This window comes from Blastococcus deserti (assembly GCF_042682525.1).
Classification (GTDB): Bacteria; Actinomycetota; Actinomycetes; order Mycobacteriales; family Geodermatophilaceae; genus Blastococcus_B; species Blastococcus_B deserti.
In genome coordinates this window covers 103,602-215,471 of record NZ_JBHUHP010000009.1, presented here as the reverse complement: position 1 = coordinate 215,471, position 111,870 = coordinate 103,602, and the positions used below count along the sequence as shown (strand labels likewise).

General features: G+C 74.6%; 112 protein-coding genes, 2 tRNA genes and 1 pseudogene (1 of these 115 cut by a window edge). 43 read left to right on the top strand and 72 right to left on the bottom strand.

Features of this window, described 5'->3' with window-relative positions; all coding sequences use genetic code 11:
- Positions 1-481: the 3' portion of an alpha/beta fold hydrolase gene (locus ACFSHS_RS09035; protein ID WP_376874266.1), read on the top strand. It extends 338 nt beyond the left edge of the window; 481 of the gene's 819 nt are visible here — the last part of the coding sequence; its start codon lies beyond the left edge, outside the window; its stop codon occupies positions 479-481.
- Between the two features lie 66 nt (positions 482-547).
- Here the strand turns inward: ACFSHS_RS09035 and ACFSHS_RS09030 are convergent, their stop codons facing one another.
- Complete coding sequence (locus tag ACFSHS_RS09030) at positions 548-1,276, bottom strand: hypothetical protein (RefSeq protein WP_376874264.1); 729 nt, start codon at positions 1,274-1,276, stop codon at positions 548-550.
- Between the two features lie 162 nt (positions 1,277-1,438).
- On the opposite strand from ACFSHS_RS09030, the gene ACFSHS_RS09025 reads away from it, so the two are divergent.
- The 3 genes from ACFSHS_RS09025 to ACFSHS_RS09015 all read left to right on the top strand — a co-directional run bounded on the left by ACFSHS_RS09025 (position 1,439) and on the right by ACFSHS_RS09015 (position 5,243).
- Positions 1,439-2,347 carry a universal stress protein gene (locus ACFSHS_RS09025; RefSeq protein WP_376874262.1) on the top strand — a complete coding sequence of 303 codons (909 nt, stop codon included), beginning with the start codon at positions 1,439-1,441 and terminating at the stop codon, positions 2,345-2,347.
- 194 nt (positions 2,348-2,541) lie between these two features.
- The gene (locus ACFSHS_RS09020) at positions 2,542-3,882 is read left to right on the top strand and encodes a S1C family serine protease (RefSeq protein ID WP_376874260.1); all 1,341 of its coding nucleotides are present in this window, start codon (positions 2,542-2,544) and stop codon (positions 3,880-3,882) included.
- Between the two features lie 83 nt (positions 3,883-3,965).
- On the top strand, positions 3,966-5,243 hold the full coding sequence (locus tag ACFSHS_RS09015) for a DUF445 domain-containing protein (protein WP_376874258.1): 1,278 nt from the start codon (positions 3,966-3,968) through the stop codon (positions 5,241-5,243).
- Positions 5,244-5,255: 12 nt separating this feature from the next.
- Here ACFSHS_RS09015 and ACFSHS_RS09010 read toward each other — a convergent pair whose 3' ends face one another.
- The 7 genes from ACFSHS_RS09010 to ACFSHS_RS08980 form a co-directional block, all read right to left on the bottom strand.
- On the bottom strand, positions 5,256-5,615 hold the full coding sequence (locus ACFSHS_RS09010) for a hypothetical protein (protein ID WP_376874256.1): 360 nt from the start codon (positions 5,613-5,615) through the stop codon (positions 5,256-5,258).
- Positions 5,616-5,689: 74 nt separating this feature from the next.
- Positions 5,690-6,673 (bottom strand): 23S rRNA (guanosine(2251)-2'-O)-methyltransferase RlmB, encoded by a 984-nt coding sequence (rlmB, locus tag ACFSHS_RS09005; RefSeq protein WP_458199604.1) that lies wholly within the window; start codon positions 6,671-6,673, stop codon positions 5,690-5,692.
- Positions 6,655-8,058 (bottom strand): cysteine--tRNA ligase, encoded by a 1,404-nt coding sequence (cysS, locus tag ACFSHS_RS09000; RefSeq protein WP_376874254.1) that lies wholly within the window; start codon positions 8,056-8,058, stop codon positions 6,655-6,657. The genes rlmB and cysS overlap by 19 nt, the downstream gene beginning before the upstream one ends.
- Before the next feature lie 110 nt (positions 8,059-8,168).
- Positions 8,169-9,449, bottom strand: a complete 1,281-nt coding sequence (locus tag ACFSHS_RS08995; protein WP_376874252.1) for a S8 family serine peptidase — start codon at positions 9,447-9,449, stop codon at positions 8,169-8,171.
- Positions 9,450-9,583: 134 nt separating this feature from the next.
- A complete protein-coding gene (gene ispF, locus ACFSHS_RS08990; protein WP_376874250.1) occupies positions 9,584-10,063 on the bottom strand; it encodes a 2-C-methyl-D-erythritol 2,4-cyclodiphosphate synthase in 480 nt (159 codons plus the stop codon).
- On the bottom strand, positions 10,060-10,719 hold the full coding sequence (gene ispD / locus ACFSHS_RS08985; RefSeq protein WP_376874248.1) for a 2-C-methyl-D-erythritol 4-phosphate cytidylyltransferase: 660 nt from the start codon (positions 10,717-10,719) through the stop codon (positions 10,060-10,062). Before ispD ends, ispF begins: the two co-directional genes overlap by 4 nt.
- 50 nt (positions 10,720-10,769) lie before the next feature.
- Complete coding sequence (locus tag ACFSHS_RS08980; RefSeq protein WP_135098842.1) at positions 10,770-11,252, bottom strand: CarD family transcriptional regulator; 483 nt, start codon at positions 11,250-11,252, stop codon at positions 10,770-10,772.
- 121 nt (positions 11,253-11,373) lie between these two features.
- Here ACFSHS_RS08980 and ACFSHS_RS08975 point away from each other — a divergent pair, with 121 nt between their 5' ends.
- Positions 11,374-12,231 (top strand): UbiA family prenyltransferase, encoded by an 858-nt coding sequence (locus ACFSHS_RS08975; RefSeq protein ID WP_376874246.1) that lies wholly within the window; start codon positions 11,374-11,376, stop codon positions 12,229-12,231.
- A gap of 36 nt (positions 12,232-12,267) precedes the next feature.
- On the opposite strand, the gene ACFSHS_RS08970 is transcribed toward ACFSHS_RS08975, so the two are convergent.
- Both ACFSHS_RS08970 and ACFSHS_RS08965 read right to left on the bottom strand, forming a co-directional pair.
- Positions 12,268-13,260, bottom strand: a complete 993-nt coding sequence (locus ACFSHS_RS08970; RefSeq protein WP_376874244.1) for a hypothetical protein — start codon at positions 13,258-13,260, stop codon at positions 12,268-12,270.
- Between the two features lie 10 nt (positions 13,261-13,270).
- Positions 13,271-13,861, bottom strand: a complete 591-nt coding sequence (locus ACFSHS_RS08965; RefSeq protein ID WP_376874242.1) for an RNA polymerase sigma factor — start codon at positions 13,859-13,861, stop codon at positions 13,271-13,273.
- Positions 13,862-14,062: 201 nt separating this feature from the next.
- Between ACFSHS_RS08965 and ACFSHS_RS08960 the strand changes: the two genes are divergently transcribed.
- The 3 genes from ACFSHS_RS08960 to disA all read left to right on the top strand — a co-directional run bounded on the left by ACFSHS_RS08960 (position 14,063) and on the right by disA (position 17,426).
- On the top strand, positions 14,063-14,797 hold the full coding sequence (locus ACFSHS_RS08960; protein ID WP_376874240.1) for a copper chaperone PCu(A)C: 735 nt from the start codon (positions 14,063-14,065) through the stop codon (positions 14,795-14,797).
- Positions 14,798-14,869: 72 nt separating this feature from the next.
- A complete protein-coding gene (radA, locus tag ACFSHS_RS08955) occupies positions 14,870-16,222 on the top strand; it encodes a DNA repair protein RadA (protein ID WP_376874238.1) in 1,353 nt (450 codons plus the stop codon).
- Positions 16,223-16,340: 118 nt separating this feature from the next.
- Positions 16,341-17,426 (top strand): DNA integrity scanning diadenylate cyclase DisA, encoded by a 1,086-nt coding sequence (gene disA, locus ACFSHS_RS08950; RefSeq protein WP_089335779.1) that lies wholly within the window; start codon positions 16,341-16,343, stop codon positions 17,424-17,426.
- A 117-nt stretch (positions 17,427-17,543) separates the two neighbouring features.
- Here the strand turns inward: disA and ACFSHS_RS08945 are convergent, their stop codons facing one another.
- Entirely contained in the window at positions 17,544-18,227 is a 684-nt protein-coding gene (locus ACFSHS_RS08945) for a MucR family transcriptional regulator (protein ID WP_376874235.1), read from the bottom strand.
- Between the two features lie 77 nt (positions 18,228-18,304).
- On the opposite strand from ACFSHS_RS08945, the gene ACFSHS_RS08940 reads away from it, so the two are divergent.
- The gene (locus ACFSHS_RS08940; protein ID WP_376874233.1) at positions 18,305-19,192 is read left to right on the top strand and encodes an HhH-GPD family protein; all 888 of its coding nucleotides are present in this window, start codon (positions 18,305-18,307) and stop codon (positions 19,190-19,192) included.
- 164 nt (positions 19,193-19,356) lie between these two features.
- On the opposite strand, the gene ACFSHS_RS08935 is transcribed toward ACFSHS_RS08940, so the two are convergent.
- The 7 genes from ACFSHS_RS08935 to ACFSHS_RS08905 all read right to left on the bottom strand — a co-directional run bounded on the left by ACFSHS_RS08935 (position 19,357) and on the right by ACFSHS_RS08905 (position 27,503).
- Complete coding sequence (locus ACFSHS_RS08935) at positions 19,357-21,885, bottom strand: ATP-dependent Clp protease ATP-binding subunit (protein ID WP_376874231.1); 2,529 nt, start codon at positions 21,883-21,885, stop codon at positions 19,357-19,359.
- A gap of 426 nt (positions 21,886-22,311) precedes the next feature.
- On the bottom strand, positions 22,312-22,659 hold the full coding sequence (locus tag ACFSHS_RS08930; protein ID WP_376874229.1) for a histone-like nucleoid-structuring protein Lsr2: 348 nt from the start codon (positions 22,657-22,659) through the stop codon (positions 22,312-22,314).
- Positions 22,660-22,818: 159 nt separating this feature from the next.
- Positions 22,819-24,357 (bottom strand): lysine--tRNA ligase, encoded by a 1,539-nt coding sequence (lysS, locus tag ACFSHS_RS08925; protein ID WP_458199602.1) that lies wholly within the window; start codon positions 24,355-24,357, stop codon positions 22,819-22,821.
- 46 nt (positions 24,358-24,403) lie between these two features.
- Positions 24,404-25,189, bottom strand: coding sequence for a type III pantothenate kinase (locus ACFSHS_RS08920; protein WP_376874227.1), 786 nt, complete (start codon positions 25,187-25,189; stop codon positions 24,404-24,406).
- Positions 25,190-25,249: 60 nt separating this feature from the next.
- Positions 25,250-25,669: an aspartate 1-decarboxylase gene (panD, locus tag ACFSHS_RS08915; protein WP_376874225.1), complete on the bottom strand. Its 420-nt coding sequence runs from the start codon at positions 25,667-25,669 to the stop codon at positions 25,250-25,252.
- Positions 25,666-26,556 carry a pantoate--beta-alanine ligase gene (gene panC / locus ACFSHS_RS08910; protein WP_376874223.1) on the bottom strand — a complete coding sequence of 297 codons (891 nt, stop codon included), beginning with the start codon at positions 26,554-26,556 and terminating at the stop codon, positions 25,666-25,668. The genes panD and panC overlap by 4 nt, the downstream gene beginning before the upstream one ends.
- Before the next feature lie 2 nt (positions 26,557-26,558).
- Positions 26,559-27,503, bottom strand: coding sequence for a Rossmann-like and DUF2520 domain-containing protein (locus tag ACFSHS_RS08905; RefSeq protein ID WP_376874221.1), 945 nt, complete (start codon positions 27,501-27,503; stop codon positions 26,559-26,561).
- A 341-nt stretch (positions 27,504-27,844) separates the two neighbouring features.
- Between ACFSHS_RS08905 and ACFSHS_RS08900 the strand changes: the two genes are divergently transcribed.
- Positions 27,845-28,585: an SDR family oxidoreductase gene (locus ACFSHS_RS08900; RefSeq protein WP_376874219.1), complete on the top strand. Its 741-nt coding sequence runs from the start codon at positions 27,845-27,847 to the stop codon at positions 28,583-28,585.
- On the opposite strand, the gene ACFSHS_RS08895 is transcribed toward ACFSHS_RS08900, so the two are convergent.
- Positions 28,540-30,285, bottom strand: coding sequence for a DUF6779 domain-containing protein (locus ACFSHS_RS08895; RefSeq protein ID WP_376874217.1), 1,746 nt, complete (start codon positions 30,283-30,285; stop codon positions 28,540-28,542). The genes ACFSHS_RS08900 and ACFSHS_RS08895 overlap by 46 nt on opposite strands.
- 91 nt (positions 30,286-30,376) lie before the next feature.
- Here ACFSHS_RS08895 and ACFSHS_RS08890 point away from each other — a divergent pair, with 91 nt between their 5' ends.
- Positions 30,377-30,982: a DUF1684 domain-containing protein gene (locus ACFSHS_RS08890; RefSeq protein WP_376874215.1), complete on the top strand. Its 606-nt coding sequence runs from the start codon at positions 30,377-30,379 to the stop codon at positions 30,980-30,982.
- A gap of 182 nt (positions 30,983-31,164) precedes the next feature.
- Here ACFSHS_RS08890 and ACFSHS_RS08885 read toward each other — a convergent pair whose 3' ends face one another.
- From ACFSHS_RS08885 to ACFSHS_RS08875, 3 genes are all read right to left on the bottom strand, one after another.
- On the bottom strand, positions 31,165-32,157 hold the full coding sequence (locus ACFSHS_RS08885; protein ID WP_376874213.1) for a glycine betaine ABC transporter substrate-binding protein: 993 nt from the start codon (positions 32,155-32,157) through the stop codon (positions 31,165-31,167).
- Positions 32,158-32,307: 150 nt separating this feature from the next.
- Entirely contained in the window at positions 32,308-33,039 is a 732-nt protein-coding gene (locus ACFSHS_RS08880) for an ABC transporter permease (protein WP_376874211.1), read from the bottom strand.
- Complete coding sequence (locus ACFSHS_RS08875; RefSeq protein WP_376874209.1) at positions 33,036-33,734, bottom strand: ABC transporter permease; 699 nt, start codon at positions 33,732-33,734, stop codon at positions 33,036-33,038. Before ACFSHS_RS08875 ends, ACFSHS_RS08880 begins: the two co-directional genes overlap by 4 nt.
- 95 nt (positions 33,735-33,829) lie before the next feature.
- Here ACFSHS_RS08875 and ACFSHS_RS08870 point away from each other — a divergent pair, with 95 nt between their 5' ends.
- Complete coding sequence (locus ACFSHS_RS08870; RefSeq protein WP_376874207.1) at positions 33,830-34,942, top strand: ABC transporter ATP-binding protein; 1,113 nt, start codon at positions 33,830-33,832, stop codon at positions 34,940-34,942.
- Between the two features lie 86 nt (positions 34,943-35,028).
- Here the strand turns inward: ACFSHS_RS08870 and ACFSHS_RS08865 are convergent, their stop codons facing one another.
- From ACFSHS_RS08865 to dacB, 10 genes are all read right to left on the bottom strand, one after another.
- Positions 35,029-35,514, bottom strand: coding sequence for a DUF3180 domain-containing protein (locus ACFSHS_RS08865; protein WP_376874205.1), 486 nt, complete (start codon positions 35,512-35,514; stop codon positions 35,029-35,031).
- A 26-nt stretch (positions 35,515-35,540) separates the two neighbouring features.
- Positions 35,541-36,044 (bottom strand): 2-amino-4-hydroxy-6-hydroxymethyldihydropteridine diphosphokinase, encoded by a 504-nt coding sequence (folK, locus tag ACFSHS_RS08860; RefSeq protein WP_376874203.1) that lies wholly within the window; start codon positions 36,042-36,044, stop codon positions 35,541-35,543.
- Positions 36,041-36,415, bottom strand: coding sequence for a dihydroneopterin aldolase (gene folB / locus ACFSHS_RS08855; RefSeq protein ID WP_376874201.1), 375 nt, complete (start codon positions 36,413-36,415; stop codon positions 36,041-36,043). The genes folK and folB overlap by 4 nt, the downstream gene beginning before the upstream one ends.
- On the bottom strand, positions 36,408-37,268 hold the full coding sequence (gene folP / locus ACFSHS_RS08850; RefSeq protein ID WP_376874199.1) for a dihydropteroate synthase: 861 nt from the start codon (positions 37,266-37,268) through the stop codon (positions 36,408-36,410). The genes folB and folP overlap by 8 nt, the downstream gene beginning before the upstream one ends.
- Complete coding sequence (folE, locus tag ACFSHS_RS08845) at positions 37,265-37,897, bottom strand: GTP cyclohydrolase I FolE (RefSeq protein ID WP_376874197.1); 633 nt, start codon at positions 37,895-37,897, stop codon at positions 37,265-37,267. The genes folP and folE overlap by 4 nt, the downstream gene beginning before the upstream one ends.
- Complete coding sequence (gene ftsH, locus ACFSHS_RS08840; RefSeq protein WP_376874195.1) at positions 37,894-39,882, bottom strand: ATP-dependent zinc metalloprotease FtsH; 1,989 nt, start codon at positions 39,880-39,882, stop codon at positions 37,894-37,896. The genes folE and ftsH overlap by 4 nt, the downstream gene beginning before the upstream one ends.
- Positions 39,883-40,234: 352 nt before the next feature.
- Complete coding sequence (gene hpt, locus ACFSHS_RS08835; RefSeq protein WP_376874193.1) at positions 40,235-40,819, bottom strand: hypoxanthine phosphoribosyltransferase; 585 nt, start codon at positions 40,817-40,819, stop codon at positions 40,235-40,237.
- Positions 40,816-41,841 carry a tRNA lysidine(34) synthetase TilS gene (tilS, locus tag ACFSHS_RS08830; protein WP_376874191.1) on the bottom strand — a complete coding sequence of 342 codons (1,026 nt, stop codon included), beginning with the start codon at positions 41,839-41,841 and terminating at the stop codon, positions 40,816-40,818. Before tilS ends, hpt begins: the two co-directional genes overlap by 4 nt.
- Before the next feature lie 23 nt (positions 41,842-41,864).
- Positions 41,865-42,947: a zinc-dependent metalloprotease gene (locus tag ACFSHS_RS08825; protein ID WP_376874189.1), complete on the bottom strand. Its 1,083-nt coding sequence runs from the start codon at positions 42,945-42,947 to the stop codon at positions 41,865-41,867.
- Between the two features lie 163 nt (positions 42,948-43,110).
- The gene (dacB, locus tag ACFSHS_RS08820; RefSeq protein WP_376874187.1) at positions 43,111-44,529 is read right to left on the bottom strand and encodes a D-alanyl-D-alanine carboxypeptidase/D-alanyl-D-alanine endopeptidase; all 1,419 of its coding nucleotides are present in this window, start codon (positions 44,527-44,529) and stop codon (positions 43,111-43,113) included.
- A gap of 57 nt (positions 44,530-44,586) precedes the next feature.
- On the opposite strand from dacB, the gene ACFSHS_RS08815 reads away from it, so the two are divergent.
- Complete coding sequence (locus ACFSHS_RS08815; RefSeq protein ID WP_376874185.1) at positions 44,587-45,081, top strand: inorganic diphosphatase; 495 nt, start codon at positions 44,587-44,589, stop codon at positions 45,079-45,081.
- An 83-nt stretch (positions 45,082-45,164) separates the two neighbouring features.
- On the opposite strand, the gene ACFSHS_RS08810 is transcribed toward ACFSHS_RS08815, so the two are convergent.
- The 5 genes from ACFSHS_RS08810 to tmk form a co-directional block, all read right to left on the bottom strand.
- Positions 45,165-45,929, bottom strand: coding sequence for an SAM-dependent methyltransferase (locus tag ACFSHS_RS08810; RefSeq protein ID WP_376874183.1), 765 nt, complete (start codon positions 45,927-45,929; stop codon positions 45,165-45,167).
- 63 nt (positions 45,930-45,992) lie between these two features.
- Positions 45,993-46,643, bottom strand: a complete 651-nt coding sequence (locus ACFSHS_RS08805; protein WP_376874181.1) for a class I SAM-dependent methyltransferase — start codon at positions 46,641-46,643, stop codon at positions 45,993-45,995.
- Positions 46,644-46,782: 139 nt separating this feature from the next.
- A tRNA-Thr gene (locus ACFSHS_RS08800) sits at positions 46,783-46,855 on the bottom strand.
- 57 nt (positions 46,856-46,912) lie between these two features.
- Positions 46,913-48,082, bottom strand: a complete 1,170-nt coding sequence (locus ACFSHS_RS08795) for a DNA polymerase III subunit delta' (protein WP_376874179.1) — start codon at positions 48,080-48,082, stop codon at positions 46,913-46,915.
- Positions 48,079-50,292, bottom strand: coding sequence for a dTMP kinase (tmk, locus tag ACFSHS_RS08790; RefSeq protein ID WP_376874177.1), 2,214 nt, complete (start codon positions 50,290-50,292; stop codon positions 48,079-48,081). The genes ACFSHS_RS08795 and tmk overlap by 4 nt, the downstream gene beginning before the upstream one ends.
- Positions 50,293-50,585: 293 nt before the next feature.
- On the opposite strand from tmk, the gene ACFSHS_RS08785 reads away from it, so the two are divergent.
- A complete protein-coding gene (locus ACFSHS_RS08785) occupies positions 50,586-51,455 on the top strand; it encodes a trans-aconitate 2-methyltransferase (RefSeq protein WP_376874175.1) in 870 nt (289 codons plus the stop codon).
- 91 nt (positions 51,456-51,546) lie between these two features.
- Here ACFSHS_RS08785 and topA read toward each other — a convergent pair whose 3' ends face one another.
- From topA to ACFSHS_RS08765, 4 genes are all read right to left on the bottom strand, one after another.
- Positions 51,547-54,399 (bottom strand): type I DNA topoisomerase, encoded by a 2,853-nt coding sequence (topA, locus tag ACFSHS_RS08780; RefSeq protein ID WP_376874173.1) that lies wholly within the window; start codon positions 54,397-54,399, stop codon positions 51,547-51,549.
- A 265-nt stretch (positions 54,400-54,664) separates the two neighbouring features.
- Positions 54,665-56,203, bottom strand: coding sequence for an alpha/beta hydrolase (locus tag ACFSHS_RS08775; protein ID WP_376874171.1), 1,539 nt, complete (start codon positions 56,201-56,203; stop codon positions 54,665-54,667).
- Complete coding sequence (locus tag ACFSHS_RS08770; RefSeq protein WP_376874169.1) at positions 56,200-56,559, bottom strand: hypothetical protein; 360 nt, start codon at positions 56,557-56,559, stop codon at positions 56,200-56,202. Before ACFSHS_RS08770 ends, ACFSHS_RS08775 begins: the two co-directional genes overlap by 4 nt.
- 207 nt (positions 56,560-56,766) lie before the next feature.
- Positions 56,767-59,031: a sodium-translocating pyrophosphatase gene (locus ACFSHS_RS08765; protein ID WP_376874167.1), complete on the bottom strand. Its 2,265-nt coding sequence runs from the start codon at positions 59,029-59,031 to the stop codon at positions 56,767-56,769.
- A 215-nt stretch (positions 59,032-59,246) separates the two neighbouring features.
- Here ACFSHS_RS08765 and ACFSHS_RS08760 point away from each other — a divergent pair, with 215 nt between their 5' ends.
- Positions 59,247-61,667, top strand: coding sequence for a DEAD/DEAH box helicase (locus ACFSHS_RS08760; RefSeq protein ID WP_376874165.1), 2,421 nt, complete (start codon positions 59,247-59,249; stop codon positions 61,665-61,667).
- A gap of 21 nt (positions 61,668-61,688) precedes the next feature.
- On the opposite strand, the pseudogene ACFSHS_RS08755 reads toward ACFSHS_RS08760, so the two are convergent.
- The 7 genes and pseudogenes from ACFSHS_RS08755 to ssd form a co-directional block, all read right to left on the bottom strand.
- Positions 61,689-62,027: pseudogene (locus ACFSHS_RS08755) on the bottom strand (Rv3654c family TadE-like protein); the annotation flags it as partial.
- Positions 62,024-62,359, bottom strand: a complete 336-nt coding sequence (locus ACFSHS_RS08750) for a TadE family type IV pilus minor pilin (protein ID WP_376874163.1) — start codon at positions 62,357-62,359, stop codon at positions 62,024-62,026. The gene ACFSHS_RS08750 and the pseudogene ACFSHS_RS08755, both read right to left, overlap by 4 nt.
- Positions 62,360-62,428: 69 nt before the next feature.
- The gene (locus tag ACFSHS_RS08745; RefSeq protein WP_376874161.1) at positions 62,429-62,692 is read right to left on the bottom strand and encodes a DUF4244 domain-containing protein; all 264 of its coding nucleotides are present in this window, start codon (positions 62,690-62,692) and stop codon (positions 62,429-62,431) included.
- Between the two features lie 116 nt (positions 62,693-62,808).
- Entirely contained in the window at positions 62,809-63,540 is a 732-nt protein-coding gene (locus ACFSHS_RS08740; RefSeq protein WP_376874159.1) for a type II secretion system F family protein, read from the bottom strand.
- Positions 63,537-64,331 carry a type II secretion system F family protein gene (locus tag ACFSHS_RS08735; RefSeq protein WP_376874157.1) on the bottom strand — a complete coding sequence of 265 codons (795 nt, stop codon included), beginning with the start codon at positions 64,329-64,331 and terminating at the stop codon, positions 63,537-63,539. The genes ACFSHS_RS08740 and ACFSHS_RS08735 overlap by 4 nt, the downstream gene beginning before the upstream one ends.
- On the bottom strand, positions 64,328-65,470 hold the full coding sequence (locus ACFSHS_RS08730) for a TadA family conjugal transfer-associated ATPase (RefSeq protein WP_376874155.1): 1,143 nt from the start codon (positions 65,468-65,470) through the stop codon (positions 64,328-64,330). Before ACFSHS_RS08730 ends, ACFSHS_RS08735 begins: the two co-directional genes overlap by 4 nt.
- A complete protein-coding gene (gene ssd, locus ACFSHS_RS08725; RefSeq protein WP_376874153.1) occupies positions 65,467-66,534 on the bottom strand; it encodes a septum site-determining protein Ssd in 1,068 nt (355 codons plus the stop codon). The genes ACFSHS_RS08730 and ssd overlap by 4 nt, the downstream gene beginning before the upstream one ends.
- 126 nt (positions 66,535-66,660) lie before the next feature.
- Here ssd and ACFSHS_RS08720 point away from each other — a divergent pair, with 126 nt between their 5' ends.
- Complete coding sequence (locus tag ACFSHS_RS08720) at positions 66,661-67,509, top strand: HAD family hydrolase (protein ID WP_376874151.1); 849 nt, start codon at positions 66,661-66,663, stop codon at positions 67,507-67,509.
- Positions 67,510-67,561: 52 nt separating this feature from the next.
- The gene (locus ACFSHS_RS08715; protein ID WP_376874149.1) at positions 67,562-67,834 is read left to right on the top strand and encodes a hypothetical protein; all 273 of its coding nucleotides are present in this window, start codon (positions 67,562-67,564) and stop codon (positions 67,832-67,834) included.
- A gap of 48 nt (positions 67,835-67,882) precedes the next feature.
- On the opposite strand, the gene ACFSHS_RS08710 is transcribed toward ACFSHS_RS08715, so the two are convergent.
- Complete coding sequence (locus ACFSHS_RS08710) at positions 67,883-68,671, bottom strand: oxidoreductase (protein WP_376874147.1); 789 nt, start codon at positions 68,669-68,671, stop codon at positions 67,883-67,885.
- A gap of 140 nt (positions 68,672-68,811) precedes the next feature.
- Between ACFSHS_RS08710 and ACFSHS_RS08705 the strand changes: the two genes are divergently transcribed.
- Positions 68,812-69,363 carry a histidine phosphatase family protein gene (locus tag ACFSHS_RS08705; RefSeq protein ID WP_376874145.1) on the top strand — a complete coding sequence of 184 codons (552 nt, stop codon included), beginning with the start codon at positions 68,812-68,814 and terminating at the stop codon, positions 69,361-69,363.
- Positions 69,364-69,394: 31 nt separating this feature from the next.
- Positions 69,395-70,147: an adenosylcobinamide-GDP ribazoletransferase gene (locus ACFSHS_RS08700; RefSeq protein WP_376874143.1), complete on the top strand. Its 753-nt coding sequence runs from the start codon at positions 69,395-69,397 to the stop codon at positions 70,145-70,147.
- Positions 70,148-70,162: 15 nt separating this feature from the next.
- Here the strand turns inward: ACFSHS_RS08700 and ACFSHS_RS08695 are convergent, their stop codons facing one another.
- Positions 70,163-70,432: a hypothetical protein gene (locus ACFSHS_RS08695; protein WP_376874141.1), complete on the bottom strand. Its 270-nt coding sequence runs from the start codon at positions 70,430-70,432 to the stop codon at positions 70,163-70,165.
- A 142-nt stretch (positions 70,433-70,574) separates the two neighbouring features.
- Complete coding sequence (locus ACFSHS_RS08690; protein ID WP_376874139.1) at positions 70,575-70,904, bottom strand: tetratricopeptide repeat protein; 330 nt, start codon at positions 70,902-70,904, stop codon at positions 70,575-70,577.
- Between the two features lie 132 nt (positions 70,905-71,036).
- Between ACFSHS_RS08690 and ACFSHS_RS08685 the strand changes: the two genes are divergently transcribed.
- Positions 71,037-71,756, top strand: coding sequence for a DUF4383 domain-containing protein (locus ACFSHS_RS08685; RefSeq protein WP_376874137.1), 720 nt, complete (start codon positions 71,037-71,039; stop codon positions 71,754-71,756).
- A gap of 13 nt (positions 71,757-71,769) precedes the next feature.
- Here the strand turns inward: ACFSHS_RS08685 and ACFSHS_RS08680 are convergent, their stop codons facing one another.
- The gene (locus ACFSHS_RS08680) at positions 71,770-72,948 is read right to left on the bottom strand and encodes a glucose-1-phosphate adenylyltransferase family protein (protein ID WP_376874135.1); all 1,179 of its coding nucleotides are present in this window, start codon (positions 72,946-72,948) and stop codon (positions 71,770-71,772) included.
- An 87-nt stretch (positions 72,949-73,035) separates the two neighbouring features.
- Here ACFSHS_RS08680 and ACFSHS_RS08675 point away from each other — a divergent pair, with 87 nt between their 5' ends.
- Positions 73,036-74,277 (top strand): MFS transporter, encoded by a 1,242-nt coding sequence (locus ACFSHS_RS08675; protein ID WP_376874133.1) that lies wholly within the window; start codon positions 73,036-73,038, stop codon positions 74,275-74,277.
- A 76-nt stretch (positions 74,278-74,353) separates the two neighbouring features.
- Here the strand turns inward: ACFSHS_RS08675 and ACFSHS_RS08670 are convergent, their stop codons facing one another.
- Positions 74,354-74,854, bottom strand: a complete 501-nt coding sequence (locus ACFSHS_RS08670) for an FBP domain-containing protein (protein ID WP_376874131.1) — start codon at positions 74,852-74,854, stop codon at positions 74,354-74,356.
- 81 nt (positions 74,855-74,935) lie between these two features.
- The gene (gene def, locus ACFSHS_RS08665) at positions 74,936-75,493 is read right to left on the bottom strand and encodes a peptide deformylase (RefSeq protein ID WP_376874129.1); all 558 of its coding nucleotides are present in this window, start codon (positions 75,491-75,493) and stop codon (positions 74,936-74,938) included.
- A 53-nt stretch (positions 75,494-75,546) separates the two neighbouring features.
- Between def and ACFSHS_RS08660 the strand changes: the two genes are divergently transcribed.
- The 3 genes from ACFSHS_RS08660 (at position 75,547) to ACFSHS_RS08650 (ending at position 78,543) form a co-directional block, all read left to right on the top strand.
- On the top strand, positions 75,547-76,488 hold the full coding sequence (locus ACFSHS_RS08660) for a cobalamin biosynthesis protein (RefSeq protein ID WP_376874127.1): 942 nt from the start codon (positions 75,547-75,549) through the stop codon (positions 76,486-76,488).
- 682 nt (positions 76,489-77,170) lie between these two features.
- Positions 77,171-77,791: a PAS and ANTAR domain-containing protein gene (locus ACFSHS_RS08655; protein ID WP_376874125.1), complete on the top strand. Its 621-nt coding sequence runs from the start codon at positions 77,171-77,173 to the stop codon at positions 77,789-77,791.
- Positions 77,792-77,898: 107 nt separating this feature from the next.
- On the top strand, positions 77,899-78,543 hold the full coding sequence (locus ACFSHS_RS08650) for a lysophospholipid acyltransferase family protein (protein WP_376874123.1): 645 nt from the start codon (positions 77,899-77,901) through the stop codon (positions 78,541-78,543).
- Between the two features lie 27 nt (positions 78,544-78,570).
- Here ACFSHS_RS08650 and ACFSHS_RS08645 read toward each other — a convergent pair whose 3' ends face one another.
- A complete protein-coding gene (locus ACFSHS_RS08645; protein ID WP_376874121.1) occupies positions 78,571-78,960 on the bottom strand; it encodes an acyl-CoA thioesterase in 390 nt (129 codons plus the stop codon).
- A 35-nt stretch (positions 78,961-78,995) separates the two neighbouring features.
- Here ACFSHS_RS08645 and ACFSHS_RS08640 point away from each other — a divergent pair, with 35 nt between their 5' ends.
- Positions 78,996-79,655 carry an MSMEG_1061 family FMN-dependent PPOX-type flavoprotein gene (locus ACFSHS_RS08640; protein ID WP_376874119.1) on the top strand — a complete coding sequence of 220 codons (660 nt, stop codon included), beginning with the start codon at positions 78,996-78,998 and terminating at the stop codon, positions 79,653-79,655.
- Positions 79,656-79,745: 90 nt separating this feature from the next.
- Entirely contained in the window at positions 79,746-80,171 is a 426-nt protein-coding gene (locus tag ACFSHS_RS08635; protein WP_376874117.1) for a VOC family protein, read from the top strand.
- Between the two features lie 55 nt (positions 80,172-80,226).
- Here ACFSHS_RS08635 and ACFSHS_RS08630 read toward each other — a convergent pair whose 3' ends face one another.
- Entirely contained in the window at positions 80,227-80,424 is a 198-nt protein-coding gene (locus ACFSHS_RS08630; RefSeq protein WP_376874115.1) for a hypothetical protein, read from the bottom strand.
- 310 nt (positions 80,425-80,734) lie between these two features.
- On the opposite strand from ACFSHS_RS08630, the gene ACFSHS_RS08625 reads away from it, so the two are divergent.
- Positions 80,735-81,127 carry a type II toxin-antitoxin system PemK/MazF family toxin gene (locus ACFSHS_RS08625; RefSeq protein WP_376874113.1) on the top strand — a complete coding sequence of 131 codons (393 nt, stop codon included), beginning with the start codon at positions 80,735-80,737 and terminating at the stop codon, positions 81,125-81,127.
- Positions 81,128-81,139: 12 nt separating this feature from the next.
- Here the strand turns inward: ACFSHS_RS08625 and ACFSHS_RS08620 are convergent, their stop codons facing one another.
- The 3 genes from ACFSHS_RS08620 to ACFSHS_RS08610 form a co-directional block, all read right to left on the bottom strand.
- Positions 81,140-81,574: a hypothetical protein gene (locus ACFSHS_RS08620; protein WP_376874111.1), complete on the bottom strand. Its 435-nt coding sequence runs from the start codon at positions 81,572-81,574 to the stop codon at positions 81,140-81,142.
- The gene (locus ACFSHS_RS08615) at positions 81,567-82,163 is read right to left on the bottom strand and encodes a TetR/AcrR family transcriptional regulator (protein WP_376874109.1); all 597 of its coding nucleotides are present in this window, start codon (positions 82,161-82,163) and stop codon (positions 81,567-81,569) included. Before ACFSHS_RS08615 ends, ACFSHS_RS08620 begins: the two co-directional genes overlap by 8 nt.
- Positions 82,164-82,433: 270 nt before the next feature.
- A complete protein-coding gene (locus ACFSHS_RS08610) occupies positions 82,434-82,718 on the bottom strand; it encodes a hypothetical protein (protein WP_376874107.1) in 285 nt (94 codons plus the stop codon).
- A 209-nt stretch (positions 82,719-82,927) separates the two neighbouring features.
- Here ACFSHS_RS08610 and cobC point away from each other — a divergent pair, with 209 nt between their 5' ends.
- Genes cobC through cobA form a run of 3 tightly spaced genes read left to right on the top strand, consistent with a single transcriptional unit; the run spans position 82,928 to position 86,387 of the window.
- Positions 82,928-84,019, top strand: a complete 1,092-nt coding sequence (gene cobC / locus ACFSHS_RS08605; RefSeq protein WP_376874105.1) for an Rv2231c family pyridoxal phosphate-dependent protein CobC — start codon at positions 82,928-82,930, stop codon at positions 84,017-84,019.
- A complete protein-coding gene (cobT, locus tag ACFSHS_RS08600) occupies positions 84,016-85,107 on the top strand; it encodes a nicotinate-nucleotide--dimethylbenzimidazole phosphoribosyltransferase (RefSeq protein WP_376875163.1) in 1,092 nt (363 codons plus the stop codon). Before cobC ends, cobT begins: the two co-directional genes overlap by 4 nt.
- The gene (gene cobA, locus ACFSHS_RS08595) at positions 85,107-86,387 is read left to right on the top strand and encodes a uroporphyrinogen-III C-methyltransferase (protein WP_376874103.1); all 1,281 of its coding nucleotides are present in this window, start codon (positions 85,107-85,109) and stop codon (positions 86,385-86,387) included. Before cobT ends, cobA begins: the two co-directional genes overlap by 1 nt.
- A 154-nt stretch (positions 86,388-86,541) precedes the next feature.
- Here cobA and ygiD read toward each other — a convergent pair whose 3' ends face one another.
- Positions 86,542-87,384 carry a 4,5-DOPA-extradiol-dioxygenase gene (gene ygiD / locus ACFSHS_RS08590; protein WP_376874101.1) on the bottom strand — a complete coding sequence of 281 codons (843 nt, stop codon included), beginning with the start codon at positions 87,382-87,384 and terminating at the stop codon, positions 86,542-86,544.
- A gap of 102 nt (positions 87,385-87,486) precedes the next feature.
- Entirely contained in the window at positions 87,487-88,197 is a 711-nt protein-coding gene (locus ACFSHS_RS08585; RefSeq protein WP_376874099.1) for an iron reductase, read from the bottom strand.
- 158 nt (positions 88,198-88,355) lie between these two features.
- Between ACFSHS_RS08585 and acs the strand changes: the two genes are divergently transcribed.
- The 3 genes from acs (at position 88,356) to ACFSHS_RS08570 (ending at position 92,104) form a co-directional block, all read left to right on the top strand.
- Positions 88,356-90,326: an acetate--CoA ligase gene (gene acs / locus ACFSHS_RS08580; RefSeq protein ID WP_376874097.1), complete on the top strand. Its 1,971-nt coding sequence runs from the start codon at positions 88,356-88,358 to the stop codon at positions 90,324-90,326.
- 294 nt (positions 90,327-90,620) lie between these two features.
- The gene (locus ACFSHS_RS08575) at positions 90,621-91,121 is read left to right on the top strand and encodes a phage holin family protein (protein ID WP_376874095.1); all 501 of its coding nucleotides are present in this window, start codon (positions 90,621-90,623) and stop codon (positions 91,119-91,121) included.
- A gap of 50 nt (positions 91,122-91,171) precedes the next feature.
- Entirely contained in the window at positions 91,172-92,104 is a 933-nt protein-coding gene (locus ACFSHS_RS08570; RefSeq protein WP_376874093.1) for an alpha/beta fold hydrolase, read from the top strand.
- An 89-nt stretch (positions 92,105-92,193) separates the two neighbouring features.
- On the opposite strand, the gene ACFSHS_RS08565 is transcribed toward ACFSHS_RS08570, so the two are convergent.
- From ACFSHS_RS08565 to nth, 5 genes are all read right to left on the bottom strand, one after another.
- Positions 92,194-93,375: a MarP family serine protease gene (locus ACFSHS_RS08565; protein ID WP_376874091.1), complete on the bottom strand. Its 1,182-nt coding sequence runs from the start codon at positions 93,373-93,375 to the stop codon at positions 92,194-92,196.
- Between the two features lie 4 nt (positions 93,376-93,379).
- On the bottom strand, positions 93,380-93,784 hold the full coding sequence (locus ACFSHS_RS08560; RefSeq protein ID WP_376874089.1) for a plastocyanin/azurin family copper-binding protein: 405 nt from the start codon (positions 93,782-93,784) through the stop codon (positions 93,380-93,382).
- Positions 93,785-93,867: 83 nt separating this feature from the next.
- Positions 93,868-94,656, bottom strand: a complete 789-nt coding sequence (locus ACFSHS_RS08555; protein WP_376874087.1) for an NUDIX hydrolase — start codon at positions 94,654-94,656, stop codon at positions 93,868-93,870.
- Positions 94,653-95,216 carry a TlpA family protein disulfide reductase gene (locus ACFSHS_RS08550; protein ID WP_376874085.1) on the bottom strand — a complete coding sequence of 188 codons (564 nt, stop codon included), beginning with the start codon at positions 95,214-95,216 and terminating at the stop codon, positions 94,653-94,655. Before ACFSHS_RS08550 ends, ACFSHS_RS08555 begins: the two co-directional genes overlap by 4 nt.
- Positions 95,216-96,010: an endonuclease III gene (nth, locus tag ACFSHS_RS08545; RefSeq protein ID WP_376875160.1), complete on the bottom strand. Its 795-nt coding sequence runs from the start codon at positions 96,008-96,010 to the stop codon at positions 95,216-95,218. Before nth ends, ACFSHS_RS08550 begins: the two co-directional genes overlap by 1 nt.
- Before the next feature lie 111 nt (positions 96,011-96,121).
- On the opposite strand from nth, the gene ACFSHS_RS08540 reads away from it, so the two are divergent.
- Together ACFSHS_RS08540 and ACFSHS_RS08535 are read left to right on the top strand one after the other, a co-directional pair.
- Positions 96,122-96,361, top strand: a complete 240-nt coding sequence (locus ACFSHS_RS08540) for a hypothetical protein (RefSeq protein ID WP_376874083.1) — start codon at positions 96,122-96,124, stop codon at positions 96,359-96,361.
- A gap of 194 nt (positions 96,362-96,555) precedes the next feature.
- Positions 96,556-97,230 carry a Crp/Fnr family transcriptional regulator gene (locus ACFSHS_RS08535; protein ID WP_376874081.1) on the top strand — a complete coding sequence of 225 codons (675 nt, stop codon included), beginning with the start codon at positions 96,556-96,558 and terminating at the stop codon, positions 97,228-97,230.
- Positions 97,231-97,440: 210 nt separating this feature from the next.
- Here the strand turns inward: ACFSHS_RS08535 and ACFSHS_RS08530 are convergent, their stop codons facing one another.
- Genes ACFSHS_RS08530 through ACFSHS_RS08520 form a run of 3 tightly spaced genes read right to left on the bottom strand, consistent with a single transcriptional unit; the run spans position 97,441 to position 98,893 of the window.
- The gene (locus ACFSHS_RS08530; protein WP_376874079.1) at positions 97,441-98,250 is read right to left on the bottom strand and encodes an NUDIX hydrolase; all 810 of its coding nucleotides are present in this window, start codon (positions 98,248-98,250) and stop codon (positions 97,441-97,443) included.
- Positions 98,247-98,726 (bottom strand): RidA family protein, encoded by a 480-nt coding sequence (locus ACFSHS_RS08525; RefSeq protein ID WP_376874077.1) that lies wholly within the window; start codon positions 98,724-98,726, stop codon positions 98,247-98,249. Before ACFSHS_RS08525 ends, ACFSHS_RS08530 begins: the two co-directional genes overlap by 4 nt.
- Entirely contained in the window at positions 98,723-98,893 is a 171-nt protein-coding gene (locus ACFSHS_RS08520) for a DUF4177 domain-containing protein (protein ID WP_376874075.1), read from the bottom strand. The genes ACFSHS_RS08525 and ACFSHS_RS08520 overlap by 4 nt, the downstream gene beginning before the upstream one ends.
- A gap of 112 nt (positions 98,894-99,005) precedes the next feature.
- Here ACFSHS_RS08520 and bagA point away from each other — a divergent pair, with 112 nt between their 5' ends.
- The 3 genes from bagA to ACFSHS_RS08505 all read left to right on the top strand — a co-directional run bounded on the left by bagA (position 99,006) and on the right by ACFSHS_RS08505 (position 103,538).
- Positions 99,006-100,010, top strand: a complete 1,005-nt coding sequence (bagA, locus tag ACFSHS_RS08515) for an ATPase BagA (RefSeq protein ID WP_376874073.1) — start codon at positions 99,006-99,008, stop codon at positions 100,008-100,010.
- Between the two features lie 61 nt (positions 100,011-100,071).
- A complete protein-coding gene (gene bagB / locus ACFSHS_RS08510) occupies positions 100,072-101,316 on the top strand; it encodes an ATPase BagB (protein WP_376874071.1) in 1,245 nt (414 codons plus the stop codon).
- Positions 101,317-101,357: 41 nt separating this feature from the next.
- Positions 101,358-103,538, top strand: a complete 2,181-nt coding sequence (locus ACFSHS_RS08505) for a transglycosylase domain-containing protein (RefSeq protein WP_376874069.1) — start codon at positions 101,358-101,360, stop codon at positions 103,536-103,538.
- 62 nt (positions 103,539-103,600) lie between these two features.
- Here the strand turns inward: ACFSHS_RS08505 and ACFSHS_RS08500 are convergent, their stop codons facing one another.
- Positions 103,601-104,053: a GatB/YqeY domain-containing protein gene (locus ACFSHS_RS08500; RefSeq protein WP_376874067.1), complete on the bottom strand. Its 453-nt coding sequence runs from the start codon at positions 104,051-104,053 to the stop codon at positions 103,601-103,603.
- Between the two features lie 53 nt (positions 104,054-104,106).
- On the opposite strand from ACFSHS_RS08500, the gene ACFSHS_RS08495 reads away from it, so the two are divergent.
- The 3 genes from ACFSHS_RS08495 to ACFSHS_RS08485 all read left to right on the top strand — a co-directional run bounded on the left by ACFSHS_RS08495 (position 104,107) and on the right by ACFSHS_RS08485 (position 107,165).
- A complete protein-coding gene (locus ACFSHS_RS08495; protein WP_376874065.1) occupies positions 104,107-105,018 on the top strand; it encodes a metallophosphoesterase in 912 nt (303 codons plus the stop codon).
- Between the two features lie 106 nt (positions 105,019-105,124).
- A tRNA-Pro gene (locus ACFSHS_RS08490) sits at positions 105,125-105,201 on the top strand.
- A gap of 155 nt (positions 105,202-105,356) precedes the next feature.
- Entirely contained in the window at positions 105,357-107,165 is a 1,809-nt protein-coding gene (locus ACFSHS_RS08485) for a S9 family peptidase (RefSeq protein ID WP_376874063.1), read from the top strand.
- Between the two features lie 53 nt (positions 107,166-107,218).
- Here ACFSHS_RS08485 and ACFSHS_RS08480 read toward each other — a convergent pair whose 3' ends face one another.
- Together ACFSHS_RS08480 and ACFSHS_RS08475 are read right to left on the bottom strand one after the other, a co-directional pair.
- On the bottom strand, positions 107,219-108,274 hold the full coding sequence (locus tag ACFSHS_RS08480; RefSeq protein ID WP_376874061.1) for an aspartate-semialdehyde dehydrogenase: 1,056 nt from the start codon (positions 108,272-108,274) through the stop codon (positions 107,219-107,221).
- The gene (locus ACFSHS_RS08475) at positions 108,271-109,539 is read right to left on the bottom strand and encodes an aspartate kinase (RefSeq protein ID WP_376874059.1); all 1,269 of its coding nucleotides are present in this window, start codon (positions 109,537-109,539) and stop codon (positions 108,271-108,273) included. The genes ACFSHS_RS08480 and ACFSHS_RS08475 overlap by 4 nt, the downstream gene beginning before the upstream one ends.
- Before the next feature lie 74 nt (positions 109,540-109,613).
- On the opposite strand from ACFSHS_RS08475, the gene ACFSHS_RS08470 reads away from it, so the two are divergent.
- A complete protein-coding gene (locus ACFSHS_RS08470) occupies positions 109,614-111,206 on the top strand; it encodes a phospholipase D family protein (RefSeq protein WP_376874057.1) in 1,593 nt (530 codons plus the stop codon).
- 420 nt (positions 111,207-111,626) lie between these two features.
- On the top strand, positions 111,627-111,870 hold a 244-nt coding region (locus ACFSHS_RS08465), incomplete at its 3' end, for a helix-turn-helix domain-containing protein (protein ID WP_376874055.1).

The following is a 111,870-nucleotide window of genomic DNA, read 5'->3' as shown; positions in this document are numbered from 1 at the left end:
GCCTCCGGACGTCCCGTGGCCCTGGCCCCCGGTGCCGTCGGGGATCCGCTCGCTCGTGCTGCGCCCCGGCCGGGTGTCCACCGCCGTGTCGCTGCCGCTCCTGGGGCCCGCCGCGCTGCACCCGCCGCTGTTCTCCACCTACCTGCGACTGCGCCTGGGGCCGCCGGACCGGGAGCTGCTCGACCGGCCCGAGGTGCGCAGCACGCTGGACGAGACGTTCTCCGAGGGGCTCCGCCAGGGATGGCAGGCCGGGGCCTACGACCGGGCGCTGCTGCGGCGGCCGTGGGGCTTTCCCGTCTCGCGTGTGCCGCGGCCCGTCCTGCTGTGGCACGGGCGCGCCGACTGGCAGGCCCCCTTGCCCGGGGCCCGGCTGCTGGCCGCCGCGATCCCCACGGCCCGACTCTCCGTGGTGCCGGGGGCAGGGCACTTCCTCGGGTTCACCCACGGCCGCGAGATCCTCGGCGAGCTCACCGCCGGGTGACCGCCGGACCGCCGAGCCCGCCCCGGTGCCTCAGGCGGCGTCGGTGCCTCAGGCGGCGTCGGTGCCTCAGGCGGCGTCGGTGCCGGCGGCGGGGTCGCCCTGGACGGGTCGACCGCGGACGTAGGCCGCCGGGTCGCTGCCCGGTGCCGGCCCGTCGGCGAGCCAGCGCGCGAAGCCCGCCGGATCCCGGCGTTCCAGCTCGTCCAGGGTCTCCTCCCGGCGCCTGACCAGCGCCTGGCGTTCCGCCGGTGACAACCGCCTGCCCAGGGCCACCGTCGTGCGCATCCACTCCCGCCCGAGGGCCGGCGTGGTCAGGACCGAGACGGACGAGGACGCGGCGTCCCCGACCCGCGGCCGGGCCTCCTCCTCCACCGGCACGGGGAGGACCAGCACCTCGACGCCCGTGGGCCAGGACGGCGCCGCCGGCGCGGGAGACGAGCGGCCGGTCGGCCGTCCCGACCACGGGATGCGGGTGAGCAGCCAGGCGATCGCCGCCCCCGCTCCCACCAGGACCGCGACCAGGCCGCCGGCCACCGCCGCCACCCCGGCCAGGGTCAGCAGGATGCCCGCCGTCCAGGCCGCCGCCTGCACGGCGGACTCGAGCACCGCTCGCCGGTCGTGGCCGGGATCGTCACGGGTGATGCCCGCGGCGGTGCCGGCGGCCAGGAGCGCGGCCACACCGACGGCGACCAGGCCCGGGCCGCGCAACCCGAGTCCGCCCACCAGGGCCAGGACGCCCGCACCGAGCACACCGCTCCACCGGAGCAGTCGGACGAACGGTCCGCGGACGGGCACGTCGGCCTCCTGGGTATCGCCGAACGGAGCCACTCCCCTACCCGGGTCACGCGCGGCATGCACACGCTGCCGGAGGGTCTTCCCTCGGGACGCCCGGGCGAGGAGGCTCCCAGGCGGGACGGAACGACAGCTCCTGAACGACGCGGCTCCCGGAGGTGCACGATGACGACCTCGACCCCCACCGCTCCGCTCGGCAACCCGGGCGCGGCACCGGCGGAGGACCGGCCCGCGCGCGAGGTGGTGGTCGGCGTGGACGGCTCGGAGGTCGGGCTCGGCGCCGTCCGCTGGGCGGCCCGGGAGGCGGTCCGCCGCAACGCCTCGCTGCGGATCGTCCACGCCGCCCCCTACCTGAGTCGAGGCTCCGGGGGCGCACCGCCCCCCGAGCTCTCCCGGGCGCGGCGCATCACCGCGCAGGCCTACACCGTCGCCCGGCACACCGATCACGACGTCCAGGCGGCGACCGAGGTCGTGCCCGACGACCCGACCACCGTCCTGCTCCGGGCGGCGGCCGCCAGCCAGCTGCTCGTCCTGGGCAGCTCCACGACCGGCGCGGCCGACGAGCTCGTGCTCGCGTCCGTCGCCGTCCACGTGGGGGCCCGCTCCCCGCAGCCGGTGGTGGTCGTCCCCCGGCAGCGCCCGGGGGGCGCCGAGGAGCGTCCGGTCGTCGCGGTGCTGGGCGTGGGAGACCGTGACGACGACGACGCCGTGGCGACGTTCGCCGCGGCGGCGGCCGAACGCTCCGGCGTGGGCCTGACCGTGCTGCAGACCCGCCCGCCCCGGCACAGCGCCGGCCCCAGCTGGGTCGACGACCTCGACGAGTGGCACCGGCGGTACCCGGGCCTGTCGGTCTCCCACTCGGACCTGCCGGCGCCGCGCGCGGACCAGATCCTGCGCGCCACCTGCCCGGCGCCACTGCTGGCGATCAGCGCCGGCACCGGCGGCCTGCTGCACCGCGACCTCGACGGCCCGCACCGCTGGCTGCTCCGGCACTGCACCTCCCCCATGGCACTGATCCCGCCGGTGCACCGGCCGGAGGAGGAACCCCGCGAGGAGATCATCGCCCTGGGCTGACCCCGCTCCCCTTCCTTCCCACCCGGGCCTCCGCCTGCCGAGACAGGCAGTGCCCGGGCCGCTCCCGTGCGCCTTGGGACGATCGGCTGACGCCGTCCAGGAATCTCACAGGGCGTCCACAGCGCTGCACCAGAGCGCGCCCGGACAGTGGAGGCATCCGCGGCCGCCCGGCTGCGCGCAGGGAGGACACCGAAGTGACTGACCACGGACGCCCGACCGTTCCAGGCCCCGGCGTCGGGCAGGGCCCCGACCCGCGCGGGACCGGCACCACGACACCCGGTGCGGGACAATCGCCCTCCTACGGGTTCGGCCCCACCGGCCCCGCTCCGTGGGCTCCGCCGCAGGAGCAGACCACGACTCCCCAGCCGCCGTCCTACCTGGGCTACGGCGGCTACCCGCCGGCCGCCCCGGAATCGCCGGCCCCGTCGCCGAGCGCCCGTCGGGCGGGCCGTCTGCGGATCGGGCTGGCCGGGCTCGTGGCGGGCGCGCTGATCGGTGGCGGCGCGGGGGCGGGGGTGGCCGCGCTCGTCGACGACCCGGCGGTCGCGTCGGGCACGGGCGCCGCGGCCCAGAACGTCGTCATCAAGGATCCGGAGACGGCGACGACGGCCACCGCGGCCGCCGCCAAGGCGGCTCCCAGCGTGGTGACGGTCTACGTGACGACCGCCTCCGGCTCCGGCAGCGGGTCCGGCGTCGTGCTGACCGAGGACGGCTACGTGGTCACCAACAACCACGTCGTCGCCGAGGGCGGCACCGCCGACTCGGTGCAGGTCCGGACCTCCGACGGCACCCTCTACGACGCCACCATCGTGGGGACCGACCCCGCGTCGGACCTCGCGGTCCTCCGACTGGACGGCGCCGAGGGACTCACCCCGGCCACGTTCGCCGACTCCGACGACGTCCAGGTCGGTGACGTGGCGGTGGCCATCGGCGCTCCGCTGGGCCTGTCCAACACCGTCACCGACGGCATCATCAGCGCTACGGACCGCGCAGTTCAGACCGGGTCGACGCGGGACGACGCCACCGTGCTCGACGCCCTGCAGACCGACGCAGCGATCAACCCCGGCAACTCCGGCGGGGCGCTGGTGAACGGCGCCGGCGAGGTGATCGGCATCAACACCGCCATCGCCACCGTCGCCTCGGGGCTGCCGGGTTCGCAGTCGCAGAGCGGGAACATCGGAGTCGGCTTCGCCATCCCCAGCAACACCGCCCAGCGCATCGCCAGGGAGATCATCGAGACGGGCTCGGCGACCCGGGCCTACCTTGGCGTGAGCGCGCGCAACGCCACCGACGACCAGAACCCCGAGGTCGGCACCGGGGCGGAGATCGTCTCGGTCGAGCCGGGCAGCGCCGCGGCCGAGGCCGGCCTCCAGGTGGGCGACGTCGTGACCGCCGTCGGTGACCGGCCGGTGACCAGCTCAGCCGAGCTGACCGCCGGCGTGCGCAGCCATGCGCCGGGCGACACGGTCGAGCTGACCGTCCGGCGAGGCGATCAGACCCGCACGGCGGAGGTCACCCTCGGCACCACCCGGTGAGCCCCACGGGCCCCCGTGCAGGGTCCCGCCGCGAACCTGCGGGTGGCGGGGGGCATGGGGGCCCTTTCTCTAGGCTCGTACGGGTGCCGGCTCCCCCGATCGCCCCCCTCGCCAGCTCGCTGGACGACCCCGAACGGGCCCGCGACCTGGCCCGGATGAAGCGGCTGGCGACCGGGCTCTTCCTGGCCGCCGCCGTCGTCTTCCTGGGCTGCGTGCTGCTCGGCCCCGAGGCCGGCGGCTGGGTGGGCTACGTCCGCGCCACCGCCGAGGCCTCGATGGTCGGCGCCCTCGCGGACTGGTTCGCGGTCACCGCGCTCTTCCGGCACCCGCTGCGGCTGCCTATCCCGCACACCGCGATCATCCCGCGCAAGAAGGACCAGATCGGGGCGAGCCTCGGCACCTTCGTCCAGGAGAACTTCCTGACCCGGGCGGTGGTCGAGGACAAGCTGACCACCATCGACGTGCCGGGCCGGCTGGGCGGCTTCCTCAGCGCTCCGGGCCGGGCCGAGCGGCTCGCCGGTGACGCGTCGGCCGTGGTGACCGCGCTCGCCGGCCTGCTGCGCGACGAGGAGCTCGAGCCCGCCGTCGCGGCGCTCGTCGACCGGAAGCTGCACGACACCCCGGCCGCGCCGGTCCTGGCCCGTGTCCTCGAGCTCGTCGTCGAGGGTGACCGGCACCAGGAGGTGCTGTCGGCCGCGCTGCGGCTGATGGCCCGCTTCCTCGACGAGAACCGCGTGGTCTTCCGCGCCCAGCTCGGTGACGCCTCCCCGGCATGGGTGCCCGACTGGGTCGACGACCGGGTCTTCGACCGGATGTTCGCCGGCGTGCAGGCGTTCCTCCACGAGGTCGGCGACGATCCGAGGCACGAGCTGCGCCGCTCCTACGACGCCCGGCTGCGGGCCTACGTGCACGCGCTGCGGACCGATCCGGGCACCGCCGCCCGCATCGAGGACCTGAAGAAGGAGCTGCTGGAGCACCCGGCCGTGCGCACCTGGTCGGGGTCGTTGTGGACCAGCGCGAAGGACGCCGTCCTGGCCGCCGCGGCCGACCCCGACTCCGAGCTCCGCTCGCGGATCGCCGGGATGATCACCCACCTCGCGGAACTGCTGCGCTCCGATCCGACCGTCCGCGAGCTGGTCCAGCGGCACGCGCACGGCATCGGGGGCTACCTCGTCGAGCGGTTCTCCGGCGACCTCGCCGACCTGGTCAGCAGCACCGTGGCGCGGTGGGACACGGAGGAGACCAGCCGGCGCATCGAGCTGCAGGTCGGCCGCGACCTGCAGTGGATCCGGGTCAACGGCACGGTGGTCGGCGGGCTGGCCGGCCTGGTGATCTACACGGTGGCGCAGCTGCTGGGCTGACCGTCGCGGAGCTCAGCGGCCGGCGCGCTCGTCCGCCAGGAGCGCAGCCAGGGAGAGCGCCCCCCAGGCCGACGCGAAGCCGACGACCCTCCCGGCCGCGCCGCGACCGGCCAGCGCCGGGGGGAGCGTGGCGACGTCGGTCCAGTCGCTGAGCACCCGTGCCGCCGTCGCGAGGCGGCGCGCCCGGCCGGACGGCGCGGCCATCATGGCCAGGCCGATGCCGGTGTCCCGGGCGCCCATCGCGCGCACCAGCGCGCGGGTGTCGGCGGTGTCGGCGAGCCGGGCGGGTCCGAGGAAGATCCGGGGCGCCACCACCAGCGCCGCCGAGCCCGCCGCCGTGGCGGCTCCGACGAGGGAGGTCAGGGAGGGCACGTCCCCTAACCAACCAGCCGGGTCACGGGGCCGCCAGTGGGCCACCCGTGACGGCGGCGGCCGCCGCGATGCGGTCAGGGGGACCGGCGGGTCAGCGCGGCGGCGTAGAGGGCGATGCCGGCGGCGACGCTGACGTTGAGCGACTCGGTGTCGCGCGAGATGGGGATGCGGACGACGACGTCGCACCTCTCCCGCACCAGCCGGGACAGCCCCGCCCCCTCCGCACCCACGACCAGGGCGACGGGATCGGTGAAGCCGTCGTACTCGTCGAGGTCGACGTCCCCGTCGCCGGCCAGCCCCACGGTCTGCAGCCCGGCGTCCTGGTACGCGCCCAGCGCTCGCGGCAGGTTGACCGCGCGGGCCACCGGGATCCGCGCCGCGGCGCCGGCACTGGTGCGCCAGGCCGACGCGGTCATCCCGACGGCGCGCCGCTGCGGCACCACGACCCCGTGCGCGTCGAACGCGGCGGCGGACCGGACGACGGCGCCGAGGTTGCGCGGGTCGGTCACCCCGTCCAGGGCCACGACCAGCGGCGGCCGGCCGGAGTCGCGGGCCATGTCGAGGAGGTCGTCGGGATGGGCGTACTCGTAGGGTGGGACCTGCAGCCCGATGCCCTGGTGCAGGGCGCCGCCGGACATCCGGTCGAACTCCGCCTTGCCCACCTCCAGCAGCGGCAGCCCGCGGTCGGCCGCGAGGGCCAGCGCCTCGGTGATCCGCTCGTCCGTGGTGCGCTGCGCGTCCCCGGTGACGACGTAGAGCGCGGTCGCCGGGATCTGCGCCCGTAGCGCCTCCACGACCGGGTTGCGGCCGAGCAGGAGCTCCGGGGCCTCCTCGGCCCGCTGGCGGGCGCGGGCCCGGTCGGCGCGCTGCCGCGCCTCCGCGGCGGCGCGCCGCTGGGCGGGGTGGCCCGGCCGCATCTCCGCGGGCGGAGTGGCTCCGCGACCGGCGAGAGCCCGACGGCCCTTGCCTCCCGTACCGGCGGTCGCGGTCTTCTTGCCGGCACCGGTCGTGCGGCCTCGGCGCTGGCTGTTGCCGGCCATCAGCGGGTCAGCTCCCATCGGGGTCCTTGCGGGGTGTCCTCGACGGAGACGCCGAGGGCGGTGAGCTGGTCGCGGATCGCGTCGGCCGCGGCGAAGTCCCTGCGGGCCCGGGCGGCCTGCCGCTGCTCCAGTGCCAGGGCGACGAGTCCGTCGGTCACCTGGCCGAGCCGCTCGTCGCTGCCGCCGCCGGCCCAACGGGCATCGAGCGGGTCGAGCCCGAGCACCCCGAGCATGGCGCGGACCGAGCGGAGGGTGCCGGCGACCGCCCCGTCGTCCCCCTGCGCCAGCGCGGTGTTTCCCTCGCGGACCATGTCGTGGATGGCCGCGACCGCTGCCGGCGTCCCCAGGTCGTCGTCGAGGGCGTTGCTGAAGTCGGCGCAGAGCATGCCACCGCCGCCGTCCGGGCCCACCCGCTCGGCCGCCCGCCGGACGAACGACTCGATCCGCCGGTAGGCCACCCCGGCCTCGGCCAGCGCCTCGTCGGTGAACTCGATCGTCGACCGGTAGTGCGGCGCGACCAGGTAGTACCGGAGTTCGACCGGCCGCACCCGCTTGACGACCTCGTCGACCAGCGCCGTGTTACCCAGCGACTTGCTCATCTTCTCGCCGCCGAGGGTCACCCAGCCGTTGTGCAGCCAGTACTGCGCGAACCCGTCACCGGCCGCCCGTGACTGCGCCTGCTCGTTCTCGTGGTGCGGAAAGCGCAGGTCCAGGCCCCCGCCGTGGATGTCGAACTCGGGCCCGAGATAGCGCTCGGCCATCGCCGAGCACTCGAGGTGCCACCCCGGCCGGCCGCGACCCCAGGGAGTGGCCCAGGAGGCGGTCGACGGCTCGCCCTCCTTGGCCGCCTTCCACAGGGCGAAGTCGCGGGGGTCCCGCTTGCGCTCGTCGCTGTCGGTGTCGGCGGCGGGCTGGAGGTCGTCCAGCTTCTGCCCCGACAGCGCCCCGTACTCCGGGAACGACCGGACGTCGAAGTAGACGTCACCGCCGGCGGCGTAGGCGTGCCCGCGCTCGACCAGGCGCTGCATCAGCTCGATCATCTCGGGGACGTGGCCGGTCGCCCGCGGCTCGTACGTGGGCGGCAGGATGCCGAGGACGTCGTACGCGTGGCTGGTGGCCCGCTCGTTGGCGTACGCCCACGCCCACCACGGCACGCCCCGCTCCGCGGACTTCGCGAGGATCTTGTCGTCGATGTCGGTCACGTTCCGGACGAAGGTGACCCGGAGACCGCGGGCGGTGAGCCAGCGGCGGAGCACGTCGAACGACACCTGAGCCCGGATGTGCCCCACGTGCGGTGGCCCCTGGACGGTGAGCCCGCAGACGTAGACCGACGCCTGACCGGCACGCAGGGGCGTGAAGTCGCGGACGGCGCGGGCGGCCGTGTCGTAGAGGCGGAGGCTCACTGCGCGAAGTCTACGGAGCCCGGTCCGCGGCCGTGCCCGCCGGAAGCGGTCGGACGCCGGCACGGCACCGGCCGGGCCGCGGTGCACGACCCGGCCGGTGGTCGGCTCGATCAGTACGCGTCGACGTCCAGCAGCGTCTCCTTGACCGGGTCACGGTCGTCGCCGTTGGTCCAGTCGAGGTTACCCGCCCCCTCGAGGGCCGCCTTGACCGCGGCCGGAGCGGCCGCCGGGTCGGCCGCCTTGACCAGGGCCGCCGCGCCGGCGACGTGCGGCGAGGCCATCGACGTGCCGCTGATCGTGCTGTAGCCACCGCCCATCCAGGTGGAGGTGATGCAGACGCCGGGGGCGATCAGGTCGACGTCGGCCCCGTGGTTGGAGAAGTCGGCGAACGTGTCGTCCACGTCGGCGCGGCAGGTGGCGGCCGCGCCCCCACCCGGGCGGCCGTCGAAGTCCGCCAGCGCGGAGACGGTGACGACCTCGTCGTAGGCGGCGGGCACGGCGGTCGCGGCGTCCACGCCCGAGTTGCCCGCCGCGACCACGTAGGTGACTCCCGCGGCGACCGACCTGCAGATGGCGTCGTGGTACGAGTCCCCCGTCGTGCAGCCGGTGCGCGAGGGCTCGGTCCCGCTGCCGCCGAGGCTCATGTTGGCGACCTCGATGGTCCCCTTGTTCGCCGTCACCCAGTCGACGCCGCAGATGATCGCCGAACGGGTGCCGCTGCCCTGGTTGTTCAGCACACGGACCGCCCACAGCCGCGCACCGGGCGCCACGCCCACGACACCGGTGCCGTCGTCCTCGGCCCCGATCGTGCCGGCGACGTGGGTGCCGTGGCCGTTGCCGTCGTCGTAGGAGCGGCCGCCGGTGACGCAGTTCCTGCCGCCCACGACGTTCAGGTCGGGGTGGTCGACGTCGATGCCGGTGTCGATCACGGCGACGTCGACGTCCACGCTGCCGCTGCCGTCGCCGGACACCGCGCTGGACAGCTCGCCGTCGATCCGGTCGATCCCGGTCGGCAGCGTCTGCGCGGCGGCGGCGCCGCCCGTGCCCGGCGGCGCGAAGGCGGTGACCACCTCGTCGCGCTCGACGGACACCACTCGGGCGTCCTGGGCCACGCGCGCCGCCGCCTGGTCGGACATCCGAGCCGCGTATCCGTTGATCGCGTGCCGGTAGACGTGGTCGACACGGGCCCCGTGCTGCCGCCCGTGGTCGGCGGAGACGCGGTCGGGCGCCTGCCCGTCCTCCAGGGTGACGATCCAGGCGCCCGGGACGCTCCGCGGTCCGGCGGGCGGCGGAGCAGCGGTGGCCGGTGCGGCCAACACCGTGAGGGCGGGAAGGGACAACGCGGCCACGGCGAGCAGCCGTGCGGCGGGACGGCCTGGGGAACGGGACATGGGCCTCTTCTGTCGATCGGTCCGGACGCCGGGTCGTTCGTCCGGACAGCGGGTCAGGGCGTGGGCACGAAGTGTGACCACGCCCACCCGCGTCGACCTAGCGACCGCGCCGCAACGCGACGGGGATCGGGAGGTCAGTCCGCCCGCACGACGAGGGCGGTGGCCACCGCGGCCCGGCCCTCGCCCCGGCCGGTGAGCCCCAGGCCGTCGGTCGTGGTGGCCGCGACGCTCACCGGTGCGCCGAGCGCGGCCGAGAGAACGGCCTCGGCCTCGGCGCGACGGGGTCCCAGTCTCGGGCCGTTCGCCACCAGCTGGACCGACGCGTTGCCGATCCGCCACCCCGCGGCGGCGAGCACCTCGCGGGCGTGCTCCAGGACGGCGACGCCCGCGGCGCCGGCCCACTGCGGGTCGTCGGTGCCGAGCAGACCACCGATGTCGCCGAGCCCGGCAGCGGCGAGGACGGCGTCGGTCAGCGCGTGGGCCACGACGTCGCCGTCCGAGTGCCCGGCGCAGCCGTCGGCGCCCGGCCAGTCGAGGCCGGCGAGCCGGCACGCCCGCCCGGGCTCGACGGGGTGGACGTCGGTGCCGACTCCCACGCGGGGCAGGTCGGTCATCGACGGACCTGCAGCTCGGCCATGGCGAGGTCGTGCGGAACGGTCACCTTGGCGGCGCGCTCGTCCCCCGCGACGGTGGCGACCGGGGCGCCGGCGGCCCGCACCACGGCCGCGTCGTCGGTCAGATCGGCGTCGTCCGCCAGGGCGGCGTAGGCCTCGACCAGGGTCCGCCGGTCGAAGCCCTGCGGGGTCTGCACCCGGCGCAGCGGGGCGCGCGGCACGACGTCGACGACGGCTCCCCCGTCGTCCACCAGGACCGTCGTGTCGACCACCGGCAGCACCGGGACGACGGCCGGCGCGCCCTGGTCGAGCGCGGCGAGGACGCGGGCGACGACCTCCGGTGGGGTCAGCGGCCGGGCGGCGTCGTGGACGAGGACGGCGTCGACCTCCGGACCGACGACGGTGAGCGCCGCCCGCACCGAGGCCGTGCGGCTGGCTCCGCCGTCGACCAGCCGGACTCCGGGCACAGCCGCGGCGAACGCCGCCCGCTCGGCCGGAGGCACGGCGACCACCACCTCGGCGGCACCGCCGGCGCGCAGGGTGTCGACGGCCCAGCGGACCAGCGGACGCCCGGCCAGGGGCACGAGCGCCTTCGGTGCATCCGCCCCCAGACGCAGACCACTCCCGGCCGCTGCGACGATGCCGACAGCGAGCACGGGAGTGATCCGGGTGTCTACGTGGTGCGGGGTGCTCGGGAGACCCGAGCTCAGCTGGCGAGGACCTCGTCGAGCAGGACCTCGGCCTTGTCCTCGTTCGTGCCCTCCGCGAGCGCGAGCTCGCTGACCAGGATCTGGCGGGCCTTCGAAAGCATGCGCTTCTCGCCGGCGGAGAGGCCACGGTCCTTGTCGCGGCGCCAGAGGTCGCGCACGACCTCGGCGACCTTGTTGACGTCACCGGAGGCCAGCTTCTCGAGGTTGGCCTTGTACCGACGCGACCAGTTGGTCGGCTCCTCGGTGTGCGGGGCGCGGAGCACCTCGAAGACCCGGTTCAGGCCTTCCTGGCCCACGACGTCACGCACGCCGACGATCTCTGCGTTGTCAGCCGGCACCCGCACGGTGAGGTCGCCCTGGGCGACCTTCAGCACGAGGTAGGCCTTCTGCTCGCCCTTGATGGTCCGCTGCTCGATCGCCTCGATCAGCGCGGCACCGTGGTGCGGATAGACGACGGTCTCGCCGACAGTGAAGCCCATGTGGATGTGACCCCTTTCGCTGCCTCAAGGTTACCACGGCAGACTGACCAACGGATCCGGGTCGGGCAGTAAATCTGCAGGTCAGGGGCCTGAACGGATGACAGGGAGGGGTTGACAGAGCGTGGCCGATGTGCCTCTGCGACCGGCCGGCCCGGTGGCGGCGGCGCGCGCCCTCGTCCTGGCGACCCACGCCGGGCCCGCCCTGGCGGTCACCGTCGTCGCCACCCTGCTGGCCGTGGCCGCCGGCATGCCACCGGGCCGGGTCGCGCTCGTCTGCGCGGCCGTCCTCGCAGGTCAGGCGTCCATCGGGTGGAGCAACGACTGGCTCGACGCCGACCGCGACCGCGCCGTCGCACGGGCCGACAAGCCGGTGGTGCAGGGCGCCGTGACGCCGTCCCGGCTGCGTTCCGGGGCGCTGATCGCCGCCGCCGTCGCGGTGGTCCTGTCGCTCCTGCTGGGGCTGGTGCCGGGCCTGCTGCTCCTGGTCCTGGTGGCCAGTGGCTGGGCCTACAACGCCGGGTTGAAGCGCACGGCGGCGTCCGTCGTCCCGTACGTGACGGGGTTCGGCGCGCTCCCGGCCGGCGTGGTCGCCGCCGCGCCGGGGACGCCCGTCGCCTCCTGGTGGCTGGTCACGGCCGGCGCGGCCCTCGGTGCCGCGGCCCACCTGGCCAACGTGGCTCCCGACCTGGAGGACGACCTGGCCACCGGTGTGCGCGGCCTCCCCCACCGCCTGGGCGCGCGCCGGTCGGCCGTCGTCTGCGCCCTGCTGCTGGGCATGGCGTCGTTGGTCCTGGTGCTCGGCCCGGAAGGGCCCCCGACGGCCGCCGGCTGGGCCGGCCTCGTGCTGGCCCTGCCGGCCGTGGCGGTCGCCGCGCTCGCCGGCACGCCACGTTTCCGACGGGCGGCCTTCCCGGCGGTCATGCTGCTGACCGTCATCGACGTGGCGCTCCTCGTGGCGGGGGGCGCCACGCCCGCCTGAGCCGGGCGACCGGCACGGCGCCGGCCGGCCGGACGGTCACTTGCGCCCGTTGCCCTGGGCCTGACCCTTCCCCCCGCCGTTGCCCTTGCCGCTGCCGCTCGTAGCGCCCGGGCCCTTCTTGCCCCCACCCGGAGCGGCCGTCGCCGCGGGCGCGACCGGCGGCTCGGACTGCTGGACCTCGGTCGTCTCCTCCGGCACCGTCGTGGGTTCCGCGGTGGCGGTGGGAGTGGCCGTCGGCGTGGGCGTGACCGGCCCGGACTTCCGCTGCTGGTTCTTCGCGTGCGCGTACTCGCTGACGTCCACCCCGTCCTTGTACCCGAGGCGGGCGCCCTGGCTGACCCACGAGCCGAACGACTGGCCCTCGGCCGGGCCCTCCTTCCACTCCTCCAGGGTCGGCGCGGCGCCGGCAGGGTCGTCCGGGGCGCGCTCGTCCTCGCCCTCGGTACCCGTGGGCGACTCCTCGGGGCCCTTCTCCTCGGAGGTGGTCTCGTCGGAGGCCGTCTCGTCGGAGGCCGTCTCGTCGGAGGCCGTCTCGTCGGAGGCCGTCTCGTCGGACGTGGTCTCGTCGGAGGTCGGCGGCTCCAGCGGTGTCACGGTGGAGACGACGGTGGCGAAGGTGTCCTGCATCGGATCCGGAAGGGCCCCGACGGCGCCGGTACCGGTCACCGCCACGACGACGATGCCGGCTCCGGTGGCCGCCTGGGCGACCGCGCCGGCGGAGAAAATCTTGGCGAGGAGTGCGGGGAACAACATGGCGAAGCGTCTCCGGTTCCGGATCCGGGCAGCCCAGCGCGACGGCAGGCCCCCGGCCGATTGGGCCGTCCGGGCGGACGGGCTCGACTGGTCGGTGAGCAGACCCGTGGCCAGCAGCTCGGCGAGGGCGGCGTTCGGCCGGCCCGGCCGGGAGGCGGTCGCCCGGACCGCCTCGGAGAAGACGGCCAGTGCGGCCGCCTGCTCCGGGACGGGCCGTCCGGCGAGGTACGCCTCGAAGGCGTCCTCGACGGCGGTGTCGTCGGCTGGTGTGGTCATCTCACCCCTGTCATCGCCGGGTGGCCGCAAAAGGGTTCGCGACCGCCCCCACCCGTTCGGGGGAGTTCTCGAGCTCCGTGCGCAGCGCGCGCAGCCCCCGTCGCTGGAGGGCCTTGGCCGAGGCCGCCGTCCGCCCCATGACCTGCGCCACCTGCTCAACCGTCAGGTCGCCCAGCACGCGGAGGAGGACCACGGCGCGCTGGTCGTCCGGGAGCAGCGCGCAGATCCGGTGGACGGTCTCCGCGCCGAGCTGCGCGAACGCGTCGTCCTCGACGTCGCCACCCACGTGCCCGGTCAGGCCGCCGTCGTCGTCGGCGACCTGCGGACGGCGGCTGCGGCGCCGCCAGTCGTCGACGAGGCGGCGATGCGCGATGGTGAAGACCCAGGCCCGCAGGGCGTCCTCGTCGCCCCGGAAACCGGCCAGGCCCGTGAAGACGCCGAGGAACGTCTCGCTGGCCAGGTCGTCGGGCTCGGCGGCGCCGTGCAACCGGAGATAGCCGGTGACCGCGGGAGAGAGGTCCCGGTACAGGACCTCGAAGGCCCAGGCAGCCCCGGCCTGTGCCGCGGCCAGCACGTCGTCGAAGGGCAGCCCCGTCCGCATCACACCCTCCTCCGCCGATCGGTCGTCCCCTCCTCATCGGCAGGTGCCCCCCGCCCCTTGAGGGCCCGCTCCTCCGTGAGGAATCGCCGACGGTCTCCCTTCCCTCCGGGCGGACCTCCCGGGGAGCCCGTTAGGCTCCGCACGACCCCGCGTCACCGATCCCCCGGTGGCCGGCCCGAAGCTGTGTGGAGGTCGACGGCTGTGAACCGCGCGCTGCGCGCCACCACGGTGGGCGTGCTGCTTCTCTCCCCCCTCGCGGTCTCCGCGTGCAGTGCGGGGCAGGTCACGCAGACCGCGACGCAGGAGCGGGACAAGGTCGGCGCGATGGCACAGGTGGGCAACATCACCGTGCGCGCGGCCGAGTTCGAGCACCCGCGGGGTGGCGCCTACGAGGAAGGCGACGACGCGGAGCTCCGGATGGCCATCGTGAACAGCGGCCAGGAGCCGGACACCCTCGTCGATGTCGAGGGCGAGGGCTTCGGAGATGTCGAGTTCGAGACCGAGACCGAGACCACGGGGGCGACCGCCTCCCCCGGCACCGCCGACGGCACGACCACCGCCCCGACCACGGGGGCCGCGCCCACCACGGGCGCGGGTGCAGGCAGCGGCACGACCACCGCCCCGGCGACGGGCAGCAACGGTCCCGCCGAGCTGGAGATCCCCGCCGACTCCATCGTCTTCGTCGACGGCGAGTCGGCGACGGTCACGCTGACCGACCTCGAGGAGGGGCTGACGGTCGGGCAGTACCTCGAGCTCACCCTCGTCTTCGAGAACGCGGGGGAACTCACCCTGGGGGTCACCGTCGCCAATCCCGACGAGGCGCTCGAGCGCGGCGAGGCCTTCGACTTCCACCATGAGGAAGGCGGCCACGAGGAGGGCAGCGAGGACACGGCCCGCGAGCAGGAGTCACGGCGGCAGGAGAGCGGCGGCGAGTAGCCGCGCGCTCACCCGGCGCTCCCGGGAATTGTCGCACCCCGGGGTTAGCGTCGCGGGGTGCCGTCCGCCGGAGTGAGATCAGCCCGTCCCGCCCATCGCTGCACCGAGTGCGGCTACGCCTCCGCCAAGTGGGTGGGGCGCTGCCCCGAGTGCCAGGCCTGGGGCACCATCCAGGAGTTCGGCGCCCCCGCCGCCCCACTGCGTGCCGTGGCGGCCGGTCCGGTGACCGCCCCCGCACGGCCGATCGCGCAGGTGGAGCTCGCCGGCGCCCGCGCCGTCCCCACCGGCATCGCGGAGTTCGACCGGGTCCTGGGCGGTGGCCTGGTGCCCGGCGCGGTCCTGCTCGTCGCCGGGGAGCCGGGCGTCGGCAAGTCCACGCTGCTGCTGGAGGTGGCGCACCGCGTTGCTGCCGCCAACGGGCCGGCACTGGTGGTCTCCGGGGAGGAGTCCGCCGGCCAGGTACGTCTGCGGGCCGAGCGCATCGGCGCCCTGCACGAGCGCCTCTACCTGGCCGCCGAGACCGAGCTGTCCGCGGTCCTCGCCCACGTCGATCAGGTGAACCCGACGCTGCTGATCCTCGACAGCGTCCAGACCGTCCGGTCCCCCGCGGTCGAGGGCACCGACGGCGGCGCCAGCCAGGTCCGGGCCGTGGCCGGTGCCCTGACCGCCGTCGCCAAGAGCCGGGGCATGACCACGATCATGGTCGGCCACGTCACCAAGGACGGCGCGATCGCCGGTCCCCGCACGCTCGAGCACCTCGTCGACGTCGTCGTCTCCTTCGACGGCGAACGGCACTCGACGCTGCGCCTGGTCCGCGCGACGAAGAACCGGTTCGGCCCGGCCGACGAGATCGGCTGCTTCGAGATCGGCGACTCCGGCGTCGTGGGCGTGCCCGACCCGTCGGCGCTCTTCGTCTCCCGCCGATCCGCTCCGGTCCCGGGCAGCTGCGTCACCGTGACGATGGAGGGCAGCCGCCCGCTGCTCGCCGAGGTGCAGGCGCTGGTGGCCGGCACCGGCGGCGGCGGGTCCCCTCGCCGTGCGGTGAGCGGGCTCGACGCCCAGCGCGTGGCCATGGTGAACGCGGTGGTGGAACGCCGCGGCGGGGTCAAGCTCGCCGAGGCGGACGTCTTCGCCGCCTCCGTGGGCGGGGTGCGCATCGCCGAGCCGGCCGCCGACCTGGCGTTGGCCCTCGCGATCGCGTCGGCCGCCAAGGACCGCGCCCTGCCCGAGGGCATGGTCGCCCTCGGCGAGGTGGGGCTGTCCGGGGAGATCCGTCGGGTGGGTGGCGCGGGCCGTCGGCTGGCCGAGGCGGCGAGGCAGGGCTACAAGGTCGCGCTGGTGCCCCCGGACGCCGGCGCGGCACCGCCGGGGATGCGCCTGATCGAGGTCCCCGACCTGGGCACGGCCTTCCACCGCCTCTTCTAGCTCTCTAGAGTCTCGTTACGTCGCCGGGTTCCGGGCGCGACCGGGACCCGAGGACGAACCGCACCCAGGCCCGCCACGTAGACTCAGCCGCCGTACCACTCGACCGTCAGGAGTGCTCGTGCCCACCGAGGTGGATCCCGAGGTCGCGTTGCGCGAACTCCTCGGCCGCATCGCCCCGGGGACCGCGCTCCGCGACGGCCTCGAGCGCATCCTGGCCGGGCGCACGGGCGCGCTGATCGTGCTCGGCTACGACCGGGTGGTGGAGTCGCTGTGCACCGGCGGCTTCGCCCTCGACGTGGCGCTGTCGGCCACGCGGCTCCGCGAGCTGGCGAAGATGGACGGCGCGGTGATCGTCTCCTACGACGGCACCCGGATCGTCCGGGCCGGCGTCCACCTCATGCCCGACCCGACCATCCCCACCGAGGAATCGGGCACTCGGCACCGCACCGCCGAGCGGGTGGCCCTGCAGACCGGCTTCCCGGTCATCTCGGTCAGCCAGTCGATGCACATCATCAGCGTCTACGTCGCCGGGCGCCGGTACACCCTCGAGCACCCGACGACGATCCTCGCGCGGGCCAACCAGGCGCTCGCCGCCCTGGAGCGCTACAAGCTGCGCCTCGACGAGGTGGCGAGCACCCTCTCCGCGCTGGAGATCGAGGACCTCGTCACGGTGCGCGACGCGATGAGCGTCAGCCAGCGGCTGGAGATGGTCCGCCGCATCGCCGACGAGATCGAGGGCTTCGTCGTCGAACTCGGCACCGACGGTCGCCTGCTGGCCCTGCAGCTCGACGAGATGCTGGCCGGGGTGGAGGAGGACCGCGGGCTGCTCGTCCGCGACTACCTGCCCGGTGGTGGCCGCCGTCCCCGGACCATCGACCAGGTGCTCACCGACCTGCGCGCCCTGTCGGCGACCGAGCTGCTCGACCTGTCAGCGGTCGCCCGCTGCTACGGCCTGCCCACGTCACCCGACGCCCTCGACTCCCCGGTCAGCCCGCGCGGCTACCGCCTGCTCAACCGGGTGCCGCGGCTGCCCTCGGGCATCATCGACCGGCTGGTCGACCACTTCGGCGGCCTGCAGAAGCTGCTGGCCGCCACCATCGAGGACCTGCTGGCCGTCGAGGGGGTCGGCGAGGCACGGGCGCGGGGCATCCGCGAGGGCCTGTCGCGCCTGGCCGAGACCTCCATCCTCGACCGCTACAGCTGAGGCCCCGTCCCGAGGCTCGTCCCCAGCTGGCGAGGGGTCGGACGGCCCCCGTCCAGGACACCGCCGGGAGCTTGCGAGCGGTGGGGCGGGCGGGTCCTTTTCTGGGGGTCCTTGCAGCTACTCCAGGGTGATCGAGGCGTCCGGCGACACCTTGGTGTCGAGCCGACCCCGCAGGACGTAGCTCCCCGGGGCAGGCGCCGCCCGCGGCGCGGTGCACGTCGGCTCGCTCGTCAGCCCGCCCCACACCAGCGGCAGGGCCACCACCTCACCTGGCGCCAGGGTCCGCAGGTCGCTGCTGGACTCCGGGAAGCAGTCGTTGCTGCCCCACACCCGGTTGCCCGCCCCGTCGAACATGACGATCTCCTGCAGCCCCTTGTCCAGGGGCCGCACGCACGGGACGGCGGAGACGTTGACGACCGCCAGCTCGAAGGTCGGCTTGCTGCCGACGGCGGCACTGCCCGGGGCCCGCACCTCGAGGCCGATCATCTCGTCGGTGCAGGGGCCCCCCGGTGCGGGTGCGGGTGCGGGTGCGGGGGCGGTTGCCTCGGGGCCGGTGGCGGCCGGGATCCGGGGCGGTTCCGGCGTCGCGACCGCGCTGGGCGAGGGAACCACCCGGGCCAGCGCCGGCACGGGCACCGGCCCGGACGAGCTGGACGCCGCCGCGTCGTCGCCGTCACCGCCGCCCAGCAGCGCGAACCCCAGCCAGACCCCGCCCCCGAGGATCGCCGAGAGCACGGCCAGCACCACCAGCCGCCGCCGCCAGTAGACGCGGGCGGGCAGATCGCCGACCGGGTGCAACACGCCCGGAACGGTAGTGCGCGGCGCAGGAGTCGGCCGGGTCGGCACGCCGCTCCCCCGGGACGGCACACTGGTGCCCCGTGACCAGCACCGCGACCGTGGGCCCGGACGCCGGCGAAACGATCGTCGACTGGTACGAGACGGCGGCCCGCGACCTGCCCTGGCGCCGCCCCGGCGTCGACGCCTGGGCGGTGCTGGTCAGCGAGGTCATGCTCCAGCAGACACCGGTCGCCCGCGTGGAACCGGTCTGGCGGGAGTGGATGGCGCGCTGGCCGACTCCGGGCGCGCTGGCCACGGTTCCGCCGGCCGACGTCATCCGGGCCTGGGGCAAGCTCGGCTATCCGCGGCGCGCCCTGCGGCTGCGCGAGGCGGCGGTCGCCGTGGTGGAGCGGCACGGAGGGGTCGTTCCGGCGGACGTGAGCGCCCTGGAGGCCCTGCCGGGCGTCGGGACGTACACCGCCCGCGCGGTGGCCTGCTTCGGCTACGGGCAGCCCCAGCCCGTGGTCGACACGAACGTGCGGCGGGTGGTGGCCAGGCTGGTGCACGGTCGCGCGGAGGCCGGGAACGCCCGCGCCGCCGATCTGGCCGACATCGCGGCCCTGACGCCCCCGGATGCGCGACGCGCGACCCGCTTCTCGGTGGCGGCGATGGAGCTCGGGGCGCTCGTCTGCGTCGCGGGGACGCCGCGGTGCGGAGCGTGCCCGGTCCGCGACCGGTGCGCGTGGCGACTGGCCGGCTGCCCACCGCACGACGGGCCGCCGCGGCGGGTGCAGAAGTTCGCCGGCACCGACCGCCAGGTGCGCGGCCGGCTGCTCGACGTCCTCCGCGAGGCCCACGAGCCGGTGGACGCCGCGGCGCTGGAGGCCGCCTGGGAGGACGCCGTCCAGCGCGGTCGCTGCCTGGACTCGCTGCTCGCCGACGGCCTGGTGGAGCAGACCGACGACGGCAGGTTCACGCTGCCCACCTGAGGGCGAGATCTGCGCGCTCACCCTCACGAGTGGCCTGATGGGGGCGACTGTGCAGGTCATGTCACGGGGACGACGAAGGGGCCGCCTCCCAGATGGGAGACGGCCCCTGTCGTGGCCCCGTTCGGAGGCTCGCCCCGCGTGCGAGCGGTGAGGACGGGGTCCTCTCACTCGGCCTTGGCGGCGGGACCTTCCTCGTCGCCACCGGACAGCGCGACCGGCGGGGTGTCGGGCAGGTCGATCGGCTTGGCCTCGCCGCGGAAGGTGAACTTCGCGTCGGCGCCCTCGCCCTCGACGTCCACCACGATGATCTGACCCGCGGTCAGCTCGCCGTAGAGGATCTTCTCCGACAGCGCGTCCTCGATCTCGCGCTGGATGGTCCGGCGCAGCGGCCGGGCACCCAGCACCGGGTCGAAGCCGCGGTGCGCCAGCAGCTTCTTCGCCGCCGGGGTGATCTCCAGAGCCATGTCCTTGTTCGCCAGCTGGGTCTCCACGCGGGCGACCATGAGGTCGACGATCTCGATGATCTCGTCCTCGGTCAGCTGGTGGAACACGACGATGTCGTCGATGCGGTTGAGGAACTCCGGCCGGAAGTGCTGCTTGAGCTCCTCGTTGACCTTCTGCTTCATCCGCTCGTAGTTGCTCTGGGTGTCATTCCCGACCTGGAATCCGAGGCCGACGGCCTTCGAGATGTCCCGGGTACCGAGGTTGGTCGTGAGGATCAGGATCGTGTTCTTGAAGTCCACGATCCGGCCCTGACCGTCGGTGAGCCGACCGTCCTCGAGAACCTGCAGCAGCGTGTTGAACACGTCCGCGTGCGCCTTCTCGATCTCGTCGAAGAGGACCACCGAGAACGGCTTGCGCCGCACCTTCTCGGTCAGCTGGCCACCCTCGTCGTAACCGACGTAACCGGGAGGGGCACCGACGAGCCGCGACACGGTGAACCGGTCGTGGAACTCACCCATGTCGATCTGGATGAGCGCGTCGTCCTCACCGAACAGGAACTGCGCGAGAGCCTTCGCCAGCTCGGTCTTACCGACACCCGAGGGTCCGGCGAAGATGAACGAACCACCCGGACGGCGCGGGTCCTTGAGGCCCGCCCGCGTGCGCCGGATCGCCTGGCTGACGCTCTTGATGGCCTCTTCCTGGCCGATGATCCGCTTGTGGAGCTCGTCCTCCATGCGGAGCAGACGGGTGGTCTCCTCCTCGGTGAGCTTGAAGACGGGGATGCCGGTCCAGTTGGCCAGCACCTCGGCGATCTGCTCGTCGTCGACCTCGGCGACGACGTCCATGTCGCCGGCCTTCCACTGCTTCTCGCGCTCGGCCTTCTCCGCGAGCAGCGTCTTCTCCTTGTCGCGGAGCGACGCGGCCTTCTCGAAGTCCTGCGCGTCGATCGCCGACTCCTTCTCCCGGCGGATGCCGGCGATCCGGTCGTCGAACTCGCGCAGGTCCGGCGGAGCGGTCATCCGCTTGATCCGCATCCGGGCACCGGCCTCGTCGATCAGGTCGATCGCCTTGTCCGGCAGGAAGCGGTCGGAGATGTACCGGTCGGCCAGCGTCGCCGCGGCCACCAGGGCCGCGTCGGTGATGCTGATCCGGTGGTGCGCCTCGTAGCGGTCGCGCAGGCCCTTGAGGATCTCGATCGTGTGCTGCAGCGTCGGCTCGCCCACCTGGATGGGCTGGAAACGGCGCTCGAGAGCGGCGTCCTTCTCCAGGTGCTTGCGGTACTCGTCGAGCGTGGTGGCGCCGATGGTCTGCAGCTCGCCGCGGGCCAGCATCGGCTTGAGGATGCTGGCGGCGTCGATCGCGCCCTCGGCGGCACCGGCACCGACGAGGGTGTGGATCTCGTCGATGAACAGGATGATGTCGCCGCGGGTGCGGATCTCCTTGAGGACCTTCTTCAGCCGCTCCTCGAAGTCACCGCGGTAGCGGGAACCGGCGACCAGGGCGCCCAGGTCGAGGGTGTAGAGCTGCTTGTCCTTCAGCGTCTCGGGCACCTCGCCCTTGACGATCGCCTGGGCCAGGCCCTCGACGACGGCGGTCTTGCCGACGCCGGGCTCGCCGATGAGGACGGGGTTGTTCTTGGTCCGCCGCGACAGGACCTGCATGACCCGCTCGATCTCCTTGGCCCGCCCGATGACCGGGTCGAGCTTGGAGTCGCGCGCGGCCTGGGTCAGGTTGCGGCCGAACTGGTCGAGCACCAGCGAGGTCGACGGCGTGCCCTCGGCCGGGCCGCCGGCCGCGGCCGGCTCCTTGCCCTGGTAGCCCGACAGCAGCTGGATGACCTGCTGGCGGACGCGGTTGAGGTCGGCGCCGAGCTTCACCAGGACCTGGGCGGCGACGCCCTCGCCCTCGCGGATCAGGCCGAGCAGGATGTGCTCGGTGCCGATGTAGTTGTGGCCGAGCTGCAGCGCCTCGCGCAGCGACAGCTCCAGCACCTTCTTCGCCCGCGGGGTGAAGGGGATGTGACCGGACGGGGCCTGCTGACCCTGTCCGATGATCTCCTCCACCTGTTGGCGGACGCCCTCCAGCGAGATGCCGAGGGACTCGAGCGCCTTGGCAGCGACGCCCTCACCCTCGTGGATCAGGCCCAGGAGGATGTGCTCGGTGCCGATGTAGTTGTGGTTGAGCATCCGGGCCTCTTCCTGGGCCAGGACAACAACGCGGCGGGCTCGGTCGGTGAACCGTTCGAACATCTGCTGCTTCTCCTTCGACCGGCTGGTCCGGCACTGTCCCTCCCCCGTCGTGGGAAGGAGCACCCGACATCCGTCGGCGCTGGGGGCACCGGTCATTCCACTGTAGTCGCGGACCACGCCGCCCTGTCGGTGCTCGACGCGGGCGGTGGGTGGCTGTCCGGTCCAACCGATGGTGACCGATGCCTGTTCCGGCCCGGTTACGCCGTCAGCGGACGCCCGCACCCCGCGAGCCGGTTCCCCTCCGCTCAGTCTGCGCGGCCGCGGGGAGCAACGGGCACCGCGGCGTCACGCCCGGGACGACGCCGGCCCGGCTCCCCGTGGGGGGGAACCGGGCCGGCCGGCGCGCGCACGCGCGCGGATGTCACAGCAGAAGGACCTCGTCCCCCTCGACCCTCGCAGGCTCGGGCCGAGGCTCCGGACGAGGCCTCAGTGGGCGGCCTCGTAGGCGTCGACGACGCTGGCCGGGATGCGGCCGCGATCGCTGACGGCGTGACCGTTCTTGCGGGCCCATTCCCGGATGGCGCCGGCCTGCTCGCGGTCCATGCGGCCGCCGGTGCCACGGCTGCGGCCGCCGCCACCGGACGCGCGGGTGCCGCGGCCCACCTTGCGGGCGGCCGAGACGTAACGGGAGAAGAGGTCGCGCATCTCCTTGGCGTTCTTCTCCGCGAGGTCGATCTCGTACGAGGTGCCGTCGAGGGAAAAGCTCACCGTCTCGTCGGCCGAGAGGTTCTCGTCGAGATCGTCGCTCAGGATGACCTGAACCTTCCGCGCCATTATGTTCCTCACCCTTGTCGCAGCGGCCCTGGAGCCGAACGGAATTGCCGCACCGGAAGCGCGGCGATGCCATTACATCACAGTCCGGCGCCATTTAGTGCACCTACTGCGGTTCCTGCTCGGAAGTGGGAAACGGCCCGACTCCGTATCCCCGCGCAGCTAGTGCGAGGAAATGGGCCGGACCAGGGGGAACAGGATCGTCTCGCGGATTCCCAGTCCGGTGAGCGTCATCATCAACCGGTCCATCCCCATACCCATGCCCCCGGTCGGCGGCATGCCGTACTCCAGGGCCTCGAGGAAGTCCTCGTCCAGCACCATGGCCTCGGGATCGCCGGCCGCGGCCAGCGCCGCCTGGGCGGTGAACCGCTCCCGCTGGGCGACCGGGTCCACCAGCTCGGAGTAGGCGGTCGCCCGCTCGATGCCGCCGATGTAGAGGTCCCACTTCTCGGCGAGCCCGGGCTCGGACCGGTGCGCCCTGGTCAGCGGCGACGTGTCCAGCGGGTAGTCGATGACGAACGTCGGCGCCTGCAGGGTGTGCTGCACCAGCGCCTCGAACAGCTCCTCGACGACCTTGCCGGGCAGCCACGCCGGATCGATCCCCACGTCGTGCCGCTCCGCGATGGCGCGCAGCTTCTCCACCGGGGTCTCGGGGCCGATCGGCTCGCCGACCGCCTCGGAGACGACCGAGTACAGCCGCACCTGCGGCCAGTCCCCCGACAGGTCGACCTCCGTGCCGTCGTGATGGCGGGCCACGTGGTCACCGAAGAGCGCCGCGCAGCATTCCTGGATCAGTTCTCTGGTGAGCGTCGCCATGACCTGGTAGTCGGCGTAGGCCTGATACGTCTCCAGCATCGCGAACTCCGGCGAGTGCGAGCTGTCGGCCCCCTCGTTGCGGAAGTTGCGATTGATCTCGAACACCCGGTCCAGCCCACCGACGATGCACCGCTTGAGGAACAGCTCCGGGGCGATGCGCAGGTACAGGTCGAGGTCGAACGCATTCATGTGGGTGCGGAACGGCCGGGCGGCGGCACCCCCGTGCACCGTCTGCAGCATCGGGGTTTCCACCTCCAGGAACCCGCGGGCGGTGAGCCCGGCGCGGAGGGTGGACATCACCGTGGCGCGCTGGCGCACCGTCCGCCGGGCCTCGTCGCGGACGATGAGGTCCACGTAGCGACGGCGGACCCGCAGCTCCTCGCTCATCGGCTTGTGCGCCACCGGGAGCGGGCGCAGCGCCTTGGCCGTCAGCTGCCACGAGTCGGCGAAGACCGAGAGCTCACCGCGGCGCGACGTCCCGACCTCGCCGGTGACCAGCACGTGGTCGCCGAGGTCGATGTCGGCCTTCCAGGCGGCGAGCGACTCCTCGCCCACGCGGTCGCGGGAGAGCATGACCTGCAGTTCGGCGTCGCCCTCGCGCAGGGTGGCGAAGCAGAGCTTGCCGGTGTTGCGGAAGAAGATGACCCGCCCGGTGACGCCGACGGTGTCCCCGGTCATCGTGTCCGGCGGCAGGTCGGGGTGCGCGGCCCGGACGGCGGCCAGGGTGGTCGTGCGCGCGACGGCCACCGGGTAGGGGTCGACGCCGCTCTGGCGCAGGCGGTCGAGCTTGGCGCGGCGGACCCGCATCTGCTCGGGGAGCTCGTCGATCCCGCCGTCATCCCCGTTGCCGGAGCCGCTGCCCGGGCCGTTCGGTCCTTCGGTCACGGATGACGAGACTACGGGGAGGCCGGAGCCCGGTCGGGCGGGGAGATCACCTGGCCTGGTGTCGCTGGAAGGCCAGCCGAAGGCCGTGGACGGTGAGGTCGGGCTCCCGCTCGCCGATGGAACGGCAGCTGTCGACGACGAGCGGGGCCAGACCCCCGGTGGCGACGACGACCGGCGCCGAGCCGAACTGGGCGACGATCTCCGCCGCGATGCGGGCGACCAGCCCGTCCACCAGCCCGGCGAAGCCCAGGACCAGGCCCGACTGCAGCGCGGCCACGGTGTTCTTGCCGATGGCCTGGGGCGGCACGGTCAGCTCCACCGAGCGGAGCTGCGCCGCGCGGGTGGCCAGCGCGTCCAGGCTGACCTCCACGCCGGGTGCCAGGGCACCGCCGAGGAACTGCCCCTCGGGTCCGATGGCGTCGACGTTGGTGGAGGTGCCGAAGTCCACGACGATCACCGGCCGGCCGCGCCCGTCGGGCCAGCGGCCGAACAGCTCGTGCGCCGCCAGCGCGGTGACCACGCGGTCCGAGCCGACCTCGCGCGGGTTGTCCACGTGCAGGGGGACCCCGGTCCGCACGCCGGGCCCGATGAGCACCACCGGCACCTCGAGGGCGTCCAGGAGCTGGCGCAGCGACGGGAGGAGGGCCGGCACGGTCGAGCAGGCGGCCACCCCGGTGATCTCGGTGTCGCACAGCAGCCCGCGCCAGAGCATCCGGAGCTCGTCCGCGGTGGCCCGGGGCTCCGTGGTCACCCGCCAGCAGCCGACGCGCCGCTCGCCGTCGAAGGTGGCGAGGACGGTCTGGCTGTTGCCGATGTCGACGGTCAGCAGCACGTCAGGCCGCCGTCGCGCGCAGGGCCACAGTGGCCACTCCGGCCCTGGAGGGAGTCCCGGTCACCGTTCGACGACGTCGCCGCGCACCTGACCCTGCACGCCCGGCGACGGCGCCGCCGGGTCGCCGCCCAGCTCGACGATGCGGTTGGCGCCGTCGACGTGGACCACGCGGGGGATGTAGCTCTTGGCCTCGGTCTCGTCCATGACGCCGTAGCTGATCAGGATGACGAGGTCGTCCGGATGGACCAGGTGGGCGGCCGCGCCGTTGATGCCGATGACCCCGCTCCCCCGCTCACCGGGGATGACGTAGGTCTCGAGCCGGGCACCGTTGGTGACGTCGACGATCGCCACCTGCTCGCCGGGGATCAGGTCGGCGGCGTCGAGGAGGTCCTCGTCGACCGTCACCGACCCCACGTAGTGCAGGTCGGCCTGGGTCACCGTCGCACGGTGGATCTTGGACTTGAGCATCGTGCGCATCATCGGGTGTCTCCCAGCTGGACGGCGGTGTTGTCGAGGAGTCGGGTCGTGCCGGCGCGAACGGCGACCAGCAGGCGGGCCGGGCCGGCCGCGGGTGCCGGGCCCAGCTCGGTATCGGTGAGCTCCAGGTAGTCCTGGAGCAGCGCGGGTTCGGTGTCGAGGACCGCGCGCGCCGCGGCCAGGACCGCTTCGGCACCCTCGGGACCGGCGGCGGACCCGGCACGCAGCGCCGCCGAGATCGTGCGGGCGGCCGAGCGCTGCTCCGGGGCCAGGTACCGATTGCGGCTGGACAGTGCCAGGCCGTCGTCCTCGCGCACCGTCGGGACGCCGACCACCTCGACCCCGAGGGCGAGCTCCCGGGCCATGGCGCGGATGAGGGTCAGCTGCTGGTAGTCCTTCTCGCCGAAGACGGCGACGTCGGGGCGCACCAGGCCGAAGAGCTTGGCGACCACGGTGAGCACGCCGGCGAAGTGCCCCGGGCGGACGGCACCCTCGAGCACCGACCCGAGCGGTCCGGGGTCGACGGTCACGCCGACCGCACCTGGCGGGTAGACCTCGTCCACCGGCGGGTGGAACACCACGTCGGCCCCCTCCTCGGCGAGGGTCGCGAGGTCGGCGTCCCAGGTGCGGGGGTAGCGGTCGAAGTCCTCGCCGGGACCGAACTGGGTCGGGTTGACGAACACCGAGACGACGACGGTGGCCGCGCTCTCGCGGGCCGCGCGCACCAGGGCGCGGTGACCCTCGTGCAGCGCACCCATGGTCGGGACCAGCGCAACCGGGCCGGGGAGCTCGGCGCGCAGGCGGTGCAGGTCGGCGACGGTCTCGGCGACGAGTGGGCCGGCCGTGGCGCGGGAGGCCGGCGACCGGCTGATTGCCCGTGAAGGGACCACCTTCAGCCCTCCGCCCGCTCGCTCGCGAGGGAACCCGGGACGTGGCCGTCGAGCAGGTCGAGCAGCGGGGCGCCCTCGTGGGGCTTGAGCCGGCCGGCGGCCAGCGCCCGCTCGGTGGTGCGCTGGGCCATGGCGACGTAGGCGGGGACCGACGCCGGCGCGCGGTCGGCGAGGGTGGCAAGGTGCTCGCCGACGGTGCCGACGTCGCCCCGGCTGACCGGCCCGGTGAGGCCCCGGTCGCCCCGGCGCAGACCGTTGTCGAGGGCCGCGGTGAGCAGCGGCGCGAGGACGCGGGCGGGCTCCCCCACCCCCGCCGTCCGCAGGAGGTCGGCGGCCTCCGCCACCAGGGTGACGAGGTGGTTCGCACCGGTGACCAGGGCCGCGTGGTAGAGCCGCCGGTCCTCCTCCGCCACGAAGAAGGGCTCGCCGCCCATCTCGAGGACCAGCGTCTCGGCGACGGCACGGTGGCTCACGCGGCTGGTCACGCCGAACGGCGTACCGGCGAGGCGGTCGGCGTCCTCGGGGGCGCCGGAGAAGGTCATGGCCGGGTGCAGGGCCAGCGGCAGGACCCCGGCCCGCTCGGCGGGCGCGAGGACGGCCAGACCGTGCGCGCCGGAGGTGTGGAAGGCGAGCTGGCCGGCCCGCCAGGCGCCCGTCTCGGCCAGGCCGGCGACGAGCCCGGCCAGGGTGTCGTCCGGGACTGCCAGCACCACGAGGTCGGAGGCCGCCACCACCTCGTCGGCGGGCACGAGCGGAACTCCGGGTAGCAGGCGTGCGGCGCGCTCGGCGGAGGCTGCGGAGAGGCCGGAGGCGGCGACGACGTCGTGACCGGCGGCGGAGAGCGCGGCGCCCAGGACGGCGCCGACGCGGCCGGCGCCGATGATCCCCACGCGCAGCCGCGCCGGGGCGTCGGACGCCGCGGGACTGGGGGGGGCGGGGTACGGCACAGCGCGGACTGTCCTGCGGGATGCAGGCATCGGTGCACCTCTCGTTCCAGTCCCTGTCGGGTACCGGACTCGGGTTCGCGGCCCACGCCGTCGTGGGCCATCGGGGCCGTGCGGGTCGTGCGGGTGGTGCGGTCCTGCCTGGCGCCGCTCCGCTGCAACCGGATGTGTCGCGCGGGTTGATCGCCGATGGCGAGTGTGTGACCGGTTCCGGCCGACCGCAACGCCTGGGCGCTGTGTCCTGTCTCACCCGGGCCCCGGGGTACTGCGAGGGCCGGGAGCGCGGCGGCCCTAGCGTGTGCCACGGCAGCGCAGCGATCGACGGGAGCACGAGCGTGGGCACGATGGACGGACGGACCGCCCTGGTCACCGGGGCCAGCCGGGGTATCGGGCTGGCGATCTCGCAGAGCCTGGTCGACCGTGGAGCGCGCGTGGTGGTCACGGCGCGCAAGCCCGAGGCGCTCGCCGAGGCGGTCGAGACGCTCGGCGGCCCGGACGTCGCCGTGGCGGTCCCCGGCCATGCCGGCGACGCCGCGCACCGGGCGGAGGCGGTCCGCACGGCTCTCGACACGTTCGGCAGCCTCGACATGCTCGTGGGCAACGTCGGCGTCAATCCCGTCTACGGGCCGATGACCGATCTCGACCTCGACGCCTTCCGCAAGATCCTCGACACCAACGTGGTCTCCTCGCTCGGGCTGGTGCAGGAGGCGTGGAAGGCCTGGATGGCCGAGCACGGGGGATCGGTCCTCTTCGTGGCCTCGGTGGCGGGCCTGCGGTCGTCGGAGAACATCGGCGCCTACGGCGTCAGCAAGGCCGCGATCATCAACCTGACCACGCAGCTGGCCGTCGAGCTGGGCCCGACGGTGCGGGTGAACGCGGTGGCCCCGGCCGTGGTCAAGACCCGCTTCGCCGGCGCCCTGTACGAGGGCCGGGAGGCCGAGGTGGCCGCCGAGTACCCGGCCGGCCGGCTGGGGCGGCCCGAGGACGTCGGCGAGGCCGCGGCCTACCTGCTGGGGGACGGCGCAGGCTGGGTCACCGGTCAGACGCTGGTGCTCGACGGCGGGCGGCTCTCCCGGGGGCGGTGAGCCTCAGTTCCGCCGAGCACGCGCGCGAGGACGTCGTCGGGCTCGTCCTCGTCCCGGTAGCGCCGGCGCCGGCGACCACCGGCGGTCTGGCTGGCGCCGTTCTCGGCGAGGATGTCGGCCAGTCGCTTCTCCTGCCCCGGGGCGATCTGCTCCTGGCTCGGGGGCACGGGCCGGTCCTCGCGGACGGCGACGCGGTAGCCGCCGCGGTCGTCGACCCGGATGGGCGGGTGCGGCGGAACCGCGGGCCGCTGGGTGGTCGGCGCCGCGGCCGGGTCCACGGGCGATTCGTCGCCGCGGCGGCGCCGCGGCGGCACCTCGGGCCGGGGCGGGGTGGGTCCCGCGTCGATCAGCGAGCGCGCGGCCAGCCACTCCAAGGCCGAGGGCAGGGGCTCGGGGGTCACGGGCGGCACCCCCGGGGCGGCCTGGGCGGGGCCGGCCGTCGTCCGCGGGTGCGGACTCGGCCGCGGCCCCCCCGCCGGGGGCGCCATGGGGAAACCGGCCGTCGGCGGCACCGGCTCGGGCGCACCGGCACCGTCGTGCCGGTCGGCAGTGCCGGCCCGTTCCGTCGCCGACCAGAGCGGGGTGTCGTCGTCGCGGAGGTCCTGCGACGACCACCGGTCCACGTCCGGGGACGGCGAGCCGGCCGGAGCGGCAGCGGCGGGCAGGGGGAACGCCGAGGTCGGGCTCGGCGGCTCCCACGGCGGCGTCGGCCGGCTCTCCCACGAGGCGGTGGCGGGCGGCTCCTCCGCCGGGACGGCGGGCGGCTCCCACGGCGGCGTCGGGCGGCTCTCCCACGAGGCGGTCGCGGGTGTCTCCCACGGCCGCGGGCCGCTGGGCTCGGACTCCCGGCTCGGGCGCCGGGCCGGCGCGGGGGCCGGCGGCACCGGCGGGCGGGCGGGAGCGCGCTCGACGCGCACCTGGTCGAAGTGCCGGGTCCCGGACGGCTCGTCGAGGCGCACGGCCGGCCAGCCACCGGTCAGCTCCCGCGGGGGCACGTCGTCGGTCCACCCCGCCGCGGCGTGCAGCGCCCGGCCGGGGGCATCGCCGAGCTCGGCCGAGAGCCGGCCGGCCTGGGTGCGCATGACGATGCGCTCGATCAGCATCTCGCTGGACAGCTGCTCGGTCAGCTCGGCCTTCAGCCGGCCCAGGTCGGCGCGCAGCTCGGCGATCTGGCCGAGCTCCTGGCGCAGCGCGGGCAGCGCCGCGACGTCGTCCCGGAGCGCGGCGACCCGCGCCACCTCGTCACGGAGACCCGCCAGCGCGGCGATGTCGGTGCGCAGCCCGGTCAGGCCTGCGACCTCGGTGCGCAGCTCGGTGAGGCCGGCGAGCTCGTCGCGCAGGGCGTCGAGCTCGGCGCGCATCGACGCCTCGGCCTCGCGGCGCAGCTCGGTCTCCAGCTCCAGCTCGTACTCCCGCCGGGCGGCGACCTCTCGGTCGAGCTCGTACTCGTAGGCCCGGCGGATCTCCGCCTCCCGGGCCCGGGCGGCCATCCGGTCGCCGGACCGCGTCGCCGCGGCGACCGTGGCGAGAACGAACGCCCAGGCCACGGCGACCACCGCCAGGCGCAGGAACTGGGGGTCGTCGGTGAGGAACACCGCGAGGGTCGCCGCCACGGCGAGCGCGAAGCCGCCCACCTGCAGGAGGGTCCGGCGATCGGCGGCGCCGCTGCGCGGAGCGACGTCGTCCTCGCGCAGTGCCATGACTCCAGCGTAGCGGCGGAACGGGCGGCGCTCCGGACAGAAACGGCGTCGTGACATAGCTGTCGCCGGCGCCGGCTGCCACAGTGGCCCGGTGACCCTGACGCTGCTCGGCTGGCGCCGCTCGGTGGCCGCTCTCTACGCCGCCGCGCGGGCCGCCGGCGACCCCGAGGCGGGATGGCGGACCTGGCGGGACGGCCGCGACGAGCTGTTCGCCGGCCATCCGGACTCACCCCTGGACGAGGCGGCGCGGGCCGCCTTCCGGGGACTCCCCTACGCCCCGTACGACCCCGCCCGCCGGTTCGAGGCGGTGCTGCACCCCGCCGGGCCGCTCCGGCTGCAGATCCCCACCGCGGCCGACGGGACCGTGGTTCTCGACCGCATCGGCACGGTGGCCCTGCCTGACGTCGGCCGCCTCGACGTCTGGTGGCTGGGTGGCTACGGCGGCGGCGTCTTCCTCCCGCTGCGCGACGGCACCGCCGGCCGGACCACCTACGGCGGCGGCCGCTACCTCCTCGACACGGTCAAGGGTGCCGACCTCGGCGGGGACGACACCCGGCTGGTGGTCGACCTGAACTTCGCGTACCACCCGTCGTGCACCTACGACCCGCGCTGGTCCTGTCCCCTGGCGCCCGAGGGCAACCAGGTGGCGGCCCCGGTGGTCGCCGGGGAGCAGCTGCCCTCCGGCGGCTGGTACTGACAACCCGTCGGCTGGGGTCAGGGCCCGTCCCCCCAGGCCCCGTCCCGCGCCGAGCGGGCGTGGCGTGGCCCGGTGACGTGCTGGAACGGTCACCCTTCAGGGGCCCGCGCCGAGCGTGCGAGGCGGCAAGGACCCCGTGCCCCTCACCCCTCGCAGGCTCGGGGTGAGCCTCCGGACGCGGCCTACTGCCGGGCGAGGGCGCCGTCGGAGCTGAACACCAGGCCGAGCGAGACCTCGCCCTGCTGGATGGCGGCCTTGGTCAGCGGGCCGCCGGCGTCCAGCTCCCGGAAGTCGGCGAACTCGAGGCCGTAGGTCTCCTCGAGGCCGGGCTGGCAGAAGGGCCGCTCCGGGCACTCCCCCGGCCCCCCGAGCACCAGCGAGCCGTCGTCGCACGCCTCGGCCAGCTCCGAGAGGGTGCTCACGCCCAGCTCGTCGGCGAAGGCCTCGGTGACGGCGAAGGCGTTCTGGTCGGCGGCCTCGGCGGGCTCCCCGAACACCAGGCCGGCGGCCTCGGCCAGGGGGGCGAGGGCCTCCACCGTGGCGTCGACGTCCCCGGAGGCGACCTGGTTGTTCTCGTCGCCCTCGAGGAACTCGGTGACCGTCGACAGGTACTCGGGGAAGACCTGGATCTCGCCGCGCTCGAGCGCCGGCAGGTACAGCTCCCGGTTTCCGACCTCCTGCACGGTCGCGTCGAAGCCGGCGGCGGTGAGCACGTCGGCGTAGATGGTGGCCAGGACGGTCGACTCGGTGAAGTTCGCGCCGCCTACCACGACCGGCCCGCTGCCCTGCTCGAGGCCGGCGGTGTCGATGTTCTCCTCGACCCAGGCCGCCGCGACGTCCTGAGCGCTCTGCCGCTCGACGTCCACCGCGGCGTTCATCTCGACGAGCTCGTCGGTGGTGAGCTCCGCCGACACGGCGTTCAGCGCCGGCAGCAGCGCGGGGCTCGCCTGCGCGGCCACGGCGTTGACGGCCGGGATGATGTTGTCGGCGTTCTGCAGGCCCTTGTCGTCCTCCAGCACCACCAGCTGGTCACCGGCGACGGGGGCGCAGGCCTCACCCGACGCCGCGGCATCTCCTTCGCCGCCGCCCGTCCCGGACGAGCCCGACTCCCCGCAGGCGCTGGTCAGCACGACCGCCAGTGCCAGCGGAGCGATGATCGAGGTGCGTGCGCGCATGGTTGGACGCCCCGCCTTCTGTGTCCCGTGGCAGCCGGCTGCCACGCGTGTCTGGCGGGAGGATCCCCGCGGGCACCATGCAACCCGCACAACCGGTTGCCCGCAATGCACACGGTCACCCGTTGCCCTTCCGTTACCGCCTCCGGCGGGCTAGGAGGCAACCTCGGCCACGGACGGCTGCGGGTCCGTCGCGGAGCGTCCGCGTGCGGGCGGGAAGGGGAACCGCCGCGGTCCGGGCGTGACCACCCAGGACAGCGCGGCCAGCACCACCTCGGTGAGCATCGCGAGGACGGCGACGAGCAACGCGCCGGCGAGCATCACCCCGTACTCCTGCTGGGCGAAGGCGAGGGTGATGATGCGGCCGAGGCCGCCCCCGGCGACGAGCGCGGCCAGCGTGGCGGTCGCCACCACCTGCACGGCCGCCGTCCGGACGCCGGTCATCAGGAGCGGAGCGGCCAGCGGCAGTTCGGCACGGAGCATCACCTGCCGGCCGCTCATGCCCATCGCCCGAGCGGCCTCGACCACGTCGCGGTCGACGCTGCGGAAGCCGACGTAGGTGTTGGTGAGGACGGGCGGGACGGCGAACACGGCCAGGGCGATCGTCGTGGCGCGGGGTCCGAAACCGATCGGCGTGACCGCGAAGATCGTCAGCAGCGCGAGCGTCGGAACGGCTCGGGAGACGTTGGACAGCGCCACGGTGAAGCCCCCGCCACGGCCGGTGTGCCCGAGCAGCATGCCGACCGGCACGGCGACCACCACCGCGGCCAGCACCGCGAGCGCCGAGATCCGCAGGTGCTCCCCGAGCAGCTCGAGGATCCCGCCGCGGCGGGTCCAGTTGAACGGGTCGTTGAGGTAGACCAGCGCCTCCCGCAGCAGGTTCACGAGCGCACCTGCCGGGCCCAGGGGGTCAGCATCCGCTCCGCGCCGGCCAGGAGCAGGTCGGCCAGCAGGGCGAGGAGCACGCAGCCGACGGCCCCGGTGACGATCTCGGCGCGGTAGAAGTTCGAGTTGAAGCCGCCGACGATGAGCTGGCCCAGCCCTCCGTGACCGACGATGACGCCGACGGTGGTCAACGCCACGGTGGAGACGGTGGCGACCCGGAGCCCGGCCATGAAAGCGGGCAGCGCCAGGGGCAGCTCCACCTGCCAGAGCAACCGCCCGGGCCCGTAGCCCATGCCTCGGGCGGCCTCCCGCACGTCGGCCGGGACCGACCGCAACCCGGCGAGGAAGTTGCGGACCAGGATGACCAGCGAGTAGAGGACCAGGCCGATCAGCACGGTCGTCGCCGACAGCCCGGTGAACGGTGCGACGAAGGCGAACATCGCCAGCGACGGGATGGTGTAGATCAGCGTGGACAGGCCCAGGACCGGCCCGGCCAGCCAGCGGCTGCGCCGTGCCAGTAGCGCCAACGGCAGTGCGATCACGGCTCCGAGCAGCACGGCGGCGACCGTGAGCCTGACGTGCTCGCCGAGGTAGCCCAGAATGGGCTCCCAGTTCGACGTCACGTAGGAGGGGTCGAACCACGGGTTCGGCGCCGCATCGACCGCGAGCGCGTCACCGCTCGCCGCGCTCAGCACCGGGCGCCTCGCAGGAAGGCCACCTCGTGGACGCTACTGGCACTCCCCGGCTCCACGCAGCGCCCGCCCGTGCCGAGCGGATCCGGCTCGAGGGGGTGAGCAAGATATACCCCGGCGGCACGGTCGGCGTGGCGGAGCTCGACCTCACCTTCGCCGCCGGGGAGCTCACGGTGCTCGTGGGGCCCTCCGGCTGCGGCAAGACGACGACGATGAAGATGATCAACCGGATCATCGAGCCGACGACCGGCCGCATCCTGCTGGGGGACGAGGACGTCACCCGGGTGGATCCGGTGCAGCTGCGCCGGCGGATCGGCTACGTGATCCAGAACGTGGGGCTCTTCCCGCACCAGACCATCCGCGGCAACGTCGGCACGGTGCCCCGGCTCCTGGGCTGGGACAAGCGGCGCATCCGGGACCGGGTGGAGGAGCTGCTGGTCCTCGTCGGCCTGGACCCCGCGGTGCACGGGGACCGGTACCCCCACCAGCTCTCCGGCGGACAGCGGCAGCGGGCCGGCGTGGCCCGGGCGCTGGCGGCCGATCCCACCGTGCTGCTGATGGACGAGCCCTTCTCCGCCGTCGACCCCGTGGTCCGGGAGCGGCTCCAGAGCGAGTTCCTGCGGCTGCAGGCCACCGTCCGCAAGACGATCGTGTTCGTCACGCACGACATCGAGGAGGCCGTGCGGATCGGCGACCGCATCGCCGTCATGAGCCAGGGCGGGCACGTGGAGCAGTTCGCCACCCCCGCCGACCTCCTGGGCCGGCCGGCCAACGAATTCGTGGCCGACTTCGTCGGCGCCGATCGCGGCCTCAAGCGGCTGGCGGTCACCGGCATCGACGCCAGCGACCTGGAGCAGCCGCCGGTCGTGCGCGTCACCGACGGGCTGGCGGACGCCCGCGCCGCGCTGCAGCGGACCGGAGCCCGCTGGGCCGTGGTGCTCGACGACGCCGGCCGGCTGCACGGCTGGCTGTCCGCCGACCGGGCCTCCGGGGCGGGAACGGTGCGGACCGCGGCCCGGCGCATGGAGGCCTGGGTGCCCAAGGAGGCCTCCCTGAAGAACGCGTTCGCCACGATGCTCCAGCACGAGGCCGGCTGGGTCGCCGTGCTCGACGGGGACCGCTTCCTCGGCGTCCTCACCCCGGAGTCGCTGCACGCCGCCCTGCGCCGGTCGGTGGAGGGACGGGTGCCCGAGACCGCGGGCGCCGTGTGAGCCGCACCCCGGAGTCGATCATCGCCATGTGGCGGCCGCCGTCGGCGTGTCGACCAGCCACATGCCGATGATCGAACGGGGCTGCGTCAGGCGCTGACGCCCTCCGTGGGGTCGTGGTCCTGCGGCGGGACGCGGCACACCGACTCCAGCCAGAGCGCCGCCGCGACCAGCGCTCCGGAGGCGGCGATCCCGATCAGCGCCGTGACGGTGTCGCTCGCGGCAGCCTGGAGATGGCCGACGGCGGGCCCGACGTGCGCCAGGAGGCCCGCCCACACCCCGGCGAACACCGCACCCACGTACGCGCTGGCCTGGGCCAGGACGGCGAGCCGGGCGACGAGCATCGGCTCCACCGGCCGCACCGGGACGTCCTGCGCCGGCGTCGAGGGCGTCGCGGCCCGGGAGCGGGCCTCGCGCAGCGCGGCCAGGCGGGCCCGCAGCGTCCGGGCACCCAAGGCCTCGGCCACGGCGAGGACCCCCAGCGGGGCGGGCAGCCACCAGTCCAGCGGAGGGAGCTGCCCGTACAGCGCCCGTACGAGCAGCCACGAGGCCACCGCGAGGCCGACGGCAAGCACGGCGAGGTCACGACGCGGGACGGGTCTCAATGCAGGTGGTCCCATCGCACGACGGCGGCGACGTCGTCCGGCGGCAGCGCGGCCACGAGGTCGGCCACCCGGCCGTGCCCGGGAAGCACCGCGCCGGGATCCAGGGTCAGCCACGGCACCAGGACGAAGGCGCGTTCGTGGGCGCGCGGGTGCGGCAGCGTCAGCTGCGGGTCGTCGGAGAGGACCGGGGTGCCGTCGTCCTCGGTGACGACGATGACGTCGACGTCGAGGGTGCGTGGCCCGAAGCGGACCTCGCGGGTGCGCCCGGCAGCCTGCTCCAGCTCCGCGGCCCGCGCCAGCCAGCCGCGGGCGTCCCGCGGGCCCCGGACCACCACGACCGCGTTCAGGTACGGCGGCTGCTCGACCGGTCCCCAGGGCGGGGTCTCGTACAGGGTGGAGCGGGCCACGAGGCCGTCGTCCTTCAGAGCGGTGATCGCCGCCCGCAGGGCCCCGGCCCGGTCCCCCAGGTTGGCGCCCAGCGACAGGACCGCACGCGTCACGAGCGCTGCCGCCGGATGGTGACGGTGACGTCGTCGAACGGCACCCCGAGCTCGGCCTGCGGCTTGTGCACGGTGATCTCGACCGCATCGACCAGCGGGTGGGCCAGGCACACGTCGGCCAGGCGCTGGGCGAGCGCCTCGAGCAGGTTCACCGGCTCCCCCGCCAGCACGCGGTACAGCGTCCGGGCGAGATCGGCGTAGTCGACCGTCCGCTCCAGGTCGTCGCCCGCGGCCGCCGCGCTGGTGTCGAGCTCCAGGACGGCGTCGCAGCGGAACTCCTGGCCCCGGTCCCGCTCGAAGGCGTAGACGCCGTGGTGCCCCTGGGCCCGCAGGCCCCGGATGGCGATGCGGTCGCGCGCGGGGTCAGCCACGGCCGGTCCCTCGCGCCGCTCGCACGGCCTCGACGGTGCGGACGGCGTCGACCGAGGCGGCCGCGTCGTGCACGCGGACGCCCCAGACGCCCGCCTCGGCGGCCATCACCGTGGTCGCCAGCGTCGCGTCGTCGCGCCCCTCGGCCGGCCGCGGCTCGCCGTCGGCGCCGGCGAGCAGCCGCCCCAGGAACGACTTGCGCGACGCGCCGACCAGCACCGGCAGGCCGATCGCGACCATCCGGTCGATCCCGGCCAGCAGCGCCCAGTTGTGCTCGGCACGCTTGGCGAAGCCGAGACCCGGGTCGAGCACGAGCTGCTCGGGAGCGACGCCGGCGGCGACGACGTCCTCCACGCGGGCGGTGAGCTCGGCGCAGACCTCGGTGACCACGTCGCCGTACCGGGCGGCGGCGTACATCTCCCGGCTGTGGCCACGCCAGTGCATGAGCACCCACGGGATGCCCGTCTCGGCCACCAGATCGGCCATGTTCTTGTCGGCCAGGCCCCCGCTGACGTCGTTCACCAGCGCCGCCCCGGCGGCGATGGCGGCCTCGGCCACCTCCGCCCGGGTCGTGTCCACGCTGGTCCGGACGCCGGCGGCGGCCAGCTCACGGATGACCGGCACCACCCGCCGGCACTCCTCCTCGGCGTCGACCCGGTCGGCGCCGGGGCGGGTCGACTCGCCACCCACGTCGACGTAGTCCGCGCCCGCCGCGTGCATCCGCAGTCCGTGCGCGACGGCGGTGTCCACGTCGGCGAAGCAGCCACCGTCGGAGAAGGAGTCCGGGGTGACGTTGAGGACGCCCATGACGACGCACCGGTCGGGGCGCGGCAGCTCCAGCGGGCCGGCGCTCACCGGCCCAGCACCAGGCTCATCGCCTCGCTCCGCGTCGCCGGGTTGTCGCGGAAGATGCCCCGGACCGCGGAGGTGACCGTCGTCGAGCCGGGCTTGCGGATGCCGCGCATCGCCATGCACAGGTGCTCGGCCTCGATGATCACGAGCACGCCGCGGGGTTTCAGCACGTCGTTGAGCGCGTCGGCGATCTGGCTGGTCATCCGCTCCTGCACCTGCGGGCGGCGGGCGTAGACCTCGACGAGGCGGGCGAGCTTGGACAGCCCGGTGACGCGGCCGTCCTCACCGGGGATGTAGCCGATGTGCGCCGCTCCGTGGAAGGGCACGAGGTGGTGCTCGCAGGTCGAGTACATCGGGATGTCCTTGACCAGCACCAGCTCGTCGTGGTCCTCGTCGAAGGTGGTGGCGAGGACGTCGTAGGGGTCCTGCCCCAGCCCGGCGAAGGTCTCCGCGTAGGCGCGGGCCACCCGCTGCGGGGTGCCCTGCAGCCCCGGACGGTCGGGGTCCTCGCCCACCGCCAGCAGCAGCTCCCGGACCGCGGCGGCGGCGCGCGCCTCGTCCACCCGGGGGCGGTCGGACCGGCCGGCGTCCCCGAGGGTGAGGTCCTCCGGCTCCGCGGGGATCTCGCTCATCGCTGGACCGGCGCGCCGACGTCACCCACCGGCGTGGTGTCGTGGCCGCTCGCCGAGCCGCCGTTCTGCGCGGCCCGCTCGGCGGGGGTGAGCACCGGCGGCTGGTCCGACGGCGTCCGCTTGCCGAAGCCGTTGTAGGGCGCGAGCGAGGGCCGCTTGGTGACCGGCGCGCAGATGCGGGCCATGTCCTCCTTGGAGAGGGTCTCCTTCTCCATGAGCTCGAGGACCAGCTGGTCGAGGACCTGCCGGTACTCGACCAGGATTTCCCAGGCCTCGTCGTGGGCGGCCTCGATCAGCGCCCGGATCTCCGCGTCGATGTCGGCGGCGACGGCCTCGGAGTAGTCGGGACGCGAGCCCATGTCGCGACCCAGGAACGGCTCGGCGGGGTCGCTGCCGTACTTGACCGCGCCGAGCTTGGCGCTCATGCCGTACTGGGTGACCATCGCCCGGGCCATCGAGGTGGCCTTCTCGATGTCGTTGCCGGCGCCGGTGGTCGGCTCGTGGAAGACCAGCTCCTCGGCGGCCCGCCCGCCGAGGGCGTAGGCCAGGGTGTCGATCATCTCCGAGCGGGTCTGGGTGTACTTGTCCTCGGTCGGCAGGACGAGCGTGTGCCCCAACGAGCGGCCGCGCGGCAGAATCGTCACCTTGTGCACCGGGTCGAGGTTGGGCAGCGCGTGCGCCACGAGCGCGTGCCCGCCCTCGTGGTAGGCGGTGACCTTCTTCTCCTTGTCGCTCATCGCCCGCGTCTTGCGCTCGGGGCCGGCGATGACGCGGTCGATCGCCTCCTCGAGGGTCGGGTCGGTGATCAGCGAGCCGTTGTTCCGCGCGGTGAGCAGCGCCGCCTCGTTGAGCACGTTGGCGAGGTCGGCGCCGGTGAAGCCGGGGGTGCGGCGGGCGACGACCTCGAGGTCGACGTCCGGCGCGAGCGGCTTGCCCTTGGCGTGGACGGCGAGGATCTGCTTGCGGCCCTCGAGGTCTGGCCGGTCGACGGCGATCTGCCGGTCGAAGCGGCCGGGGCGCAGGAGCGCCGGGTCGAGGATGTCGGGACGGTTGGTGGCGGCGATCATGATCACGCCGCCCTTGACGTCGAAGCCGTCCATCTCGACGAGCATCTGGTTGAGCGTCTGCTCGCGCTCGTCGTGGCCGCCGCCCATGCCGGCGCCGCGGTGCCGGCCGACGGCGTCGATCTCGTCGACGAAGATGATCGCCGGCGCGTTCGCCTTGGCCTGCTCGAACAGGTCGCGCACCCGGCTGGCACCGACGCCGACGAACATCTCGACGAAGTCCGAGCCGGAGATGGAGAAGAACGGCACGCCGGCCTCGCCGGCCACGGCGCGGGCCAGCAGGGTCTTGCCGGTGCCGGGCGGGCCGAACAGCAGCACGCCCTTGGGGATCTTGGCGCCGACGGCCTGGAACTTGACCGGGTTCTGCAGGAAGTCCTTGATCTCGTGGAGTTCCTCCACGGCCTCGTCGGCACCGGCGACGTCGGCGAACGTCGTCTTCGGGGTGTCCTTGGTGACCTGCTTGGCCTTGGACTTCCCGAAGGCCATGACGCCACGGCCGCCGCCCTGCATCGAGTTGAACAGCCAGAACAGCAGCAGGAGGAGGATCAGGAACGGCAGGAAGCTGACCAGCAGGCTGACCAGGAGGCTCTGCTGGGTGACGTTGGTGTCGAACTCGACCGCGTCGGCGTCGCCCTGCCCGGTAACCAGGTCGTAGACGTCGTCGGAGGCACCGAGCGGGTAGGAAGCGGTGATCTTGTCACTGCCCTGCACCTCGTCGCGGACCTCGAGGTCGAGGGTCTGTTCCTTGTCGTTGATCGTGACCGACTCGACGTTGCCGTTGCCGAACTGCTCCAGCGCCACCGAGGTCGAGACCTCCTGGTAGCCGCTCTTGCCGCTGAACAGGGACGAGAACGTGAGGGCGACCAGGACGACGATGACGACCCAGAACCACACGGAGCGGAAGATCTTCTTACGTTCCATACACCGATGCCGGGCGCCGGGGGTCCGGCTGCCCGTCGACCCTCCTGATCGTCCGGGGACGCCGCCTGCGATCCGGGCGAGGACCCCGGCGCTGGGAGCAGCGTCGTCGAGATCGACGGTACACCGGGCACCTCGGGTATTCCCTGGACGCGAGCGGCGCCTGACCCCACGTGGGTGGGTGCGGAGGACGCACACGGAACGCCCCGCCAGGTCGGCGCGCCGAGCGAGGGCCGGACGCTTCCCGAGCCGTGCCGAGGACGGGCCCACCGCAGCAGGGGAACGGCACCTGGCCGCGGTGTCGGCCGGTGGGCTAACGGTGTGCAGAGCGGTGTCGGCCGGTAGGCCGACGGAGCTACTGGTAGACCTCGGGCTTGAGGGTGCCGATGTAGGGCAGGTCGCGGTAGCGCTCGGCGTAGTCCAGGCCGTAGCCGATGACGAACTCGTTGGGGATGTCGAACCCGATGTACTTCACCGGGACCTCCACCTTCACCGCCTCGGGCTTGCGCAGCAGCGCGCAGACCTCCAGCGACGCCGGGGACCGGCCTCCCAGGTTCTTCAGCAGCCACGACAGCGTGAGACCGGAGTCGATGATGTCCTCGAGCACCAGCACGTGCTTGCCGGTGATGTCGCGGTCGAGGTCCTTGAGGATGCGCACGACGCCGGAGGAGCTGGTGGCCGAGCCGTAGGAGGAGACGGCCATGAACTCCATCTGCGTCGGGATCTGCAGCGCGCGGGCGAAGTCGCTCATGAACAGCACCGCGCCCTTGAGGACGCCGACGAGGAGGACCTCCTTGCCGGCGTAGTCGGCGGCGACCTGCGCGGCGAGCTCACCGATCTTGTCCTGGATCTGCTCCTCGCTCAGGAGCACGTGGTCGATGTCGGGCCCGTAGCCGTGATCGGGACCGAGCGCCCCGGGAGTGGTGACGGCTTCACTCACGCGTGAGGCTCCTCGAAGTCCGATGGGGTGTCGCCGGGACGGCCCGCCGGGGCGCCCGGGGGCTGCAGGACCAGCCTGCCAGACGTCCGCACGGCGCCCGCGCCGCCCGGTAGGTCGACCCGGCCCTGACCCCGCCACCGCACCAGGAGCGCGTCGACGGCGGCCAGGTGCACCGCCTGCAGGTCCGGGACGCCGGCGGCCCGCAGCCAGGACCGCAGCACCCGCCGGCGCAGGGCCGTGGGCAGGACGGCGAGCTGCTCGGCCGGCAGCCCCGCGGCGTCGCGGAGGGCGTCGAGATGGCGCTCGGACAGCTGGTCGAGCGCGTCGAGGTCGTCGCGGAGGAGCGCCGCCGTGCGGGCGAGCGCCGGCGCCACCCCGCCGCCGAGGACCTCCTCGAGCAGCGGCAGCACCTCCGTCCTCAGCCGGACCCGGGTGTAGGCGGGGTCGTCGTTCCAGGGGTCGTCCCAGACGGGCAGCTCCAGCGCCGCGCAGGCGGCCCGGGTGGTCGCGCGCCGGATGTGGAGCAACGGGCGCCACCAGGTGGCTCCCCCGGCGTCCCGGAGTTCGACCATGCCCGCGACCGAGCGCGGCCCCGAGCCGCGGCCCAGCCCGAGGAGCACCGTCTCGGCCTGGTCGTCGAGGGTGTGCCCGAGAGCCACTCGGGCGTCGAGCTCCGCCGCCGCTGCCGCCAGGGCGGCGTAGCGGGCGCCGCGGGCGGCCCCCTCCGGCCCACCGTCGGTGCCGACGTCCACGCGGACGACGGAGACGGGCTCCAGCCCGAGGTTGCGCAGCAGGGTGGCGGTCGCCGCCGCACGCTCCGCGGCCCCCTCCTGGAGTCCGTGGTCGACGGTCACCGCGCCCGCGGGCACGCCGGCGCGAGGCGCCTCGAAGGCGACGGCGGCGGCCAGGGCGAGGGAGTCCGCTCCCCCGCTGCAGGCCACCAGCACCGGCCGGTCCGACGCGGACAGCGCCGGCCGGACGGCGGAGCGCACCTGCGCGACCGCCGGAGCGGGACCGGCCACCGTGTCGGCTCCTCCGCCCGCCCTCAGGCGGGGATGGCCGGGCGGCCGAGCACCCGCTCCACCCACCGCTCCGGCGCGGTCAGCTCCTCGATCCGCGGCAGGTTCTCGGGGCCGTCCCAGACGCGGTTGAAGCCCTCCATGCCGACCAGGTCGACGACGCCGCCGACGAACACCCGGCCCTGGGCGTACTGCTTCATCTTCTGCTCGAGACCCAGGAGCCGGCGCAGCACGCGGTCCAGCGGCCCCCGCCCCTTGCGGCGCTGGGCGAACCGCTTGCGCAGCGTCCGCACCGACGGGACGACGTCCGGACCGACGCCGTCCATCACGTACTCGGCGTGGCCCTCCACGAGGCTCATCACCGCGGTGACGCGATCGAGGACGGCGCGCTGTTCGGGGTCGCGCACGAGGGCGAGCAGGCCCTCGGACTCGCCATTGCCGCCGCGGACCGCGTCGGAGAGGCCGCGCAGGACGTCCTGCAACCGCTCGCGCAGGACATCGGGGGTGAGGTCGGTGGCCTCGACGAAGCGGGCGATCTCCGCCTCCAGGTGACCCTTGAGCCACGGCACGGCGGTGAACTGGAGCTGGTGGGTCACCTCGTGCAGGCACACCCAGAGCCGGAAGTCGGCCGGGTCGACGCCGAGCTTCCGCTCGGTGGCGACGATGTTGGGCGCGACCAGGAGCAGCCGGCCGCCGGTGCCGAAGACCTCGTACTGCCCCAGGACCCGCGAGGAGAGGAAGGCGAGGATGCCGCCGGCCTGGACGCCCGTGGCGCGGGAGCCGATCGCCGTGGCGAGCGGGCCCGGCCGGGTCTGCTGCCTGGCCGTCAGCGCCTCGACCAGCGGGTTCAGCAGAGCGGCCATGCCGCTGGCGTTCGCGTCGACCCAGCCGGGCCGGTCGACGACGGCGACCTCGGGCACGGCGCCGCCGGGTACGGGGCGCATGCCGGTCAGCTTCTCGACGTGCCCGACCGCGACGGCGGCGGCCTCGTGCAGGTCCCGGACGACGCCCGCCGCCTCCTCACGGGTGGTGGAGGGGCCGGGGCTGATCAGCCTGCGGGCCGTGCGTCCGGCGAGGTCCCAGTCGACCATCGAGGAGGCGCTGCTCATCGCCTCACGGTAGGCCCTCCTGCGGGGTCCCGCCGCGAGCCTGGTGACGCGCTCGAGCGGGCGCCCTTCAGGGACCCGCGCCGAGCGTGCGAGGCGTGGGGGAAGAAGAAGGACCCCGTCCTCCCCACCCTTCGCCGGCTCAGGGCGGGACCCGGGACGGGGCCTAGCGGCAGCCGCAACCGGCCAGGGCCGCGGCGACCTCGTCCAGTGCGCTCTCCGCCGCGGCCTCGTTGCCCGAGCCGTCGGCGACCACGGCGAAGGCGAGCAGCCGGCCGTCGGTGGTGACCACCGTGCCGGCCAGGGCGTGGACCCCCAGGAGGGTGCCCGTCTTCGCGCGCACGGTGCCGGGCGCGGCCCCGGCGTTCCCGCGGTCGAAGAGCGTGCCGTCGTAGCCGGCCACGGGAAGCCCGGACAGCAGCGAGGAGGCGCCGTCGAGGCTGCCGTCGGCGGCGCCGGCCACCAGTTCGGTGAGCACGCCGGCCGGCACCCGGTCGTCGCGGGAGAGGCCGCTGCCGTCGGCCAGCGTGACGCCCGTGACGTCGATGCCGGCGTCGGCCAGTGCCCGGGTGATCGCCTCCGCGCCGCCCTCGAAGCTGGCGGGGAGGTCGCTGGCGAGGGCCACCTGGCGGGCCAGGGCCTCGGCCAGCATGTTGTCCGACTGGGACAGCATCTGCTCCACCAGCCGGCCCACCGGCGCGGACTCCACCGACGCGAGGGTCTTCGCGCCGGCCGGGGCGTCCCCGAGCACGACCGCGGCCCCGGGGGCGCCCAGGGCGTCGGCGAGCGCCGAGCCGGCGTCGATGCCCGGTTGGCCGCTCCGGGCCTGCGAGCCGGGGCTGACCCGGGCCCCGTCGACCGCGGTGGCGGTCACGGGCGCGGCGTAGGTCGAGGGCGCGTCCCCGGTGCCCCACCCGGGAGCGGTGAGGGATCCGCTGAACAGCGAGTTGTCGACGACGATGCGGGTGACCGGGGTGCCCGCCGGCAGCGCCGCGACGACCTGGGTGGCCAGGTCGGCCACGGTGGCCGCGCCCGGATAGGTCTGCGAGGGCGAGGTGCGCGACAGGGTGGGATCACCGCCGCCGACGAGGACGACCTCGCCGGGGGTGCCCCCGGCGACGACCGTCGTCGTCAGGGTGTCCGCCGGGTCGAGGGTGATGAGGGCCGCCGCGGCGGTGAGCAACTTCGCCGTCGACGCGGGGACGGCGGGGTCGTTCGCGTCGAGGTCGAGCAGCACGTCGCCGGAGGCGACGTCGACGACCTCGGCCGAGACGCCGGTGCCGAGGCCGGCGGACGTGAGCAGCGGCGTGAGCTGGCTGCTCAGCACCGTGGGGTCGGGCGCCGGCGCGTCGGTGGCCAGCGACGCGAGCACCGGCGAGGCGTCGCCCAGGTCGGGCAGCTCCGCGTCCGGGATCGCGACGGCCTCGGTCGGGTCGTCCCCACCGCTCGTGAGCAGCACGCCGACACCGACGATGCCGCCGACGAGGAGGAGAACCAGGCCGATGACGCCCATCGCGAGACGCCGACGGAAGCGCCCGGTCTTCGCTGTGACGATCGTCGAGCCGCTCGACGCGATGGTGCCCACCCCCCGGAAAAGGCGACCCGCCGATTGCTGCGGGCCGCCGTGGGTCACACTACGTCCGTGCAGTTCGACGTGACGGTAGAAATCCCGAAGGGCCAGCGGAACAAGTACGAGCTGGACCATGCCACCGGACGCATCCGCCTGGACCGGATGTTGTTCACCTCCACCCGCTATCCGGCGGACTACGGCTACATCGAGAACACCCTGGGCATGGACGGCGACCCGCTCGACGCCCTGGTCCTGCTCGAGGAGCCGACCTTCCCCGGGTGCCTGATCACCTGCCGGGCCATCGGCATGTTCCGCATGACCGACGAGGCGGGCGGGGACGACAAGGTCCTCACCGTTCCGGCGACCGACCCGCGGATGTCGCACCTCACGGACATCACCGACGTGTCGGAGTTCGACCGCCTGGAGATCCAGCACTTCTTCGAGACCTACAAGGACCTCGAGCCGGGCAAGTCGGTCGAGGGCGCCGAGTGGGTCGGCCGCGAGGACGCCGAGAAGGAGATCCTCGCCTCCCTCGAGCGCGCCAAGAACGGCGACGCCCACCACTGAAAGAGGACCCCGTTCTCCTCACCCCTCGCACGCTCGGGGTGAGCCTCTGAACGGGGCCGGGGCCGGGGTCGCTGCCGTCGCTCTCAGTGACCCCGGCCGGTGTCGTGCAGGACGACGGTGGCGAAACCGAGGTGCCCGCGGTAGCCCTCCAGCCACTGCCGCCGGTGCTCCCGCGCGATCCCCAGGGCCTCCGTACGCTCGTCGTCGTCGGCCTCCTCCAGCGCCCACGTGACGAGCGAGCCGGTCCAGGACCACTCGTAGCGGTCCCACTCAGCCGCCGTGCTGAGGTGGCCGAAGCCGGGCTCGTAGCCGTGCCGCGCGACCTCCGCCATCAGCCCGGGCAGGTCCGGCAGCTCGCCGGGCGCGGCGCCGAGCGCGTCGAGGGCGGCCTGGCTCGGCGTCCCCTCCCAGTAGCCCTCGCCGAGGAGGACCCGCCCACCGGGCAGCAGGTGCCGGCGGAGGGCCTCCAGGGTGGGAGCGAGTCCGCCGAAGGCATGGGTGGCGCCGATGCAGATCACGACGTCGAACCGCCCGCCGCTCCACGCAGCGGCGTCGGCCCGCTCCCACCGGACGCGATCGCGCAGCCCGCGGTCGTCCCCGGCTCTGCGCCGCGCCTCGTCCAGGGCGGGTGCCGACACGTCGACGCCGACGCCCTCCCAAGCGGGAAGAAGCCGGAGCGCCCCGCGCAGCCACTCGCCGGAGCCGCAGCCGAGGTCGAGCAGGCGCGGGGCGTCCGACGGCATCTCCGGTTCCAGCTCCGTCAGCAGCCGGTGGACGCTCTCGTCCGAGACGGGGGCGGCGACGGGGTGACGGCGGTGCGCGATCGCGCTGACCAGGGCTCTGTCCACCCGCGCATCGTGGGCGGTACCGCTGGCGCCGTCACGGCGATTGCGGGCGGCCGTGGCCGGGCGTCACTCCCGGACGGCGACGAGGGCGGTCCACAGGCCGGCGAAGCGCGTCTCCTGGGCGGCGACGCGCAGACCCGCGTCGGTGCACGCCGCGGCGATCGACCGAGACGTCGGGCGGTCGCCGTCGTCCGGATGGAAGGACACCGCCCGGAGGAGGCGGCTGTCGACGAAGCGGGCGGTCATCTCGGCGACGTACAGGCGCCCGCCGGGACGGAGGACGCGCGACGCCTCCCGGACTGCCTCGCGCCAGCCGAGGGCGTGGTGCAGCACGTGATAGCCGAAGACCGCGTCGTAGGACGCGTCCGGGTGGGCGAGGCGGGTGGCGTCGCCCTGCTCGACCCTCACCCGGTCCCCCAGGTCCGCGACCGCCCTCCGGCAGACGGCCACGCTGCGCGGGTGCAGTTCGAGGCCGTCAGCGCGAGCGGCATCGAAGAGCTCGAGCGCCAGCCGCAGCCCGGTGCCCCGCCTGCCGGTGCCCAGCTCGAGGACGTGCCCCCCTGGCACCGGGCCGCCGAGGCGGCGCAGCACCGGCGCCTCGAACCGGCGCTGTGCTGCTGCGCGTACCCGCGAGTCCACCCACAGCCGGTTGGCGTCCACGTAGGTCCACGGAACGGACGGCGAGGGCCGCCGGGCTGCCGGATCCGAGCTGCTCACCTGGCGACCTGCCTCCGTCGTCGTCCGGCCCTCGTCATGCCCTGCCCGCACGGGGAACAACCGTTCCGGTGCGGAGCCCTGCTCCAGGAACGACTCAGCGGGCTCGTCCGGCTGGACGAACCCGCTGGTGAAGGAGGAGAGCCGCCTGTCGGAATCGAACCGACGACCTTCTCATTACGAGTGAGATGCTCTACCGACTGAGCTAAGGCGGCGGACTGCCCGCACAGCCTACGACACCGCCGCGCCGGTTCTGCGCAGGGTCGCCGGGTTCAGGCGGGCAGCCGCAGCGCCACGGTGAGCGCCTCCAGGGCGATCCGCGGCTTGACGTTCTGCTCCAGCGCGAGCCGGCACGCCAGGACGGCGTCGATGCGGCGCAGCGCCCCCTCGGCACCGATCCGCCGGGCCAGCTCGGCGGCGTCGGCTCGCCGGTCGGGGTGGGTCAGTTGCGGCGGGTCGTCGGGCGCGGAGTCGAGCACCAGCGCGTCCCGGTAGAGGCCGGCGAGGTCGACCAGCGCCCGGTCGAGGGAGTCGCGGCCGAGGCGGGTGGCCCGCGACTTCTGCCGCTTCTCCAGCTCCTTGAGCTGCCCGGCGCCCCGGCTGGCGGCCGCCACCCCCGGCCCGCGGGCGCCCACGCCCAGGCTGGCCTTCACGGCCTCGGTCTCCGCGCTGTCGAGCGCGGCCGATGCCTCGTCGGCCTCCTCCTGCGCCGCGCCCACGAGGTCGTCGGCCGCGTCGAGGCAGGCCGCGAGCGAGATGAGCGACAACGGGACGTCGAGCACCGCCTTGCGTGCCATCCGCGCCGTCTCGTCGCGGGCCAGCCTGCGGGCGCGCCCGACGTGCCCGGCGGCGGCCGCGGCCGCCCAGGACGCCAGGGCCGGGTCGACGCCGTCCCGGCGGACCAGGACGTCGGCCACGGCCTCCACCGGCGGTGTGCGCAGGCCGACCACCCGGCACCGGGAGCGGATGGTGACCGGCACGTCGTCGGGGTGCAGGCTCGGGGCGCAGAGCAGGAACACCGTCCGGGCCGGCGGCTCCTCGAGCATCTTCAGCACGGTGTTCGACGCCTGCTCGGTCATCCGGTCCGCGTCCTCGACCAGCACCACCTGCCACCGGCCCTGCGACGGCGCACGCCCGGCGATCCGGACGATCTCCCGGACCTCGGCCACCCCGATCGACAGCCCCTCTGGCACGACGGTCTGCACGTCGGCGTGGGTGCCGGCCAGGACCGTGCGGCAGGCGTGGCAGGTGCCGTCACCGCCGTCCGGGCACTGCAGGGCGGCGGCGAACGCCCGGGCCGCCACCGACCGGCCGGACCCCGGCGGCCCGGTGAACAGCCAGGCATGGGTCATCGCGGCCGGGTCGGCCACCGCCGCGCGCAGCTCGGCGACCACCGCCTCCTGGCCGATGACTCGCGACCAGACCCCCTCGGCCGCGCTCACGGGTGCAGCTGCGGGGTCGAGCCGGTCTGGGCGTGCGGGTGGTGGGGTACCGACGAGGCGAGCTCCTCGTGCGGCACGGGGGATCCGTTGGCGCGCTGCGGCGAGGCGGCGGTCTGGGCCAGCTGCTGCAGCGGCAGCCCCGACAGCAGCTCGGTGACCCGAATCCGGATCCGCGCGGCGATGGCGTCCGGCGACTCCCGGGCGTCGAGGATCAGGTAGCGGTCGGGGTCGGCCTCGGCCAGCGCCCGGAAGGTCTGGCGCACGCGCTGGTGGAACTCCAGCGACTCCGACTCGAGCCGGTCGGCGACGGCACGGCCCCGGGCGCGGGCCAGGCCCACCTCCGGCGGCAGGTCCAGCAGGATCGTGAGGTCGGGCTGCAGCCCCTGGGTCGCCCAGCGCGACAGCATGCGGACGTCGTCCAGCGGGATGGTGCGGCCGGCTCCCTGGTAGGCCAGGGAGCTGTCCACGAACCGGTCGGTGATCACCACCTCGCCCGCGTCCAGGGCCGGGCGGAGGACGTCGTGGACGTGCTGGGCGCGGTCGGCGGCGTAGAGCAGGGCCTCCGAGCGCGGCGCGATGCCGGTGTGCGCGCGGTCCAGCACGATCGCCCGGATCCCGGCGCCCGACGGGGTGGCACCCGGCTCGAAGGTGGCCCGTGCGACGAGCCCCTCGTTGGTCAGCCACTCCTGCAGCCGCCGGACCTGGGTGGACTTGCCGGCACCCTCGCCGCCCTCGAAGGCGATGAGCACACCGCCACCGGCCAGGCGCCGCCGGGCGGTGGTGTCCCGCCGGAGCGCGGTGACCACGTCGGCCAGCAGCGGCACCGGCCGCCCGTCGTCCATCTGCCGGTAGGCCAGGACGCCCACGCCGATGGCCAGCAGGCCGGCCACGAGCAGCATGATCCGCTCCCCCGTGACCGGGAGGGTGATCACCCCGAGGTCGACCGAGTGCCGGCCGATGAGACCGACCCCGAACGGCACGACGGCCAGCGACAGGATCAGCGCGGCCCGCACCAGCGACTGCACGATGGCGAACGTCCGGCCGCGGATCTCGTCCTCGATCTCGGTGCCCAGGAGGGTGAACCCGGCCAGGTAGGCGATGCCGGCGAAGAAGCCCATGAGGACCACGAGCAGCAGGGCGATCCACAGCGCGAAGGTCCAGGACATCAGCACGACCATCGCGCCGGCCCCGACGATCGCGACGCCGAAGATCCGCTCGCGGGCGAGGTCGCGGGCGATGCTCGGCCCGATCGCGATGCCCAGCCCCAGGCCGATGAAGACCGCTCCGAAGAGCAAGCCGTAGGCCGCGTCACCGCCTCCGAGCGCGTTGGCGTAGGCCTGGCCGGTGGCGATGATCACGCCGGCGGCGGCGAAGGCGCCGGTGATGCCGACGACCAGGCCGCGGACCAGCGGCGTGTGCCCGGCGAAGGAGAAGCCGTGGCGCAGCGAGCCGAAGAAGCTCTCCTGCGTGCTCACCGCACCGGCGGCGCGGCGGCCGCTGATCGACGGCAGGTTCCAGATGACCACGGCCGCCACCAGGAAGGTGAGCGCGTTGAGGTAGAGCGCCAGGTCGACCTCATCGACCGTCGGCAGGAGCCGCTGCAGCTGCCCGCCGAGCGTGGTCAGGACGGCGAACACGACGGCCGCCAGCACCGGGGTCAGCCCGTAGGTGGTGACCAGCGAGAGCTGGTTCGCCGGCTCCAGCTGGTCCTTGCGCAGCATGTTGGGGACGGCGGCGTCCTTCGCCGGGATCCAGAAGAGGCTGATGGCCTCGATGAGGAACTGCGCGACGAACAGCCAGATGAGGTTGTCGACGATCGGGATCGAGGCGAACAGCCCGAACCGCATCACGTCGGTGACCACCATCGTCTTGCGCCGGTCGAACCGGTCGGCGAAGGCCCCGGCCAGCGGGCCCAGGACGATCGCGGGGAGCAGCCGGAACAGCAGCACGCCACCCAGCGCGAAGTTGGCGGCCGCGAAACCGTCGACGAGCGAGGTGGCGGTGGCGGTGATCGCCAGCAGGCCCAGCCAGTCACCGAAGCTCGACAGCGACATCGACAGCCAGAGCATGCGGAAGTCGCGGACCCGCAGCACGGCGCGCAGCTTGGCCACCAGCCCCACCGCACCGAGGACGTCGGGGTGCGCCCCCTCGCCGGCGTGGCCCTCCTCCGCGGGCTCCTTCCCCGGGCCGGCCGGTGCGGCGGCATCCACCTCCGTCAGCGGTACCGCGGCGTTCGGCGGAACTGGTGTGCCGGCGGACGGCAGCCCGTCGGCCGGCGGGCCGGTCCGGTCGGCCGGCCGCGCGTCGACCGCGTCGTCGGGCGGCGTCGGGTCGGACGGAATCGGAGCTCCCGGGCTCGGAGGGTGGGGGCGAAAGCTGTCCCTGGGCAGCCTCACGGTACCGGGGCGGACCGACGATCTCGGCGGATTTGCGCCCGGAGGAGCGAACGGCGGAGGACCGTCGATCCGCGCTGCGGCGGGTCCGGGAACTAGGGTCGGAACCGGTGACGACGAGCAGGCCGACGGCGGATGACGACGCGACGAACACCGGCGGGACGCCCCGGCTCGCGGCGACCTCGAGCGGCGGCCGGTCCGCGGCGTGGGACCCCGCGGGATACCTGCGCTTCGCCGGGGAGCGCGCCCGCCCGTTCGCCGAGCTGGTGGCCCGGATCGCCGCCGACGCGCCCACGACCGTGGTCGACCTCGGCTGCGGCGAGGGCAGCCTCACCGCCTCCCTGGCCGCGCGGTGGCCCGCCGCGCGGGTGACCGGGGTGGACTCCTCGCCGGAGATGCTCGCCGCCGCGGCGGCCGAGGCCCGGCCGGGGCGGGTCGAGTTCGTCCCGGGCGACGTCCGCGAGTGGGCGCCTCCCGGCCCGGTCGACGTCGTCGTCAGCAACGCCGTCCTGCACTGGGTGCCCGATCACGAGCGGCTGCTGACCCGCTGGGCCGGGTGGCTGCCGGCCGGTGGGTGGCTCGCGGTGCAGGTGCCGGGGAACTTCCGCGCGCCGACGCACGCGCTGCTGGCCGACCTCTGCCGGTCGCCGCGCTGGGCCGATCGGCTGGCCGGGGCCGCCCCCCGACCCGACGCCGTCCTCGATCCGGCCGGGTACCTCGACGTCCTGACCGCAGCCGGGCTGTCGGCCGACGCCTGGGAGACCACCTACCTGCACGTGCTGACCGGGACGGACCCCGTGCTGGCCTGGGTCCGCACCACCGTCCTGCGGCCGGTGCTCGCAGTGCTTCCCGAGGACGACGCGGCGCGGCTCACCGCCGAGTACGCCGCCGCGCTCCGCGACGCCTATCCCCCGCGCCCCGACGGCACGACCGTCCTGCCGTTCCGGCGGGTGTTCGCCGTCGGCAACCGCCCGTCCTGACCCCGGGCGGTCCTGCGGTCCTCACCCGTCGGCGCCACGTGCGGACGGCGGGTCGGGCACCGGCGGCTCCGCGTCGCCGACCCGCCGTTCCTCAGCCGGCGATGACGGGCGTGACGGTCTTCTTCGCCGCCGCCTTCTTCGCGGGCGCCTTCTTGGCCGCCGTCTTCGTGGCCGCCGTCTTCTTGGCCGCCGTCTTCTTGGCCGCCGTCTTGGTGGCCTTCTTCTTGGTCACCGGACCGCGTGCCCGGCGGTCGGCCAGGAGCTCGGCCGCCCGCTCGATGGTGATGGTCTCGACGTCGTCGCCCTTGCGCAGGCTGGCGTTGGTCTCGCCGTCGGTGACGTAGGGGCCGAACCGCCCCTCGCGGACGGTGACCTGCCCCTGGGTGACCGGGTCGTGCCCGAGCTCCTTGAGCGGCGCGGCGGCGGCCCGGCGGCCCCGCTGCTTGGGCTGGGCGAAGATCGCCAGCGCCTCGTCGAGGGTGACGGTGAAGAGCTTCTCCTCGTTCTCCAGCGACCGGGAGTCGGTGCCCTTCTTGATGTAGGGCCCGTAGCGGCCGTTGAGCGCCTGGATCTCCTCGCCGTCCGGGGCCGTCCCCACGGTGCGCGGCAGCGTCAGGAGCTTCAGCGCCTCCTCGAGGGTGATGCTCTCCGGCGTCATGGAGGCGAAGAGGCTGGCCGTCCGCGGCGCGTCCTTGCTGCCTTCGGGGACGACGGTCGTCACGTACGGGCCGTAGCGCCCCGCCTTGACGACCACCGGGTGGCCGGACTCCGGGTCGGTGCCCAGCTCGCGGTCACCGGACGGCGCCTCGAGCAGCTCCCGCACCTTCTCGCTGGTGAGCTCGTCGGGCGCGAGGTCCTCGGGAATGCTGACCCGGGGCCCGTCCTCCCCGCCGGCCTGCAGGTACGGGCCGTAGCGGCCGACGCGGACGACGACCGGCTTCCCGTCGGGCGTGGTGGCCCGGAGCGGGATCGAGTTCACGCCGCGGGCGTCGATCTCCTCCAGGCGCTGGCCGACGATCTGCTTGAGCCCGCCGGACTCGGCGATGCCCCCGCTGTGGCGGCCCTCCCCGCCGAAGTAGAACTCGGTCAGCCAGTCGACCCGCTGCAGGTTGCCGCCGGCGATCTCGTCGAGCTCCTCCTCCAGGGAGGCGGTGAAGTCGTAGTCGACCAGCTGGGCGAAGTGCTGCTCCAGCAGGTTGACGACGGCGAACGCGATGAACGAGGGCACCAGGGAGTTGCCCTTCTTCCACACGTAGCCGCGGTCCTGGATGGTCTGCATGATCGACGCGTACGTCGACGGGCGGCCGATGCCCAGCTCCTCGAGCCGGGCGACCAGGCTCGGTTCGGTGTACCGCGCCGGCGGCGTCGTGGTGTGACCCTTGGCCTCCAGCTCCCGGGTGTCGAGCCGCTGGCCGCGCTCCAGGCGGGGCAGCCGGCGCTCGGCGTCGTCGCTGGCGGTCTCGTCGTCACCCGTCGCCGGGTTCTCGTCGCGCGACTCCACGTAGGCCTTGAGGAAGCCGGGGAAGGTGATCGTGCGGCCGCTGGCGGTGAACTCGACGGCCTCGTCGGTGGCGCTGCGGCCGACCAGCCGGATGCTCACCGTCTGCCCCACCGCGTCGGCCATCTGCGAGGCGACGGTGCGCTGCCAGATGAGCTCGTAGAGGCGGAACTCGTCCCGGGCCAGCTGCGGGGCGAGCTGCCCGGGCGTCCGGAAGTTGTCGCCGGCCGGGCGGATGGCCTCGTGCGCCTCCTGCGCGCCCTTGGCCTTGCTCTTGTAGCGGCGCGCCTCGGCCGGCACGAAGGCGTCGCCGTAGAGCTCGCGCGCCTGCTGCCGGGCGGCGTTGATCGCCTCCTGGGACAGGTTCGTCGAGTCGGTACGCATGTAGGTGATGTGGCCGTTCTCGTACAGCCGCTGCGCCACCCGCATCGTCTGCGCCGAGGACCACCCGAGCTTGCGGCCGGCGTCCATCTGGAGCGTCGAGGTGGTGAAGGGGGCGTACGGACGGCGCCGGTAGGGCTTCTCGTCGACCCGGCTCACGGTCACCTGCCGGCCCTCGAGCCGGGCGGCCAGTCCGCGCGCGCCGGCCTCGTCGAGGTGGACGACGTCCCCGGTGACCCGGCCGGTCGCCGGGTCGAAGTCGCGCCCGGTGGCCACCCGGCTGTCGTCGACGCTCACCAGGCGGGCGCGCACCGTCGTCGGCTCGCCCTCGTCGGTGGCGGCCCCGGGTCGCTGGACGGCGAAGGTGCCCTCGAGGGACCAGTAGTCGGCGGCGTGGAAGGCCATGCGCTCCCGCTCGCGCTCGACGACGATCCGGGTCGCGACGGACTGCACCCGGCCGGCCGAGAGCTTGGGCAGCACCTTCTTCCACAGCACCGGGGAGACCTCGTAGCCGTAGAGGCGGTCGAGGATCCGGCGGGTCTCCTGGGCGTCGACCAGGGCGGTGTCGAGCTCACGCGGGTTGGCCACGGCCCGGGCGATCGCCTCGGGGGTGATCTCGTGGAAGACCATGCGGTGCACCGGGACACGCGGCTTGAGCGTGTCGACCAGGTGCCAGGCGATCGCCTCGCCCTCGCGGTCCTCATCTGTCGCGAGGTAGACCTCGCTGGCCTCCTTCACCAGCTGCTTGAGCCGGCTGACCTGCTGCTTGCGGTCGGGGCTGACGACGTAGAGCGGCTCGAAGGAGTTGTCGACGTCGACGCCGAGCCGGGCCCAAGAGGCACCCTTGTGCTCCGCCGGGACGTCGGCGGCGTTCCGGGGGAGGTCGCGGATGTGGCCGACGCTGGCCTCGACGACGTAGCCGTTCCCGAGATAGCCGGCGATCTTCCCGGCCTTCGTCGGGGACTCCACGATGACCAGGGGCTTGCTCCCGGGCGCGGCGGTCCGCCGGCGTGCCGGCGCCTTGGTCCCGCCGGCGGTGGTCTCGCTGCTGGTCTTCGTGGGCACGGTGCTCCTGTCGGTGGTGCTGCGGTGGTGCTGCGGGTGCGTGCGGGGCGCGGGCTGCCGGAAACGGTGCCGGGTGGATCCATCCCTGGGCGGGCGGACTCCCCGACTCCGGCGGGCGCCGCCGCGGAACGCCCCCTCGGCGGGCCACGGTAAGCCACGCACCGGACAAGGCGCCGGGGGCGACCCACCGTGGGCGCGCCGTCACCCGCACCAACGTCGGTGGCGTGCTCGTGTTCCCGCGCACCCGTCCACACCCCCGCACCGGTCAGCCGGGGGTGCGCACGCCCGCCACCACCTCTCCGATGGCGGGCAGGGTCGGGCGGTCGCGGTCGTAGTACTCCGAGTGGCCCGTGTCCGCGTCGACCGGCAGTCCGGTGGACCCGTAGGCCGGCGATCCGGTCGTCCGCCCGAACCAGCCGAGGGAGGCGACGAGGTCGGCCGGCGACGCCGCGTCGTACACCTCGGGGACGCCGAGGCTCGCGGCGTCGTCCTCCACGCCCGGGCTGCCCAGCAGGACGACGGCATCGGCGGCAAGCGGGCCCGCCACGTCAGCGGCCTCGTCGACGACGACCGTGCCGTAGCTGTGACCGAGCACCGTCGTGCGCGCGTCGGGCCGGGCGACCGCCTCCCGCGCGGCGTCGAGCCCGGCGAGGGACGCGGCCAGCGCCGCCCCGCCCGCCCACGCCGGAGCGCGGCTCACCACATCCCGGGGGCTGCCCGGGGTGTCGTAGCCCAGCCAGACCGCCGTCGCCACGGGAAGCCGGGGATCGGCGGTCCGCGCGGCGTCGGCGACCGCGCGGGCGTCGGTGACCAGACCGCGCAGGTCGTCACCGGGCGTGTTCCCGATCCCGGGGACGAGCAGGGCGATCGCGCCGGCGGTGTCGAGATCACCGAGGGCGAGGACCGCCCGGTCGCCGGTGAGGTCGAGCAGGTGCAGCTGGACCCGGCGGCCGGCGGCCTCCTCCGCCCGGATCCGCCGCGCCACGACACGGGCGGTGGCCGCCGCGGCCGGAGGTGTGGTCGGGCTCGCGAGCGCGGTGGAGAGGAGCTGCCGGTTGGCCAGGTCGCGCGCCCACGCCGGCAGCCCGTCCCGCCCGCCGAGGGCCACCGGTTCGGCGCGGAGGGCGGCGAGCTGAGCGGTGAGCGGAAGCGCCGCCCACCAGGCAGCCACCTCCTCGGGCGGTCCGGTCGGGGTGGGTGGCAGGCAGACCGGATCGGCGAGCGGGACGCGGGCGGCGAGCGCGGCGAAGTCGCCCGGCGGGAAGGCGTCGCCCGCGCCCACGGCGGCGAGGGCCGCACCGGCCCGCTCGGCGGCGGCGGAGGCGGCCGCCGCGTGGCTCAGCGCATCCCGGGCCGCGGCGACCGCCGGGCCCGGTGACGCGCCCGTCGCTCCCGGCACGAGAGCGACGGCGGCGGCTGCCAGTCGGTCGGTCTCCCGCAGGGCGGCGTCCACACCGTCCGGCAGCGCGGCGGCGAGCGCCAGCGCCTCGCCGGCCAGCACCTGCGCGGCGACCGCCTCGCCGGCGAGCCGCTCGAACGCGGTCAGCGACTCCTCCAGGGCGGCGTCCACGGTCCACGTCACGGTCGCGAGCTCCTGCGCGGCAGCGGCCGCCGCGCCGGCTGCGTGCCCCGACCAGCTCTCCCCCGACGCCAGGGACCGGGCGACCCCCTCCAGCCGGGCCCGCCAGGGCAGCAGCCGGTCGGCCACGGCGGCCAGCGAGCGCACGGCCCGGCGCAGCCCCGACACCTCCCAGGCCGCGATCGCGGCCAGCCGTGCGGAGTGCTCGGCGACCGGCCCGCTCACCGGGGCGCTGCCGGCGAGTCCGGGCCGATCCCGGCGGCGAGGCGGGCGTCCTCGGCGACGTAGGCGCCCGCGGCGGCGGCGAGGGTCTCCGCGAGGGCCGCCGTCCGTTCGGCGAGCACCTCCTCGAGCCTGGCCCACGCGATGGCCGCCGCACCGGCGCTCCACCCCTCCTCGCCGTCCAGCGCGACGGTGAGCGAACCCGCGGCGGCACGGCACCGGTGGGCGTCGTCGGAGAGCTCGGCGGCGAGGAGCGTCAGCTCGCCCGCGAGCCCCGTCACGGCCTCGGGGCGGACGACGACGGGCCCGGGAGGGGTCGGTGGGGCAGGGATCGGGCCGGCGGGGACGGGCGAGGACATGGTGGGCTCCCCTGGTCGGTCCGGCCCGCGGCGAGCCGGAGGCGACCGACGCTAGGAAGCGGGGCCCTGCTGCGTGCGCCGTCGTCCACAGTCGACGGTCGCGTCCACATCCTCCGCGCGGATCCTCCGGCCCGGAGGTGCCGGCCGGAGAATCCGCGCGTGGGATCAGCGTCGTGGGATCAGGGACGTGGGATCAGCGACGTGGGATCAGGGAGCGGTGACCTTGAGCGTGCCGTCGGTGGCGGTGCTCGGGGCGCCGCCGACGACGACGGACCGGCGCTTGGACACGACCACCGAGGCCACGATGATCGCCACGGCGCCGAGCGCGATGAGCACCCGGGCGGTCGTGTTGGCGTCCTCGCCCACCGAGAGCCCGACGATGGCCGGGGCGATGAGCAGGGCGACCAGGTTCATCACCTTGATCAGCGGGTTGATCGCCGGGCCGGCGGTGTCCTTGAACGGGTCACCCACCGTGTCACCGATGACCGTGGCGGCGTGGGCCTCGCTGCCCTTACCGCCGTAGGCGCCGTCCTCCACCATCTTCTTGGCGTTGTCCCAGGCGCCGCCGGAGTTGGCGAGGAAGACCGCCATGAGGGTGCCGGCCGCGATCGCCCCCACCAGATAGGCCGCCAGCGGGCCGATGCCCAGTCCGAAGCCGACCGCCACCGGCGCCAGGACCGCCAGCAGGCCGGGGGTGGCCAGCTCGCGCAGCGAGTCCTTGGTGCAGATGTCCACCACGGCGCTGTAGTCGGGACGCTCGCTGTAGTCCATGATCCCGGGCTTCGTGCGGAACTGCTCCCGGACCTCGAAGACCACTCGTCCGGCCGCCCGCGAGACGGCGCTGATGGCCAGACCCGAGAAGAAGAAGACGACCGCGGCACCGACGACCGCGCCGACCACGTTGTTCGGGTTCACCAGGCTGAAGGCGTCCCCGAGTGTCTCCCCGGCCTCCTCCAGCGCCACGTTGATCTGGGCGTTGTACGAGCCGAACAGGGCAGTCGCGGCCAGGACGGCGGTCGCGATGGCGATGCCCTTGGTGATCGCCTTGGTGGTGTTGCCGACCGCGTCGAGGTCGGTCAGCACCCGGGCGCCCTCCTCGTCGATGTCCCCCGACATCTCGGCGATGCCCTGGGCGTTGTCGCTGACCGGGCCGAAGGTGTCCATCGACACGATGACGCCGGCCGTGGTGAGCAGACCGCACCCGGCCAGCGCGACGGCGTAGAGAGCCGCGCCGCCGCCGATGAGGAACGCGCCGTACACCGCGCCGCCGATGAGCACTGCCGCGTAGACCGCGGACTCCAGGCCGAGGGAGATCCCCGACAGGATGACGGTCGCCGGCCCGGTCAGGGAGCTGCGGCCGATGTCCTTGACCGGCTTGCGGCTGGTCTCGGTGAAGTAGCCGGTGAGCTGCTGGATGGCGGCGGCCAGGACGACGCCGATGAACACCGAGACGAAGCCGAGGACCTGCGGGCTGACCGAGAGGTCGACGCCGTCGGAGAGGCTCGGCAGGTAGATGAACGACGCCGCGGCGACCAGGACGAGGGACACGGCGGCGGACGTGAAGAAGCCGCGGTTGATCGGGGCCATCCCGCTGCCGTCGTTCTTGCCGGGATTGGAGGCCAGGATGCCGACCACCGAGGCGATGACCCCGATCGCGGCGATCAGCAGCGGGAACACCATGCCCACCGAGCCGAAGAAGACCTGGCCGAGGATGAGTGCCGCGACGAGGGTGACGGCGTAGGACTCGAAGAGGTCGGCGGCCATCCCGGCGCAGTCGCCGACGTTGTCGCCCACGTTGTCGGCGATCGTCGCGGCGTTGCGCGGGTCGTCCTCGGGGATGCCGGCCTCGACCTTGCCGACCAGGTCGGCGCCCACGTCGGCGGCCTTGGTGAAGATGCCACCGCCGACACGCATGAACATGGCGAGCAGCGCGCCACCGAAGCCGAAGCCCTCGAGGACGATCGGGGCGGTGTCGTCGAACAGGAGCAGCGCGAGGGCCGCACCGAAGAGGCCCAGGCCGACGGTGATCATCCCGCAGACGCCGCCGGTCCGGTACGCGATGCGGAACGACGGCTGGTAGCCGCCACCGCGGGCCGCGGCGGCCACACGGACGTTGCCGCGGGTGGCCAGCGTCATGCCGATGAACCCGACCGACGCCGAGAAAAGGGCGCCGACGAGGAAGAAGATCGCCCGGCCCACCCGGGTCTCCCAGCCTCCCTCGGCCACCGGGAGCACCAGGAGCAGCAGGAACACGATGACGGCGAAGACGCCGAGCGTGCGGAACTGCCGTCTCAGGTAGGCCGCCGCGCCTTCCTGCACCGCCCGCGCGATGTCGCGCATCTTCGCCGTGCCCTGATCGGCGGCCAGGACGGCGCGCACCAGGTAGGCGGCGAACCCGAGGGCGGCCAGGGAGACGACGAGGACGACGGCGACCAGCGCCAGGTCCCCGCCGGACAGCGAACTGTCGGGCATGTGTTCCTCCAAAGCGGTCGTCGGCCGCCGGGAGGCGTCGGTGCTCCCCGGGTCGGCGGAGGTCCGCTCGGCGCATGGCGGGCCCGCGCGCCGAACGTCGGGCGAGTGTAAGGGAGATCACAACCGGTGTAGACGTCCTCGACGTTCTGTCGTACGGATCACATCGTTGTCGTTCCGCCGCCCCGCCGGTTGCCGGAAGGTGTGACAGTGGACCGGTGACGACGCTCCACCCGGTCCGGCCGGCTCCCCCCGGCCCGGACCCCGATGACCGCGACGAGATCGGCACGGGCGTCCTCCCCGGCGCCGAGCTGCTGGCCTCCGTGCTGGCCGGGACGGACGTCGAGGAACAGCCGGTCACTCACGTGCACCACCTGCCGGTGCGCGAGAGCAGCACCCTCGGGTGGCCGGACTGGACGGACGCGGGGCTGCGGTCGCGGCTGGAGGCCCGCGGCGTGCGGGCTCCGTGGCGTCACCAGGTGGAGGCCGCCCAGCTGGCCCGCGAGGGCCGGCACGTCGTCGTCGCGACCGGGACGGCGTCGGGCAAGTCGCTGGCCTACCAGCTGCCAGCCCTGACCCGGCTGGCCGAGGATCCGCGCGCCTGCGTGCTCTACCTCGCGCCCACCAAGGCGCTGGCGCGGGACCAGCTGACGTCCGTGGCCGCGCTCGCGGATCCGTCGGTGCGCCCGGCCGCCTACGACGGGGACACCCCCGGCGAGGAGCGTGACTGGGTCCGACGCCACTCGCGCTGGATCGTGACCAACCCGGACATGCTCCATCGCGGCATCCTCCCGGCGCACCAGAAGTGGTCCAGCACCCTGCGGCGGGTGGCCTACGTGGTCGTCGACGAGTGCCACGCCTACCGCGGGGTCTTCGGCTCCCACGTCGGCCACGTCCTGCGGCGGCTGCGGCGGATCTGCCGCCGCTACGGTGCCGAGCCGGTGTTCGTGCTCGCGTCGGCGACCGTCGCGGACCCGGCCGCCGCCGCCACCCGCCTCGTCGGCGCCCCGGTCGAGGCGGTCACCACCGACGGCTCACCGCGCCCCGGTGCCACCTTCGCCCTCTGGGAGCCGCCCCTCACCGAGCGCACCGGGGAGCACGGCGCGCCGCTGCGCCGCTCGGCCGCCGCGGACGCCGCGGGCCTGCTGGCCGACCTCGTGGAGCGCGGCGCGCGCACGCTGGCGTTCGTGCGCTCCCGTCGGAGCGCGGAGTCCGTCGCCGAGCAGGCCCGGCGGCTGCTGCACGACCGCGGCCGCGACGACCTCGTCCGCCGGGTGGACTCCTACCGCGGCGGCTACCTGCCCGAGGAGCGGCGGGAGCTGGAGCGCGCGCTCTCCGCAGGCGACCTCCTGGGCGTGGCGACCACGAACGCCCTGGAGCTCGGCATCGACATCGCCGGGCTCGACGCGGTCGTGCTGGCCGGTTACCCGGGCACCCTCGCCTCCCTCTGGCAGCAGGCCGGCCGTGCCGGCCGTGCGCAGAAGGAGTCGCTGGTGGTCTTCGTCGCCCGCGACGACCCGCTGGACCACTACCTCGCCCACCACCCGCGCGCGGTCTTCGGCCGGCCGATCGAGGCCACGGTGACCGACCCGCTCAACCCCTACGTCCTCGGTCCCCAGCTGTGCTGCGCGGCCGCGGAGCTGCCGCTGCACCCGGAGGACCTGGCCGACTTCGGCGGTCCCGCGGCCGAGGCGCAGCTCGAGGAGCTCGTAGCCGCCGGCCAGCTGCGGCGGCGCCCCGCCGGCTGGTTCTGGGCCGGCCGGGGTCGCCCCGACGTCGACATCCGGGGCAGCGGCGGCGAGCCGGTCTCGATCATCGAGGCAGGCACGGGACGCCTGCTGGGCACCGTCGACGCCGACGCAGCCCACGCGACGGTGCACGACGGCGCCCTCTACGTGCACCGGGGGGACACCTTCGTCGTCGACGAGTTCGACGTCGACGACGCCTGCGCCGTGGTGCACGCCGAGAGCCCCGAGTGGACGACCGTGGCCCGGGACGTGACCGACCTCGGCATCGTCTCCACCGACCGCACCCGGCCGCTGGGCTCTGTCACCGCGCACACCGGCGTGGTGGACGTGACGAACCAGGTGGTGGCCTACCAGCGGCGGCGGCTGGGCACCGGCGAGGTGCTGGCCGAGTTCCCGCTGGACCTGCCGGCGCGGCAGCTGCGGACCCGCGCGGTGTGGCTGACCTTCGACGAGCGCGCAGTGGCACGCGCCGAGGTCGACGAGCTGGAGCTGCCGGGCGCGCTGCACGCCGCGGAGCACGCCGCGATCGGGATCCTCCCGCTGCTGGCCACCTGCGACCGCTGGGACCTCGGCGGGCTCTCGACCGCCCTGCACCCCGACACCGGGACGGCGGCGATCTTCGTGTACGACGGTCATCCGGGCGGGGCCGGCTTCAGCGAGCGCGGGTTCGCCGTGCTGCGCCGCTGGCTGCAGGCCACCCGGGCCACCGTGGCCAGCTGCGAGTGCGAGAGCGGCTGCCCGTCCTGCGTGCAGTCGCCCAAGTGCGGCAACGGCAACGATCCTCTCGACAAGGCGGGGGCGGTTCGCGTGCTCGACGTGGTGCTCGACGAGCTCGCCGCCCTCGAGGGCCCCCTTGCCGACGACTCCCTGGAGGACGCCGCCGCCCGCTGACCACGGAACGGGACCGGCGCGGGCGCGGGCGGTCGCCGAGAAGATGCCCAGTCGCCCGAGACGCACCGGCACGCTGACCGCCACGTCGACGACAGCGCCGTCCCCGGCCGAGCAGCCGGTGAGGTCCGCGCCGTTCGCCGCCGCCGCCCAGGACGCACCGGCGCAGGCGTCGGCGCCCTGCACCGCGCGCACCGCCCCGGCGAGGGCCGCGAGATCCGCCGCCGCGGCGGCCCGGTGCCGGGCGACGGCGGCGACGCCCGTGACCACCGCCGCCGCCCCCACCACGGCCAGGACGCCGCACAGCGCCAGCATCCAGACGGTGGCGGACCCGCGCTCGCCCTGCCCCCTCCCCTGACTCATCCGGCACCTCCATCGGGCTCGCGCAGGGCCACCGCCTCGGCGGAGACCGTGAACCGCAAGGGCACCGGGCCGAGCGGGGCGATGCGCGCCGACACGGTCACGCGCACCTGCTCGCCGTCCGGCACGACCGTGACCACCGTGCCGTCCGGCGCGGCCTGGTCGGCCAGGGCGGTCACCACTCCCACCGGCTCACCACGGGCCGCCGCCCGGGCGCCTTCACGCGCGGCGTCGACGCAGCGCAGCTGCGCGCCGACCACCGTGACCGCGGCGACCGCCCCGGCCAGCACCAGGAGGAGAACCGGCAGGACGACGGCCGTCTCGGCGGTCACCATGCCGGCCTCCTCCCGCCCGGCACGGCGGACCCGCCCGCCGGGGCGACCGACGGGGCTGCGTCGCACGGCTCAGGAGAGCGTGGCGAGGGCGGACTCGATGAGGTCGGTCAGCCCGGTGACGATCGAGCCACCGGTGACCACGCGGTAGAGCACGGCGGCGAACGCGCAGGCAGCCACCGTGCCGACGGCGTACTCGGCGGTGCTCATGCCGGCTTCGCCGGTGGCCCGGACCTCGGCCCAGCGCCGGGACAGCCACGACCGGCCCGGCTGCGCGGGCCGCTCCAGGACGTCCGGTCCGGCCGCTTCTCCCTCGGTTGTCGGTACGTTCCCCACGGTGCCTCCTCGGTCGGGGCCCGCCGTCCGCGGGCCGTGACCCGACCCTTCCGCCGGAGCCCGTCCGATCCATGGCCTGAGAGCGATCTGTGGAGACGGCGATCGGCTGTGGACGGTCAGCCGAAGACGTCGCCGGCGATACCGAGCACGATGGGTACGACGCCGAGGCAGACGAAGGCCGGGAGGAAGCAGGCGGCCAGCGGAGCCAGCACCCACACCCCCGCCCGCCGGACCGCCGCCTCGCCCGCCGCGCGCACGTCCGCCCGGATGTCGGTTGCCAGCGCCCGCAGGCCCGGCGCCGCGGTCGCTCCCGACTCCCCGGCCCGGACGAGCAGCCTGCCGAGCGCCCCGAGCTCGGCGGGCGCGTCGGCCCAGGCCCGCCGGGGCTCGGCGCCCAGCCGCAGCAGGGCTGCGACATCCGACAGGTGCCGACCCAGCGGCGCCGGCACCGCGCCCCCGACGGCCGTCAGCGCCGCGCCGACCGGGACACCCGCCGTGAGGCAGAGGGCCAGCAGGTCGCACGCGCCGGGCAGGTCGCGGAGCAGCGAGGTCCGGTCGTGCGGGCCGTCGCCGCCTGCCGCGCCTGCCAGCCAGCGCTCCGCCAGTACCGCGACGACCGTGGCCACGACGACGCCGGGAAGCCCGCCCACCAGCAGACCGGCCGCAAGGCCCGCCGCACCGGCCAGCAGCCGGCGGGTGCTCGTCGGGCCGGCGACTCCCGCGACGTCGGGCGGCTCCGGCGGGGCCCGCAGGGACCGCACCCGGTGCGCCGCCAGAGCGGTCCGCGGGGACCAGAGTGCGAGGGCCGCCGCGAGCGCCAGCAGGAGCTCCCATCCCGGCGCGGTCATCGCAGCGCCCGACGCACCAGGCGCCCGGACCAGGCCAGGCCGGCCAGCTCCAGCACCACCCCGACGACGAGCAGCACCTGCCCGGTCGCCGTCGTGGTGAGCACGCGCCACGGGTCGGCTCCGACCCCGTGCCCCATGACGATCCCGAGCAGGGGCAGGCAGGCCAGCAGCACCGCGCTGGCTCGCGGCCCGGCCGTCGCCGTCCGCAGCTCCAGCCGCAGCCGGTGGCGGGCGCGCAGATCGTCCTCCACGGCGGCGGCGACCGCGGCGAGCGAGCACCCCGTCCGGGCACTGAGCAGGACTCCCGCCGAGACGCGGGCCAGCGCCCCGGCCAGCTCCGCGTCCTGACCGGGCGGGGGTGCGGCCTCGGGAGCGCGCAGCGTCCGGGCGAGAGCAGCCCCGGTGCCGGCATCCGCGCAGGCGTCGACGGCCGCCACGGTCGCGGCGTCCAGGGACCGACCGCTGCGCAGATCGCCGGCGAGGGCGCCCAGGCCCTCGGTCAGCGACAGCAGCCGCTGCTCCGCGTGGTGTTCCCGCCGCCCGGCCGTCCAGGAGCGTGCGGCGAGGAACGTCGCCCCGGCGGCGAGGGCGGCCACGAGCGGCGTCGAGAGGACCGCCGCCACGGCGGCCGAGATCCCCGCAGCCGCGCCGGGAACAGGAAGCTGCGCGGAGCGGACACGCCGCCCGGTGGACCGGGCCGCGCCGAGCTCGCGCACCCGCACCCGGGACCGCGCCTGCCGGTCCGGCCAGAGGAGCATCGCGAGTGCCGCGGCGGTCAGCAGGGCGGTCACGGCGGCCCCTCGGCCAGCCGGTCCCACAGCGGGCCGGCGGCCGGGCAGTCCGCACCGTCGGCCCGCCACCCGGGCTCCACCACGACCCGCTCCCCCGACCGGCGGACGACGCCGACCTCGGTCACGCGACGGCCCTGCGGCGTGCGCCGGAGGTGGACCACGACCGCCAGGGCGGCGGCGGCCTGACTGTGCACCGCGGCGCGATCCAGGCCGGCCGCCACCCCGAGCGCCTCCAGACGCGCCGGCACCTCGGCCGGCCGGTTGGCGTGCAGCGTGCCGCAGCCACCGTCGTGACCGGTGTTCAGCGCCGCGAGCAGGTCGGTCACCTCGGCACCCCGGACCTCGCCGACGACGAGCCGGTCGGGCCGCATGCGCAGCGCCTGGCGCACGAGGTCGCGCAGCGTCACCGACCCCACACCCTCGACGTTGGGTGGCCGGGTGAGCAGCCGGACGACGTGCGGATGGGCAGGGGTGAGCTCGGCGGCGTCCTCGCACAGCACGATCCGGTCGCCGGGATCGGCGGCACCGAGCAGTGCCGACAGCAGCGTGGTCTTCCCGGAGCCGGTTCCCCCGGTCACCAGGAAGGCCAGCCGCCGCGCCACGACGGCCCGGAGCAGCTCTTCGCTCCCTCGGGGCAGCGTGCCGAGGGCCGCGAGCTCGTCGAGCGTGTGCGTGCTCCGGCGGAGCACCCGCAGGGACAGGCAGGTGCCGCTGCCCGACACCGGGGGCAGCACCGCGTGCAGGCGGGTGCCGTCGGCCAGGCCGACGTCCACCCACGGAGCCGCATCGTCCAGCCGCCGTCCCACCGTGGCGGCCAGCCGGACGGCGAGCCGGCGGACCGCGTCGTCGTCGGGAAACCGCACGGCGGTGGGCTCCAGCCCGCATCCCCGGTCGATCCAGACGGAGTCGGGCCCGTTGACGAGGACGTCGGTGACACCGGGCGTGCGCAGCAGCGGCTCGAGCGGTCCGGCGCCGGCCAGCTCGTCGACCGCCCCACGGACCGCGAGCAGGACGTCGTCGTCCCCGAGCAGGCCGCCGGCCTCCTCGCGCACGAGCGCCGCGACCGCGGCGCGGGTCGGCGGGCCCGGCTCGAGGGCGAGGCGGGCCCGGACACGGTCCAGCAGGGCCGGTGCGGTCATCGCGGCGCGCCCGGACGCGGGAGGCTCCCGAGGATCCGACGGGCGACGGCACCGAGCGGCGACCGTGCCGAGACGAGGGGTGGCTCGCCTCGTTCGCCCCGCGGGACCGCGCTCCGGTCGTGCGCCAGCTCCGCCAGGACGGGGCGGCCGACCACGTCGGCGACCTCCTCGAGGGACAGCCCGCCGGGGACCTGGCGGACGACCAGCTCCGCGGCCGCCCACGGGGAGTCGGGTCCCTCCACCTGCAGCCGGGCCGCGGTGGCGGCCCGCAGCCGGGCGGGGACGACGAGCACGGCCAGGTCGGCGTCGGCGGCGACGGCCGACGCGTCGCTCCCCGCACACCGCGGCAGGTCGACCACGGCCGGGCAGCCGACGGAGCGGGAGGCGTCGACCACGGCCGTCAGCGCGTCCGCCGGAACCGTGCCGGGGGAGGAACGGGACGCGGCCACCACGTGGACGCCGGCGACGTCCGGCAGCGCGGCCAGCAACGCGTCTCCGGCGACCCGCCCGCGCAGCCCGGTCAGGTCCGGCCACCGCAGGCCGTCGGCGCCCTCGGCCCCGAGCAGCAGGTCGAGCCCGGCACCCCAGGGATCCGCATCGACGAGCGTCACCCCGGGTGCGGCCGCCAGCGCCACCGCCGTGGCCAGGGTGCTCGCACCCGCGCCGCCGCAGGACCCGCCCACGGCGACCAGCCAGCCCCGCTCCACCGGAGCGCGCACCGCCGCCGTGCAGCGCGCCAGCAGCCACGACTCGTCGTCGGGCAGCACCGCGACTCGCTCGGCACCGATCTCGACGGCTCCCGCCCAGCCGGTGGCCGGCAGGTCCCGGGCGGCCACGACCACCACCCCGGGCCGGCGCTGGAGCGACCGGAGCGCCCCGGCGGCCAGTGCGTCGGCCCCGATCAGGACGAGCGGAGCCTGCCGGTGAGCGCGGCGCAGCGCCGGTCCGCCCGTGGCGAGCTCCGGTTCGGCACCGGCGGCGGCCAGCAGTCGCAGGAGGTCGTCGAGGAGACGCTCGTCGCTGCTGACGACCAGCGGTCGGGCGGTCGTGCGGGAGGTGGACACGCCCCCACCTCACCCGCGGGTCGGCGGACAGTGCCAGATCGACGGCGCAACTGTGGATGACCCGTCCGGGTGTGGACGGCGCGCGGCCCCGACCGCCGGGAGGAGATCCACTTACAGTCGTGCACTGTGACGCGCGCAGCGGCGTTCTTCGATCTGGACAAGACGGTCATCGCCAAGTCGAGCACGCTCGCCTTCGGCCGGCCGTTCTTCCAGGGTGGCCTGATCAACCGCCGGGCAGTGCTCAAGACCGCCTACGCGCAGCTGGTCTTCTCCCGGGCCGGTGCCGACGCCCCGCAGATGGAACGCCTGCGGGCCCAGCTGACCGCGATGGTCACCGGCTGGGACGCCGCGACCGTGCAGGACATCGTCCGCGAGACGCTGCACGAGATCGTCGACCCGCTGGTCTACGCCGAGGCGGCGGACCTTATCGAGGAGCACCGGGCCGCGGGTCGGGAGATCGTCATCGTGTCCAGCAGCGGCGCGGAGATGGTGGAGCCGATCGGCGAGATGCTCGGGGTCGACCGGGTCGTGGCCACCCGCATGGTCGTCGAGGACGGCCGCTACACGGGCGAGATCGAGTTCTACGCCTACGGCGAGAACAAGGCGGCGGCGATGCGGGAGCTGGCGTCGACCGGCGGCTACGACCTCGCCGACTGCTACGCCTACAGCGACTCCGTCACCGACCTGCCGATGCTGTCGGCCGTCGGCCATCCGACCGCGGTCAACCCCGACCGCGGGCTGCGCAAGGCGGCGCTCGAGCACGGGTGGCCGGTCCTGCAGTTCACCCGGCCGGTCAGCATGCGGGCGCGGTTCTCCGCCCCGCCGGCCCCGGTGGTCACCGGCGCCGCGGTCGGTGTGGGGGCCGCCGTCGTGGGGCTCGCCTGGTACGCGCGGCACCGCGCCCTCCGCGCCGGTCTGCTCGCCACCGAGGCCCCTGGGCCGCTCCCCGGCCGCCGCCGCCGCCGCGGGGCCTGACGGCGCGGCGGGGCTCCCCCGCCGCCGCGCCCGGGTGGGCCATCCTGCCGACGTGGTCACCGTGGTCCTCGCCTGGCTGGCCGTGCTCGCCGTGTGCCTGGCCGCGGTCCTCTTCGGGCAGTCCGTCCGCAGGACCCCGCGCCGGCGCCGCCGATCGCGCGCCGGCCGGATCGGGTTGTTCCTGTCGCTGTCGGGCCCGTGGCTGTCCATCGTGGTCGCGGCAGCCGTCGGCGCCGTCACCGGCGCCTGGCTGGTGGCCGCGGCGGCCGGCGCCTGCGGGGTGGTCCTCACCGCCCTGGTGGGGTTCCTGCTCTCCCCCCGCTGACGAGGCCTCTCCTCCTGCTGCCGAGGCCACGGCGCGGCCGCACGCGGGTCAGCCCCGGAGCAGGCTCTCGCAGATCGCCAGCCCCTCGAGGGCTCCGTGCTCGGTGGCCCGGCAGCAGTGGACCAGCCATCCGGCCACCCCCGCCTCCGTCCCGGAGGCGTAGCCGGCCAGCGCCTGCGCGTACGCCTGCGCGCCGAGCTCGGCGAAACCGACCTCCGGCACCGACACCGCCTTCGGGTCCAGGCCCCGGCCGATCCCGGTGAGCCGCCCGGCGGCCCGGGCCACGACACCGTCCGCGGTGCCGAACGGGGCCAGTGCGGCGAGCTCACCGTGCACCAGCGCGGCCACGAGCACCGCCGGTGCCGCCGTACCCCCCGTGACCAGGGAGAACAGCCCCGACAGCCGGGGGCCCGCGTGCGGCGCCGGGCGTCCCAGGGCGGCGGACTCGGCCAGGTCGGCCGCGGCCAGCACGTGCAACCTGGCCAGCACCTGACCGGGTGCCCTCGACCACGTCTCGACCATCGAGCCCAGTCCCGCCGACACCCGCAGGGCGCCCTGCACGACCGGGTCGCCCACGGAACCCGCGCGCAGGTCGGCCAGGGGCACGTCCACGCCGTCGAGCGCCGCCGACGCCCGGGCACCCCGGAGCGCGGACTCGGTGCTGACGCCGGCCGACTCCCGGCGGAGCACGCGGTGGCCCAGCAGCCGGTCGATGCCGGCGCGGGCGGCGTCGGCGGCGTCCCGGACGCCGGGCAGGTCGAGCAGCGGAGCCAGCGGATCGGCCGCGCCGGACGTCGCCGCGGGCCGGGCGGCGCCCGGCCGGACCGGAATGCTCACGTGATCTCCTCGCTGCGCTCGCGGGTCACGTGACCGGAGCCGCTGTGCTGACGGGTGGCCGCGCAGACCCGGCCACGACGACGACGGTACGAGGCGCGCCGTCGGAGCCCGCACGGCCCTCGCCTACGCTTTCCCCTGCCATGGCCCGACCTTTGACCTTGCTGCTCGTCCGCCACGGACAGAGCGAGTGGAACGCCGCCGGGCGCATGCAGGGGCAGACCCCCGACGTCCCCCTGACCGCGCTCGGGCACGCGCAGGCCCACACCGCCGCCGCCGATCTGGCACGCCTCCGCCCCGGAGCGTTGATCTCCAGCGACCTCCTGCGCGCCGTGCAGACCGCCGAGCACTGCGCCCGCGCGACCGGCCTCCCGATCGTCTGCAGCCCGGCGCTGCGCGAGCAGGGGTACGGCGAGCTGGAGGGGCTGCCCTCCCGGGACCTGTGGAACCGGGTCGACTGGACCGACCCGCACTGGTCGGCGCCCGGCGGGGAGAGCCTGGCGGAGCTGCACGCCCGGGTGCAGGCGTTCCTCAAGGAGCTCGCCGCCGAGCCTCCTGCCGACGTCATCGCGCTGGTGACCCACGGCGACACGATCCGCGCGGCCCAGGCCGTCGTGGCAGGGCTCGGCCCCGACGCGCTGCCCGCGGTCACCCCGCACAACGGAACGGTGACGCGGCTCGAGCTGATCGTGTGAGCGCCGACCCCGCGCGGGCCATCCGCCCGGCATGAGGATCACCGGGCCCCTCGAGTCGGCCGCGCTGCTCACCGTCCTGCCCGTCCCCCGGCGCTGGGCGGTCTCCGGAAGCGGCGTGCTGCCCTGGGCCCCGCTGGTGGGTCTGGTGCTCGGCGGCATCGCGACCGGCATCGCCGTCGTCGGCGACCGGTGGATCTCCCCCCTGGCGGGCGCGGTGCTCGGCGTCGCCGTCCTGGCGCTGCTCACCCGCGGGCTGCACCTCGACGGGCTGGCCGACACCGCGGACGGACTGGGCCCGCTGCGGAGCCGGGAGCGGGCGCTGCAGGTGATGCGCCAGGGCGACGTCGGGCCGTTCGGCGTCGGGACGTTGGTGCTCACCCTGCTGGTGCAGATTTCCTGCCTGGCGGCCCTGCTGGAGACCCGCTGGGGGTGGCTCGCGTTCTGGTGCGCCGTGGTGGTGGCCCGGATCGCCATGGCCAGGACGGGCCTGCCCGGCGTGGTGACGGCGGAGGGCTCCTCGCTGGGCGCGCTGGTGGCCGGCACGGTCTCGGCGGCCTGGCTGACCGGGTGCGGCCTGGTGCTGCTCGCGCTCCTGATCGCCGCGACGGGCGAACCGGAACCGGCGGTGCGCCTGGCGGCCAGCGCCGCGGGGGGTGTGCTGGCTGCCGAACTCCTCCACCGCCGGGCCCGGACCCGGCTCGGTGGCGTGACGGGTGACGTGATGGGCGCGATGGGCGAGACGGCGACCGCCGCCACCCTGCTGGTGGCCGCGGTCGCCTTCTGACCCGTCAGGCCGGGTTCAGCGGCGGCGCAGGAGGCCTTCGACCAGGCGACCGAGGCCACCGCCCGTCGCCGGTGTGGCGGCGCGCCCCCGGCCCATGCCGCTCCGGCCCATCCCGCTCCGGCCCATCCCGCTCCGGCCCATCCCGCTCCGGCCCATGGCCCCCCAGCCCATCCCGCTGCGGCTCATGCCCCGCCGACCCACCGGCTGGCCCACGCCGCGCACCGGGCGCCCCGTGGTGCGGCCGCCCCGCGCGGCGCCGCGCGCGGCGGTCTCTGCAGATCCCATCAGTCTTCCGAGGATGCTCATGGGGACGGGGTTCCCCGAAAGCCACGGGTGACCCGGCTCGTCCACCGGGGCCCGCGCCGGCATCGGCGTGGCGTGACGCCACGGCCTCGTACGGCTGCGTCATGCCGCCGGGCGGCTGCGGTCAGGCGGCGCCGAGCGCGTCGGCCATCCGGTGGTGGGCGACGGCCTCGCCGGCGCGGCTCTGCCGCTCCAGCGTGCGCGCCAGCGCACGGCGGGCCCAACCGTTGGCGGGCGCCAGCTCGACCAGCCGGGTGAGCGCCTCCTCCGACCGCGCCAGCTGCGCCGATCCGAAGTAGGACCGGGCCAGCATCTCCAGGGCGGCCTCGTTGGCCGGCTCGGCGGCGACGACGCGTTCCAGGATGCGGGCCGCCTCCGTGGGCTGCCCCATGGCGAGGAAGAGGTCGGCCCGCAGGAACTCCGAGTGCAGGTCGATCTCGAACGGCTGCGTCATGCCGGCATGAACGACGACGGTGCCCGGAGCCTTCCCACCGAGGGCCGCGGGAGTCCCTCCGCCGACACGCGCATCCGGACGACGGTCCTCCACCGAAGCACGGGGCATCAGCACCCCACCGAGGAGCCCGCCATGCACCTGCGTCCCGTCTCCCACCGAGCCACGCCCGCCCCCGATCAGCGGGGGCCCGCAGCCACGACACCGGCGGGGAACGCCGGCCCGGCCGCCGCCCGCGTGCTCGCCGTCCACCGGGTGGGTGCCCTCGGCGTGGCCGCCGTCATCCTCGTGTTCGGGCTCCTGGGCTTCGCGGGCGGCCTGGAGTTCTTCTCCACCAGCGGCGAGCCGATCCTCGGCATGTCCTCCAACGGACTCCTCTCGACCATCTCGGTGATCACGGCCGCGGTGCTCGTCTTCGCGGCCCTGCGTGGCCCACGGGTGGCCTCGACGATCATGATGATCGTCGGGTCGCTGTTCATCCTCTCCGCCCTGGCCAACCTGGCGGTGCTGCGCACGGACCTCAACCTGCTCGCCTTCGAGATGAGCAACGTCGTCTTCTCCGCCGTCGCCGGCCTGGTCCTCCTGCTGCTGGGCGCCTACGGGCGCCTCACCGGCAACCTCCCACCGGACAGCCCCTACGCCGCCGCCCGTCCCCAGCCGGCACCGGAGCCCCCGGAGTACCCCTCCACCCCGGCCGAGTTCGCGGCGGAACGCGCCATGCGGGAGGCCGAGCTCGCCGTGGTCAACCACGTGGCCACCGCCGAGCAGCGCCGCCGGGTCGCCGCGATGGCGCGCGTGCACAGCCGGTACGACCGGCGGCGGGTGTGGATGGAGTTCGACGCCCCGCGGTCCTGAGAGGGGGGGCGGGTCAATCCTCCTCCGGGTCGGGCAGGCGGGCTCCGGCCGCGACCTCACGGCCGGCCGCCACGCGGGCCCGCCGCCCGACCAGGGTGACGTCCCCCTCCCCGCCGACCACGGCGCCCTCGCCGATGTCGACGAGGTCGTCGAGCACGGACCGGACGACCCGCGCGCCGGCCCGCACGCGCACCCCCGGCAGCAGGACGGAGTCGACGACGGTCGCGCCCTTCTCCACCACCACGCCGGGGGACAGCACCGAACCGCGGACCTCCCCCGCGACCCGGGTACCGCCCGACACCAGGCTCTCGTCGACCACCGCACCGGACAGGATCCGGGCTGCGCTGTGCCGGCCACCGCGGGTGTGCAGCGGCCACGACAGGTCGTCGAGATCGATGGGGGGCTCGGGTGAGAGGAAGTCGCGGTGCGCCTGCCAGTACGCCGGGATCGTGCCGACGTCCCGCCAGTACCCCCGGAGCGGGTACGCGCGGGCGAGGCCGTCACGGGTCTGGGCCGGCAGCAGATGGCTGCCGAGGTCCTCGAGGCCGTCCTCCCCCAGGTCGTCGTCGAGCGCCTCCAGCCGATCGAGCGTGGCACCGGGGGCGAAGACGAAGACCTCGTTGGTCGCCGTCGTCGTCGCCGGCTCCTCCGGCTTGTACGCGTAGTCGGTCACCCGCTCGCCGTCGACCTGCACGATCCCGTACCGCGACGCATCGTCGGCGGCGACCTCGGTGGTCACCATCGTGACCTCCGCGCCGGAGCCGAGATGGGCGTCGACGACCTCGCGGTAGTCGAGCTTGTAGACGGCGTCGGCACTGACCACGACCAGCGCGTCGGGGTCGTACTCGCGGATGAGATCCGCCTGGCGCCACAGCAGGTTGGCCGTGCCGCTCACCCAGCCGCCCCGGTCGGTGCCCTGGAACGGCGGCAGCATCATCAGTCCGCCGAAGGTCCGGTCGAGGTCCCAGGGCCGGCCGTTGGCCAGGTGGTCCGACAGCGAGGTCGGGTGGTACTGGACCGAGACCCACACGTCGGCGATGGCGGAGTGCTGGCAGTTGCTGAGCGGGAAGTCGATGAGCCGGTACACCCCGGCGAAGGGGACGGCGGGTTTGGCGCGCTGCTCGGTCAGCAACTCGAGGCGTCCCCCCGCTCCGCCGGCCAGCACCAGGACGAGGATCCGCGGGAGCGCCATGGTGCGCCCCTACCCGCGCACGCTGCCACCACGCGTCCGGCGGACACGACACGCGGGGCGCCGGGAATCACCCGGACGGCGGGCGGCTTGTCCGCTGTCGTGCCCGCCCCGCGCCGCCTGCCGCGAGCTCCCGCCTTCTGGTCGGTGGCCGCGCTCCTGGTGGTCATGCTCGCCGCGTCGGGGGTGCCCTCCCCGCTGTACCGGGTCTACCAGGAGCAGTTCGGCTTCAGCTCCGGCGTCCTGACGACGGTCTTCGGCGTCTACGCCTTCGCGCTGCTCGCCTCGCTGCTCGTGGTCGGAGGGCTGTCCGACCACGTCGGCCGGCGCCCGGTGCTCGTCGGCGCCTTCCTGCTCGAGGCCGCTGCGATGGCGCTCTTCCTGTTCGCCGACGGGGTGGGCTGGCTGCTCGGCGCCCGCGTCGTCCAGGGACTGGCCACCGGCGCACTGACCAGCACGCTGGGTGCGTCGCTGCTGGACCTGCAGCACCGGGACCGGCCGCTGGGTGCGTTCATCAACAGCGCCTCACCCGGGCTGGGGCTCTCGATCGGCGCGGTCGCCGCCGGGCTCCTCGTCCAGTTCGTCCCCTCGCCGACCGACTGGGTGTTCGGGGTCCTGACCGTGGTCTTCCTGCTCGCGGCGGTGGGCACCGTCCTGCTGCCCGAGAGCTCGCCCCGTGTACCGGGCGCCCTCGGCTCGCTGCGGCCCCGGGCGCACGTGCCCGGTGCGCACCGGAAGCCCTTCGTCGTGGCCCTTCCCCTCCTGGTCGCCTGCTGGGCGCTCGGCGGGCTGTACGCATCGCTCGGCCCGTCGCTGGTGGCCGACGTCTTCGGCATCGACAACCACGTGGCCGGCGGCCTGCTCATCCTCGCGCTCAACGGCACCGGCATCGCGGGCTCGCTGGCCCTGCGGACCGCACCTCCGGAACGGGCCCACCTCGTCGGCGCGCTGGTCTTCACGGTCGGCGTCGCCGGCACCCTCGGAGCCCTGTTCGCCACCTCGGCGCCGCTGCTGTTCACCGCGGCGGTCGTCACCGGGTTCGGCTTCGGGGCGGCCTTCCTCGGCGCGGTGGCGACCATCACCCGGGGTGTGGCCCCGGGGCACCGGGCCGGCCTGCTGGCCAGCATCTTCGTCGTCGGCTACCTGGCGTTCAGCCTTCCGGCGATCGCGGCGGGGATCGCCGTCGCCGAGTTCGGCCTGACCCGGACCACCGAGGTCTACGAGTCGGTCGTGGTCCTGCTGGCCCTGCTCGCCGTCACCGGCCTGGTGCGGGCCCGCCGGACCGTCGGCGGAACCGTCCCCGCGGAGCGGCCCGAGACCGTCGCCGCCTGAGCCCGCTCACCCCCGGGCAGGGCGTCGTCGCCGAGCCCGGGCAGGGTGGGCGTCCTCACCCAGGGAACCGCGCACCTCAGCGCCGGACGGCGTCGACGAACCCCTGGACGCGCTCGCGCAGCTCGGCGGTCCGCTCGGCGAGGACCTCGGCCGGATCCCGGTCCTGCAGCCACGGAGGGATGTCGGCGCGCACCCGCTGCGCGCAGCGGAGGTCGGCGCACATGTAGGTGCCGACCGTGTTGCCGTTGCGGCCGGCCTCGCCGGTGCGTCTGGCCGTGAACAGCGAGACGGCGTCGCCCGGCTGCGCGGTCTGGCAGAGCAGGCACATCGCCGTCGTGCGCCCTGACATGCGGGTGTCGGCCGCCCGGACGGCGACGCCCACCGGCCGGTCGCCGTCCTCGACCACCAGGTAGCCGCGCAGCGGCGCCTTCGGATCCCGCCACCCCAGCAGTTCCAGCGCGGACCAGTCGAGCGTGTCGAAGTCCTTCGGCAGCGCCAGGCCCTTGGCCTCGCCCTGCGAGCAGTTCACGAAGGAGCGGCGAACCTGCTGCTCGGTCAGGGGGTGCACGGTCGGCATCTCCTCCGTGGTGGGGGCCCGGCCATCCTGCTCGGACGACGGCCGTCGGCTCACCCCATTTTCCGCCGGGCAGTCCCCGGGTCAGGCGGGGAGGTCGCCGCCGGGGCCGGCCGCCTCCGCGAGCAGCCGCTCCCGGTCGGCCTCGGGCAGCAGGTCGACGTACACGGTGCCGTTCAGGTGGTCGACCTCGTGCTGCAGGCAGCGGGCGGCCATCCCGGTCGCCTCGATCGACACCGGGTCGCCCTTCAGGTCCACCCCGTCCACCCGGGCACGGAAGGCGCGGGGCAGCTCGGCGTAGGGACCGGGCACGGACAGGCAGCCCTCCTCGGTGACCTCCTCGGCCGGCTCGTCGCCCACCGGCTCCAGGACCGTCAGCGTCGGGTTGATCACGTAGCCGACGACGTCCTCCCCGGCCGCGTCCGGGCAGTCGATCACGAAGATGCGCGCGTCCACGCCGATCTGGTTGGCCGCCAGGCCGACCCCGTCGGCGGCGGCCATGCTCGCGAACATGTCGAGGAGCAGCCGGCGCAGCCCCTCGCCGAACTCGGTGACGGGGGCGCAGGGACGGTGCAGGACCGGATTGCTGCCGTAGGTGACGATCGGCCGGGCGACGCCGTCGTAACGGCCGGGCAGGCGCATGACCGCCGATCCTAGGGACGGCACCCGGGACGGCGGTTGGCACGATGTCCGGCGTGACCGTCCCGACCGCCCTGGGCCTGGCCCTCGGGGCGGTGGCGGACCTCGTTCTCGGCGATCCCCGGCGGGGTCATCCGGTCGCCGGGTTCGGGCGCGCGGCGCAGGCCCTGGAGCGCCGGACCTGGCGGGACTCGCGGCCGGCGGGGACCGGGCACGCGCTCGTGCTCACCGGTGCGGCGGCGGGTCTGGGAGCGGCGGTGGACCGGGCCACCCGGCGGCATCCGGTGGCCCGCACCCTCGCCACCGCCGCGGCCACGTGGACGGTCCTGGGCGGCACGTCGCTGGGCCGCGCCGCGACGACCATGCAGCAGGCTCTGGCGATGGGCGACGTCCCCTCCGCACGCGCCGCGCTCCCCGCGCTGGCCGGCCGGGACCCCCGCGCGCTGGACGAGGCAGGCCTGGCCCGCGCCACGGTGGAGTCGGTGGCGGAGAACACCTCCGACGCCGCCGTCGCCCCGCTGTTCTGGGGCGCCGCCGCCGGCATCCCCGGGCTGCTCGCCTACCGGGCGGTCAACACCCTCGACGCGATGGTCGGGCACCGGTCCCCGCGCTACGCACGCTTCGGCTGGGCCGCCGCCCGGCTGGACGACGTCGCGAACTGGCTGCCCGCCCGGGCGACCGCCGTCCTCACCGTCGCCTGCGCCCCCCTGGCCGGCGGTTCCCCGTCGGGGGCGCTGCGGACGTGGCTGCGTGACGGCGCCGCCCACCCGAGTCCCAACTCCGGCCGCTGCGAGGCCGCGCTGGCCGGCGCCCTCGGCCTGCGGCTGGGTGGCCGCAACGTCTACGGCAGCCGCGTCGAGGTGCGGCCGGCGCTCGGCGACGGACGCCCGCCCGCGGCGAGCGACATCCGCCGCGCGGTACGGCTCTCCCGCGCGGTCTGGACGACCGCGGCGATCGTCGCGGCCACCGCGCGATGGCCCCGGCGCTCGCGCGGCTGAGCCGGGCGCTCGAACAGCCCCCTCGGCCGGGAGAGGACCGGGAAGCCGCCGGGATCCACGTGCGGGTGGCCGGCCGGCGGATCGCCGGGCGCCCGCCGACATCAGCTCCGCGACGCTCGCGGGGGCAGCGGCTCCGCTGGCGCTGCTGCTGGCCGAAGGACGCGCGTTCGGGACCGGCCACGCGTTCGACGAGCACCTGCGGCTGCCGTTCACCCGCCCCGCCGCCGAGCTCCGCAGAGCGATCGAGGTGCTCGCACAGGTGCAGGCCCGGCTGCGCTCGGAAGGTGCGCCGGGCACGCCGGCGCGGTTGCTGACGGTGGTCTGAGCGCGACGCTCCGTGGACTCGAGGCCACGAACCGTCACGGCACGACCACGGGCACGCGTTGCGTCCTGGGCGATTCGGTCGTGGCCTCTCCCATAACGCATGCGGGTGCCGGTCCCGGGACGTACCGTCCTCGCATCAGAGCGACCGGCTCCGTGCGACGGAGCCGGAGCCGCGTGGTCGAGCACACGGCCCCGCGGGCCGCTGGTCGTCCGGCGCGCTTCTGAGTAGGGGGAAGTCATGTCGTCACCGGCCGTTTCTCGTCAGCGAGTCGTCAGCCGCTCCGCACACGCCGCGCCCGCGCCGCCCCGACCGGTCGCCGCCCGCCCGGCGCCCGAACCGCCACGACCACCCGAGCCCATGGCCGGCCGCTACCGCTACGACCGCCTCAGTGGCGGCTGGTGGTGGTCGCCGGAGATGTTCACGGTGCACGGCCTGCCCGCCACGTCGGCCCAGTCGGCCGCCGAGGACCTCCTCGGGCAGCAGAAGGCCGAGGACCGCACCCGCATCCTCGAGGCCGTCGCCCGGGCCTGCACCGACGGCCGCGCCTTCGCCCTCGAGAGCCGGATCCTCCGCGCCGACGGTGCGGAGCGGACCGTCGTCCTGGTGGGTGAACCGGTGCGCGGTGGGGACGGGGACGTCGCCGCCGTCGAGGGCATGTGCATCGACATCACCGAGTGCCGCCCGCCCGGCTCCGACGTGGAGCGGGCGCAGGCGCTCGAGGCCGAGGTGGGGCAGCTGCGCGCCGCCATGGCCAGCCGGGCGGCGATCGAGCAGGCCAAGGGCATCCTCATGCTCCTGACCAGTTGCGGCGACCAGGTGGCCTTCGACCTGCTGGCCCACATCTCCAGCCACACGCACCGGAAGGTGCGCGACATCGCCGAGGTCATCACCCGCTCGGCGGCCGGGCAGACCCGACTGCCCGACGACGTCCGCGCGATCATCCGGGACGCGTGCCCGCCGACCCAGCCGCTGCGGTGAGCACGGCCTGAGTCCCGGCTCCTCCGGGCCGTTGGGGAGAATGCGCGGACCACCTGCCGACATCCCGTCGACGGCGTGCACCCACGAGCCCCGGAGGACAGCGCGGCGTGGTCTACCTCATCTCCCGGCTCATCCTGCGCCCTCTGTTCCTGCTCCTGTTCCGCCCGCACGTGGTGGGGCGGGAGAACGTGCCCGCCACCGGCGCCTTCATCATCGCCAGCAACCACCTGTCCTTCATCGACAGCATGATCATCCCGCTCATGGCGCCCCGCCGGGTGGGCTATCTGGCGAAGGCGGAGTACTTCACCGGGTCCGGCGTGCGCGGCTGGCTCACGCGGACGTGGTTCACGGCCCTGGGGGCACTGCCGGTCGAGCGGCAGACCCATCGCGCCGCCCAGGAGGCGCTCGACACGGCGATGACCGTCCTGCGCGCCGGCGGCGGCTTCGGCATCTACCCGGAGGGCACCCGTTCGCGGGACGGCCGGCTGGCGCGGGGCAAGACCGGGGTCGCCTGGCTGGCGCTCACCGCCGACTGCCCCGTCGTGCCGGTGGGCCTCATCGGGACCGACCGGATCCAGCCGGTGGGGGCCAAGTGGCCGCGGCCGCACCGCTGCACCGTGGTCTTCGGCAAGCCGTTGACCTTTCCGGAGTACCGCGGCAAGGCGGGGAGCAACCGCGCGCGGCGCGAGGTGACGGACACGATCATGGCGGCCATCGCCGAGCTCTCGGGGCAGGAGAAGGCGGGCTGGTGAGCTCTGCGCCCGACCGGGGACCCGTGCTCAGTCCCCGGTGAGGAGCGCCCGCACGTCGTCGGGCCAGGGCGCCGGCACGCCGTCCACCGTGCAGACGTAGGTCGTACGGACGACGCAGCACCGCCGGTCGCCGACGCGGATGGTGAAGCCGACGGTGATGCTGGTGCGCCCCAGCTTCTCCAGGTCGGCGTCCACGTCCACCGTGTCGCCCCAGCGTGCCGACGACCGCCACTCGAGGCTGCTGGCCACGACGAGGTAGTCGACGCCCCCGGCGTTGAGGTCGGGCCAGCGGACGCCGAGGGCATCCCACCAGGTGTTCACCGCCTCGTCGGCCCACACGAGGTAGTGGGCGTTGAAGGCGATGCCCTGCTGGTCGCACTCCACGTACCGGACCGGCGAGCTCCAGACCTGTGGCACGAGGTGCGACGCTAGCGGGCGGCTACCGTCGGTGCGTGGATCCCGTCGCCGCCAGCGGCCGCGCCGCCGCGCCCGCTCGCCCCGCACCCCTGCCCGCGGCGCCTCCCGCGGCGGAGGTGCTGGCCGGCTACCACGCCCCCGGCCGGCGCGTGCTGGACAAGGTGATCCACCACCTCGACCACCACTGCACCGCCTTCATCGGGCTCTCGCCGTTCTGCACGCTCGCCACCGCCTCGCCCGAGGGGTGGCCCGAGGTCTCGCCCCGCGGCGGCGAGCCCGGCTTCGTCCGGGTCCTCGACGGCGGCCGGCTGGCATTGCCCGACCGGCAGGGCAACAACCGGGTCGACAGCCTGCGCAATCTCGCCGTCAACCCGCGGGCCGCGCTGATGTTCGTCGTCCCGGGCATCGACGAGACGCTCCGCGTGTACGGGAGGACCAGCCTGCTGCCCGCCGACTCCCTGGGCATCGACCTGACGGAGTTCGGCAGGAAGCCGCTGTCGGTGCTGGTGCTGGAGGTCGAGCGGGCCTACTTCCAGTGCTCCAAGGCGGTCATGCGCTCGGGGCTGTGGAACCTCGAGAGCCGGGTGCCGCGGTCGGTCTTCCCGCCCCTTTCGCAGGTGCTGCGGGACCACTGCCGCGACGACACGGTCCCGGACGAGGCGACCCTCCGCGCCGGGCTCGCGGCGGAGCTCTGACGACGGACCCCGTCCTCCTCACCACTCGCGGGTTCGCGGCGGGCCTCCGGACGGGGCCGATCGTCGGTGGCCTGCCCTAGCGTCCGGACCATGGCATTCGACTTCCAGGTCACGATCGACTGCTCGGCCCCGCACGAGCTCGCCGACTGGTGGGCCGAGGCGCTCGGCTGGCGGGTCGAGCCCCAGGACGAGTCGTTCATCCTGAAGATGATCGAGGTCGGCGCCGCGTCGGACGCGGACACGACCCGGCACCGCGGCGCGCTCGTGTGGAAGGACGGCGCCGCGATCACCTCGCCGGACCCCGGCCGGCCCCGGGTGCTCTTCCAGCGGGCGGCCGAGCCGAAGACGGTCAAGAACCGCGTGCACCTCGACGTGCGCGTGGGGGCGGACCGGCGGGAGGCCGAGGTCGCCCGGCTGGTGGCGCTCGGTGCCACCGAGCTGTGGCGCGCCTCCCAGGGACCGCACGAGTGGGCCACGCTCGCCGACCCGGAGGGCAACGAGTTCTGCGTGGCCTGACCGAGGACCCTCCTCCCCGTCCCGCGCAGGAGAGGGACGGCGCCCGCGAGGGGCGTCAGCCCGCGCGCAGGTCCCGGAGCAGCTTCCGGTCGGCCACCACGCGTTCGGCGAGCAGCCGCGCCCGCGTGCGGCGGTGGCGCCGGCCGCTGCCGTGGTAGCGGGCGTCCTCGACGAGCTGGAAGGCCGCGAGGACGCTGGCCTGCACGTCACGGGCCCGAGGAACCGCTGGTCGCGCCGGTTCGGCCGTCGTCATGGGAGCCCCCTTCTCCCGGGGTGTCCCCGCCCGTGACGACCCCGTGCGGCCAGCTGTGCCCGACCACCGGCGACCTCAACCCCCTCCGTGACCAATTGGTGCCGATGTGTCACACGTGACAGTCGGGGCGCTGCGGCGACGCCGGCGCCCCGCCACGTACGGTGCCGGGATGCCGCGCGACGGACGCCTCCTCGGGCTGGCCGGCCGGATCGCGGAACGGGTCCACCGCGCCGTGTCCCCGGCGGGGTGGGCACGATCCCGTCCGCCCTCCTCGTCCGGACGCCCGGCGCCCGCCGGGCCGCCGGAGCCCGTGTCGATCTCCGCCGACCTGGCGTACGGCCCTCGCGACGACGGCCGGCCCGACCCCGGCGAGATCGTCTGGGCCTGGGTGCCCTACGACGAGGGCGACGGCCGCGGCAAGGACCGCCCCGTGCTGGTCGTCGGCCGTCGCGGCGAGGAGCTCCTCGGGCTGATGCTCACCAGCAAGGACCACGACCGCGATGCCGCGGACGAGGCGCGCCGTGGCCGGGTCTGGACCGACATCGGCACAGGCGCCTGGGACCGCCGCCGCCGGCCGAGCGAGGTCCGGCTCGACCGGCTGCTCGTCCTCGACCCGTCGTCGGTCCGCCGTGAGGGCGCCGCGGTGGACCGCCCCCTGTTCGACCGCGTCGTCGGCGCGGCACGGCGCGTCCAGGGCTGGTGAGTCCGCCCGGCCTCAGACAGCCGGCTGCGTGCCGTGCAGCCGGCGCTTGGCGACGGCGATCGGCAGCTGGCCGACGAGGGCGGGAACCAGCCAGAAGACCGGGTTGCCGGTTCCCGCGACGAGGGCTCCGGTCGTGAGGGCGATGTAGGAACCACCGAGGAGATGCGGCTGCCAGGTGCGCCAGTCGCGCCACCCGCGGCGGCGGGCGGTCGCGCCGGCGACCGCCAGCGCCGCGGTGATCACCCCGAACGGCAGGAGCCACCAGAGGCCGGGGGCCGTGACGGCCAGGTAGGCCGAGGTCAGTGCGACGGCCGCGACGGCGAGCTGGTACGCCCAGGCGGCGGCGCGGTCGGGGAGGCCGCGGACGCGCAGGCCCAGCCATACCGGCCCGAGCACGAGGCCCGCGGTGCCGGCGAGGACGTGGAAGAGGAGCACGGCGTCACGCATCGCCGGTACCCCCGGACGGCGAGCCGAAGAGCATGCCCGCCGCGCGCCGGGCCAGGTCCAGCAGCGCCTCCCGGCCCGGTGGTGGAGCGAGCCCCGCGCCGGAGAGGTTGCCCGTGGCGGCGAGGGTGGCCAGACCGTGGACCAGCGACCACGCCGCGACGACGGCTGCCCGCGCGTCCTCGACCCTGCCCTGGGCGGCGAGCGACTCCACACCCGCGGACAGGACGCCGAACGTCCGCGCCCGTGCCGCGACCAGCTCGGGGTCCTCCCCGTCGAGGGCGTCGGGTGTGAACATCACCGCGAAGTGGCCCGGATGGTCGTGGGCGAAGCCGACGTAGGCCACGCCGGCCTCGAGGAAGCTCGTGGCGGTGGCCTCCTCCAGCGCGGCGGCCAGCAGTCGGTGCCCCTCGGCGGCCAGGGCCGTCAGCAACCCGGTCCGCGAGGCGAAGTGGTGGCGGTGCGCTGCGTGGGAGACCCCCGCCGCGCGGGCGAGCGCGCGCACGGAGACCTCCCCCACGCCGGACTCCGCGACCACCTGCGCGGTGGCGCGCAGCAACGTCGTCCTCAGATCTGCGTCCGCGCTGGGCATGCAGTCATCTTGCCAGTGGCAACTTGCCACTGGCAAGGGCGCGGCGGCATCCGCCGGTCCGGCGGAAGGGATCAGAGGGGCGTCTGCTGACCGAGCAGGCACTCCCCTGGCCGCGGCCCGGCAACAGGCGGCAGAACTCGGCCGCGTCCGGCTGGAGCTCCCGCCCCGACCGTGTCCCGCCGCCGCTGCCGACGGTCCGACGGCACCGTCCCGGTCATGCCGGGAGGTGTCCTCCCCGCACCGCGAGGACGTCGACGGGACGTTGCGCGGTCAGTCGGCGATCGACTCGTCCCGGGCCGGCCTGCGGACCGGCGGGCGCAGGTTGTAGACGCCCACGCCGTCGGTGAGCGGCTCGAGGTCGTAGCGGTGGACGACCTTGGGCCCGTCGTGGAGGTGGACGTGCGTCACCGTCGGCAGCGGCTCCCCGTGCCGCGCCGCGCGGATCTCCACCCGCCCGTCGAGGGGGCCGCCGACGAAGAGGAGCACGGAGTCGTCCGCGCCCGTCCCGGTCCCGGCCGTCACGTCCTCGGACAGTTCCGCCTCCCTGGGGTCCACCGGGCGCACTCCTCCGGGTGGCCCGGCCAGCAAGGGTAGGCGCGTGCGGCGCCTCCGGTCAGCGGGTGACCCTGTCCGGGTGACCCGTGGAGGGCGGCACACCTCCGGACCGGACCGGCGGCGCCGCGAGGACCCACGCCTCGACGAAGGCCCGCGTGGACGGCGTGGTGTCATGTGCGCCGGCCGGAACGACCCGGGAGGAGGGGCCGGTGACCGCTCGCCCCGCCACGCCGGAGGCACCCGCGCCGGACGGGTCCGCCGTCGACCTGCGCCACCACGGGGATGCCGAGCTGGCGCCCGGACTGGTCGATCTCGCCGTCAACGTGCGGGCCGGCGCGCCGCCGGCGTGGCTGCGGGCAGTCCTGCACGAGGCCCTGGACGACAGCGCCGGCTATCCCGACGCCGGCCCGGCGCGGTCCGCCGTCGCCGCGGCGCACGGCCGCGACCCGTCGGAGGTGCTGCTGACCGCCGGTGCCGCCGAGGCCTTCACCCTCCTGGCCAGGGCCGTGCAGCCGCGCCGCGCCGTCGTCGTCCACCCGTCGTTCACCGAGCCCGAGGCGGCGCTCCGGGCGGCGGGCCACCCGGTCACGCGGCTGCACCTGCGGGCCGCCGACGGGTACCGCCTCGAGCCCGGCGACGTGTCCCAGGACGCCGATCTCGTGGTGGTCGGGAACCCGACCAACCCCACCTCGGTGCTGCACCCGGCCCGGTCGCTGGCCGCTCTCGCCCGCCCCGGCCGGGTGCTGCTGGTGGACGAGGCCTTCGCCGACACGGTGCCCGGCGAGCCGGAGTCGCTCTCCGGGCGGACGGACCTGCCCGGGCTGGTGGTGGTGCGCAGCCTGACGAAGACCTGGGGCCTGGCGGGGCTCCGCGTCGGGTACGCGCTGGGGCCCGCCGGACTCGTGGCGGGCATGGCGGCGCAGCAACCGCACTGGCCGGTGTCGACCCCGGCGCTGGCGGCACTGGCCGCCTGCACCACGCCGGCGGCACGGGCCGAGGCCGACGCGGCGGCCCGGGCACTGGAGGAGCACCGGTCCGCCCTGGTCGAGGCCCTCCCGCCGCAGGTGGAGGTCCTGGGCCGGCCGCGCTCCTCGTTCGTGCTGCTCCGCGTCCCCGACGGCGAGCGGGTGCGCCGAATCCTGCGCGAGCGGGGCTGGGCGGTCCGGCGCGGCGACACCTTCCCCGGCCTCTCCCGCGACCACCTCCGGGTCGCGGTCCGTGATCCGGAGACCTCCCGTGCGTTCGCCGCCGCGCTCACTGGGATCCTGTCCGCAGACCCCGCTGCCGAGGAGACGCGCTGAGCACCGACCCGAACCCCTTCGCCGGCACCCTGCTGGGCGAGACGATCGCCGCCATCGTGCCCCGGGACGCCGCGGCGGAGCGCGCCGCCCGCGAGCGGCTGGACCGGATGACCAAGCCCCCCGGCTCGCTGGGCGTGCTCGAGGACGTCGCCGCGCAGCTCGCCGGGATCGCCGGCACCTGCCCGGCGCCGCTGCCGGTGCCCGCGGTGGTCGCCGTCTTCGCCGGGGACCACGGCGTCCACGCCCAGGGCGTCACCCGCTGGCCGCAGGAGGTGACCGCCCAGATGGTGGCGAACTTCCTGGCCGGCGGTGCGGTGGTCAACGCCTTCGCCGCCGAGCTCGGCGTGGAGGTGGTGGTCGTGGACGTCGGGGTGGCGGCGCCGCTGGACCCCGCCGACGGACTGCTGGACCGGAAGGTGCGGCGCGGCACGGCCGACCTCGCCGAGGGTCCGGCCATGACCGTGGACGAGGCACGGCGGGCGGTCGAGGCCGGCATCGAGGTGGCCACCCGCCTGGCCACCGCCTCGCCCTGCCTGATCACCGGTGACATGGGGATCGCGAACACGACGGCGTCGGCCGCGCTGGTCTGCGCCTTCACCGGTGCCGCGCCGGCGGCCGCCACCGGTCGCGGCACCGGCGTCGACGACCCCACGCTCGCGCGCAAGGTCGAGGTGGTCACCCGGGCCGTGGCGCGCGTTCCCGCGCGCCCCACGACGCCGGCCGCGGCGCTGGACGTGCTGGCCGAGGTCGGCGGGCTGGAGCACGCCGCCCTGGCCGGGTTCGTGCTGGGTGCGGCCGCGGCGCGCGTGCCCGTGCTGCTCGACGGGGTGATCGCCGGCTCGGCCGCCCTCGTGGCGGCCGGGCTGTGCCCGACGGCGGTGCAGTACGCCCTGGCCGGGCACAGCTCCGCCGAGCCGGGCCACGCGCTCGCCCTGCAGAGCCTGGGGCTGCGCCCCCTCCTCGGCCTCGACCTCCGGCTCGGCGAGGGCACCGGCGCCCTCCTGTCCCTCCCCCTGGTGTCCAGCGCGGCACGGGCGCTGCGCGACGTCGCCACGTTCGACGCCGCCGGCGTCACCGAGAAGGCCTGATGGACGCCCCTCCGGCCGAGGCCGGGAGCGGGGCCGTCTACCCGGTCGGCCTGCGACTGCTCGACCGGCGCGTCGTCGTGGTGGGCGGCGGGCAGGTGGCGCACCGGCGGGTGGCCGGCCTGCTCGAGGCACGCGCGCGGGTCACGGTCGTCTCGCCGGAGGTCACGCCGGCGCTGGAGGCGCTCGTCGAGCCCGGGTCGCTGACCTGGGTGCGCCGACGGTACGAGACCGGCGACCTGGCGGGCGCCTGGTACGCGGTGGCCGCCACCGACGACCCCGCGGTCAACGCCTCCGTCGCCGCGGAGGCCGAGCAGCTGCGGATCTTCTGCGCCCGGGCCGACGACCGGGCGGCCTCCAGCGTGTGGACGCCGGCGGTCGGGCGGCACGGCGAACTCGTGGTCGGCGTGCACGGGGGCGGCGATCCCCAGCGCGCGATCGGCGTCCGGGACGCCGTGGTGACCGGCCTCACCGAGGGCAGCATCACCGACCGCGCCTCGCGCACCCCGGCGGGCACCCGCGCGGGGAGCGTCGTCCTCGTCGGCGGCGGGCCCGGCGACCCCGGGCTGATCACCGTCCGGGGCCGGCAGGCCGTCGCGCAGGCCGACGTGGTCGTGGCCGACCACCTGGCGCCGCTGTCGCTGCTGGAGTCGCTGCCCGCCGACGTCGAGGTCATCGATGCCTCCAAGCTGCCCCGGGGGCGCTCCATGGCCCAGGAGCAGATCAACGCCCTGCTGGTGGAGCACGCGCGGGCCGGGCGCCGCGTCGTGCGGCTCAAGGGCGGCGACCCGTTCGTCTTCGGCCGCGGCATGGAGGAGCTCGAGGCGTGCGTGGCCGCCGGCGTGCCGGTCGAGGTGGTCCCGGGCGTCACCAGCGCGATCGCGGTGCCGGCCCTCGCCGGCATCCCGGTCACGCACCGCGGCCTGACCCACGAGTTCGTCGTCGTGTCGGGGCACCTGCCGCCCGGTCATCCGCAGTCCCTGGTCGACTGGGCGGCGATCGCCCGGCTGCGGGGCACCGTCGTCGTCCTCATGGGGGTGGACACCGCACCGGCGATCGCGGCCGCCCTGGTCGACCACGGCCGGGCGCCGGAGACCCCGGTCGCCGTGGTCACCGACGGGTCGACGGCGACGCAGCGCACGGTCCGCACGACGCTCGCCGGGCTCCCCCGGGCAGTCGTCGACGAGGGCATCCGGCCACCGGCGGTCTGGGTGGTCGGCGCCGTCGTCGGCCTCAACGGACCGCACGACGTCCCTCCGCCGGATGACAGCGACCTCGACTGACCGCCGGAGCACTGCACGCGATCGATCGCCCGGTGCTCTACCCCCTCACGGCGCCGGGCGTGCTCGGGTCAGCGATCGCGCACGTCGTCGTCGGCCGGCCACTGCTGCGGTGGGCCCTGCTGGCTTCGCCGGTGGAACGCCGTGACGCGGGCCCTCAGATGTTCGCGCCGTCCGGCGGTGGCCCCTCGGGCAGCGGGGCGGCGAACCCCGACCCGGAGGGCACGGGCGGGTTCATGCCCACGGTGTAGGCCGTCATCGACAGCGAGCCGTACGCGTAGCCGTCCACGAGCACCTCGGCCGGCGTGTCCGTCGCTGCCGCGACCCCGGCGACGTAGAGCAACGGCAGGAAGTGGTCGGGCGTCGGGACGGCGAGGTCGTAGTCGCGGTGCCCGTCGAGCCGGCCGACCTCCGTGGGGTCGGTCAGCATCACCTCCTTGGCACCCTGGTCGAAGCGCTGCGCCCAGTCGAAGCCGGAGTCGGGCAGCGCGCGGCTGACACCGCCGAGGTTGTGCACCACGTTGCCGCTGCCGATCACCAGCACGCCGTCCTTCCGCAACGGGGCCAGCGCCGCGCCGAGCTGGAGGTGGTAGTCGAACGGCTTGAGCGCGTTGATGGACAGCTGGACGACCGGGATGTCGGCGTCCGGGAAGGCGTGCAGGAGCACCGACCACGCCCCGTGGTCGATGCCCCAGCTGTCGAGGTCGGCGCCGACCCACGTCGGGTGCACCACGTCGGCCACCTGCTCGTACAGCTCGGGCAGACCGGGCGGCCGGTAGTCGACCCGGAAGAGCTCCGGCGGGAAACCGAAGAAGTCGTGGATGGTCCGCGGCCGCGGCATGGCCGTGACGGCGGTGGCGTGCACGTACCAGTGCGCGGAGACGACCAGGACCGCCCGCGGCCGCGGAACAGCCTGACCGAACGCCCGCCAGGCCTCGGTGTACCGGTTCTTCTCGAGCGCGTTCATCGGGTTGCCGTGACCGAAGAACGCTGCAGGCATGACGGGCATGCGGCTCCCCCTGTCGTCGAGCACTGTGACGATCATCACCCCCGGCGCGCCGATAGGCGAGAGAACGACACCGCCCGGTTCAGCCCCCGCGACTCACCCGCGCGATGCCACGGTCTCCAGCAGGCGCAGACGCTCGGCGGGAGGACGGCGGGGGCAGGAGATGCACACCGGCCCGCCCGGCACCCGGCAGAGGAGGCAGCAGGAGGCCCGCCGCACGAACCGGACGCCTCGCACCTCCTCGTACCGGGGCATCGGCAGCGGCGGGCCCACAGCCGCCGCCAGCGGCGCGGCGAGGGCCGTCGCCGCGGGGACGTCCCGCACGGCCCGCCCGAGCGCGAGCAGCCGGTTGGCCAGCGCGTCGGTCGCGATCGCCCACAGCGGGCGCTCCCGCATGCCGCCCGCCTCCGCCACCGCCGCCACGACGGCGGCCAGGGTCTGCCGCAGATCCGCGGCCAGGTCGCCCGAGCCGGGTCCGGCCGCCACCGCGGCGACCGGGGAGGCTCCCCGCAGCACCGAGACCTCGAGGTCCGGGAGGCGGGCGGACAACGGGACGCCGGTCACCAGCCCGGCGAGCGGCGGGGTGAGCAGCACCGACGACACCGAGTACCACCAGACGGTCGCCAGCACCCGCCGGTCCCCGGTGCGCTGCCCCGGCGCGCGGAGGGCGAGGACCTCGGCCGTCCACGTCGGGTCGGCCAGGCGCACGGCCGGGAAGGAGGCGGCGGACGCCGGGGCGCGCAGGCCCAGCCCACCGGCGTCCGCCAGCCGGGCCACGACGGCGACCTGGCCTTCCGGGGCGGTCATGCCGGCAGTGTGACCGGCGCTCGTGCCGCCCGGACGCCCGGCCCCTCTCGCTACGCACCGGTAGGAGGAGACGCGGACCACACTGACCCCATACGGTGTGGTCCGAGCCACGTTGCGTCGCCCGTCACCCGCGCGGCGCCGGACACCGGAGGTACGGCATGAGCGAGACGAGTCAGGCGACCGAGGCCCGGACGTTCAGCCCGCCTGAGCAGCTCGCCGCCCACGCGAACGTCGGCCCCGAGATCTACGACGAGGCCGCCGCCGACCGGCTGGCGTTCTGGGCGAAGGCGGCGCGCAGGCTGACCTGGACGCAGGAGTGGGACGAGGTCCTCGACTGGAGCAACCCGCCCTTCGCGAAGTGGTTCGCCGGCGGGAAACTCAACGTCGCCTACAACTGCGTCGACCGGCACGTCGAGGACGGGCACGGCGACCAGGTCGCCTACCACTGGGAGGGCGAGCCGGGCGACACCCGCACGATCACCTACGCCCAGCTCAAGGACGAGGTCTGCAAGGCCGCCAACGCGCTCACCGAGCTCGGCGTCCGGGCCGGTGACCGGGTCGCCATCTACATGCCGATGATCCCGGAAGCCGTGATCGCGATGCTGGCCTGCGCCCGGATCGGCGCGGTCCACATGGTGGTCTTCGGCGGGTTCTCCGCCGACGCGCTCGCCAGCCGGCTCGACGACTCCGGCGCCGTCCTCGTCATCACCGCCGACGGCGGCTACCGCCGCGGGGCGCCCAGTGCCCTGAAGCCGGCCGTCGACGACGCCGTGGGGCGCAGCTCCGGAGTCCGCAACGTCCTCGTGGTCAAGCGCACCGAGCAGGACGTCGAGTGGACCGAGGGGCGCGACCTCTGGTGGGACGACGTCGTGGGGCGTCAGTCCACCGAGCACGAGCCGGAATCCTTCGACGCCGAGCACCCGCTCTACATCATGTACACCTCGGGGACGACGGCGAAGCCGAAGGGCATCCTGCACACCAGCGGCGGCTACCTGACCCAGGTCAGCTTCACGCACTGGGCGAGCTTCGACCTCAAGGCCGACGACGACGTCTTCTGGACCGCGGCCGACGTCGGCTGGGTCACCGGCCACAGCTACATCGTGTACGGGCCGCTCTCGAACCGGGCCACCTCCGTCATGTACGAGGGGACGCCGGAGACGCCGCACCGCGGGCGCTGGTTCGAGCTGATCCAGAAGTACGGCGTGACGATCCTCTACACCGCGCCGACGGTGATCCGGACCTTCATGAAGTGGGGCGAGGACATCCCGGCCGGCTTCGACCTGACGACCCTGCGGGTCCTCGGGTCGGTCGGCGAGCCGATCAACCCCGAGGCCTGGCTCTGGTACCACAAGAACATCGGGGGCGGCCGCTGCCCGATCGTCGACACCTGGTGGCAGACCGAGACCGGCGGTCACATGATCAACCCGCTGCCGGGCGTCACCACCCTCGTGCCCGGATCGGCCCAGGCCCCCTTCCCCGGGATCTCGGCCAAGGTCGTCGACGACGAGGGCAACGAGCTCGGCGACGACTCCACCGGCCTGCTGGTGATCACCGACCCGTGGCCCTCGATGCTGCGGACCATCTGGGGCGACGACCAGCGCTACGTCGACACCTACTGGTCGCGGTTCGCGGAGAAGGGCTTCTACTTCGCCGGTGACGGCGCCAAGAAGGACGCCGACGGCAACATCTGGCTGCTCGGCCGGGTGGACGACGTCATGAACGTGTCGGGCCACCGCATCTCCACGACCGAGGTGGAGTCCTCGCTCGTCGCGCACCCGGCCGTAGCCGAGGCGGCGGTGGTCGGTGCCAGCGACCCCACGACGGGTCAGGGCATCGTCGCGTTCGTCATCCTCCGCGGGAGCGCCGAGCAGCAGGGGGAAGGGGCCTCCGGCGACGACCTGGTGCAGACGCTGCGCAACCACGTCGCGCGCGACATCGGGCCGATCGCCAAGCCGCGGCAGATCATGGTCGTGCAGGAGCTGCCCAAGACCCGCTCCGGGAAGATCATGCGCCGGCTGCTGCGCGACATCGCCGAGAACCGCGAGCTCGGCGACGTCACCACGCTGACCGATTCCTCGGTCATGAACATGATCAAGGAGAAGTTGCCGGCCGCCCCCTCGGAGGACTGAAAAACACCCCTTGCCCCCCGCCGCTCGCCGGCTCGCGACGGGCCCTGCAAGGGGCCGTCCTCCTCATCCCTCGCACGCTCGGGCCGAGCCTCGGGACGAGGTCAACGGCCCGGACGGGTTCCGGAAGGCTGTGGACGGGTTCCGGAAGGCTGTGGAGGTGGACCGCCGGGTGCCGGACGCCGCACCCGGCGGTCTCCCTTCGGGGGACGCGGAGGCGCGCGGTCGGCCGTCGTGCGGCACCATTCCCCTGACCAGCCGTATCGATCGGCACAGCCATCCGAAGGAGGAGCCCCTGTGGCCCACAGCGTGTCACCGGCCCACCTCGACGCGACGGCGGCAGCCGACGAGCCGTCCGTCGGAACGCTCGTCCAGAGCGCCATGGCCGACGTCTCGACCCTGGTCCGCGCCGAGATCGAGCTGGCCAAGGCCGAGATCGGCAGGTCGGCGAAGAAGGCGGGCATCAGCGTCGGGCTGTTCGGGGCCGCGGGGGTGCTGGCGGCCTTCGCCGGGATCTACCTGTTCGTCACCATCGCCGAGGCGCTCACCGCCCTCGGGCTGCCCCGCTGGGTGTCCTACGGCATCGTGACCGTCCTCCTGCTCGTCCTGGCCGGGGTCGCGGCGCTGATCGGCCGGCGGATGCTCAAGAAGATCGAGAAGCCGGAGCGGACCCTGGAGACCCTCTCCGACCTGCCGCAGGTGCTGCACCGTGAGGCGCCCGGTGAGCGTCGCCGCGCCGTTCCGGAGGTCAGCAACGGCCAGGTGAAGCGCGCGGGTACCGCCTCGTACACGCTCTGACCGTCGCCCGTCCCGACGCCCCGGGTTCCTGACCCCGTGACACCCGTTCCGTGACCGTCCCCCCGGACGGCCCGCCGGACGCGACCAGCGTCCTGCTGCCCGGACCGTGGACCCACCGCGACATCTCGGCGAACGGGGTGCGGCTGCACGCCGCCGAGGCGGGCGAGGGCCCCCTGGTCCTGCTGCTGCACGGCTTCCCCCAGTTCTGGTGGACGTGGCGGTCGCAGCTGGTCGGCCTGGCGGCAGCCGGCTTCCACGTGGTCGCCCCCGACCTCCGGGGCTACGGAGCCAGCGACAAGCCGCCCCGGGGGTACGACCTGCCGACGCTGTCGGCCGACGTCGCCGCCCTCGTCCGGGCCCTGGGCGAGCAGGACGCGGTGGTGGTGGGGCACGACTGGGGCGGGCTGCTGGCCTGGACCACGGCGGCCCTGCACCCGCGCAGCGTGCGCCGCCTGGTCGTGCTCTCGATGGCGCACCCCCGCCGGCTGCGGGCGGGCATGGCCGATCCCGCGCAGCGGCGGGCGTCGCGGTACGCCCTGGGCTTCCAGCTCCCCCGGCTGCCCGAGCGGCGGCTCACCCGCGCCGACGACGACCCCGTCGCCGACCTGATGCAGCGGTGGTCGGGGCCGGCCTGGTCGCGCACTCCCGACTTCGCCGAAGCGGTCGACCGCTACCGCTCGGCGAGCCGGATCCCGCAGGCCGCGTACGGCGCCATGGAGTACCACCGCTGGGCGGCGCGGTCGCAGCTGCGCCCCGACGGGCTCCGCTACGCGCGCCGGATGGCCGCCCCGATCAGCGCTCCCACGCTCCAGCTGCACGGCACCCTGGACCGCTGCGTGCTGGTCGACACCGCGCGCGGCTCGGGCCGCTACGTCGCCGGAGCCTACGAGTGGCGGGAGCTGCCGGGCGTCGGCCACTTCCCGCAGGAGGAAGCGCCCGACGAGGTCACCCGCGCGATCGCCGAGTGGAGCAAGGACCCCTAGAAGGACCCCGTCCTCGCAGGCGGAGGACGGCGGCCTGCCTGCAGGGTTCCGACGCGGGCGTGCGAGCGTTGGGGGGCAGGCAGGTCCACCTACTCGCAGGGACCGGTCTCCGCCGGGGCGGTGGCGGTGCTCCCCACGGTCGCCGCCTGCGCGACCTGCGGGCCGGTGAGGGCGTAGCCGGTGTCGGGGTCGTCGATCGCCGAGGCGAAGACCACGCCGAGGACGCTGCCGTCGGTGGCGAACAGCGGACCACCCGAGTTGCCCGACCGCACCGTTCCGAAGAGCGCGTAGACGTCACGGACGACGGTCTTGGTGTTCCGGAAGTCCGGGCCGCTGATCTCGCCGCGGTCGCGCACCCGCGCCGCACCCACGTAGAAGGGCCCACCGCCGGGATAGCCCATGATGATCGCGTCGTCGCCCGCCTCGGCGGGGTCGGCCGTGAACGCCAGCGGCAGCGTGTCCATCCCCGGGACGGCGAGCACCGCGACGTCGATGTCCTCGTCCACGTACACCGGGGTGGCGTCGTACTCCTCCCCCTCGGCCAGGACGACGGGGTCGGAGACGCCCGCCAGCACGTGCGCGTTGGTCATGACCCGCTCCGGCGCGTAGACGAAGCCGGAGCCGTCGATCTGCCGGGAGCAGGACGGGGCGACGCCGCTGATCTTCACCACCGAGCCCTGGACCGACGCCACCACGGGGCTGTCGAGCAGCGCCGGGTCCGGCGCCGGCACCTCGCGCACCTGGGTCGGCGTGAGCGGGTCGAGGACGTCGGGCAGCCCCCGACGGTCGATGGCGTCGCGGAGGTTGTCGTAGACGTTGCGGACCTCGTCGGGCACCGCCTGGTCGACGGCCTGCACGAGCGCCGACTGCCGGACCTGGCTGGCCACCTGCGGAAACGGTGACGTGGCCAGCGGGGAGGCCACCATCCAGGCGACGAGCAGCACGGCGACGGCGGAGACCACCGCCCCGGCGGCGGAATCGACCATCTTGGCCGGTTCCCACGTGACCCGCCCGCGGACCGCCCGGCCGACCGCGCCGGCCAGGATCTGGCCGAGCAGGGCCGCGGCCAGCACGACCACCAGGGCGGCGAACACGCGGGTGACGCTGGACCCGTCGATCCGGTCGGCCACCGGCCCGGACAGCTGCGCCCCCAGGACGGCGCCGCCGAGGAAGCCGAGGATGGAGGTCGAGGAGACCAGGAGGCCCTGACGGAAGCCCGAGAGCGCGAAGACCAGGGCGAGCGCGATCAGCACCACGTCGACGACGGACACCGGCTCAGCCCCGCACCGTCATCGTGCCGACCTGACCCAGCTGTACGTGGAAGGTGCACTCGAAGAGGTGGTCGCCGGGCTGGGTCACGACGAACTCGATCGTCTTCTCCTCACCGGGCGCGAGCAGGGAGACGCCCTCGGAGACGTCCTCGGGGCCGGCGTCGGTGAACTCCAGGTTGTGCGTCATCTCCTCGGCCACGTTCACCACCGTCAGGCGGACCGTCCCCGGGCCGACGGTGAAGGTGTCCGGGACGAACACGTAGTCGTCCTGGGTCTGCACCGTGATCTCCTGAGCCCCGTCGGGCGCCGTCGTCACGTCGCCCACACCCGGCGCGGTCGGGGTGGCGCCGGGCTCCGGCGCGTCGCCCCCGCCGCAGCCGGCCAGCAGGATCAGCGCGGCCGCGACCACAGTGGCCTCTCCCCGATGGCGCCGTCCAGAGGCTCGCCCTGAGCCTGCGAGTGGTGAGGAGGACGGCGTCCTTCTCCTTCTGCTCATCGGGGCGGAACCGTACGCGTCGGAGGGCCGTCGGGCGGGGGATCGGCGACCGTCGGCGCGGCGGCGTCCCCGTCGGGGTCGTCGTCGGAGGACCCCGGCAGCCGGTAGGGCCGCACCGCCGAGGCCGGCAGCGGACGCACGTCGCGCTCGTCCCACGGCTGGGCGAGACCGGCGGCCTCGAGGATGGCCTCCAGCAACCCGGCGGTGAAGCCCCACACCACCATGTCGGCGACCGCGAAGGCCGGGCCGATGTAGCCCGAGGGGTGGCTGACCCGGAAGCGGTTGGCCGGGTCGGCGAGGTCGGCCAGCGGTACCCGCGCGACCCGGGCGACCTCCCGCGGATCCCCGACGCTGACGTCCCGCGGGTCGTCCCACCAGCCGACCACCGGGACGACGAGGTTGTCCGAGGGGCCCAGGAACAGCTCCTGCAGGGTGGCCAGCACCCGCACCCCGGCCGGGTCGACGCCGGCCTCCTCCTGCGCCTCGCGCAGCGCCGTCCCGATCGGGTAGTCGTCGTCCGGGTCGGCCTGCCCGCCCGGGAAGGCGGGCTGACCGGCGTGGCTGCGCAGGTGGGCCGACTTCTCGATCAGGAGCACGTCCGGTCCGGCCGGCCCCTCACCGAAGAGGATGAGGACCGCGGAGCGTCGTGCCGTGGCCGTCGCCTTCGGCATCCGGTGGCGCAGCGGCAGGTCGGCGGCGGCGTCGAGCAGCCGCAGCAGGTACTCGGGCAGGCCGTCGGTGCCGGTGTCCCCCGCCGGGCCGGCGGCGCCCGGGCCGACGCTCACAGCTGGACGCCGAGATGCTGGGCGACCAGCCCGCGCAGCTCGTCGACGGACGTCACCGGCCCGACCTGGGTGTGCACCAGGGCACCGGCCGGGTCGAGGAAGTAGGTGTGGGGGAGCACGTTGATGCCGAGCGCGGCCATGAGCTCCCCCTCCCCGTCGAACGCGCTGGGAAACACGACCCCGGCCTCGGCGGCGAAGGACTCCGCCTGCGGAGCGCCGTCCTTGCTGATGACCCCGACCACTCGGACCCGGTCGCCGGCCAGGTCCACCAGCTCCTGGAACAGGGGGAGCTCCTCGCGGCAGGGAGCGCACCAGCTGCCCCACAGGTTCACGATCGTCGGCACGCCGGGGGCCCGGGCGAGGTCGAGCTCCCCGCCGCCGGGGCAGTCGAAGGAGAGCGCGGGGAGCCGGGCGGCGCCCTGCGCCGTGTCACCCGGCTGGTCGGGGCACGGGGCGAGCAGGCTCTCCACCTGGACCGGTCCGTCCGGGTTCGCCCGCTCGGCCGTGCACGCGCTCAGCAGGACGACCGCGGCCGCGGCGAGCACGGTTCGCGGGCGCATCACTCGGTGTCCGAGGCGGCCGGTGACTTGACCAGCTTCACGGCGACCTCGGGGTCGACCGGGCCGATCCCGAACGAGGGGCACCACCTGGCCAGGCCGCACGCCCCGCAGGCCGCCTTCTTGGCGTGGCAGACGCGGCGGCCGTGGAAGATCACGCGGTGGCTGAAGTCGGTCCACTCCTTCTTCGGGATCAGCTCGGCGATCTCGCTCTCGACCTTCACCGGGTCCTCCTCCGCCGTCCAGCCGAACCGGCGGACCAGGCGGCCGAAGTGCGTGTCCACGGTCAGGCCGGGCACGCCGAAGGCGTTCCCCAGGACGACGTTGGCGGTCTTGCGGCCGACGCCCGGCAGGGTGACCAGGTCCGCCATCCGACCGGGCACCTCGCCGTCGTACCGCTCGACCAGGGCCTGGCTGAGCCCCAGCACCGCGTTCGCCTTCGCCCGGAAGAAGCCGGTCGGCTTGAGGATCGCCTCCAGCTCCTCCCGGTCGGCCCCGGCCAGTGCCACCGCGTCGGGGTACCGGGCGAACAGCGTCGGCGTCACCTTGTTCACCATCTTGTCCGTGGTCTGCGCCGACAGGACCGTGGCGACCAGCAGCTCGAAGGCGTTGGTGAAGTCGAGCTCGCAGTGCGCGTCGGGGTGGATCACCGCGAGTTCCCGTGCCATCCGCCGGGCCCGGCGAGTGCGCGCGAGCGGCGTCTCGGCGGGGTCGTACGGGGAGGCGCCGGTCCGCGCCGCCAGGGTGGGGCGGCGGACCGGGGCGGGGCGGGCGTAGGCCGGCTCCGGAGCGGGCATCGACACGCGGTCGAGGGTAGGCGGCCACGGCGACGGCTTCCGGCCGTGCCATCCTGGAGGCACCGTCGCCGCCGGCGCGCGGAGGGCACAGGACGGGACGAGGAGGCAGGCGTGTACGCACTGAGCGTCATCCTGTTCCCGCCCCTGCTGATCGCCTTCCTGCTCGTCATGGAACGCGTCGAGGAGCCGCTGCGCCGCCCGGCCGGGCCGCGCGAGGTGTCCGAGTTCCTCAGCACGGCGAGCCCCGCGGAGGTCGACGCCCTCGCCACCTCGGGCATCCGCCGCGCCCTGTTCTTCTGGCGCCGCCGCCGCCAGAACCGCGGCGAGACGGCCAGTCCCCCGCTGGTCTGAAGAGGCCTCTCCACCATTCGCGGCAGGTCCGCCTCCTCCCACCCTCGCGAGCTCGGGCCCGGGAGGCGACCGGCTCGCTCGGAGGAGGGACGCGCTCACCCACCGATCGGGTGACCGAAGGCACAGCCGCCTAGACTCCCTGCGGACACGGACGCCTCTGCGTCCGCACGAACGGTTTCGCGAGAGGACGTGCAGTGGACGAGGTACTGGCCCAGTCCGGGCTCTTCCAGGGGCTCTCGGAAGACGCGGTGGACCCGGTCGCCAGTCGCTTGGAGATGATCACGCTGCCGCGCGGGCGGGTGGTCTTCAACGAGGGCGAGCCCGGTGACAGCCTGTACATCGTCGTCACCGGCAAGATCAAGCTGTCGCGCCGGTCGCCCGACGGCCGGGAGAACGTGCTGGCCGTCATGGGACCGTCGGACCAGTTCGGCGAGCTGTCGGTGTTCGACCCGGGGCCGCGCACCGCGACGGCCACCGCCGTGACCGACGTCAAGCTGGCCCGCATGCCGCAGTCGGTGCTGCGCCCGTGGATCGAGGCGCACCCCGAGATCGGGGAGCAGCTGCTGCGGGTGCTCGCCCGCCGCCTGCGCCGCACCAACGACTCGGTGGCCGACCTCATCTTCACCGACGTGCCCGGCCGGGTGGCCAAGGCGCTGCTGCAGATGGCCGACCGGTTCGGCAGCCGCGAGAGCGACGGCCTGCGGGTGAAGCACGACCTCACCCAGGAGGAACTGGCCCAGCTGGTGGGCGCCTCCCGCGAGACGGTCAACAAGGCCCTGGCCGACTTCGTGCACCGCGGCTGGATCCAGCTGCAGGGCAAGTCGGTCGTCGTCCTCGACGAGGAGCGCCTGCGCCGCCGCGCGCGCTGAGAACCACACAGCTCTGCACCGGCGAGGCCCAGGACCGAACAGGTTCTGGGCCTCTGGTGCACGACCGGCGCCGCCACGATGGTCGCGCCGAGTGGGCCCCGGAGGGGTCCTGCGACGGCGCGACGCAACGGCTCGACGGCGGTCGGGGACGGCCACTGGCCGCGGTGCCGCCCGGAGGGTCGCAGTGTCATGGCGGTGTGACGCGGAGCGTCACGAAGGTAATGGCACGACCAGGCGGATGCGGGTGCCGTCGGGGAGCACCGCCCACCGGCCGTCGGGCGTCTGCTCGAACGTCGGGCTGATCGCATGCAGCGGCTCGGGCGGCGACCCGGCCAGGGCCGCGGCCACGTCGGGGAAGGCCGCCAGCTGGCCGAGGGTGTGGCTGGTGGGCGGCAACATCGGCCGCGCGCCGGTGGCGAGCTCCGCCAGCGCCGCCGCGGGCGTCAGCCACGCCGCCTCGTCGGCCTCACCGGAGACGTGCCGCGCCTCCTGGCCCACCGGCAGGGCGGCGACGAAGAACTTGGTGTCGTAGCGCCGCGGCTCCACCGGCGGAGTGATCCAGTGCGCGAAGGGCCGCAGCAGGTCCGACCGCAGCGCCAGACCGCGGCCGGCCAGCAGCTCGGCCAGCGACAGCTCCCGGGAGAGCAGCGCCTGCCGCTGCTCCTCCCAGTCGTCGCCGGAGACGTCGGGCACGACCCCGGCCGCGCCGGAGCCGTCGTCGGTACCCGCGAGCAGGACGCCGGCCTCCTCGAACGTCTCGCGCACCGCGGCGCAGACCAGCTCCCGGGCGGTGCGCTCGTCGCAGCCGAAAGCCTCCGCCCAGCGCTCGGGTGCCGGCCCGGCCCACGCGATGTCGGTGTCACCGTCGCGGGGATCGACACCGCCCCCGGGGTAGGCGGTCATGCCGCCCGCGAACGGCATGCCCTTGGTCCGCCGCAGCAGGTAGACCTCGAGCCCCTGCCGCCCGTCCCGCAGCAGCAGCACCGTGGCTGCCTGCCGCGGCTCGGCGGGCGTCGTCACCGCAGTTCGACGGTCAGCTCGACCTCGACGGGGGCGCCCAGCGGCAGCTCGGCGACGCCCACGGCGCTGCGGGCGTGCTGCCCCGACTCGCCGAAGATCTTGCCCAGCAGCTCGCTCGCGCCGTTGACCACGCGCGGCTGGCCGCTGAACCCCTCGGCGCTGGCGACGTACCCGACGACCCGGACGACCCGGGCCACCGAGTCCAGCCCCACCAGCTCGTCGATCGCGGCCAGCGCGTTGAGGGCGCAGACCTTCGCGTCGGCCGCGGCGTCCTCGATGTCGACGGAGCCGCCGACCTTGCCGGTGCGGCGCAGCCCGCCGTCGACGAACGGCAGCTGGCCCGAGGTGAAGACCAGGGAACCGGCGCGGACCGCGGGGACGTAGGCGGCGACCGGCGCGGCGACGGCCGGGAGCCGGATGCCGAGGTCGGCCAGCCGCGCGTGCCACGACGTGGCGGGAGCGGACGGGGTGGTCATGCCGGGCGCTTGAGGTACGCGACCAGCTGGTCGGAGCCGCCGGGACCCGGCAGCACGGTCACCAGCTCCCACCCGTCGACGCCCCAGGAGTCGAGGATCGCCTTGGTGTTGTGGATCAGCAGCGGGATGGTGGCGTACTCCCACTTGCGGCGGGCCGGTTCGGTCATGGCCAGGACGCTAGCGCCTCTGGTGACGTGCTGGAGCGGCCGCCCTTCAGGGACCCTGGCCGAGCCTGCGAGGCCCGGGGGGAGGGGCGGTCCTTCACCTACGCTGGTGCGGGTGAGCCCCGACCCGTCTCCCGTGCGCCTGCACGTCGTCACCGGCAAGGGCGGGACCGGCAAGACCACGGTCGCCGGCGCCCTGGCCCTCGCCCTGGCCGCCGACGGCCGGCACGTCCTGCTGGTCGAGACCGAGGGACGCCAGGGCATCGCCCAGCTCTTCGACACCCCTCCCCTGCCCTACGAGGAGCGGCGGGTCGCGGTCACCCGCGGCGGCGGGGAGGTGAAGGCGCTGGCCATCGACGTCGAGGAGGCCCTCCTCGAGTACCTCGACATGTTCTACAACCTCCGGCGGGCCGGGCGGGCGCTGCGGAAGATGGGCGCGATCGACTTCGCCACCGCGATCGCGCCGGGACTGCGCGACGTCCTGATCACCGGGAAGATCAAGGAGGCGGTGACCCGCCGGCACGACGGCCGGCCGGTCTACGACGCGGTCGTGGTCGACGCCCCGCCCACCGGGCGCATCACCCGCTTCCTCGGCGTCACGGGCGAGATGTCGCAGCTGGCCCGCTCCGGCCCGATCAAGACGCAGAGCGACGGCGTCATGGCGGTGCTGCGCTCGCCCCGGACGGCGGTGCACCTGGTCACGCTGCTGGAGGACATGCCGGTCCAGGAGACCGCCGACGCGATCGCCGACCTCACCAAGGCCGACCTGCCGGTGGGGTCGGTGATCGTGAACATGGCCACCGAGCCGATCCTGCCGGTCGACGACCTCGCCCGCGCCGCCGAGGGCCGGCTGACGGGGCCGGACCTCGCCCTCGCGCTCGCTGCGGCCCACCTGAGCGGGAGCGACGTGCTGGGCGAGGCCCTGGCCGCGGAGGTCACCGAGCACGCCCGCCGCTGGACCGGGCAGGACGCCCTCCGGGACGAGGTCGAGGCCCTGGGCCGGCCGACGGTGGAGCTGCCGCTGCTGGCCGGGCCGATCGACCTGGGCTGCCTCTTCGAGCTGGCCGGGCGTCTCGAGGAGCACCTGCGCACCGAGGTAGAGGAGCGGACAGGGGCGTGAGCATCGCAGCGAGGAATCAGCGAGGAGCGGAGCGCCCCGCGGGAGCGACAGGGGGCACCGCATGAGCGCCGCTCCCCAACCGGAGCGGACGCAACGGCCGCACCGCGCCCCCCGGCAGCCGCGGCCGGCCCCCGTCGCGCCGGCCATGGACCTCCAAACCCTGATCACCGACCCCGGGACCCGGATCATCGTCTGCTGCGGCGCGGGCGGGGTGGGCAAGACCACCACGTCGGCGGCGCTGGCGCTCGCCGCCGCCGAGGCCGGCCGCACGGTCGTCGTGCTCACCATCGACCCGGCCCGGCGGCTGGCCCAGTCCCTGGGTCTCGTGGAGCTGGACAACGAGCCACGGCGGGTGGACGTCCCCGGGGCGCCCGGCGAGCTGCACGCCATGATGCTCGACATGAAGCGGACGTTCGACGACGTCGTCGCCGCGCACTCGACCCCCGAGCGGGCCCAGCAGATCCTCGAGAACCCCTTCTACCAGGCGCTGTCGTCCTCCTTCTCCGGGACGCAGGAGTACATGGCGATGGAGAAGCTCGGCCAGCTGCGGGCCAGCGAGCAGTGGGACCTCATCGTGGTCGACACCCCGCCGTCCCGGTCGGCGCTGGACTTCCTGGACGCCCCCAACCGGATGAGCCGGTTCCTCGACGGCACCATGATCCGGCTGCTCGTGGCGCCGAGCCGGGCCGGGTTCCGGTTCGCCAGCGCCGGCTTCCTGCTGTTCAGCCGCATCGTCAGCAAGATCCTCGGTGGTCAGCTGCTCCGCGACATCTCCGCCTTCGTCGCCGCGCTCGACACGATGTTCGGCGGCTTCCGGGAGCGGGCGACGGCGACCTACGAGCTGCTGCGGCGGCCCGGCACGTGGTTCGTCGTCGTCGCCACACCGGAGCCGGACGCCCTCCGGGAGGCGTCCTACTTCGTCGACCGGCTCTCCGCGGAAGGCATGCCGCTGGCCGGGTTGGTCCTGAACCGCACCCACCCACCGGCGACGACCGCGCTGTCGGCGACGCGGGCCGAGGGCGCGGCCGAGGAGGTCCTCGAGGCCGGCGCCGCCGATGCGGAGCTCGCGGCCGCCGCCCTGCGGGTGCACGCGGAGCGGATGCAGCTGGCCACCCGCGAGCAGCACCTGGCCGACCGGTTCACCAGCGCCCATCCGGAGGTCGCCGTGCGCACCGTGCCGGCCGCCGCCGGCGACGTCCACGACCTCGACGGTCTGCGCGTCATGGGTCAGGAGCTCACCGGGCCCGACGCCGACACGCCGACCGGTACCCCTCGCACGCGGGTGCTCCCCGCGCGCCGCGGCTGATCACGGCGGTCCGGGACCCGGGCCACGTACATTCGACGCCGATGTCGGAGTATGCGCAGCCCCTGTCCCGGATCCTCGCCAAACTGGCCGCGACGATCGTCGTCGCAGGAGCCCTCGTCGCAGGACTGCTCTTCCCCCTCGTGGGCGGCACCGGCCTCGCGGCGCGCAGCTCCGCCTCGCTGCTCGACGCGCTGCCGGTGGAGCTGACCGACAAGACACCAGCGGGCAACAGCAAGGTGCTGGCCGCGGACGGCTCGCTGATCACCTACCTGTACACGAACAACCGCACCCCGGTGACCGGCGACCAGATCTCGCCGATCATGAAGCAGGCGCTGGTCGACATCGAGGACTCGCGCTTCTACGACCACAACGGTCTGGACGTGCAGGGCACGATGCGCGCCCTCGTCAAGAACGTCGCGGCGGGCTCGGTGCAGGAGGGTGGCTCCACGCTGACCCAGCAGCTGGTCAAGCAGACCCTGCTGCAGACGGCGACCACCCCGGAGGACCGGCAGGCGGCCACCGAGCAGAACGTCGGGCGCAAGCTGCGGGAGGCCCGCCTGGCGATGGCCCTGGAGGAGACCTACTCCAAGGACGAGATCCTCACCCGCTACCTCAACATCGTCTACTTCGGGCAGGGCGCCTACGGCATCCAGGCCGCCGCTCAGAAGTACTTCAGCGTCAACGCCGCCGACCTCACGCTCCCCCAGGCGGCCATGCTCGCCGGCCTGGTGCAGAGCCCGGCGAACGACGACCCGATCACCAACCCCGACAACGCGATGGTGCGCCGCAACCAGGTGCTCCAGCGGATGTACGACCTCGGGCACGTCACCGCGCAGGAGTTCACCGAGATCTCCGCGCAGCCCGTCGCCGTCGCCCCCGGGACGGACCCGCCCAACGGCTGCATCGACGCCACCATCGGTGGCTTCTTCTGCGCCTACGCGCTGCAGCACCTCACCGGCACCCTGGGGCTGACCCAGGCGGAGATCGACCAGGGTGGTCTCACCATCCAGACGACGCTGCGTCCGGACATGCAGGCGGCCGGCGACCAGGCGGTGCTGAACACGCTGCCGATGGGCGCCGACCTGGCGGGCATGTACACCGTCGTGGAGCCCGGGACCGGCAACGTCCTCGCCATGAGCGTCAACCGCAGGTACGGGTGCAGCGACCCGGAGTGCGAGTCGGTCATCCTCAACTCGGTGGCGAGCCAGGGCGCGGGTTCGACGTACAAGGTCTTCGTCGCCGCCGCCGCGCTGGCCGAGGGTTTCACCGCCAACCACACGATCACGACCGGCAACCCGTACACGTCGCGGGTCTACAAGAAGAACGGCGGCACGCGCGGCGCCCCGTACACCGTCAGCAACGCCGGCAACTACGCGGCCACCATGGACATGCGCAGTGCGCTCGTCCAGTCGTCCAACACCTACTTCCTCGCTCTCGAGGACGCCCTCGGCAGCGTCGAGAAGCCGGTGCGCATGGCCCAGGCGATGGGACTGCGCTCCCTCGACGGGCGGGCCGACGCCATCATCGACGGCAACCTCGGCTCGTTCACGCTGGGCCCGGAGGCGACCAGTCCGCTCGACCTGGCCAGCGCCTACAGCACGATGGCCGCCAGCGGCACCCAGTGCGACCCCAGGCCCGTCACGCAGGTCCTCGACCGCAACGGGGAGCCGCTGACCAAGGCCGACGGCACCCCCCTGGTGCCAGGGAGCACCTGCACTCCGGAGGCGATCCCGCCGGAGGTGGCCACCACGCTCAACCAGATCCTGATCGGTGACGTCTCCAGCCCCGAGGGCACCGGTACGCGAGCCGCGGTCCCCGGTCACGAGATCGCAGGCAAGACCGGGACGTCGCAGCGTCGGTACTCGGCGGCGTTCGTGGGCTACACGCCGCAGTACGCGGCGAGCGTCATGGTGCTGGACCCGAAGGTCGGCAGGGACGTCGGTGGCTTCGGGGGCAACAAGCCGGCGACCATCTGGCACGACGCGATGGCTCCGATCCTCACCAACCAGCCCGCCGTGCCGTTCCCGCCCGGCGACCCGGCACTCCTCGACGGTGGTCGCCCCAGCGCGCCGGAGGAGGACCGATCGAGCGACTCGTCCACGACCGAGGAGGAGTCGTCGACGGAGGCGGAGCAGGTCCCACCGCCGGCTGACGGGGAGCAGAACGGCAACGGCCGCGGCAACGGTCAGCAGGGCAACCGCGGGCGCGGCGACGACGACTGAGGCGAGGACCTCGTCCTCCTCACCGCTCCCGAGCTCGTGGTGAGCCTCTGGACGAGGCCGGATCAGGCGAGCTGGCGGCGCACCTCGGCGGCCACGCGGGCGCCCTCCGCCCGGCCGGCGACCTCGCCCTGCACGGCACCCATCACCCTGCCCATGTCCTTCATGCCCGAGGCCCCGGTACGGGTGATGACGTCGGCGACGAGAGCGGCAAGGTCGGCGTCCTCGAGCTGGGCCGGCAGGTAGGCGGCGAGCACCCCGCCCTCGGCCTCCTCCCGCTGGGCCTGCTCGGCCCGGCCGGCCCCGGCGAAAGCCTCCGCGGCCTCGCGGCGCTTCTTCGCCTCCCGGCGCAGGACCGCCATCACCTCGTCGTCGGAGAGCTCACGGGCCTCCTTGCCCGACACCTCCTCGGCGCTGACGGCGGCGAGCACCATGCGGAGGGTCGCCGTCCGCAGCTCGTCCCGGGACTTCATGGCGGCGGTCAGGTCGTCGCGCAGGCGGTTCTTCAGGTCGGGCACGGTCCCAGCCTGGCACGGGGGCCGCACGACCGGCGCACGTAGGCTCTGCGACCGTGCGCTGGTACACCGCCCTCCCCGCTGCCGCCGTCGCCTCCGGGGCGGCGGTCACCGCCTACGCGGGCCTCTACGAGCGCACCCGGTGGACGCTCCGCCGCTTCGACGTGCCCGTCCTGGCCCCGGGCTCCGCGCCGCTGACGGTGCTGCAGATCTCCGACCTGCACATGACCGCCGGGCAGCGCTCCAAGCAGGAGTGGGTCGCCGGGCTCGCCGACCTGGAACCGGACCTGGTGATCGACACCGGCGACAACCTGGCCGGATTCGACGCCGTCCCGGGGACGCTGCGGGCCCTCGACCCGCTGCTGGACCGCCCGGGGGCCTTCGTGCTGGCCAGCAACGACTACTACGCACCGCGGCCGAAGAACCCGCTGAAGTACTTCTGGTCCGACCACAAGCGGGTGCACGGCGACGAGCTGCCGTGGCGGGAGCTCCGGGACGGGATGCGGGCCAGGGGCTGGCTGGACCTCACCAACGCCACCGGCGAGCTGACCGTGGCGGGACGGCGGATCGTCTTCGCCGGGGTCGACGACTCGCACCTGAAGCGGGACCGCTACGACCAGGTGGCCGGCACCGCCGACCCGTCCGCCGACGTGCGGATCGGTCTGGCGCACTCGCCCGAGCCGCGCGTCCTGGACCGCTTCGCCGCCGACGGCTACGACCTGCTGCTGTGCGGGCACACGCACGGCGGTCAGCTGCGGGTGCCCTTCTACGGGGCGCTGGTGACCAACTGCGGCATCGACCGCGACCGCGTGCGCTGGCTGCACCGCTGGGCCGAGCCGACGCCCGGGCATCCCACCGGCACCTGGCTGCACGTCTCGGCGGGCCTGGGCACCAGCCCCTACGCGCCCGTGCGCTTCGCCTGCCCGCCGGAGGCGACGCTGCTCACGCTCACCGCCCGCGACGCCTGAGGAAGGACACCCTCCCCCTGTCCCCGCACGCTCGGGACGAGCCCGGGAGGGGGCCTGACCCGCCGCCGGGGTCGGATGCGTCTCGCGCTAGACTCCTGCAGGACCTCGGGGTGTGGCGCAGCTTGGTAGCGCGCGTCGTTCGGGACGACGAGGCCGCAGGTTCAAATCCTGTCACCCCGACCACCAGCTCAGGGGCCGCCGCCGGCGGCCCCTGAGTCGTATGGGGATCCGACGTATGGGGATCCGACCGGGTCGAGCGCCACCGATCCCCGGGCCTCGGAACGGCCGCGGGGACGACACGGCGGCGACCCGAGCAGGGGCCGGGGGAAGATGACGCGGTGAGCGCCGACCCCACCGCCGTCCCCGTCCTCTCCCCGGAGGTCACCGCCCGCTGGCAGGCGCGCTTCCGCGCCCCGCGGGTGTCGCTGCCGGACTGGGCGCAGGACGCGCCGCACCGCAACGTCTACTCGTCGGACCTCGGCGGCGTGGTGGAGCAGTACGCGTGGGACCGCGACACCGGCGAGCACCGGCAGGTGACCGACCGGCCCCACGGCACCCTCATCGGCACCGTGAGCCCGGACGGCGAGACGATCTGGTGGTTCGCCGACACCGACGGCGACGAGTTCGGCGTCTGGATGACCCAGCCGTTCACCGGCGGCCCCGACGCCGTCGCCGTCCCCGAGGTGGGGCCGGCCTACCCCGCGGGCCTGGAGGTGGGCCGCACGCTCGTGGCGGTCGGCCGCGCCACCGACGACGGCAGCGAGCTGTGGCTGGCCCCGCGCGGTGGCACGCCGCGGGTGATCTACCGGCACGCCGACCCCGCGTCGGTGGACGCGCTGACCCGGGACGACGAGCTGCTGGTCATCTCCCACTCCGAGCACGGCGACCCGCGCTATCCCGCCCTCCGCGTGCTGCGCACCGGGGACGACTCGGTCGTCGCCGAGAAGTGGGACGGCGAGGGCCGCGGCCTGCACGCCCTGGAGTTCGGGCCGCTCCCCGCCGACCGGAGGCTGCTGGTCGGCCACGAGCGGCGCGGCCGGGACGAGCTGCTGATCTGGGACGTCGGCACCGACACCGAGACCGAGATCGTGCTGGACCTGCCCGGCGACGTGACCGCCGGCTTCTACCCGGACGGCTCGGCGCTGCTGGTGGGTCACGACCACGCCGCCCGCAGCGAGATCTACCGCTACGACCTGGCGACGGGTTCCCTGGAGAAGCTGGACACCCCGCCCGGCGTCGTCCGCGGGGCCACGGCCCGGCCCGACGGCACGGTGGAGCTGGCCTGGTCCTCCTCCGTCCTCCCGCCGGTGATCCGCCGCGCCGACGGGCCGGTGGTGCTGTCGGTGGCCGACGAGGAGCCGCCGGCCGCCTACCCGGTCGAGGACCGCTGGGTGCCCGGCCCGGGCGGGGACGTGCACGCGCTGGTGGTGCGTCCCGCGGGGCCGGCCCCCTACGCGACGGCGTTCCTGGTCCACGGCGGCCCGGAGGCCGCCGACGACGACTCCTACCGCGCCCGGCGCGCCGCCTACGTCGACGCCGGGTACGCCGTCGTGCACGTCAACTACCGGGGGTCGACCGGCTACGGCAGCGCCTGGCGCGACGCGCTCACCGGCCGGCCCGGGCTGACCGAGCTGGAGGACATCGGTGCCGTCTACGACGCCCTGCTGGCCGAGGGGTTCCTCGACCGGGATCGCGTTCTGCTCACCGGCGGCTCGTGGGGTGGGTTCCTGACCCTCCTGGGCCTGGGCACCCAGCCGGAGCGGTGGACGGCGGGCATCGCCGAGGTGCCGGTCGCCGACTACCTGGCCGCGTACGAGGACGAGATGGAGGGGCTGCGCGCCTACGACCGGGCGCTGTTCGGCGGCTCACCGGAGGAGGTGCACGACGTGTACGTGCGCTCCTCGCCGATCACCTACGTCGACGCCGTCGCCGCGCCGGTCCTGGTGGTCGCGGGGGCCAACGACCCCCGCTGCCCGATCCGGCAGATCGAGAACTACCTGGGCGCGCTGGAGAAGCTGGGCAAGGAGCACGAGGTGTACCGGTTCGACGCCGGCCACGGCTCCCTGGTCATCGAGGAGACCATCCGCCAGGTCGAGATCGCGCTGGACTTCGCGCTACGACACGTCCCGCCCGCCAGCCCGCGTTGATCATCGGCGTGTGGCTGTCGCCGACGGTGTGTCGACCAGCCAGATGCCGATGATCAACTCCGAGAGGTGGCGATCAACTCCGCGATCTGGACGGTGTTGAGGGCGGCGCCCTTGCGGAGGTTGTCGTTGCTCACGAACAGCACCAGCCCTCGGCCGTCGTCGACGCTCTGGTCCTGGCGGATCCGGCCGACGTAGCTGGGGTCGCGGCCGGCGGCCTGCAGGGGGGTCGGGACGTCGGACAGCTCGACGCCGGGCGCGGCCGAGAGCAGCTCCGTGGCCCGCTCGACGGTGAGCGGCCGCGCGAACTCCACGTTCAGGGACAGCGAGTGACCGGTGAAGACCGGGACGCGGACGCAGGTGCCCGAGACGCGCAGGTCGGGGATCCCGAGGATCTTGCGGCTCTCGTTGCGGAGCTTCTGCTCCTCATCGGTCTCGAACGAGCCGTCGTCGACGACGGACCCGGCCATCGGCAGCACGTTGAACGCGATGGGCGCGACGTACTTGACCGGGTCCGGGAAGGCGACCGCGGACCCGTCGTGGGTCAGCGCGTCGGCCTTCTCCACGACCGCCTTCGCCTGCCCGTGCAGCTCCTCGACACCGGCCACCCCGCTGCCCGAGACCGCCTGGTAGGTGCTGGCGACGATGCGGACCAGCTGGGCCTCGTCGTGCAGCGGCTTGAGCACCGGCATCGCGGCCATGGTCGTGCAGTTCGGGTTGGCGATGATGCCCTTGCGGATCTCCCGGAGGGCGTGCGGGTTGACCTCGCTGACGATCAGCGGGACGTCGGGGTCGCGGCGCCAGGCCGAGCTGTTGTCGATGACGGTGACGCCGGCCTCGGCGAACCGCGGGGCCTGCACCTTCGAGGTGGTGGCCCCGGCGGAGAAGATCGCGATGTCCAGGCCGGTGGGGTCGGCGGTGGCGGCGTCCTCGACGGTGATCTCGCTGCCGGCCCACGGCAGGGTGCTGCCCGCGGAGCGGGCGGAGGCGAAGAACCGCAGCTCGCTGAGCGGGAAGTTCCGCTCGGCGAGTATCTCGCGCATGACGGTGCCGACCTGGCCGGTCGCACCGACGATGCCGACCCGCAGGCCGTCGTTGCTCAGTGTGGTCATCGTCCGGTCCCTCCGTAGACGACGGCCTCGGCCTGGTCGGTCCCGAGGTCGAACGCGTCGTGCACCGCCCGGACGGCGATGTCGACGTCGGTGTCGCGGCAGACCACGGAGATGCGGATCTCCGAGGTGCTGATCAGCTCGAGGTTGACGCCGGCGTCGGCCAGGGCGCCGAAGAACTTGGCGGAGACGCCGGGATGCGAGCGCATGCCCGCGCCGACCAGCGAGACCTTGCCGATGTGCTGGTCGAACCGCACGTCGGTGTAGCCGACGGTGTGCTTCACCTTCTCCAGCGCGGCCAGCGCGGTCGGGCCGTCGCTCTTGGGCAGCGTGAAGGAGATGTCGGCGAGCTTGCTGGCCTCGGCCGACACGTTCTGCACGATCATGTCGATGTTGATCTCCGCGTCGGCCAGGACGCGGAAGATCTGGGCCGCCTCGCCCGGCCGGTCCGGCACCCCGTAGACGGTGATCTTGCCCTCGGAGCGGTCGTGCGCGACGCCCGTGATGATCGCCTGTTCCACCGGGAGGTCCTCCATCGAGCCGGTCACGATCGTGCCGGGAAGGTGTGAGTAGGAGCTGCGGACGTGCACGGGGATGCCGTAGCGGCGGGCGTACTCGACGCAGCGCAGCATGAGCACCTTGGCCCCGGATGCGGCGAGCTCGAGCATCTCCTCGTAGGTGATGGTGTCGAGCCGCCTGGCGTTGGGGACGATCCGCGGGTCGGCGGTGAAGACGCCGTCCACGTCGGTGTAGATCTCGCAGACGTCGGCGCGCAGGGCGGCCGCCACGGCGACCGCGGTGGTGTCGGAACCGCCGCGCCCCAGCGTGGTGATGTCCTTGGTGTCCTGGCTGACGCCCTGGAACCCGGCGACGATCACGATCGAGCCGTCGTCGAGGGCGTCGCGGAGCCGGCCCGGGGTGACGTCGATGATGCGCGCCTTGCCGTGGCTCGAGGTCGTGATGACGCCGGCCTGGGAACCGGTGAAGGAACGGGCCTCGTAGCCGTGCGTCGAGATGGCGATGGCCAGCAGCGCCATGGAGATGCGCTCGCCGGCGGTGAGCAGCATGTCGAGCTCGCGACCCGGCGGGTCGTCGGTGATCTGGCCGGCCAGGTCGAGCAGCTCGTCGGTGCTGTCGCCCATCGCGGAGACGACCACGACGACGTCGTCGCCGTTCTTCTTGGCGCTGACGATCCGCTCGGCGACACGCTTCATGTGCGCTGCGGACGCGACGGAGGAACCGCCGTACTTCTGGACGACGAGGGCCACGGGTCCACAGGCTACCGACGCGGGACGGGCGGCCGGTGGTTGCGTCCCCGCCACCCGCGCGTTGTGATCATCGGGTGGACGTACCGGAGCAGTGGCTGCTCACCGCCGAGGAGCGCGGCAACCCCGCCACGACGCTCCCCGGCTGGACGGAGGGGAACCTCGCCGAGCCGTTGCTGCACGGCAGCACCTACTTCGCGCGGCTGATCGAGGAGGTCCGGGCGCTCAACGCTGGTGACCAGCTGTTCTTCACCGACTGGCGCGGGGATCCCGACGAGCTGCTGCGTGACGGGGGCCCGACCGTCGCCGAGCTGTTCACCGAGGCGGTCAAGCGCGGCGTCTGCGTCCGGGGCCTGGTCTGGCGGTCGCACATGGACCGGCTGTCGCTGTCCAAGGAGGCCAACCGGGCGCTCGACGTCGAGATCGAGCACGGCGGCGGCGAGGTGATCCTCGACCAGCGGATCCGGCGGATGGGCAGCCACCACCAGAAACTCGTCGTCCTCCGGCACGACGAGGATCCCTCCCGGGACGTCGCGTTCGTCGGCGGCATCGACCTGTGCCACGGCCGGCGCGACGACGCCGACCACCACGGCGACCCGCAGCCGGTGCCGATGGCCGCCGCGTACGGGAGGACGCCCCCGTGGCACGACGTGCAGCTGCAGATCCGCGGGCCCGCCGTGCACGTGCTCGACACCGTCTTCCGCGAGCGCTGGGACGACCCCAACAGCCCGGACGAGGACCACCCCCTCGCCTGGATCCACGACAAGCTGCACCGCGCCCGGCTGCACGCCGATCCGCTGCCACCGCAGTTGCCTCCGCCGCCGGAGTGCGGTCCGCACTTCGTGCAGAACCTGCGGACGTATCCGGCGGTCCGGCCGCCCTACGCCTTCGCGCCCGACGGCGAACGGTCGGTGGCGCGCGGCTACACGAAGGCCATCAAGCGGGCACGGCGGCTGATCTACCTGGAGGACCAGTACATGTGGTCGGCCGAGGTCGCCCGGCTCTTCGCCGAGGCGCTCTCGGACAACCCCGATCTGCAGCTCGTGGTCGTCGTCCCGCGTGTGCCCGACCAGGACGGCGCCCTGGCCGAACGACCGCAGTACGTCGGCCGGTGGCAGGCGATCGAGATGTGCCGGCGGGCCGGCAAGGGGCGGGTGCACGTGTACGACGTGGAGAACCACGCCGGCACCCCGGTCTACGTGCACGCCAAGGTCTGCGTCGTCGACGACACCTGGGCCAGCGTCGGCAGTGACAACTTCAACCGGCGGTCGTGGACCCACGACAGCGAGCTCTCCAGCACGGTGCTGGACACCACGCGCGACCCCCGGGGGCCGCGGGACCCGGCCGGCACCGGCGACGGCGCCCGCACCTTCGCCCGGGACCTGCGGCTGGCCCTGGCGCGCGAGCACCTCGACCTCGATCCCGAGGGGGCCGACGACGACGCGCTGCTCGACCCCGGCCGCTTCGTGGAGGTGCTGCGGGAGCGCGCGGGAGCCCTGGACGCCTGGCACGAGGGCGGCCGCCGCGGACCGCGACCACCGGGAAGGTTGCGGTCCCACAAGCCCGAACGGCTGCGCTGGACGACCCGCCTGTGGGCCACGCCCGCCTACCGCCTGCTCGTCGACCCCGACGGACGTCCGCTGCGGATGCGCCTGAAGAAGGAGTTCTGAGGGCGTCTGCTGAGAGCGGCGAGGACTCCGTAGGGCCCGCGTCCGGCACGGTCCTCGGCCGACCATCACCTACGGGTCGAGCAGCTACTTCTCGCGCAAGAGCTTCTCACCGCAAGGGCTCTCCGGGCAGTTCTGGCCGTCCTGGGCTTGGGCCCGCCGCGTCCGCCCGCGCGACGGAACTGCACCCGGGTGACGGCCCGGCACGGCGCACGCCGTCCCGGAGCGCTCCAGGTACCGCGATGCTCCGCCTCTGCCCACCACGGTGGGCAGAGGCAGAGCATCCGTGGAGTGCAGTGGAGTGGAAGGCAGGCAGGCAGGCAGGCAGGCAGGCAGGCAGGCAGGGAATCCACCGACCCATCACCTGTGCACAGACTCCAGAGGCGCGTCCTGCCGGCCCGGACGACGGGTGACCCTCGGTCGATGACAGGGTTCGACCTTCCCGGCACGCTGCGGCGTATCCGTCGTCTCGCCGACCGCTCCCAGCGGGAGCTCGCCGTCGAGCTGGAGCTCTCCAAGTCGGCGATCGCAGCAGCCGAGAGCGGACGCCGAGACCTGCCGGTGAGCGCTCTCGCGCGAGCCGCCGCGCTCGCCGGGCTCCGGCTCGCGCTGCTCGACGCCGATGGTGCCGAGGTCGCCGGCATGGCGCCCGACGCCGTCCGCGACC

Bases quoted from the DNA above. Each gene is read 5' to 3' on its own strand.
- ACFSHS_RS08630 (WP_376874115.1), bottom strand. From the start codon at position 80,424: ATGACGACGGCCGAACCGGCGCGACCAGCGGTTCCTCGGGCCCGTGAC.
- acs (WP_376874097.1), top strand. From the start codon at position 88,356: ATGAGCGAGACGAGTCAGGCGACCGAGGCCCGGACGTTCAGCCCGCCT.
- def (WP_376874129.1), bottom strand. From the start codon at position 75,493: ATGCGCCTGCCCGGCCGTTACGACGGCGTCGCCCGGCCGATCGTCACC.
- ACFSHS_RS08655 (WP_376874125.1), top strand. From the start codon at position 77,171: ATGGCCGGCCGCTACCGCTACGACCGCCTCAGTGGCGGCTGGTGGTGG.
- ACFSHS_RS08520 (WP_376874075.1), bottom strand. From the start codon at position 98,893: ATGACCGAACCGGCCCGCCGCAAGTGGGAGTACGCCACCATCCCGCTG.
- ACFSHS_RS08680 (WP_376874135.1), bottom strand. From the start codon at position 72,948: ATGGCGCTCCCGCGGATCCTCGTCCTGGTGCTGGCCGGCGGAGCGGGG.
- ACFSHS_RS08480 (WP_376874061.1), bottom strand. From the start codon at position 108,274: ATGACCACACTGAGCAACGACGGCCTGCGGGTCGGCATCGTCGGTGCG.
- ACFSHS_RS08935 (WP_376874231.1), bottom strand. From the start codon at position 21,885: ATGTTCGAACGGTTCACCGACCGAGCCCGCCGCGTTGTTGTCCTGGCC.
- ygiD (WP_376874101.1), bottom strand. From the start codon at position 87,384: ATGCCTGCAGCGTTCTTCGGTCACGGCAACCCGATGAACGCGCTCGAG.
- ACFSHS_RS08525 (WP_376874077.1), bottom strand. From the start codon at position 98,726: ATGACCACCCCGTCCGCTCCCGCCACGTCGTGGCACGCGCGGCTGGCC.
- ACFSHS_RS08900 (WP_376874219.1), top strand. From the start codon at position 27,845: ATGGACGGACGGACCGCCCTGGTCACCGGGGCCAGCCGGGGTATCGGG.
- ispF (WP_376874250.1), bottom strand. From the start codon at position 10,063: ATGACCGACCTGCCCCGCGTGGGAGTCGGCACCGACGTCCACCCCGTC.
- ACFSHS_RS08695 (WP_376874141.1), bottom strand. From the start codon at position 70,432: ATGGGATCTGCAGAGACCGCCGCGCGCGGCGCCGCGCGGGGCGGCCGC.
- ACFSHS_RS08700 (WP_376874143.1), top strand. From the start codon at position 69,395: ATGAGGATCACCGGGCCCCTCGAGTCGGCCGCGCTGCTCACCGTCCTG.
- rlmB (WP_458199604.1), bottom strand. From the start codon at position 6,673: ATGGGAGCTGACCCGCTGATGGCCGGCAACAGCCAGCGCCGAGGCCGC.
- ACFSHS_RS08970 (WP_376874244.1), bottom strand. From the start codon at position 13,260: ATGACCACACCAGCCGACGACACCGCCGTCGAGGACGCCTTCGAGGCG.
- ACFSHS_RS08995 (WP_376874252.1), bottom strand. From the start codon at position 9,449: ATGTCCCGTTCCCCAGGCCGTCCCGCCGCACGGCTGCTCGCCGTGGCC.
- ACFSHS_RS08825 (WP_376874189.1), bottom strand. From the start codon at position 42,947: ATGAGCAGCGCCTCCTCGATGGTCGACTGGGACCTCGCCGGACGCACG.
- bagB (WP_376874071.1), top strand. From the start codon at position 100,072: ATGAGCGCCGCTCCCCAACCGGAGCGGACGCAACGGCCGCACCGCGCC.
- ACFSHS_RS08895 (WP_376874217.1), bottom strand. From the start codon at position 30,285: ATGGCACTGCGCGAGGACGACGTCGCTCCGCGCAGCGGCGCCGCCGAT.
- ACFSHS_RS08765 (WP_376874167.1), bottom strand. From the start codon at position 59,031: ATGCCCGACAGTTCGCTGTCCGGCGGGGACCTGGCGCTGGTCGCCGTC.
- ACFSHS_RS08685 (WP_376874137.1), top strand. From the start codon at position 71,037: ATGCACCTGCGTCCCGTCTCCCACCGAGCCACGCCCGCCCCCGATCAG.
- panD (WP_376874225.1), bottom strand. From the start codon at position 25,669: ATGATGCGCACGATGCTCAAGTCCAAGATCCACCGTGCGACGGTGACC.
- ACFSHS_RS08505 (WP_376874069.1), top strand. From the start codon at position 101,358: ATGTCGGAGTATGCGCAGCCCCTGTCCCGGATCCTCGCCAAACTGGCC.
- ACFSHS_RS08980 (WP_135098842.1), bottom strand. From the start codon at position 11,252: ATGGGCTTCACTGTCGGCGAGACCGTCGTCTATCCGCACCACGGTGCC.
- ACFSHS_RS08770 (WP_376874169.1), bottom strand. From the start codon at position 56,559: ATGTCCTCGCCCGTCCCCGCCGGCCCGATCCCTGCCCCACCGACCCCT.
- ACFSHS_RS08635 (WP_376874117.1), top strand. From the start codon at position 79,746: ATGGCATTCGACTTCCAGGTCACGATCGACTGCTCGGCCCCGCACGAG.
- ACFSHS_RS08885 (WP_376874213.1), bottom strand. From the start codon at position 32,157: ATGCGCGCACGCACCTCGATCATCGCTCCGCTGGCACTGGCGGTCGTG.
- ACFSHS_RS09025 (WP_376874262.1), top strand. From the start codon at position 1,439: ATGACGACCTCGACCCCCACCGCTCCGCTCGGCAACCCGGGCGCGGCA.
- cobA (WP_376874103.1), top strand. From the start codon at position 85,107: ATGGACGCCCCTCCGGCCGAGGCCGGGAGCGGGGCCGTCTACCCGGTC.
- ACFSHS_RS08690 (WP_376874139.1), bottom strand. From the start codon at position 70,904: ATGACGCAGCCGTTCGAGATCGACCTGCACTCGGAGTTCCTGCGGGCC.
- ACFSHS_RS08740 (WP_376874159.1), bottom strand. From the start codon at position 63,540: ATGACCGCGCCGGGATGGGAGCTCCTGCTGGCGCTCGCGGCGGCCCTC.
- ACFSHS_RS08705 (WP_376874145.1), top strand. From the start codon at position 68,812: ATGGCCCGACCTTTGACCTTGCTGCTCGTCCGCCACGGACAGAGCGAG.
- ACFSHS_RS08670 (WP_376874131.1), bottom strand. From the start codon at position 74,854: ATGCCGACCGTGCACCCCCTGACCGAGCAGCAGGTTCGCCGCTCCTTC.
- ACFSHS_RS08730 (WP_376874155.1), bottom strand. From the start codon at position 65,470: ATGACCGCACCGGCCCTGCTGGACCGTGTCCGGGCCCGCCTCGCCCTC.
- ACFSHS_RS08550 (WP_376874085.1), bottom strand. From the start codon at position 95,216: ATGCGCCCGCGAACCGTGCTCGCCGCGGCCGCGGTCGTCCTGCTGAGC.
- ACFSHS_RS08620 (WP_376874111.1), bottom strand. From the start codon at position 81,574: ATGCGTGACGCCGTGCTCCTCTTCCACGTCCTCGCCGGCACCGCGGGC.
- ACFSHS_RS08930 (WP_376874229.1), bottom strand. From the start codon at position 22,659: ATGGCGCGGAAGGTTCAGGTCATCCTGAGCGACGATCTCGACGAGAAC.
- folE (WP_376874197.1), bottom strand. From the start codon at position 37,897: ATGAGCGAGATCCCCGCGGAGCCGGAGGACCTCACCCTCGGGGACGCC.
- nth (WP_376875160.1), bottom strand. From the start codon at position 96,010: ATGCCCGCTCCGGAGCCGGCCTACGCCCGCCCCGCCCCGGTCCGCCGC.
- ACFSHS_RS08965 (WP_376874242.1), bottom strand. From the start codon at position 13,861: ATGCGGACGGGGCTGCCCTTCGACGACGTGCTGGCCGCGGCACAGGCC.
- ACFSHS_RS08615 (WP_376874109.1), bottom strand. From the start codon at position 82,163: ATGCCCAGCGCGGACGCAGATCTGAGGACGACGTTGCTGCGCGCCACC.
- ftsH (WP_376874195.1), bottom strand. From the start codon at position 39,882: ATGGAACGTAAGAAGATCTTCCGCTCCGTGTGGTTCTGGGTCGTCATC.
- ACFSHS_RS08750 (WP_376874163.1), bottom strand. From the start codon at position 62,359: ATGGTGACCGCCGAGACGGCCGTCGTCCTGCCGGTTCTCCTCCTGGTG.
- ACFSHS_RS08585 (WP_376874099.1), bottom strand. From the start codon at position 88,197: ATGACCGCCCCGGAAGGCCAGGTCGCCGTCGTGGCCCGGCTGGCGGAC.